This window comes from Microbispora hainanensis (genome assembly GCF_036186745.1).
Lineage (GTDB): Bacteria > Actinomycetota > Actinomycetes > Streptosporangiales > Streptosporangiaceae > Microbispora.
This window is the reverse complement of the sequence record NZ_CP108086.1, coordinates 1,026,552-1,141,894: the sequence shown is the minus strand read 5'-3', so window position 1 is coordinate 1,141,894 and position 115,343 is coordinate 1,026,552. Positions and strand designations below refer to the sequence as shown.

The window sequence follows — 115,343 nt, the reverse complement described above, 5'->3', positions numbered from 1 at the left end:
TTTCGACAACCATCGTACAACTGTGGTACGACTTTCGTAGTACGACGAACGTCGAAAAAGGAGTGGGTCATGCGGGCACTGGTGATGACGGGGCCGTCGCACGGGTCGGATCTGACCGAGATCGCGGACATGCCGGTGCCGGAGCCCGGCGCGGACGAGGTGTCCATCGACGTCTCCTTCGCGGGCGTCAACTTCATCGACGTGATGGCGCGCAGGGGAGACCCGGGCTACGTCACGGCCTGGCCGTACGTGCCGGGCAAGGAGGTGGCGGGCACCGTGCGCCGGGTGGGCCCAGGCGTCTCCGGTCTCGTGCCGGGGCAGCGGGTGGCCGCCTTCACCCCGTCCGGCGGTCTTGCCGAGGTGGCCGTGGCGTCCGCCGCTCTCACCATGCCGCTGCCGGACGGCGTGCCCTCCCCCCTCGCCGCGGCCGCCCCGCTGATGCTGACGAGCGCGTTGCTGCTGCTCACCGACGCGGCCAGGTTCGGCGCGGGAGAGAGTGTGCTCGTGCACTCCGCGAGCGGCGGCGTCGGGTCGGCCGTGGCCCGTCTGGTGCCCGCGCTCGGCGGAGGACGGCTCATCGGCACCGTGGGCCGGGCGGACAAGACCGAGGCGGCCCGGTCGGCCGGCTACGACACGGTGGTCGTCCGCGACGAGGGGGCGGGCGCCGCCATCCGGGCCGCCGCGCCCGAGGGTGTGGACGTCGTCCTCGACCCGCTCGGCGTCGAGCTGCTCGAACTCGACCTGGAGGTCACCGGGCCCGGCGGCAGGATCGTGCTGTTCGGCAACGCGGGAGGCGGTGAGGTGTCCCCGTTGCCGCCCCACCCTCGCCTGATGCGGGGCAACGTGGGGATCGTCGGCTTCAGCGCCAGCGCCCTCACCGTGAACGCGCCGCACCGGATCGCGCGGGGCCTGCGCCGCGTGCTGGACCTGGTCGCGGAGGGCCGGCTGGACGTGCCGGTGACCGTGATCGACTCTCTCGGCGAGGTGCCCGGCGTCCACCAACTGCTCGCCGACGGCCGGGGCAGCGGCAAGTACGTCGTCCGGATCGCGTGAGGGTCGCACAGAAGATCTTGCCACTATTGCGCATTGCGGAGTACCGTGCTTTGCGTGGACAGTAGCCAGCTCCTCAAAGGGGTTCTCGACCTGGCGGTCCTCGCGGTGCTCGCCGAGCGCGACAGTTACGGATACGACGTCGTACGCCGCCTGCGCGAGGCGGGGCTGGAGGACGTCGGCGACGCCTCGGTGTACGGGACGCTGCGGCGGCTCTTCAAGGCCGGAGCGCTCACCTCCTATGTGGTGGCCTCCGACGAGGGGCCGCACCGCAAGTACTACGGCCTGAACGACGTGGGCCGCTCACTCCTCCAGACCTCGGCGAAGACCTGGACGTCGTTCGCCGCCACCATGAACGACCTGCTCAAGGAGGTCGATCCGGGATGACTCCCCCAACGACGCCCCCGATGACGCCCCAGGACTACGCCGCCGCCGTACGCGCGGCGCTCGCCGATCTCCCCGCCGGGGACAGGGACGCGCTGCTGGAGGACCTGGACGAGCATCTCGCCGAGGTCGCCGCCGAGCCGGGCATGTCGCTGGAGGAGCGCCTCGGCAGCCCCGAGGCGTACGCGGCCGAGCTGCGGGCCGCCTATGGCGGGCGGCCGTCGGACGGCGGCTCCTCGTTGGGCGGGCGGCTGCGCGAGCGCGTGAGCGGTGCGGTCCGGCGCGTCCACACGCGGCTGCTCGTGCTCCCGCCCTACCGGCAGGCCGCCGCCTTCGCCCCGGAGCTGCGCCCCGCCTGGTGGGTGCTGCGGGGCTACGCGATCGCGCTCGCCGTGCTCGCGCCGATCAGCGCCCCCGGGCTGATCCCCGGCGACATCCCCGCCTGGGTGTTCACGCTCGCGGTCGTCTGGGGATCGGTGTGGCTGGGCCGGCGGGGCCGCGCGCGAGCGTCGCGCTGGGGCCGCGTGCTGCTGCTCGGAGCCAACCTGGTGGCCGCGGTGCTCGTGATCACGGCGATGGCCGACGTGCCGGGCACGCCGTCGCGCGACGTGGCCTTCGACTACGGCTCCCGGCCGGAGGGCCTGGGCGTGCGGGTGGAGAACGTGTCCTCCTTCGGCGGGGAGGTCACCAACATCTTCCCGTACGCGGCGGACGGGACGCCGCTGCACGACGTCCGGCTCTACGACCAGGACGGCGACCCGATCATGCTGGATCCGGGCTTCGACCAGGAGATCGTCATCCCCTGCGACGGGGAGCCGCCCATCCGCAACGCCTACCCGCTGCCGCTGCGGCCCTCGGACGACCGTCCCGGACGGGCCGCCCGTGGACCGGCCGCCCGTGGGCTGGAGCCCACGTGCACGCCCACCACCCCGGCGCCCACGGACACCGCGACGCCTTCCGCGTCGCCGTCGCCATCTTCCGAGCCGTCGGCCACGCCGTCCCGCCGATAGTCCCGGCTGCGCCCCGTCCAGTCTCAGCCGTCCCGGCTCCGGCCGTAAGGTCCGAGCCGTAAGGTCCGAGCCGTACGGCCGGAGCCGGGCGGGGCGTCAGCCGTGCAGGCGGACGGGCAGCGAGAACAGTCCGCGCATGATGGCGCTGGGCCACCAGCGCAGCTCGGCGGGGTCGGCGGCGAGGGCCAGATCGGGGAAGCGTTCGAGCACCCGGCCGATCGCGGCCTCCCCCTCCACCTTGGCCAGGGCCGCGCCGACGCAATAGTGGGGCCCCCGGCCGAAGGCGAGGTGCGGTTCGCCGACCCGGCCGGGGGAGAACGCGTCCGGGTCGGCGAACGCCGCCGGGTCCCGGTTGGCCGCGAGCAGCGAGACGAGGATGGGCTCGCCGGGCAGCATCTCCTGGCCGCCGATCACCACGGGCTCGGTGGGAAAGCGCCAGGTGGCGTTCCGTACGGGACCGTCGTAACGCAGCATCTCGTCGATGAAGTCCGGCAGCCGGGAGAGATCGGCGCGCAGGACCGCCGCCTGGGCGGGGTGCCGCAGCAGCGCGAGCAGGCCGTTGCCGATCAGCGCCACGGTCGTCTCGTGGCCCGCGATCAGCAGCAGGAACGCGGTGGAGGTCAGCTCGTCCTTGTCGATCTCGCCCTGGTTGGACCGGCGTACGAGATCGGTGAGCAGGTCGTCGCCCGGCCGGGAGCGCTTGAGCTCGACCAGGTCGGCCAGGAAGATCTCCAGGGCGTCGGTGGCGCGGGCGATCTCCTCCACCTCGGACGCCGCCGCCGAGTCGATGACAGAGGCGTGCCGGTGGAAGGTGGCCCGGTCCTCCTCGGGCACGCCGAGCAGGTCGCAGATGATCGTGATCGGCAGGGGATAGGCGAGACCGGAGATCAGGTCCGTCTCCGGGCCGTCGAGGCGGTCGAGCAGCGCGTCGGTCACCTCCAGCGCCCGCGTCCGCAGCCCCGCCATCCGCCGGGGGGTGAAGGCCCCGCTCACCAGCCGCCGCAGCCGCGCGTGGTCGGCGCCGTCGGCGTTGATCATGTGGCGGGCGAGCCCGGGCCGGTGGTCCAGAGGCAGGCCGAGAGAGGCGGCCCGCCATTCGGGCGAGCCGGCCGCCGGGTCCTTGGCGAGGGCGGGATGGGTCAGCGCGGTCACGGCGTCCTCGTACCGCGTGACCAGCCATGCCTCGCAGCCGGGCAGCGGCACGCGGGTCACCGGCGCGTTCCGGCGCAGCCAGTCGTAGGCGGGGTAGGGATCGGCGTCGAACGCCGGGCCGAACAGCGGGGGGCATGAGTCGATGGACACGGGCCCTACGTACCCATCTCCGGCACGACGGAAAAGATCGGAATCTTTCCCGGCATGACCGCTTCGTGACACGCGCCGGTGCCGCGAAGCCCGCTTCCCGGCGGACGCACATTTTCTGACCTGGCACGATCGGTGTCATGAGCTTCGTTCCTCCCGGTTCCGGCCGGCCGGGTGACCCCGCGTCCCCGGACACCCCCGTCGCCCACGACGCCCACGAGGTCGCCAAACTGGCCGCGGAGAGCCGTACGCTGGCCGAACTGACCGCCAGGCAGTCGGTGTGCCGCGCCTGCCCGCGCCTCGTCAAGTGGCGGGAGGAGGTCGCCGACGTCAAACGGCGGGCGTTCGCCGATGAGACCTACTGGGGACGCCCGATCGCGGGCTGGGGCGACGAGGCGCCGCACACGCTCATCGTCGGGCTCGCGCCCGCCGCGCACGGCGGCAACAGAACCGGCCGGATCTTCACCGGCGACCGCAGCGGCGACTGGCTGTTCGCGTCGCTGTACCGCACCGGGTTCGCCGTGCAGGAGACCAGCGTCCACGCGGGCGACGGGCAGCGGCTGATCGGCGCTCGGATGATGGCGGCGGTCCGGTGCGCCCCGCCCGCCAACAAGCCCACCCCGGAGGAGCGCGACACCTGCCTCCCCTGGCTCGCCAGGGAGCTCGCGCTCGTGGCGGGCACGACCCGGGTGATCGTGGCACTCGGCGGTTTCGCCTGGCAGGCGGTGTGGCCCGCGCTGCGCGAGGCCGGGTTCACGCTGCCGCGCCGCAGGCCGCCGTTCGGTCACGCGGTGGAGGTGCCGCTCTCCTACGGCGAGGCACCGGTCACGCTCATCGGCTGCTACCACCCGAGCCAGCAGAACACCTTCACCGGCCGGGTCACCGCGGACATGCTCGACGCGGTCTTCGCCCGCGCCGCCGCACTGGGCAAGGCGACCTTGTGAACCATTTCACGAGTGTGAAGTCGATCACTTCGGGAAGATTGCAGGAATTTTTCCAAGAAATGACGTCAAGAGATGACGGAGTGGGGAAAATCACTGGACCTTCGGCCCTGGCGGAATGGTGCGGTTGCCAATCCGTGACGTAAGCTTGTGAATGCTTTCACAAGGAGGGCATCGTGGCAGACCGCAACTGGAAGCACGTCGTCATCGTCGGCGGTGGATACGTGGGCCTCTACACGGCTCTGCGGCTCCAGCGCACGCTCCGCCGTGAGCTGCGCAACGGCAGCGTGCGGATCACGCTGATCGACCCGCAGTCGTACATGACCTACCAGCCGTTCCTCCCCGAGGCGGCGGCCGGCAACATCTCGCCGCGCCACGTCGTGGCCCCGCTGCGCCGGGTGCTGCCCAAGGTGCGCATCCTCAACGGCAAGGTCTCCAAGGTGCACCACGAGGCGCGCACGCTGACCTTCGAGCCCGCCGCGGGCCAGTCCCGTGAGATCGAGTACGACGTCGTCGTCATGGCGGCCGGCTCGATCTCGCGTACGCTGCCGATCCCCGGCCTGGAGGACGCGGCCATCGGCTTCAAGACCGTCGGCGAGGCCATCGCGCTGCGCAACCGGGTGCTGGCCCTCCTCGACCGCGCTGAGTCGAGCGACGATGAGGACGTGCGCCGCCGCGCGCTGACCTTCGTCGTGGTCGGCGGCGGCTTCGCGGGCATCGAGGCCCTCGCCGAGCTCGAAGACATGACCGACGACGCGGTCAACTACTACCCGAGCATCGACAAGAAGGACCTGCGCTGGGTCCTGATCGAGGCGTCCGACCGCATCCTGCCGGAGGTCGGCCCAGAGATGGGCGAGTGGACCGCCGAGCAGCTGCGCGAGCGCGGCATCGAGCTCAAGATGAAGACGTTCCTCCAGTCGTGCGAGGGCGGTCTGGTCAAGACCTCCGACGGCGACGAGTTCGAGTCGGCCACGATCGTGTGGACCGCCGGCGTGAAGCCGAGCCCGATCGTCAACTCCACCGACCTGCCGCTCGACGAGCGCGGCCGGATCAAGACCACCACGCGCCTGACCGTCGCGGGCGTCAAGGGCGCCTTTGCCGCCGGTGACATCGCGGGCGTGCCCGACGTGACCAACCCCGGACAGTACTGCGCGCCCAACGCCCAGCACGCCGTACGGCAGGCGAAGGTCCTCGGCGACAACATCACGGCCTACCTGCGCGGGCAGAAGCTGGCGGACTACCGGCACAAGTACGCCGGGTCGGTCGCCGGGCTCGGCCTCTACCGGGGCGTCGCGAACGTCTACGGCGTGAAGCTGCGCGGCTTCCCCGCCTGGTTCATGCACCGCACCTACCACCTGTCGCGGGTCCCCACGGTCAACCGGAAGGTCCGCGTGGTGATGGACTGGACGCTCTCGCTGTTCTTCAAGCGGGAGACGATCTCCCTCGGCGAGATCGAGCACCCGCGCGACGAGTTCCGGGCGGCCGCGAAGAGCGGCGTCAAGCACTGATCCGCCCGGCGCGGACGGCTCGGCGGACGACCTCGGAACACGCACACGGCCCGGCGGCCCACCCGCCGGGCCGTCGCGTCTTCCTGTGCTCTGACATGCTGGTGTGGTGGACGGGGGAGAAGGTGCGGACGGTCTCCAGGACCTTGACCGGCCGGCTCCCAGGCGTGCCGTTCACGCGCTGTGGAAAGGGGGACAAGCCGCGTAAGACGTAACTTGCTTACAGAGGAGTGATCCGTGACATATGATCGCGGCGCCCCCGTAGCCCAATGGCAGAGGCAAGCCCCTTAAAAGGGCTGTGGTGTGGGTTCGAGTCCCACCGGGGGCACAGAGCGCCGCCTCGACCAATCAGCCCCGTGACCTGGGGGAGCGCGGTCACGGGCCGATCGTAGCTGTTCCGGTTGACTACGGCCGAACGCGAACGTCCACGGGAAGCCGTGCCCCCGGCATGCCCGTGGTGTGCCCGCGACATCACTCCTCGCCCAGCCCGCCGGCGCTGCACCCCTGTGGATCCCGCCCGCGCCGGGTTCCGCCGTGTGGTCGGCGGAGGAGTGGGACGGCCTCTCGGGCTCTCTTGCCGGGCACGAGCCACTTGCGATTCGGATGCCGAGGTAAGCGGCTCGGGCCGCTCAGTCTTTTGACTAGTGGGGTGGGAGTCGCCCGTGGGGCGAGCGTGCGGGAAGTCCTGATCTGGCGGCCGGTAGATTTTTCTCGTCCTATTTGTCATAGAGAGTCCATGCTCGGATACATTCGGGCATGCGTTTTGTCCTTTTTGTCATGGTTCTGGTGGGTTTGGTGGTCGGTATCGCCTTGCCCGCGTCGGCCATCACCCATGGCTCGGCAGACAATGGCGATCACCCGGAAGTGGGCGCCCTCATCGGGAATGAGCCGGAGAGCGACGGCACGTGGGCGTACTGCACCGGCACCCTCATCTCGCCGAACGTCTTCCTCACGGCCGCCCACTGCGGGCACAAGGGCCAGAAGACCGCCCGGGTCTCCTTCGCCGACCACTACCAGCCCGGCGAGAAGCTCTACACCGGTCGCTTCGTGCCCGACTCGCGATACAAGGGCGACGCCTACGATCTGGCGGTCGTGATCTTCCCGGCGCCCGTCGAGGGCATCGCGCCGGCCAAGCTGCCCTCGCTGGGCCTGCTCGACCAGCTCAAGGCCGACGGCACCCTGCAGACCGCGCGCTTCACCCCGGTCGGGTACGGCTCGGTGGAGCCCACGAAGAAGCGGGACGGGAACGGATGGCGCTACCACTACACCGACACGCGCAGCCAGACCTCGATCTCCTTCAAGCGCCTGGGCGCCAGGTGGCTCGACCTGATGCCGTCCTCGCGTGACGAGGGTGGAACCTGCTACGGCGACTCCGGCGGCCCCAACTTCCTGGGCGGCCCCGACTCGAACCTGCTCGTGGCCACGACGATCAGCGGCGTGGACGACGCCTGCAAGACGACCAACGTCGACTACCGGCTGGACATCCCCGAGGTGCGGGCGTTCCTCGGCAAGTACGTCACGCTCCCCTGACGCCGCTTTCGCGGTTGGGGGTAGATATATAACCCCAATGGGGGTATGAATGATGCATGCCTAAGATCAACGTGTACCTGCCGGATGATCTGGCGGAGGCGGTCAAGGACGCGGCGCTTCCGGTGTCCGCGATCTGCCAGCGGGCGCTGGAGCAGGCGGTCCGCCGCGTGAGCGCCATCCGCGAGAGCATCCTCGGCGACTTCGAGATCGACGACCCCCGGTTGTCGCACTTCACGCCCAGGACCCGCGCCGTCTTCCGGCTGGCGCTGGAACAGGCCCGGGCCGAGAACGCCGCCGGCATCGGCACCGAGCACCTGCTCGCCGCGATGCTGGCCGAGGGGCGGAACCTCGCCCTGCATGTGCTGCGGGCCATGGAGGTCGAGCCCGCTCTGATCGAGCGCGACCTCACGGCCCGCCGCCCGTCCGCACCCACCGGCCCGAACGAGTCCGGGGACGAGGGGACGCCGAAGGGCCCGAGCCGGTTCGACGCGCATGCGGCCAACGCCCTCGAACTGGCGGTCACCGAGGCCCATGCCCTGGGGCACAACTACATCGGGTGCGAGCACCTGCTGCTCGGCCTGGTCGCCGAGCCCGACGGCATCGGCGGGCAGGTGCTGCGCGAGCGGGGCGCCGAGCCACGCCTCACGCGGCGCGCGGTCGTGGCGGCGCTCGCAGGCTACGTCCACCTCCGAGCCCAGGCACAGGACGCCTCCGCGTCCCAGAGCACGGCCCAGGCTTCTTCTCAGAGCGCCGTGCAGGCGGTGGCGGCGGTCGTCCGTCAGGAAATCGCTCCGCTCATGCGGCGCATCGAGCGGCTCGAACAGCACGCCGGAGTCGCCGCCGAGGACGGCGCGGCGTGAGCGGACGCGTGCTGCTGGTGGCGACGGGCGACGTCATGGCGTACGCCCGTCGCACGGGCCGCCCGGGGCTCGCGACGGCCGCCGACCTGCTGGCGGCCATCCCCGGGAATCCCGGCGTGGAGGTCGTGACCGAGGACGTGCAGGCCGAGCCGAGCTGGGACACCTCGGCCTCCACCATGCTGCGGCTGGCCCGGCGGGTGCGTACGGCCCTGCTGGACGAGGGGTTCGACGGCGTGGTCGTCACCCACGGCCTGGACACGATCGAGGAGACGGCCTTCCTCGCGGACCTGCTCGCGGGCCCCGCCGCTCCGCGCGGCGGCATCGTGCTGACCGGCGCCGTACGCGGGCTGGACGAGCTGTCGAGCGACGGCCCGCGCAACCTCGCGTCGTCCCTGGCCGCGGCGGCCGACCCGGCTCTTCGCGGAGTCGGCGCGGTGGTCTGCGCGAACGACGAACTGCACGCGGCCCGCTGGGCCACGATGGCCGACGCCACGAGCGTGGCTGCCCTCTCGTCCGCCCCCGAGCCGATCCTCGGCCGGGTGGTGGACGGCCGGGTCGAGATGACGGCGACGCCGCCGCCACGGCCCCCGGCCGCGCGGGGAGAGCCGGAGACGAACGTCGCGCTGATCAAGACATATCCGGAGATGGATCCGGTGATCGTCACGTCCGTCGTGGACGCCGGAGCCAGGGGTGTCGTGCTGGAGGGCACCGGCGCCGGGAACGTCCCGATCACCCTGTACGCGACCCTCAGCGAGCTGGCGGAGTGGGACATCCCCGTGGTGATCGCCTCGCGGTGCCGCACCCGGCCGGCCGCGCTGGAGGACCTCCCGCTCGGCCTGGGGCTGGCCGGCAAGGTCGGCGCCATCGGGGCGCGCGGCCTGGCTCCGGCGAAGGCCAGGTATGCCCTGATGGTGGCGCTCGGCGGGGGTGGGCGGCACGCCGTACGCGACTGGTTCGCCCGCCTCTGACCACCGTCAGACGCGCCGCTCATGCACCACCGTCAGACGCGCTGTTCGCGCACCGCTGTCAGGCGTGCTGCTCCGCGCACCGCTGTCAGGCGTGTCGCTCGTGCACCGCGGTCAGGAGCGCCGATCGTGCACCGGCGTAAGGGCGTCCGTCATCCGCGACGGCTCGGCGTACGTGCCGCCGCCGCCGGTGATCGCGGCCTGCGAAGGTGGGGCGTCGGTGTTCGAGGGGCAGCCGGAGACCGGCAGGCGCAGCACGAACATGGCGCCGCGGTACGCCGACTCGGTCGCCACCAGGGTGCCGCAGTGGGCACGGGCGATGTCGCGGGCGATGGCCAGGCCGAGCCCGGTGCCCCCGCGGCCCCGGCTACGCGCCGTGTCCGACCTGGCGAACCGCTCGAAGATCCGCTCCCGTTCGGACACCGGCACGCCGGGACCGTCGTCGCTGACCGACAGCTCGACGAAGCCGTCGTCGCGCCGGAGCTCGATCTCGACCAGGCTCCTGGCGTGCCGCTGCGCGTTGTCGAGCAGGTTGGTCAGCAGACGGGCGAGGTGGCGCGGCGCGGCGTGCATCCTCACCCCGTCCGCCAGCCGGAGACGCACCGGTATCCGATCGGTCCGGCGGGCGACCTCGTCCCTGACCAGCACGGACAGGTCCACAGGTTTGCGGCCCGGGGCCGTCGCCCCCACCTTCGCCAGCAGGAGCAGGTCGTCGATGATCGCTTCCAGCCGCCCCACGTCGAGCAGCGCGTCCCTGAGCAGTGACCGCAGATCGGTCTCGTCGGGGTGAAGCTGCGCCTCCTCCAGTTGCGCGCGCAGGCCGGCGAGCGGAGTGCGCAGCTCGTGGGAGGCGTCCGCGGCGAACTCGCGCTGCCGCCGCAGCGCCCGCTCGGTCGTGATCTTCGCCTGCTCGATGCGGGCGAGCGTGCTGTTCACCGTGCGGGCGAGCCGCGCGATCTCGTCGTCGCCGACCGGTTCGGGCACCCGGGTGTCCAGATCGTTCACGTTGACGGCGGCCAGGTCGCTGCGGATGGCCTCGACCGGGCGCAGGGTGCGTCCGGCCACCTTCCAGGCGGCCCAGGCGGTGAGCAGTACGAGCACGGTGACCTCCGCGGTGAAGAGCAGATCGAACATTCCGACGGGCGTGAAGCCGTCGATGGGGCGTCCCGCGTACACCACGGGGGAGTGGGGCCCCGGCATCATCCGCAGCGCCGACAGGCGCAGGCAGCCGAGCCCGTCGTGCGTGCAGGTCTGGAGGTCCTGCATCGGATCGGCCTCCGACGGCCAGAAGGACGTCAGCGGCGGCCTGCCCCGGGCCGCCGGTGACGCGGAGAGAACACGGTGATCGGGAGCCACCACCTGGACCAAATTGATCCCGGCCACCTGCGGGGTGATGTCGTCGTGGACCTGACCCGTACGCCACGCGGCGGCCGTGAGCGCCGCTTCCTGCCGGGCGTCGAGCGAGACGGAGGTGGCGAACGCCTGCCGGGCCAACAGGCTGCCCAGGATCCCGGTGGGGATCAGCAGCAGGATGGCAAGCGCCGTGACGAGGACGGTGATGCGTCCTCGGATGGATTCAGGTCGGAGTCTTCGTAAGAACGCTGGGCCCCTGACGTACATTGCCGTCCTCCTCGCGATGACATTCCCAGCGGCACAGGCGACGGTCGTGTGGCTCTCCGGTGGCGAAGTGACCGGACGGGATGCCGCGCCTGTGAGGTTCGGAATAGGCTCGCAACGGCAGGCGGAGTGATCGCTGTGGCGTTCTGCCTGGTCAGGCCGCTACTTCTCGGCTCCGCACCAGGTTAGCAACGAGACTTGAAGGGCTCAAGTAAAGGAAGCATTCAAGAAACTTATGCCGTCGGCGTCTGATGTCGCCGCCGCCGGGAACTCGCCGGAGATCCTGCTCGTTGCCACTGCGGTGGAGTGGCGCTCCCACTTGTAGGGGCACCGCTCCTCGGGCACCATCCCCACTAGGCCGCGCAGCGGCTGATCGGTGAGTCGCGTCCTGGAGGAAGCGAATGGAGAGCAAGAACCCCATATTCAGTCGGCGCGGGGCGGCTGGTCAGCAAGCGTGGGCCGGTCCGGCGCCCAGCGTGGACCAGCTGAACCAGATGTACGCCGCCCCCGCGTACGCTCCCCCGTCGGCGCGGGCCATGACGATCGACGACGTCGTGGTGCGCGGCTTCACGACCCTCGGCACGCTCGTCGTCTCGGCCGCCCTGGCCTGGTACTTCAACGTCGGCTGGGGGCTCGCGGCGCCGGCGATGATCGTGGGCCTGATCCTCGGGCTCATCGTCTCTTTCCGGCAGAGCACGAATCCCGCGCTGATCCTCGGCTACTCCGTCTGCTACGGCATCGCCATCGGCGTGCTGAGCCACATGTACGACTATGTCTACAACGGCATCGTCCTGCAGGCCGTGCTCGGCACCATGGTGGCCTTCGGCGGCACGCTGGCCGTGTACGCCCTGAAGATCTTCCGGCCGACGCCGAAGTTCGGCAAGTTCGTGATCGCCGCCGCGTTCGGCGCGATCGGCCTCATGCTGATCAACTGGATCGCGAGCATCTTCGTCACCGGCGGCCTGGGCCTGCGCACCGACAGCCCCATCGGCTGGATCTTCAGCATCGGCATGATCCTGCTCGGCTGCTTCTTCCTGCTGCTCGACTTCAGTGAGATCGAGCATGGGGTGCGGGCCGGCGTGCCGGAGCGCTACTCGTGGCTGATGGCGTTCGGCCTGACCCTGAGCCTTGTGTGGCTCTACCTGGAGATCCTCCGCTTCATCAGCTACTTCACGAACAACGACTAGCCGTACGAAGCGAAAGGGCGCCGTTCCTGCCGGAGCGGCGCCCTTTTAATGGGCTATATCAGGATCTGGTGATCAGTTCCGTAATTTTCGATCAACATCCTGTAACAAATCAATGCCAGCGAGGGCTTGTCAAGCGCGGACCGGTGATGCACTGTGACACAAAGCAGCCTTTTCCGTGGAGGTGCCCATGTCGTTGAACCACTCACCGGAGACCCAGACCAAGCTGATCGCCCGCGTCCCGTCCATAACCGGGCGCGACCTCCCAGAGTGGTTCGAAGCCATCGACAACGGCCCGTCGTTCCTACGCTGTGAAGAGCGGGCCAACTGGCTCGCCGACGAGCACGGGCTGAGCCACGGCTACGCCGCCGCCATCGTCCTCGAGCACGAGCGGCGCCGTCGCTTCTAGACCGCAGCGCGGGAGGCGGCAGTGACGTCCCGCGCACACAGGACTTACGAGCATCACGAGCACAGCATCACGAGCACAGCATCACGAGCACAGCATCACGAGCACGGCACCACGAGCCCAGCACGCAGGCAGGGAGGCTCAGCTCAGGAAGCGGACTACCGTCCCCGAAGGCAGCACGCGCCCGCACCGGTCCGGTGCGGGCGCATCATTGTTGTATGGATCTCGACAAGGCGCGTGAGTTCGTCAGGAGCAATCACCGAGCGGTCATGCTGACCCGCCATCCGGACGGCCGGCCGCAGACCTCCCCGGTGACCGTCGGCTGCGACAAGGACGGCTACATCGTCATCAGCAGCCGCGAGACGGCCGTCAAGACCCGCAATCTGCGGGAGAACCCCGAGGTCGTGCTCACCGTGATGACCGACGCCTTCTACGGCCAGTGGATGCAGATCGAGGGCGTCGCCCAGGTCGTCTCGCTGCCGGACGCGATGGAGCACCTGGTGCGGTACTACCGCGACATCAGCGGCGAGCACCCGGACTGGGACGACTACCGCGACGCCATGATCCGGGAGAAGCGAGTGATCATCCGGGTCGAGCCCACGCGGGCCGGCCCCGACTTCCACGGCTGAGGAGCCCACGCCGGTCCCGGCTCCGGCCCGGACCGGCGTGAATTCCGCCGATCAGGACAGCCGCTCCAGCACCATCGCCATGCCCTGCCCGCCGCCGACGCACATCGTCTCCAGCCCGATCGACTTGTCGTGGAACCGGAGGCTGTTGACCAGCGTGGAGGTGATGCGGGCGCCGGTCATGCCGAAGGGGTGCCCCACCGCGATGGCGCCGCCGTTCACGTTGAGCCGCTCGATGTCGATGCCCAGCTCCTGGTAGGAGGGGATCACCTGGGCCGCGAACGCCTCGTTGATCTCGACCAGGTCGACGTCGCCGATCGACATGCCCGCGCGGGCGAGGGCCTGCCGCGACGCCTCGATCGGGCCGAGCCCCATGATCTCCGGGGACAGGCCGGTGACGCCGGTCGACACGATCCGGGCGAGCGGCGTGATGCCCAGCTCGGCGGCCTTGGTGTCGCTCATGACGACCACCGCGGCGGCGCCGTCGTTCAGCGGGCAGCAGTTGCCCGCCGTCACCGTGCCGTCCGGCCGGAAGACCGGCTTGAGCTGCGAGACCGCCTCGTACGTCGTGCCGGCCCGCGGGCCGTCGTCCTTGCTCACCACGCTGCCGTCGGGGAGCGTCACCGGGGTGATGTCGCTCTCCCAGAAGCCGTTGGCGATGGCCTTCTCCGCGAGGTTCTGCGAGCGCACGCCGAACTCGTCCTGCTCGCGCCGCGAGACGCCCTTCAGCGCCGCGACGTTCTCGGCCGTCTGACCCATGGCGATGTAGACGTCCGGCAGCGCGCCGTCCTCGCGCGGGTCGTGCCACACCGGCGCGCCGCCCTTGGCGGTCTCCTCCGTACGCGCCTTCGCCTCGTCGAACAGCGGGTTCTGCGCCTGGGGCATGTCGGAGCTGCCGTTCACGAAGCGGGAGACGGTCTCGACACCGGCCGAGATGAACACGTCGCCCTCGCCCGCCTTGATGGCGTGGAACGCCATCCGCGTCGTCTGCAGGGAGGAGGAGCAGTAGCGCGTCACCGTGGTGCCCGGCACGTTGTCGAGCCCCAGCATCACCGCGACCACACGTCCCAGGTTGTGGCCCTGCTCGCCCCCGGGGAGCCCACAGCCCAGCATGAGGTCGTCGACGTCGTTCGGGTCGAGCTGCGGCACCTTCGCCAGCGCGGCGCGGACCATCTGCACGGTCAGGTCGTCCGGGCGGATGTCCTTGAGTGACCCCTTGAAGGCGCGGCCGATCGGCGACCGCGCGGTCGCCACGATGACTGCCTCGGGCATGTGACTCTCCTGCCTGATCTCGTGCCCCTCCACACGGGGTTCCGGGGGGCCTCCTCACCGGAGGTTACCCCTCGGTACGCCGCCCGCCACGCCCCAGGCCCCACTCAACAGAATTTTGTACTACTGCACAGTGCTGCCCGCTTCGCGCGCCGGAGCGCTCAACTCCGCCGTCTTCCCTCGTCGCGCTCTGGTCGCTTCGCTCCCGCGCGCTCCTCGGTCCAGATCGGCGGCGCGCTCCGACGGCTCGCTCGGTGTTGCCCGCTTCGCGCGCCGGAGCGCTCACTTCCGCCGTCTTCCCTCGTCGCGCTCTGGTCGCTTCGCTCCCGCGCGCTTCTCAGTCCAGATCGGCGGCGCGCTCCGACGGCTCGCTCGGTGGTGGGAGACTCAGCCGTACATGCCGGGGGTGGTGGCGGTGCCGTCCTTGAGGGCGTGGAGGGCGCCCTTCTCGTCGCGCCACAGGCGCCAGCCGTTCTGGCTGCCGGTGAACCAGGAGGGCGGCGGGGCGGAGGAGTCCTTGCGCTTGCCCGTGGCCAGGTCGAACTCGCACAGTGCCGCGATCGAGTAGAACCCGGGGATCATGCCGCGCAGCGGCAGCGGCTTGGGGTCGGTCACGCAGAACGACCAGCCGGTCGCGCCGCTCACCGGGGTCGGCTCGCCGGTGCTGAGGTCGAAGACCGAGCCGGGCGCGTCGCGCTTGAGGAAGCCGAGCTTGTTCATCTCGGGCGGGAAGGCGAGCCACCAGCCCGACCCGGGCACCTGGGCGGGCGTGATCTGCCCAAGGACCCGTCCGGTCTTGGCGTCGAGCCGGGCGAACCCGCCGTACTGGCCCTGCTCGTCGACCGGCCGGACGACCGGCGCGTACGCGGGGTTGCCGCTGGGATAGACGCGGACGACGGACGGCCGCATCCAGTCGACGGCGCCGTCGGTCAGACGGGCGGAGAACAGGCCGAACGTCGAGGTCTCCTTGGTCTGGGGGTTGGTATACGGGGCGACGTACCCGATGATCTTGTCGCCCGTCGCGCCGAAGGCCCAGCCCCCGCTCAGGTCGACGTCGGGGCCGAGGGCCTGCTCGATCGGCAGTTGCCAGACGGCCTTGCCGTCCTTGAGCGCGCGGGCCTCCAGCACGGGGTGGGAGGCGAGCCGGAGCAGGACGACCTTGGACGCGTCGGACCATTCGACCTCGGCGATGCCGGCCAGGCGCCACTTCACGGCTCCGTCGCGGGGATCGAGGACCACGACCCGCGCGCTGGAGAGCGCGGTGTCCTCGGAGACGCAGACGTACGTCCCGCAGCGCTGCGGCCCGAAGGTGGACCGCACGGGCCTGATCCACTTCTGCTGCCCGGTGCGGGCGTCCCTGGCGACCAGCGTGGCGCCCTTGCGGCCGGCGGCGGGGGGATCGAGCGCGATCACCACGGCCTGCCCGCCGCCGGTCTCCACGGTCGCCGGGGCCTGCACCCCCATGCCGGGGAGCCGGCCCACCATCGTCGCGGCGTGTGCCCAGAGCCGGCGGCCGGTGGCGAGGTCGAGGACGACCGTCTCCAGGGAGCCGTCGGGCCGCATGGAGGTGGTGGCCGCGACGCCGCCTCCCGTGGTGGCCCGGCTGACCGCGTTCACCTGCGTGTTCTGCCAGGCCGGGTAGTCCTTGGCGGCCTCGTCGCCGCCGGAGCAGCCGGTGAGGGCGCCCCCCGCCAGCAGGGCGGTCGCGGCGAGCGCCAGAGCGGGTTTCGCGTGGTTCAGCTGGGGCCGGATCATTTCGCTCCTACAGGGGGTGATGGCCCGGCCGCAGGAGGTAACCGGCTCTAGGCGTTCGGAAGCGGCCCGGGTCTCCGGCGGAGCAGCGCCGCCCATCGTCCATGGGGGCCGACCGCCCGGCCGGCGACACGGGTCGCGGTGACCTCGGTGCCGGGTTCCTCCACGGCCATTGCGGCCAAGAGGTATTGCGATCCTTCGACGCGCACGGGTTCCGGCTCGGGCCACAACCCCAACGCGGCGCATACAGACGGTAGCACTGCGTACGCGGCTTGTAGGTAGCCTCGGGCAGATGGGTGAAAACGATCAGGTCCGAACATCTCTGCCGGGTTCGCGTCGAATTCGGGTCCGAGCAGGTCGGCGAACGCCACCGTACGGCCGCCCGCCTCGACGACGGCGACCGTCTGGGCCGCGGCGAGCTGCCGCGACCAGCGCCGGGTGACCCAGCGGAGCGGCTGCGCGATCGGGCGTACGGTGCCCAGGTCGGGGCAGGTGCCCACGACCACCTCCGCGCCGGCCTCGCGCAGCCGGCGCACCGCCTTCTGCAGGTGCCGTACGGCATGGGCCGGCAGCGTGGCCGTGGTCACGTCGTTGGCTCCGATGAAGATGATCGCGACCTCCGGCCGGGCCTCCAGCGCGCGGTCCACCTGGACGCCGAGGTCCACCGACGCCGCGCCCGACTGGCCGACGACGGTGAGGCGCACCGGGCGCTCGGCCACCGCCGCCAGCCCGTACGCGATACGGACACCCGGGGTGTCCTCGGCGTTGCTCATGCCGAGGCCGACGGAGGTCGAGTCGCCGAGGACGGCCATCCGGATCGGCTCGCCGGGGAAGGCGCCGTACACGCCGTCGGAGTCGGGGCCGTCGAGACCGTGCGGCTGCCCCACGATGCGCCGGGCCACCATGGCCTCGGCCATGAGCAGGCCGTACGTGACCGCTCCGAGCGCCGTGAGCCCGCCCCCGCCCAGCGCGGCGGCGGTCGCGATGCGCCGCGCGGCGCGCACCGCGCCGGACGTCCAGACCACCCGCCCTCCTCCATGCTCACGGTACGGTTTGAAAGAAGAAACTAGCCGAGTTCCGGCCACCCCTATCGGAATCACGGCTGACGGCAGGCTGACAAGCTTCGGCAAACAAGGTGGTCATCGCGGTGCGCGTACACGACTCGCTGGTGGAGCTGATGGGCAACACCCCGCTCGTCCGGCTGCGCAGGGTAACGGCGGGCGCGCCCGCCCAGGTCCTGGCCAAGGTGGAGTATTTCAACCCCGGCGGCTCGGTGAAGGACCGCATCGCCGTACGGATGATCGAGGCGGCCGAGCGCAGCGGCGCGCTGAAGCCCGGCGGCACGATCGTCGAGCCTACCTCCGGCAACACCGGTGTGGGCCTGGCCATCGTGGCGCAGGAGAAGGGCTACCGCTGCCTGTTCGTCTGCCCGGACAAGGTCGCCCAGGACAAGATCAACGTGCTCCGCGCGTACGGCGCCGAGGTCGTCGTCTGCCCGACCGCCGTCTCGCCCGATCACCCCGACTCGTACTACTCGGTGTCCGACCGGCTGGCCCGCGAGATCCCGAACGCCTGGAAGCCCGACCAGTACTCCAACCCGGAGAACCCGGCGAGCCACTACCACTCCACCGGGCCGGAGATCTGGGAGCAGACCGAGGGCAGGATCACCCACTTCGTCGCCGGCATCGGCACCGGCGGGACGATCAGCGGCACCGGAAAATACCTCAAGGAGGTCTCCGGCGGCCGGGTGAAGGTCATCGGCGCCGACCCCGTCGGCTCCGTCTACTCCGGCGGCACCGGACGTCCCTACCTGGTGGAGGGCGTGGGCGAGGACATCTGGCCCGCGACGTACGACACCACGATCTGCGACGAGATCATCGCGGTCTCCGACAAGGACTCGTTCGGCATGACCCGCAGGCTCGCCCGCGAGGAGGCGCTGCTCGTCGGCGGATCGTGCGGCATGGCGGTGGTGGCCGCCGTACGGGTGGCCCAGGCGGCAGGGCCGGACGACGTCGTGGTCGTGCTGCTGCCGGACGGCGGCCGCGGCTACCTGTCGAAGATCTTCAATGACGAGTGGATGGCCGACTACGGCTTCCTCACCACGTCGAGCGAGGAGGGCCTGGTCGGCGACGTGCTGGGGCGCAAGACGCCGGGGCTGCCCGAGTTCGTCCACGTCCACCCGCACGAGTCGGTCGGCACCGCGATCTCGATCATGCGGGAGTACAACGTCTCCCAGCTTCCGGTCATGAAGGAGGAGCCGCCGGTCATGGCGGCCGAGGTCATCGGCTCGATCGTGGAGCGCGACCTGCTCGAGGGCCTCTATCGCGGCCGGGTGCGGTCGGAGGACGAGATCGGCGGCCACATGTCCGCGCCGCTGCCCATGATCGGTTCCGGTGAGCCGGTGGCCCGGGCGGTCGAGGCGCTGGAGAAGGCCGACGCCGCCGTGGTCCTCGACGACGGCAAGCCGGTCGGCATGGTCACCCGCCAGGACCTGCTGGCCTTCCTCGCCAACCACTGATCACGCCGTCGCGCGCGCACCGGCGCCGGAACGTCGGCCGCCGGTGCCGCGTGGCGTACCCGGCCTGGCGCGCCCGGCCTGGCGCGCCCGCCGCACACCCGCCGTGACCAGGCGGTGCGGACGGCTACGCTCGACCCCATGAACCAAGGTTTCGAGACGCTGGCCATCCACGCGGGCCAGGAGGCGGACCCGCACACGGGAGCCGTCGTCCCTCCCATATATGCCGTTTCGACCTACAAGCAGGACGGCGTGGGCGGCCTGCGGGCGGGTTACGAGTACAGCCGGTCGGCCAACCCGACCAGGACCGCCCTGGAGGAGGCGCTGGCCGCCGTCGAGGGCGGCGTGCGCGGGCTGGCCTTCGCGTCGGGCCTCGCCGCCGAGGACACGCTGCTGCGCACCGTCTGCAAACCCGGCGACCACGTGGTGATCCCCGATGACGCGTACGGCGGCACCTACCGGCTGTTCTCCCGGGTGCTCCAGGAGTGGGGGGTCGCCTTCGACCCGGTGCCGCTCGGCGACCTCGACGCGGTGCGCGCCGCCGTACGGCCGGAGACGCGGGCGATCTGGGTGGAGACGCCCACGAACCCGCTGCTGAACGTCGCGGACATCGCCGCCCTGGCGTCCATCGCCCACGACGGGGGCGCGGTGCTCGCGGTGGACAACACCTTCGCCTCGCCCTACCTGCAGCAGCCGCTCAGCCTGGGCGCCGACGTCGTGGTCCACTCGACGACCAAGTATGTCGGCGGCCACTCCGACGTGGTCGGCGGGGCGCTGGTGACGCGGTCGGCCGACCTCGGCGAGCGGCTGGCCTACCACCAGAACGCGATGGGCGCGGTGGCCGGGCCGTTCGACTCCTGGCTCACGCTGCGCGGCCTCAAGACGCTGGGCGTGCGCATGGACCGGCACTGCGACAACGCCGAGCGCGTGGTCGACCTGCTGCTGTCGCACCCGAAGGTCGTCCAGGTGCTCTATCCGGGCCTGCCCGAGCACCCCGGCCACGAGGTCGCGGCCAAGCAGATGCGGCGTTTCGGTGGGATGGTGTCGTTCCGCGTCGAGGGCGGCGAGGAGGCCGCGGTCGAGATCTGCAACCGGGCCAAGCTGTTCACGCTCGGCGAGTCGCTCGGCGGCGTCGAGTCGCTGATCGAGCACCCCGGCCGGATGACCCACGCGTCGGCCGCCGGGTCGCCGCTGGAGGTCCCCGCCGACCTGGTCCGCCTGTCGGTCGGCATCGAGACCGTCGACGACCTGCTGGCCGACCTCACCGAGGCCCTCGGCTGAGATCTCAGCGCCCACTCCGCGCTCTGCTTATCGGGCGCTCCGCTTATCGGGCGCTCCGCGCCCTGCTTACTGCGCGCTCCGCGCCGGGGTCGTACGCTCCGGCGCGGAGGGGCGGGCGGGGGCCATCCACCGTTCGCCCACCAGGGCGGCGAGCGCCGCGGCGGTCAGGACGGCGCCCGCCACGGTCACGCTGCGGACCCCGGCATGGTCGATGAGCGCGCCGCCGAGCAGCGACCCGCCCGCGATGCCGATGTTGAAGGCCGAGCCGGTGCCGGCCGAGGCGATGTCGGTGCTGCCCGGGGCCACCTGCAGCCCCCGGCTTGCGATGGCCGCCGCGAGCGCGCTGAACGACATGCCCGTCACGCAGAGGGCCACCACCGCCACCGGGTGCAGGGCTCCGAAGGCGTACAGGGCGAGCAGCGCGCACGTGATGAGGGCCAGCGGACCGGTGATGGCGGCCCGCGGCCGGGTGTCGAGCAGCCGGCCGACCACGATCGTCCCCGTGACCCCGGAGATCCCGGACGCGAGCAGCAGCGGGCTGAGCGCGGCCGGGGTGAAGCCGCCGAAGTCCAGCAGGAACGGCGTGATGTAGGTGTACGCGGTGAGATAGCCGCCCACTCCGATGACGGTGGCCACGATGAGCAGCGCGTAGCGGCGGGCGTCCGGGGTCGCGCCGCGGCCGGATTCGTGACCGCCGGAGCCCGCGCCCGGCTGCCGGCGGCCGGGCATGAGCGTCGCCACGGTGACGCAGGTGATCAGGCCGACGGCGGCGGCCAGGGCGAACGCGGCCCGCCAGCCGACCTGCTGGCCGAGCCAGGTGCCCGCGGGGACGCCGAGCACGGGCCCGAGGGAGCTGCCGATCGACATGCGGGCGATCGCGCGTCCCCGGATCTCCGGGGGGAACATCGCCGCCGCGGCCGGGGTCGCGACCGACCAGAACAGCGCCTGGGTGGCCGCGACCAGCAGCCGGGCGGCCAGCAGCGTCGGATAGTTCGGCGCCACGGCGGTCAGCAGCATCCCCGCGACGAACACGCCGAGCGTGATGGTGAGCAACCTGCGCCGCGGCACCCGCCGGGTCAGCCGGGTGAGCGGCAGCGACGCCAGCACCACGACGGCGGCGTACCCCGTCACGAGCAGGCCCGTCTCGGACGGCGACCGGTCCAGGTCGGCCGCGATCACCGTGAGCAGGCCGATGGGGAGCACCTCGGCGGTGACGTAGGTGAAGGCCCCGACGGCGAGGGCGACCAGCGCCCACGCCGCCCGGCGACGCGTCGTTAGGTGCACCCGCTCCTCTTTCCCCCGTTTCCGGCCAAAAACGTTCTACCGGACATTCAGGGGTAAGCGGGACTCTCAGGGGTTGAAGAAGACCATCAGGAACAGGATGACGAGCCAGATCAGGGCGCTGATGCCGCCCAGCGCGGCGATCCGGCCGGTCTGCACCTTGGCGTCGTCCTCCGTCGACTCGCTGGCCAGCGCCGCGATGGCCGTCCGCTGGTCACGCTCGACGATCACCAGCAGGACGGCGGCCACGACGAACAGCGTCATCGACACCGACAGGTAGGGCGCGCCGAGCGCGCTGCGGCCCAGCAGCAGGCCGAACAGGAAGACCCCGATTGTGAGCAGGCCGAACATCCGGGTCGCGCGGTGCAGATACCGCAGCACGCTCAGATCGCGCGCCCGGATGTAACGCGGCGTGACGCTCGTGACCGCCGTGAGCGGACCGAGCGCGAAGATCGCGAACCCTATGTGCAACCACAGCAGCAGATGGTCGAGAGGCGACATGGGCAGAGGCTATCGCCTGAGTGATCGGCTCCGCAGTGCCCGGACGCGCTCGTCACGGGCGCGTCGGACGCCGGGAGGGCGCGGGCTACTTCCGGCGGCGGGGGCGGTTGTGGACCGCCATCTCGTACAGCACGCCGGTGAGGATCATGAGGACGACGAGGCCGACCGCTGCGAACATGGGAGCGCTCCTTCCACGGGCATGTGGAACGACCAGCGCGAACAGGGGATGCCTGTCTATCGTCCGCCGATTGCAACCAGGTCGGCAATCGATTATCGATCTCCCGGCCCGCGGCCGTCCGCCTCCCCGCCCGCGCCCGCTGCACAGTGCTCAGTGTCCAGTGCTCGGTGTCCAGTGCTCGGTGTCCAGTGCTCGGTGTCCGGTGTCCGGTGCTGCCCGGCCCCCGTGAGCGCCCCCGCCCGCGCAGATCTGCTTAATGCCCGGCAGGCGGCCGGCGAACCGTCCAGCGGTCCGTCTCCTCCCCGGCGCCCCAGGAGTCCCGGGGCCCGGGAGCCCTGGGAGCCCCGGGAGCCTGGGGAGCCCCCGGGAGCTCGGGTGCTCAGCGGGTGCGGCGGGCGCGGAGGAAGTCGCTGACGACGTACTCGCCGAGGCGGTCGGCGCTGGCGGAGAAGACCCGGCCGCCGTTGCGCCGGGCGACCTCGTCCACGAACTCGCGCAGCCGGTCGTCGGCGGCCAGCATGAAGACGTTGATCGTCGCGCGCCGCCGGGTCATCTTGTCGACCTCGGCGAGCGTCAGCGTCAGCGTCTCCTGCGACGGCGGCCACTCGAAGCGCGGCACGCCGTTGCGCATGAGGTGCGCCGTCGGCTCGCCGTCGGTCACCACCAGGACCACCGGCTCGAAGTCCGGATGCCGGTCGAGGTGACGGCCCGCGATCAGCAGGGCGTGGTGCAGGTTGGTGCCCTGCACCATGTCCCATTCGAGCCCGGCCAGCTCGTCGGGCCGCAGCACCCGCGCGTAGTTCGAGAAGCCGATGATCTGCACGGCGTCCTGCGGGAACTTCGAGGCCACCAGCGCCTGGAGGGCGAGCGCGGTCTGCTTGGCCGCCGCCCAGGTGCCGCGCAGGGCCATCGAGTAGGACAGGTCGACCAGCAGGCACACGGCCGCCGCCGAGCGCCGCTCGGTCTCCACGACCTCGAAGTCGTCCACGGTCAGGGCCACCGGCGCGCCGCCGCCACGCCGTACGCCGTTGACGACCGTACGGACGACGTCGATGGGCTGCTCGTCGCCGAAACGCCACGGACGGGTCGATCCGGTGGGCTCCCCGGCCGTGCCCGCGTCGCGCTGGTCGTGGTCGCCGCGCCGGCCGGAGTCGAGCGAGGCGAAGACCCGGCGCAGTGCGGTCTCCCCGAGCCGGCGTACGGCCTTGGGGGTGAGCTCCAGCTTGCCGCGGTTGCGCCGCAGGTAGCCCTGGGCCTCCAGCTCGCGCTCGATCTGCCGCAGGGCCTCCAGGTCGTCCACTGCCGAGCGGCCGAGCGCCCGCCGGATGGCGGCCTCGTCGATGTCGTCGAGCCGGGCGCCGGGGTAGTCCTGACGCAGCGCGGTCTCCAGGTCGCCGAGGTCGGCCAGCTCCTGCAGGGCCGTCACCGCGTCGCCCATGCCCATCGGCTGCTCGCCGGACACCCGTTCGGGGGTGTTCCAGGCGAGGTCGGGACGGCGGGCGTAGAGGGCGTCGCCGAGCCGGCGCATCTGCTCGGCCAGGCCGGCCTGCTCCAGTGTGTTGTTGATCAGCCCGGCCAGCTCCTCGCGCTGCTCCGGGGTGAGCGAGGCGAGCATCCGCTGCGCGGCGGCGGCGCGGCGGGCGAGCTGGTCGACCAGCTCGTCGAGGTTGCGTGGGTTCTCGGGGAACATGTCCCCGTATTGCTGCATGAACCGGTCGAAGTCCTCCTGGGTGTGCTCACCCCGGGCGTCGCGGTCCAGCATGTCGTTGAGGTCCGACATCATCTGCCGGACCCGCTCCATCGCGGCCGGATCGGGGTTGGCCAGCGCGTCGCGCATGCCGCGGAACTGGCTGTCGAGGACCTCCCGGCGCAGCAGGTCGCGCAGCTCCTCGAACGTCTGCCGCGCGGCGGCCGACCGCCAGTCGTAGTCGGCCAGCTCCTGGACCGCCCGCGCCGTGTCCGAGGGCAGCGCGTCGAGCGCCGCCTCACGGAAGCGGGCGTCGTCGGAGGGATCCGGGAACAGCTCGGCCCGCTCCTGCCCGATCGCCTTGTCGAGCAGGGCGCGCACGCGCTCCAGCGTGCCGTCGAGCCGGGTGTTCTCCCGCAGCTCGCGGCGGCGCCGCCGCACCTGGCGGAGCAGGTCGTCCAGGCCGCGGCGGTCGGGAGCGCCGGGGAGCCCGCGCCGCAGCAGGTCGCGCAGCGCGTCCATCGGCGTCGAGCCGGACAGGATGGCGTCGCCCATGTCGTCCAGCGCCGAGCGCACGTCGTAGGGCGGAGCCAGCGGATCCGGCCCGTCGCGATACTCCCCGTAGACGTAGGACACGCGACCACGCAACCTTTCAGGGCCACCCGCCCTTGCCGAAGTCCGGCGGGACGGGCGGGAGTTTGTTCGGTGGGTAGTGGGACGGGGCCCGCCCCGGCTCAGGTCCGGTAGACGGAACCGCCGTCGGTCTCGTCCTTGGACAGCCTGCGCATCAGGTAGAGGCCCTCCAGCGTGAACTCCAGCGCGGCGGCGGCGTGGCCGGGCGACTCGTCGCCCTCGCCCATGCCGAGCCGCGTCATGATCTTCGACAGGCCCTCGACGCGCCCGATCCTGCGCAGCAGCTCGTGGGCCGGCACCAGCTCGCCCGACTCGACCTGCGCGCCCTCGCCGAACTTGTCGAGCAGCGGCGCGAGATCGGCGCCGCCGAGCGAGGCGCGGAAGGTCTCGGCCGTCGCGCGGCGCAGCAGGTGGGCGAGCACGTCGATCTCCCGCCCCTCCTCGCTGACCTCGAACTCGACCTTGCCGCGCAGCGTGTGGACCACGCCGGGCAGGTCGCAGACCCGGGTGACCGGCCGTTCCTCCCCGGTCAGCGCGGCCCGCCGTACGGCGGAGGCGGCGGCGGTCTCGGCGGCGGCGATCGAGAAGCGGGCCGACACGCCCGAGCGGGAGTCGACCGCGGTGGACTCGCGCACCAGGCGGGTGAACCGGGCGATCACCTCCACCAGGTGGTCGGGCAGGTCCGCGCCGAGGGCGCCGAGGTCGGCCTCCTGGCGGATCAGGACCAGCTCGTCCTCGATGGTGCGGGGGTAGTGCGTGCGGATCTCCGCGCCGAAGCGGTCCTTCAGCGGGGTGATGATCCGGCCGCGGTTGGTGTAGTCCTCGGGGTTCGCGCTGGCGATCAGCAGGATGTCGAGGGGCAGGCGCAGGTTGTAGCCGCGGACCTGGATGTCGCGCTCCTCCAGCACGTTGAGCAGCGCCACCTGGATGCGCTCGGCCAGGTCGGGCAGCTCGTTGACGGAGAAGACGCCCCGGTTGGTCCGGGGGACCAGGCCGTAGTGGACCGTCTCGGGGTCGCCGAGCGTGCGGCCCTCGGCGATCTTGATGGGGTCGACGTCGCCGATGAGGTCGCCGACCGAGGTGTCCGGGGTGGCCAGCTTCTCGCCGTACCGGTCCTCACGGTGCTTCCAGGCGACCGGCAGGTCGTCGCCGTGGGTGGCGGCGAGCCGGCGGCATCGGACGCAGACCGGCTCGTACGGATGGTCGTTGATCTCGCAGCCCTCGACCACGGGCGACCACTCGTCGAGCAGGCCGGTGATCGTGCGGATCAGGCGGGTCTTGCCCTGGCCGCGCTCGCCGAGCAGCACGAGGTCGTGCCCGGCGATCAGCGCCCTCTCCAGATGGGGCAGGACGGTGTCGTCGAAGCCGACGATGCCGGGGAACCGGGTCTCGCCGGCCCGCAGCCGGGCCAGGAGGTTCTCCCTGATCTCGGCCTTGACCGTACGGTATCGGTGTCCACTCTCGCGCAGTTCACGCAGAGTGCTAGGGGCAGGCGTGGGCGATTTGTGCACGGAGTCGAGCCTACGTCCCCATCAGGCGATCCGGCAGCCGGGTTTGAAGACACGGCTGTGGGCCGCGGGGCCAATTGGACGGGCGGCCTGTGCGTTGTCCTCCGTTCAGTGGGGAGAATCGGCCCAAGGAAACTCTGTCGCGGAGGAAGAGAGGGCGAGACATGGCGGTATTGACGAGCCGCTTCGCCGACGGTCTCGCCGTGGGCGCCAACCTGGTGGAAGCGGCCGAGACGGCCGTACGCCAGGCGTTGGCCGGCCTGTCGGGTCCGCCAGATCTGGTGTGTTTCTTCGTCTGTGGGGACGACCCGGACGACGTGGCCAGCGCGGGGCGGCGGGCGATGTCCGTCGCGTCCGGGGCCGACGTGATCGGCTGCAGTGCGACCGGCGTGATCGGGCACGGCCAGGGCGTGGAGCTGACCCCCGCCGTGAGCGCGTGGGCGGCCTCCCTCGGCGGCGCCAGGATCGACACCTTCGCCCTGGAGACGCTGAGGACGGAGGACAGGTTCGTGGTCGTGGGGCTGCCCGAGCGCGTCCCCGACGACCGGGCCGCGATCCTGCTCGCCGACCCCTACAGCTTCCCCACCGACGCGTTCATCGAGCACTCCCACGAGGTGATGGGCGATCTGCCGATCGTGGGCGGCCTGGCCAACGGGCTCCAGGGCCGTGGCTCCGTACGGCTGTTCGCCAACGGCGAGGTGCACGACTCCGGCGCGATCGGTGTGATCATCGGTGGCGAGGTGAACATCGGGACGGTCGTCAGCCAGGGCTGCCGGCCCATCGGCCCGTCCATGGTCGTCACCCGGGCGGAGGACAACGTGCTGCTCGAGCTGGCCGGTCAACCGGCGCTGGCGCGGCTGGAGGACATCGTCAGCGCCCTCGACGAGGAGGACCGCGACCTGGTGGCCGCCGGCTTACAGATCGGCATCGCCATGGACGAGTACGCCGAGCGCCACGAGCGCGGCGACTTCCTGATCCGCGGGGTCATCGGCATCGACCCCGAACGCGAGGCGGTGGCCGTCGGCGACGTCATCGAGATCGGCAGGACGGTGCGGTTCCAGGTCAGGGACGCCGAGACCGCCGACGAGGACCTCTACGAGCTGCTCGACGCCCATCTGCAGCAGCAGCCCGGCCGGGTCGAGGGGGCACTGCTGTTCTCCTGCAACGGCAGGGGCTCGGGCATGTTCGGCACGCCCGACCACGACGCGCTCGCCGTACGCGAGACGCTGGGGCCGATCGGGGTGGCGGGGTTCTTCGCCGCGGGCGAGGTCGGGCCGGTCAGCGGGCACAACCACGTGCACGGCTTCACCGCGTCGCTGCTCGTCTTCTCCAGCGGCTCCGGATTCTCCAGCGGCACGGGACTGTCCACCGGCAGGGGAGCGGGTGCGTGAGCGACCTCACCCTGGCCGTCGACATCGGCGGCACGAAGTTCGCGGTGGGACTGGTGGAGCCGGACGGGCGGGTCGTGGCCGCCGAGCGGGCCGCCACTCCGCAGGGCGCCGACGCCGAGACGCTGTGGCGGACGCTGACCGGCGTGCTCGACCGGCTGGACGTGCCCGACGCCATCGCCGGGGTGGGCGTCGGCTGCGGCGGCCCGATGACCTGGCCCGAGGGGGAGGTCTCGCCGCTCAACATGGGCGGCTGGCGGGGATTCCCGCTGCGCGGCAGGCTCGCCGGGCGCTTTCCCGGCGTCCCGGTCCGCATCCACAACGACGCGATCTGCCTGGCCGTCGCCGAGCACTGGCGCGGCGCCGGGCGGGGGAGCGCGGCCATGCTGGGGATGGTCGTGTCGACCGGGGTCGGCGGCGGGCTGGTCCTCGGCGGCAGGCTCATCGACGGCGGAACGGGCAACGCGGGTCACATCGGCCACGTCGTGGTCGATCCCGAGGGCCCGCCGTGCGGCTGCGGCGGCTACGGCTGCCTGGAGGCGATCGCCCGCGGCCCCGGCCTCGCCGCCTGGGCGCTCGCCCAGGGCTGGTCGCCGAAAGCCGAGGTCACGCGTGATGGGCTCTACCAGGAGGAGGGGACGGCGACCGCGCGCAGGCTGGCCGCCGACGCCGCGGCGGGCGACCCGATCGCGCTGGCCGCGATGACCCGCGCGGGGCGCGCCCTGGGCATCGCGATCGCCTCGGCCGTCAACCTGTGCGACCTCGATCTCGTGACCGTCGGCGGCGGGCTCAGCCAGGCGGGCGACCTGCTGTTCGGGCCCCTGGAGGAGGCCCTGCGGGAGCACACCCGGATGGGGTTCGCCGAGCGGGTGCGGGTCGTGCCCGCCTCGCTCGGTCAGGAGGCCGGTCTCGTCGGCGCCGCCGCCCTCGTCATCGCCGGAGACAGTTATTGGTCACCCGGGCTCTGAAGGCATGTCGCCTTCCGGAACCTGTGATGATTGGCGCATGGCTGTCCCACAGGTGACGTACGAGGACGTCGTCGCCGCACGCGAGTTGCTGTCGGAAGTGGCGGCGCAGACGCCCGTCCTGCACTCACGGGTGCTGTCGGAGATCGTCGGCGGCTCGGTGCACCTCAAATGCGAGAACCTCCAGCGGGCCGGGTCGTTCAAGGTCCGCGGGGCGTACGTGCGGATCGCGCGGCTGAGCGAGGAGGAGCGGGCCAGGGGCGTGGTGGCGGCCAGCGCGGGCAACCACGCGCAGGGCGTGGCGCTGGGCTCGTCGCTGGTCGGGGCAAAGTCGACCGTCTACATGCCCGAGGGCGCGCCGCTGCCGAAGGTGGAGGCCACACGGGCGTACGGCGCGGACGTGATCTTCGCGGGGCACACGGTCGACGAGGCCCTGCGGGCGGCCAGGGAGCACGCCGACAGGACCGGCGCGGTGTTCATCCACCCGTTCGATCACCCCGACGTGGTGGCCGGGCAGGGCACGGTCGGCCTGGAGATCCTGGAGCAGCTTCCCGGCACGGCCACGATCGTGCTGCCCATCGGCGGCGGCGGTCTCGCGGCGGGGGTCGCGCTCGCGGTGAAGTCCCAGCGCCCGGGGATCAAGGTGGTGGGCGTGCAGGCCGAGCGGGCCGCGGCCTATCCCGACTCGCTGGCCGCGGGCCGGCCGGTCATGGTCGAGCCCGCGTCGACGATGGCGGACGGCATCGCGGTCGGGCGGCCGGGCGACCTGCCGTTCGAGCTGATCCACTATCTGGTCGACAGCGTCGTGACGGTCTCGGAGGAGTCGCTGTCGCGGGCCCTGCTGCTGTGCCTCGAACGCTCGAAGCTGCTGGTGGAGCCGGCCGGGGTGGCGGGGGTCGCGGCGCTGCTCGACCAGCCGCACGCGTTCGAGCCGCCGGTGGTCGTCGTGCTGTCGGGCGGCAACATCGACCCGCTGCTGCTGGCCAGGGTGCTGCGGCACGGCCTGGCGGCGGCGGGCCGCTACCTGGCCTTCCGCATCCGGCTGACCGACCGCCCCGGGGCGCTGGCCGCGCTGCTGGCCCGGCTGGCCGACCTCGGCGCGAACGTGCTCGACGTGGTGCACGAGCGGTTCGGCTCCCGGCTGCACCTGGAGGAGGCCGAGGTCCTGCTGCAACTGGAGACCCGCGGCCCGGCGCACTGCGACGAGGTGCTCAGCGCCCTGCGGCGGGACGGCTACAAGCTGCTGTTCTCCTGAGCTCGTGTGATCAGGACGGTGCGGATCAGAGGATCGGCCTCCTGAGCTCGCCAGCTCGTCGATCGGGGCCGTGTGGATCAGGGGATCGGCGCGGGACGCTTCGGCTCGTACAGCCAGGCGTCGAACAGCGACTTCAGGTTCTTGCCCGAGATCAGCTCGGCCATCGAGATGAACTCCTGCGTCGTGACGTTGCCATACCTGTGGGCGTCCGTCCACGCCCTGATCAGCGGGAAGAACTTGTCGTCGCCGATCTCCCGGCGCAGGGCGTGCAGCGTCATCGCGCCGCGGTTGTAGACGGCCGCGCCGAACAGGTCGTCGGGCCGTGCCGTGCCCGGTGGATAGCTCCACATCGGGTCGGCCGCGTTCGCGTAGTAACGCCGGAAGGCCGAATCGGCCGTGTATTGACCGGTGTGTTCCGCCCACAGCCATTCGGCGTACGTCGCGAAGCCCTCGTTGAGCCACAGGTCCCGCCAGCGCTTGATGGTCAGGCTGTCGCCGAACCACTGGTGCGCCAGCTCGTGCGCGATGATCGTGGGCGCGGGGGAGAAACCGCCATAGATGGGCTTGGTCTGGTTCTCCAGCGCGTACCCCGCCGCGTAGTCGTCGATCACGCCGCCGGTGGAGGAGAAGGGGTAGGGCCCGAACACGGTCGACCAGTAGTCGGTGATCTTCGCCGTCTGCGTGTAGAGCTGGTCGAGCGAGCCGCGGTAGTTGTCGGCGACGGCGACGTAGACCGGCAGGCCCCTGGCGCTCGTGCCGGTGCGGATCTGGAATTTCCCGGTCGTCATCGTGGCGAGATAGCTCGCCATCGGGTGCTTCTCCCGCCACACGAAGGTCGTCTTGCCGGCGTTCGTCTGCGGCGTCCCTGCCATCTCGCCGTTGGCGATCGCGGTCAGCCCCGCGGGGACGGTGATCCGGAAGTCGTAGGTCGCCTTGTCGGAGGGGTGGTCGTTCGACGGGAACCAGGTCTTCGCGCCGTTCGGCTCACAGGTGACGAACGCCCCGTCCGGGGTGGAGATGAAGCCGTACTCGCCGAGGTTGGCGGAGTCGCGCATCGGCTCCGGCACGCCCGAGTAGTCGACCGTGACCTCGAATCGGGCGCCGTTCGAGATCTGACCGCCCGGCTCGATCACGAGCTCGTCCTTGCTGCGGCTGAACGAGGCGTCCCCGCCGTCCACCGTCACCCGGCTCACCGTGAGCCCGTGCAGGTCGAGGTCGAACGAGGTCAGGTCCTGTACGGCCTTCGCCTCGATCGTGGCGCTGCCCGCGAGCTTCCGCGACGCCGGGTCGTACGACAGGCGCAGGTCGTAGTGCTGGACGTCGTAGCCGCCGTTGCCGTCGGTGGGGAAGTCGGGGTCGCCGATCCCCGGGGCCCCGACGGTGCTCGCCGACGCGCCGGTGCCCGGCGACGCCGGCGCGGCCGCCGCCAGGGACGGCGTGACCGCGCCCTCGGACGGCGCGCAGGCCGTGGCGGCGCCCACGGCCACGGCGCAGATCAGGACGGAGATCGACCGGCCGGCCCGCACACGGGCGGGCGTGGTGGTCGGTGCGGCGGTCGGCGCCGGGCGCGAAGGAAGACGATGCGAGGACATATGTGTGGCAACTCTACGCGAGCAGGTGATGTGGTCCGGGAAGCGACTCCGGGTGTTTTGCCTGCTCGCAGGGGTTGCCGCGGTTCTCGTGAGGCGTGTGGGGCGGGCGGGTCTCAGGCGTCCACGACGAGCGTCCGCGCCGCCTTGTCGTGCAGGGCCTGCTTCCTGCGGTCGAACAGAATCCACGCGAGGTTCACCAGCCCGAGGCAGCACAGCCAGGACAGGACGATCTCCACCGCCTGCCGCACCGCGATCGGCCCGGGACCGGCCGGCTCCCCGTTCTCCCGCACGACGCGCATGCCGAACAGCCTCTTGCCCACCGTCTGGCCGTTCCAGAACGACTGGAGCAGCCAGTAGTAGAGGAACCCGATCGCCCCGACGACAAGGCCGTCGCCGACCGGGATCCGCGCCACCGCCTCCGTCGCGCCGTCGTACGCGACCCTCAGGTCGTCCACGGTGAGCGGCGAGGTGACGAGCCCCACGAGCACGGTGTCGGTGATCCCGGCGAACAGGCGGCGCCAGCGGCCGGCGAGCCGCGGCGCCGTCTGCCCGAAGGGCGGGGGCGTCCAGGGAATCCTCGGTTCCTCGTACGGGTTTCCCGGAGGCGGCGGTGTTCCCATGGCTGAATGGTCACCCTGCCGCCCTTCGGGCAAAGCCGGGCACGCGCAAAGGGTGCGTCAGCGGGTGGCCTGGGGGGCGTGAGCGGGTGTCCGGCGGGTGCCGGCGGGGCTCAGAGGGTGCCCTGACGGCCGTCAGTGGCTGCCGACGGCCGTCAGTGGGCGCGCTGCGGGCGTCAGAGGGTGCCGCGGCGCTCCTGCTCGCGCTCGATGGCCTCGAAGAGCGCCTTGAAGTTGCCCTTGCCGAAGCCGAGCGACCCGTGCCGCTCGATGAGCTCGAAGAAGACCGTCGGACGGTCCACCACCGGCTTGGTGAAGATCTGCAGAAGGTATCCGTCCTCGTCGCGGTCAACGAGGATGCGGCGCTTCTTGAGCTCCTCGACCGGCACACGGACCTCGCCGATGCGGGAGCGCAGCTCCGGGTCGTCGTAGTAGGAGTCGGGCGTGTCGAGGAACTCGATCCCCGCCTCCCGCATGGCGTCGACCGTCGTGACGATGTCGTTGGTGGCCAGCGCGATGTGCTGCACGCCCGGGCCGCCGTAGAACTCCAGGAACTCCTCGATCTGGGACTTCTTCTTGCCCTCGGCGGGCTCGTTCAGCGGGAACTTGACCTTGCGGGTGCCGTCCGCGACGACCTTGGACATCAGCGCCGAGTATTCGGTGGCGATGTCGTCGCCGATGAATTCCGCCATCTTGGTGAAGCCCATGACCTTCTCATAGAACTCCACCCACTCCTCCATGCGCTCGACGTTGCCGACGCAGTGGTCGATCGCCTGGAAGAGCCGGCCGTTCTTCACCGCGGGCGGCGCGACGATGGGCTCCGCCGCGACATATCCGGGCAGGTAGGGGCCGGTGTAGTTGGACCTGTCGACCAGGGTGTGCCGGGTCTCGCCGTACGCCGCGATCGCCGCGACCACGACCTTGCCGTGGTCGTCCTCGACCACGTGGGGCTCCTCAAGGCCACGGGCGCCCTGCGCCAGCGCGTGGCGGTAGGCCGTCTCCACGTCCGGCACGTCCAGCGCGAGATCGATCACACCGTCGCCGTGCTCGGCCACGTGACGCGCGAGCGGCGTGCCCGCGCGTACGGCTCCGCGCAGCTCGAACCGGGCCGAGCCCGACACGAGGACGTACGCCACCTCGTCGCGGCTGCCCGTCTCCGGCCCCCGGTAGGCCACCAGGCGCATCCCGAAGGCGGTCGAGTAGTAGTGGGCGGCCTGCTTCGCGTTGCCGACCGCGAAGACCACCGCGTCCATGCCGTGAACCGGAAAGACATCGTTCATAGGCCAACTGTCCGTGGGCATGGCCAATTTGCGCAACAGTGAGTTGTTTTGGTGGACAATGTGCTCAGTCTCCGCCTCGTACAAGGGGAAATCGTTATGACGATTGACCACCTCGACGCACAGCTCGTCGCGCTGCTGACCGCCGAGCCCAGGATCGGCGTGCTGGAGTGCTCCCGCAGGCTGAACGTCGCCCGGGGGACGGTGCAGGCCCGGCTCGACCGGATGGCCGCGAAGGGCGTCATCACCGGCTACGGCCCGGACATCGACCCTGCCGCGCTCGGCTTCGACGTGACGGCGTTCGTGACGCTGCACATCAGGCAGGTCGCGGGGCACGTGCCGGTGGCCGACCAGCTCGCGCTCATCCCGGAGGTCCTGGAGGTCCACACGATCACCGGCGGGGGAGACATGCTCTGCCGTGTGGTCGCCCGCAGCAACGCCGACCTCCAGCGCGTCATCGACCTCATCGTGGACGTCCAGGGCGTCGTACGGACCGAATCGGTGATCGCGCTCGACACGCCGGTGCCCTACCGGACCCTCCCGCTCGTCCGTGCGGCCGGGGGTTGACCCGCGTTTTCCACAGTCTTCGCCGCCTCGGGCAGGCTTTTCCACAGACGTGGCGGGAAGTGCCGGACCATAGAAGGCCATCGTTTACCGTGGTTCCATCCGCCCAGCTCAGCGGGCACAAAAGGGCGTAGCGGGGGTATCGGACTTATCGGGGGTCACAGCGTGGACAGCGCCGAAGAGGGCCCGATCGGGGAGGGCGCCGCGGAACCGCGGGCGTCGCTCGACGGCCCGAACGGGGGAGGAGGCGGCGGGGACGGCGGCGCGCCGAAGCCTCGCCGGCGAAGACGGCTGCTGCGCGTCTTCCTCCTGAGCCTGGCCACCGCGATCGTCGGGCTCGCCGTGTTCCTCGCCGTGGTGTGGGCGCTGACCCCCATCCCGGACAGCACGCAGGAGCTGGCGACGGCCCAGGGCTCGGTCATCTACTACCGGGACGGCAAGACGGTCCTCGCCAACGAGGGCGTCAACCGCAAGACCGTGCCGCTCTCGCAGGTCCCCCAGGTCGTCAGAAGCGCGGTCATCGCGGCGGAGAACCGGACGTTCTACCAGGACCAGGGCGTCTCGCTGTCAGGTACGGCCCGCGCCGTGTGGTCCACGATCACCGGCCGTCAGCTCCAGGGCGGCTCGACGATCACGCAGCAGATGGTGCGCAACTACTACAGCGGCCTCGGTCAGGAACGCTCCATCGGGCGCAAGCTCAAGGAGATCATGATCGCGCTGAAGGTGGATCGTTCCAAGCCGAAAGACTGGGTGCTGGAGCGCTACCTCAACACCATCTACTTCGGCCGTGGGGCCTACGGCATCCAGGCCGCCGCGCGGGCCTACTTCGACAAGGACGTGCAGAACCTGACGGCGGCCGAGGGCGCCTACCTCGCCGCCGTGATCCAGCAGCCGACCCGGTTCGCCAACCCGACCGGGGCCGCGCTCGACGCGGTGAAGGCCAGATGGACGTCGGTGATCCAGGGCATGCGCGAGATCGGCGCGATCAGCCGCGCAGAGGCCCGTGCCCAGGTGTTCCCCACCCTCGCCAAGCAGCGGGCGCCGTTGTCCCTCGGCGGCCAGAACGGCTACATGCTGGCGCAGGTGCGCGCGGAGCTGAACCGGCTCGGCTTCACCGACGAGGACATCAACCACGGCGGCCTGAAGGTCACCACGACGTTCGACAAGAAGCTCATGGCGCAGGCCCAGCACGCGGTCAAGTCGGTCCTGCCGGCCGACACCCCCAAGAAGGTCCGCACCGGCCTGGCGGCCGTCGATCCCGCGACCGGCGAGGTCGTCGCCTTCTACGGCGGTCGTTACGAGACCAACCAGTACGACAACGCCTTCTCCGCCAAGGTGCAGGCAGGCTCGACCTTCAAGCCCTACACGCTGGCCGCCGCGCTCGAAGCCGGATACGGGCTCGACACGCTGGTCTACGGCAACTCCCCCATCCGCATCGGCTCCGCCGACATCCCCAACTCCGGCGGCAAGTCGTACGGACCGGCGATTCCGCTGCTCCAGGCGACGCAGTTCTCGGTCAACACCGCCTTCGTCGACCTCGGGCAGCGCATCGGCCTCGACAAGGTCGTCGCCGCGGCCAAGGCCGCCGGCATCCCCGCGGCGCAGCTCGCCCCGCACCAGGGCGCCGCCACGCTGCCCCTCGGGGTGGCGTCGGTGAGCGCCGTGCAGCAGGCCGCCGGGTTCGCCACCTTCGCCGCCGGAGGCATTCACCACGAGCCGCACGTGATCCGGGCGGTCACCGACTCCACCGGGCTCACCCGGAAGTTCGCCCCGCCCGGCGTCCGGGCCTTCAGCGAGAACACCGCCGCCGACACGACGTACGCGCTGGAGCAGGTGGTGCGCGGCGGCACCGGCACGGCCGCGCGGCTGTGGGACCGCCCGGTCGCGGGCAAGACCGGCACCACCGACGAGTCGGCGGCCGTGTGGTTCTCCGGCTACGTCCCGCAGCTCGCCGTCGCGGTCGACATGTTCCGCGACGACAACAAGCCGGTGACCATCCCCGGCTACGGCGAGCTGTACGGCGGCACGCTGCCCGCCGAGATCTGGAAGACCTTCATGAGCACCGCCATGGAGGGCAAGCCGGTCCGGGAGTTCCCCGACCCGGTCACCTGGAACCCCTACTACTGGGACGCCTACGGCATGGCGCTGCCGCAGCAGAGCGGGTCTCCCACGGCCTATCCGTCGGGACCCTCCGGGCCGCCCGTGCCGGACGGGGTGACGATGCCCGGCCCCGACGGGCCCGGCATGCCCGGTCCGCCCGCAGGGGGCGACGAGGAGGGCGCGACCGGCCAGGACGGCGAGGCCCCACCAAGAGGCGGCGCGAACGGCATCGGCGGTCCGGCAGGCCCGGCAGGCACCCGCGACCTGGACGCCGCCGACCCCGCCACCCGCGCCGGCCCCGAGGCCGGGACCACCAGAGGGACCACCAGATCCGACCCCGGCGCCACCGGCACGGGCGCCAGGCGGCCCGGCCAGACCGACCCGGGCACCCGGCGCACCGGCCAGAACGATCAAGGTGATCAGAGCGGCCCGATCGGGCAGCTCCCCGGGCCGGAGCTCCCGGTCGGGCAGCTTCCCGGCCGCTGACGGCCGGGAGCACGCCTGAGAGCGGCGCGGCCTGAGGAGCGGCCGGGCCGGGAGAGGCCGCCGTGCCGCTTGTGCCGCTTCTCCTGTGCCCTTCTATCGGGCCAGTTCTCTATCGGGCCAGTTCGGCGCGCAGCTCGGCGGGCGTGGTGACCGGCGCCCGGCAGGTGAAGCGCCGGCACACGTAGGCCGCCGGTGAGCCGTCCACCATGCCCCGCCCTTCGAGCAGCGGCACGTCGGCGTGATCTCCCGTGCTCAGCGCGACGACCAGCCCCGGCGTGCCGGACATGAGGGCGGCCCGGTGCAGCGCGCGGGTGCGGGCGTCGTCGGCCGGGCCGATGATCGCAACCTCGGCGGGGCCGCGCAGCGCCGCCTCCGCCACCGCGAGACCCCACCCGGCGAACCGGGCGTACCGCTCCGCCAGCGCGGAGACCGTGCCCAGCGCCGCCTCGGCGGCCTCCCGGTGCCGGGCGGAGCCGGTGAGCGCGGCGTACGACAGCAGCGCCCCGGCCGCCGCGAACTGGCCCGAGGGCGTCGCGTTGTCGGTCGGGTCCTGGGGCCGCTGGAACAGCCGCTCGCCGTCGTCGGGGGCGTCGTAGAACCCCCCTGACCCGTCGGGGAACCGCGCCAGCACGGTCTCCAGCAGGTCTCCGGCGCGGTGGAACCATCGGGTCTCGCCGGTGACGCCATAGAGGGCGAGGAAGCCCTCGGCGGTGTTGGCGTAGTCCTCCAGCATGCCGGCGTTGGTGCCCGCCCGGCCGTCGCGGGAGGTCCGCAGCAGCCGGGCCGGGCCGCGGCTCACCGTGTGCAGCTCGTCGAGCAGCACGGCCGCCTCACGCGCGGCGTCGATCAGCACCGGCTGTTCGAACAGCGCGCCCGCCTCGGCCAGGGCGGCGATCACGAGCCCGTTCCAGGAGGCCACGATCTTGTCGTCCCGGCCGGGCCGGGGCCGCCGCTCCCGTGCCGCGCGCAGGGCCGTACGGACCCGGTCGAACCGGGCCGGGTCGTCGGGGTCGGCGAGAAGCTGGAGCACAGACGTGCCGTGCTCGAACGTGCCGGTCACCTCGAACACCGAGGCCGCCCAGGCGGCGTCGTCCTCCCCGAGGACCTCGCGGAGCTGTTCGGGCGTCCAGACGTAGAACAGGCCCTCGCCGTGGGTGCCGTCCGGTCCCTCGCTGTCGGCGTCGAGGGCCGAGGCGAACGCGCCCTCGGACGTGCGCATCTCCCGCAGCAGCCACTCGGCGGTCTCCAGGGCCACCCGCTTGGCCAGGACCGAGCCGGTCGCCCGCCACCAGTGGGCGTAGACCCGCAGCAGCAGCGCGTTGTCGTAGAGCATCTTCTCGAAGTGGGGCACCACCCAGCCGGCGTCGACCGAGTAGCGGGCGAAGCCCCCGCCGAGCTGGTCGTACATGCCGCCTCTGGCCATCGCCTCCATGGTCTTCTCTGCCATGGCCATGGCCTCCGGGGTGCCGTGCCGCAGCAGGAACTCCAGGACCATGGATGGCGGAAACTTGGGCGCGCCGCCGAATCCGCCCCGCCGCTCGTCGAAGGTCTCCACGAGGTTCCGTACGGCGAGGTCGAGGGTCTCGGCGGTGGGCAGCGGGCCCGAGGGCACCCCGGTGCGGTCGGCGAGCGCCTCCACGACCTTCTGGCCCTGGGTCAGGACGCCCTCACGGTCCTGCCGCCAGGCCTGCGACACGGCGTGCAGCAGCCGCTGGAACTGCGGCCGGGGGAAGTAGGTGCCGGCGTAGAACGGGTGTCCGTCGGGGGTGGCGAAGACCGTCATCGGCCAGCCGCCCTGCCCGGTCATCGCCTGGACCGCGCCCATGTAGACCGCGTCCACGTCGGGCCGCTCCTCGCGATCCACCTTGACGTTGACGAACAGCTCGTTCATCAGCCGCGCGGTGGCCTCGTCCTCGAACGACTCGTGAGCCATGACATGACACCAGTGACACGCCGAATAGCCCACGCTGACCAGCACAGGGACGTCGCGCCGGCGGGCCTCCGCGAACGCCTCCTCGCCCCAGGGGAACCAGTCGACGGGATTGTCCGCGTGTTGCAGGAGGTAGGGAGAGGTCTCGCCGCCCAGCCGGTTCATAAGGCCAGCCTCTCACACGCCGGAAAAGGACGATCAGGGTACGGCGCGGCGGACGGGCTTCGGGGGCGCGCGCGGGATCCGTCCGCGCCGGTGGCGCGCCGGACTGCCACGCGGAGCAGGACGCGGGTGATCCGCGTTATCGGCGCAGTTCGAAGGAGACGTGCGGGGCCAGGGCGTGGAGGAAGCCGAGGGCGTCGAAGATCTCACCGGCGGAGGCGACGCCGGCGGTCCTGGTCCGTCCGGTGAGGATGCGCTCGACCGCCTCCACCACGAGCGGCGCGGTGACGGCGTAGATGTCCTGGCCACGTGCCACGGCCCGCCGTTCGCTGCCGCCGGAGCGCACGACGACGTCGACGAGGAAGGTCTGCGCGGACCGCCCGTGCTCGTCGACCGGGGCCGGGGCCGGGGTGCCCGGATCCGACAGGTCCCTGGCGGCCTCGACCGTCATGTACGTCCGCACGTCGGGGATGGACAAATGGCTGGGAATGGTGACGACGTCGGCCATCGTGAACTCTCCGATGACGGCCCGCGGTCCCATCGGGGCGGGGAAGGGCCACTCCAGGGTCGGCTGCTTGTCGTCGCGATACTCCAGCCGGCCGTTCGCATAACGGACGCGCCGGCCGCCCCGCCGCTGCCCGGAGACCACGCCCGAGGCGCGGGTCCCGGCGGTCGGGTGCCAGCCGCTCAGCCCGTACGCGACGTGCGCCTCGTCTGCGGCCGTCCAGTCGCCCATCGCGGCGGTGGCCAGCAGGTCGCCGAAACCGCCGTAGAAGGCCATCGCGGGGACGATCACGGCTCCGGCGGCGCGGGCGCGGTCCGCGAAGTTCGCGAACGTGTCGACGTTGGCCTCGATCTCCGCCGCCACGTCCACGTAGGGGATCCGGGCGCGCAGCGCCGCCTCGATCACGGGCGCGGCCGTCGCGGCGAAGGGCCCGGCACAGTTGATCACGGCCGCCGCGCCGGCCAGGGCGCGGTCGAGCGAGGCCGGGTCGCCGACCGGGGCCGGGCGGGCCTCCAGCCCGGTCTCCGACGCCGCCTTCTCCAGCTTGGCGGCGTCCCGTCCGGACAGCACGGGCACGAACCCGCGCTCCCGCAGCCGTGCCACCAAGAATCGCCCGGTATGCCCGTACGCGCCGTAAACCGCCACCGTGAGACCCGATTCCACCGGTTCTCCTCCTCGCCCGAATGATTCGTCGAATGATCCGTCGCGGACATCCTGACGAGGACGGGCGTCCGGCACGAGTGTCCGGAACGCCATCACCCGTACAATTCCGGACATGAGCACTGTCGCGCTGGCCGTCACCGACGGGATGCTGCACTTCGAGCTGGCGCTGGCCTACGAGGTCTTCGGGGCCGACCTGAGCCACGTGGCCGACCCCTGGTACAGCCTCGTCGTCTGCGGTCCCGGCGCGGTGCGGGCCGGGCGGTTCCGGCTGGAGCCCGACCACGGGCTCGACCGGCTCTCGCACGCCGACACCGTGATCGTCCCGGGCTGGGCCGACGCCGAGGTCGATCCACCCGCCGAGCTGGTCGACGCGGTGCGCGCGGCCCACGAGGCGGGCGCGCGGGTGGCCTCCCTCTGCACGGGCGCGTTCGTCCTGGCGGCCGCCGGCCTGCTGGACGGCAGGCGCGCGACCACGCACTGGGCGCACACCGAGGAGCTGGCCGCCCGCTATCCGCGGGTGGAGGTGGACCCGGACGTCCTGTACGTGGACAACGGCAGCGTGCTCACCTCCGCGGGCAAGGCCGCGGCCATGGACCTGTGCCTTCACCTCGTGCGCCTCGACCACGGCTCCTCGGTCGCCAACACGGTCGCCCGCCGCCTGGTCGTGCCGCCGCACCGGGACGGCGGCCAGGCCCAGTTCGTCACCACCCCGGTGCCCGCCCCCGGCAACCACCCGCTCGCCGAACTGTTCCCCTGGGTCATGGAACGTCTTGACCATCCGCTGACCGTGGACGACCTGGCCCGCCGGGCGCGGATGAGCTCGCGCAACCTGAGCCGCCACTTCAGGTCGGTCACCGGCACCACCCCGCTGCAGTGGCTGCTGGTGCAGCGCATCCGCCGCGCCCAGGAGCTGCTGGAGACCACCGACGACGGCATCGACGTCATCGCGGCGGCCACCGGAATGGGCACCGCCACGACGCTGCGCCGGCACTTCAACCGCACTGTCGGCGTGCCTCCGGACACCTACCGCCGCACCTTCCGGGCCCGTACGCGCCCCGGCCTGGGCGGGCCGCCACGTCCGGGGGAACTCGTGGGGGACCGTGGGGATGTGTTCCGGCCCGTCCCGGCGTAGGCTCACAGGACGTGGGCTTGGATCTGGACTTCGCTATCAGGCACTCGGGACGCCCGGCGGCCGCCATGACGCGGCGCGACGTCGCACGGGTGTTGCTGGCCGTGCCGTCCGGACACGCCCTGGTCGCCCTGCCCGACCTGAGGCGGCAGCTTCTCGCGGCGGGCAACCCGCTGTCGGTCAGGTTCTGGGAGTCGGCCAAAGCCGTGCTGATGAGCATCGAGTCCGGCGTGGCGACGGTCGGGGACGTGCAGCGCTGGCTGGAGTCGAGCGGCACCGAGCCGATCATGCTCACCCGCAGCTATTTCCTGTGGCCGGAGGAGAGCGAGCGCGGCCCGGTCGCGACCGAGATGTACGAGCGGCTGGTCGAGTTCCTGGAGGAGCGGCTGGCGGCCGGGGAGATCGACCCGGACGCGCTCGCCGCCGGGGACCCCGGCGCCCGGCACGCCTACGAGGAGCTCCAGGAGCGCTGGCTCGGCACCCCGCTGCCGGACGGCCGGGTGCCCAACGTCGTGGTCAACGACGAGCAGGACCAGGAGCTGTACGCCGCCTGGGACGAGGAGGAGGCGTTCGCGCTCGGCGAGCTGCGGCGGGTGCTCGACGACCTGCCGGAGCCGCCCTTCCCCGAGGCCGATCTCCGCTCGGCCGCCCGGCGGCTGCGGGTGACGCTGACCCGCCCCGGTTATCCGGGCAACGTGCTGCGCGCCTGCGCCGGGCTGGAGGACGGCGATCTGCCCGAACGCGACGAGGACCTGTGGCTCACGGTCGCCGCCGGGATCGCCGCGCCGATCTCCGACCTTCCGGACGAGGAGGACGCCGCCCGGTTCTTCGACATGGAGGGCGAGCTCAGCCACGAGGACTCGATACTGGCGTCGCTGTGCGCCATCCACCACGCCGACTGGCTCGCGTCGGTGATCGCCCTGGTCCGGTACGGCCCGGGCGTGCTCGCCTCGCCCGAGCGGATCGCCCGGTTCATCGCCGACTCCGAGGACGTCGACATCGACCCGGACGAGCCGGAGGACCTGGAGGCGACGGAGATGCTGTTCACGGCGGTGACGCCGCTGTGGGCGCACCTCGGCATCGTGGACCGGGCCGAGGTGCTCACCCCGCTGGGCTGGTGGGGCCTGCCGAAGGCGCTGGAGCGTGCCTGGTCTTCGGGCCCCGCGCTACCCGAATGATCCGCCCGGTTCAGCCGGGTGTGTCGGCTCAGCCGGGTGTGTCGACCAGGTCGCGGTAGTCGTCGTCCACGAGATCGCGGTATTCCGGATGCCGCTGGATGTACCAGGCCACGAACGAGCAGAGCGGCACGACACGCAGGCCGGCCGCCCGGGCCGCGTCGAGGGCTCCGCCGACCAGCGCGCCGCCCAGCCCGCGGCCCTCGAACTCGCCGCGCACCTCGGTGTGCGGCAGGACCATCGCGCCGTCGCGCAGCCGGTATTGGGCGAACCCGGCGACCACGCCGTCCACGATGATCTCGTAGCGCGACGCGGCGGGGTTGTCGACGACCCTGACGTCCGTGCTCACGCCTTGGGCCCGTTTTCGCGCCGCTCGTCCTCATGCTGGTCGTGCGGCACCTGGATCTTGCGCATCTGCTTGTTCATGTTCTTCAGCAGGAAGAACAGGGCCAGGCCGATCGCGGCGACGACGACGAAGCCGAGAAGACCCGGCCCGTAGCTGGTTGCATCCACGCCTTCAGCTTACGAGCAGGCAGGGGTGACCCCCGCGGCGATCCCCGCGAACAGGTCGTCCTCCGGCAGCGTGGTGTCCACGAGCGACCGCGCGAGGTGGTAGTCCTCGGTCGGCCAGATCTCCTCCTGCAGCTCACGCGGGCAGACGAACCAGAACCCGTCGGGGTCGACCTGGGTGGCGTGCGCGAGCAGGGCGAGATCGCGGACCTCGAAATAGTCCGCGCACGGGACCCTGGTGGTGACCTCCCACTTCTGCGGGCGGTCCTCCCACCGCGAGATCCAGTCGGCGTACGGCGAGCCCATGCCGCGCTCGGTCATGGCGTTGTGCAGCGCCTCGAACCGCTCCCGCGTGAAGCCCATGTGGTAGTAGAGCTTCAGCGGCTGCCACGGCTCGCCAGTGCCGGGGTAGCGGTCGGGGTCGCCCGCCGCCTCGAACGCCTCCACGGACACCCGGTTGGTCATGATGTGGTCCGGGTGGGGGTAGCCGCCGTTGTCGTCGTACGTGAGGATCACGTGCGGCCGGAACTCCCGGACGGCGGCGACGAGCGGCGCCGACGCCACGTCGAGCGGCTGCAGGGCGAAGCACCCCTCGGGCAGCGGCTCGTTCTCGTCCTCGGGCAGCCCCGAGTCGACGAAGCCGAGGAACCGCTGCTGGACGCCGAGGATCTCGCGCGCCTTCTCCATCTCCTGGCGGCGGACCTCGCCGATGTTCTCCAGGATGTCCGGCCGGTCCATCTTGGGGTTGAGGATCGAGCCGCGTTCACCACCCGTACACGTGACGACGAGCACCTCCGCGCCCTCCGCGACGTAGCGGGCCATCGTGGCGGCGCCCTTGCTCGACTCGTCGTCCGGGTGCGCGTGCACGGCCATCAGCCTCAACGGTGCACTCACGTCTCTCCTCAGGTGTTCTATGGCTACGAAAAGAGGTTAGCTTCTTAGAGACCGTGCGTTTCGGACCCGGCTGGCCGGCGTCACCGGCACGGTCGACTTGTGCGGACGATCGTCTCGCACAACACCGACAATCCTCAGGGAGATTCCGCGATGCCCACCGATGAGGTCGGCGGCCAGGGGACACGCCCGGTGCTCGGCACGCCGGACGAGTTCGCGCCCCGCCCGGCGCGGCCCTCCAGGCTGGTGTCGTACGTCGTGATCGCGTTGATCGTGGCGGTGTTCGCGGGCGGCTGGGGCTACGTGATGCTCCGCGCGAACGGGAACCCTTCGGTGAGTGCGGACGTCATCACCTTCGACGCGAGCGCCGCGGACTCCGCCGCCATCACCTTCACCGTGCACAAGCCCGCGGACCGGGCGGCGATGTGCCGGATCCAGGCGCTCGACACCCAGCACCTGGAGGTCGGCAGCCGTGAGATAACCATTCCCAAGGGCCGGTCGGATCTCGAGTTCACCGAACGTCTGAGGACGAGTTCCCAGGCCACAGCAGTTCATGTCGACTACTGCGATCTCGTATAGTGGAATCTTTGGGGAAGCGTTCGAAGGCGTTAACTTGACAGCCTTTCGAGTCACTTACGGAAACAAGGAGAGCCCGTGGCCGTCTCCCAGAACGACAACGTCACCTGGCTGACGCAAGAGGCGTACGACCGCCTCAAGGAGGAGTACGAGTACCTTTCGGGCCCGGGACGCACGGACATCGCCAAGAAGATCGAAGCCGCCCGGGAAGAGGGTGACCTCAGGGAGAACGGTGGCTACCACGCCGCCAAGGACGAGCAGGGCAAGATGGAGGCCCGCATCTTCCACCTCCGGCAGATCCTGGACAACGCCAGGGTCGGCGAGGCGCCCCGCGCCGAGGGCGTGGTCGGCCCCGGCATGACCGTGACGGTCCGCTTCGACGGCGACGACGAGGAGGTCACCTTCCTGCTGGCCTCCCGCGAGGAGAGCGGCGCGCCCATCGACGTCTACTCGCCGAACTCTCCCCTCGGGTCCGCGATCAACGGCAAGAAGATCGGGGAAAAGGCGACGTACACGCTGCCCAACGGCAGGCAGAACACCGTCGAGATCCTCGAAGCCGTGCCGTACATCGGCAACTGACCCTTTTCGCCCCGGCCGGGAATTCCGGAATCGTTTGCGGGATTCCCGGCTGTGCGGCAGTCTCGTCCCTGACCGGACCATTCGCCGCGGGAGGGGTGAGATCGTGCTCGAACGCCGAGCGCGGCCGTCCACCCGTTTAGGCAGGAAGCTCGCGAGAGCCGTGTCCGAGGCTCGTCAGGATCTCGCCTATCGCCCGCGGCTGCCCCGCCCGGGGCGCCTGCGCAGGACGGTTCCCCTCATCGCCGCGGCGCTCGTCGCCGTGCTGACCATCGACGTGCTCGTGCTCGGGGATCTCCGGCCGCAATCCGGGGACCCGGACGTGGTCGCGGCCCTGTCCGGGCGGCGCGCGGGCCACGGCTACGTGGCCGCGACCCGGCAGGCCCGTGAGATGCCGGCCCCGGCGCAGGGCCACCAGGCCCCGGCCGCTCAGACGGTGTCGCAGCAGCCGGTGGCCCCGCTGCAGCGGCTGATCCGCCCGCACCTGTTCGTGGTGGCCACCCGGCCCCTTCCCCCAGAGGTGGTGGAGAAGGTGCGCAAGGTGAAGGGCGTGGCCGCCGCCGAGGCGACCGGCGCGGCCGAGGTGACCGTGGACGGCAAGCGGGTGCCCACGATGGGCGTCGACCCGTCCACCTTCCGCTCGTACACGCCGAAGGTCACGGCCTCCTCCGACGAGCTGTGGCGCAACATCGCCGCCGGCGACATGGCGGTCTCCTTCGAGCTCGGCAACGACGGCGGCGTGCAGCTGGGCTCGCAGGTCCAGAGCGGCGCCCGGCGCCTGCGCATCGGCGCGTACGCCACGGTGGGCATGGGCTCGATCGCGGCGATCGTCTCGAAGGGGACGGCGTCGGCGCTCGGCATCCCGGACGGCAACGCCCTGGTCGTGAGCGCGCCCAAGGTCGACTCCGGCAAGCTCCGCCTCAGACTGCTGAAGATCCTCCCCAAGGGCAGCCAGGTCGCCACGATCAACCCGGTGGTGGTGGCGCCGAAGGGCCGCAAGGTGTGGCCGCAGACGGCGTTCATGTCCGCGGAGCAGCTCAAGGTCGCGCTCACCGCCGCCGTCAGCAAGCTCGGCCGGCCGTACGTGTGGGGCGCCGAGGGGCCCGACAGCTTCGACTGCTCGGGGCTCGTGCAGTGGGCGTACGCGCAGGCGGGCGTGCGCATGCCGCGGGTGACCTATCAGCAGTGGGTCACCGGGCCGCAGGTGCCGCTGTCGCAGGCGCAGCCGGGTGACCTGCTGTTCTGGCGCAACGATCCGACCAACCCCGGCTACATCTCGCACGTCGCCATCTATTGGGGCAACGGGAAGATGCTGCACGCCCCGCACACGGGCGACGTCGTGAAGATCGCGAACGTCTACACCAAGAACCTCGCCGGGGTCGTCCGGGTCAGTCCGCAGATCTCGGCGCGCGTCCGCTGACCGCGCCGGCGGCCAGGCCGTCCAGCACGAGCGAGAACAGGTGGTCGCGCCGCCCGGCGACGACCGGGCCCTGCTCGGCGATCCACCCGACTGCGCTGACCAGCGCGAACACGTCCATCCCGTCGATGTCCGGCCGGATGTGGCCGTCGTCCTGGGCCCGCTTGACCAGGCGCCCGGCGGCCTCCCGCATGGCGGAGCACGACGCGTGGAGGGCGGAGTCCTCGTCGCCGATCGTCGTCATCATCGAAGAGGTCAGGCCGCGGTAGGCGCTCGCGCGGCTGAGGAACTCCCGCAGCCATTGCCGCAGCGCCTCGCGGGAGTCGTCCGCGCCCTCCAGCTCCTCCGCGCGGGCCGCCAGGGTGTCGAACCGCTGCCGGAGCAGGGCCTCCAGCAGGGCCTCTCTCGTGGGGAAGTGGCGGTAGAGCGTGCCCATGCCGACCTCGGCGCGCCGGGCGATGTCGCGCAGCGACGCCTGGGTGCCCTGCTCCTCCACCACGGTCCTGGCGACCTCCAGGATGCGCTCGTAGTTGCGCTGCGCGTCCGCGCGCTGCTGTCGGCCCGTCATGCGTCGATCCTCGCACTTGACATGTGGAGCGGTGCTCCGCTTATTATCCGGAGCATCGCTCCGAATCGTAGTCGTCCAGGAGGACCGATGCCCACCATGAAGGCCGTCCGCATGCACAGGACCGGAGACCCCGAGGTCCTGGCGCTGGAGGAGGTTCCCCGCCCCGAGCCGGGTCCCGGGGACGTGCTGGTCCGGGTGCACGCGGCCGGGATGAACCCGCCCGACTGGTACGCCCGCATAGGCTTTTCGAACATTCCCGAGGAGATGCGGCCCGCGTTTCCCCTGCCGTACACGCCGGGCTCGGACATCTCCGGCGTGGTCGTCGCCGTCGGCGAGGGCGTCGGCGAGTGGCGGGAGGGCGACGAGGTCTTCGGGCTCGTGCGCTTTCCCGGCGCTCTGGGCAACGGAGGCCGGGGCTACGCCGAATACACCACCTCGCCCGCGTCCCACCTGGCCCGCAAGCCGGCCTCGCTCAGCCACGTCGAGGCGGCCGCCGTGCCGATGGCGGGGCTCACCGCCTATCAGTTCGTCTTCGACCACATCAAGCTCGGCGAGGGCCGCAGGGTGCTGGTCAACGGCGCCGCCGGCGGGGTCGGCCACTTCGCGGCGCAGCTCGCCAAACTACAGGGCGCGTACGTCATCGGGGTCGCCTCGGGGCGGCACGAGACGTTCCTGCGCGAGCTGGGGGTGGACGAGTTCGTCGACTACACGACCACGCGCGTGGAGGACGCGGTGCGCGACGTGGACGTGCTCATCGACAGCGTGGGCGGGCCGGACGCCCACCGGTTCCTGCGGGTGGTGCGGCCCGGCGGCGTGATCAGCCCGGTCTTCCACGGCGAGTATCACCGCGACCACGCGGCCGAGCTGGGCATCACGTTCCGGGGCGGCCAGGTCCACTCGGACGGCAAGCAGATGGCCGAACTGGGACGCCTGCTGGAGGAGGGCCGGCTGCGCGTCGGCATCGACGCGGTCTTCCCGCTCGCCGAGGCCGCGAAGGCCCACGAGCGGGCCGAGCGCGGGCACATCCAGGGCAAGCTGGTCCTTCAGGTGGTTCCCGACAAAGCCGATTAGATCGGCAGCCCGGCCTCCAGGTAGCCGAGTGCCTCGTCGAGCAGCACGGGCAGCGGGATCCGGCCGTCGTGCTCCACCCAGGTGAACATCGCCGGGAGCATGACCCCCATCACCGCGCCGGCCAGCGTCCGTACGGCGGGGCTGCGGGGGTCGCGGCCCGCCCGCTCGGCCACCGCCCCGGCGAGCATCTCGATCGTGGAGTACAGCCCTTCCATCGTCCGGGCCCGCAGGGCGGGCACGGAGGTGGTCAGCTTGGTCCGGGAGAGCATCCGGTCGAGCTCCTCGGGCTCCATCGCCTCGAAGGCGGTGCGGAACGCGGCGCGCAGCGTGGTCAGCGGGGGCAGGTCCGGCGGCTGCGCCTTGATCGCCTCCATCAGGAGCGGGTCGTAGTCGTCCTGGGTGACCGCGTCCTCCTTCGTGGGGAAGTAGCGGAAGAACGTGCTGGGGGAGACCTCGGCCGCCTCCGCGATCTGCTCGACCGTCGTCGCGTCGTATCCCTGCTCGGCGAACAGCCGCAGCGCCTGCTCCTGGATGGTCCTGCGGGTCTTGGCCTTCTTGCGCTCGCGCAGGCTCGTGACAGCGCGGTCGGAGGCGGGCGAGGTCCGGTCAGCGCGCTGAGGTGAGCTCATGCCCTGATTCTGCCGTCTTCCCGCGCCCTGCCGTACTCCCCGGTAGGAAGACGGCCACGAGGACGGTGGTCAGCACCGACAGGGCCCCGCACACCAGCAGGACCAGGTCCATGCCGTCCACGAACGCCTCCCTGGCCGCGCCCAGCAGCGCGGCGTCTCCCGCACGCGCGGCCAGGGCCGTCACGGCCGTGATCGAGCCGGCCGCTCCCTCCGGGACCCGGTCCGGCAGACCCGAGGCGTACGCCGCCGAGAGCAGGCTGCCGAGACCGGCCACGCCCAGCGCGCCGCCGACCTGGCGCACGGTCTGCAGGGTCGCCGAGCCGGAGCCCGACCGCTCCTCGGGCAGCGTGGCGAGCACGCCGTCCATGGCGGGGACCATGGCGAGGCCCACGCCCGCGCCGAGGACGGCCAGCCAGGCCGCGACGAAGCCGTACGCGGAAGACACCGAGGTCGCGGCGCCCAGGAGGAAGCCGGCGGCGAGCAGGACCAGGCCCGCCGGCATGACCACGCGCAGCCCGAGGCGGGCCGTGAGCCGCTCTCCGGCCAGGCCCCCGGCCATCAGCCCGGCCACCATGGGGATCACCCGCACACCGGTGCCGAGGGCATCGTGCCCGAGCACGGCCTGCAGGTGCTGGGGGACGACGAACAGCACGCCCGACATGCCGAGGCTCACGAACGTCGCGCCGGCCGCGCCCCAGACGAAGACCCGGCTGCGGAACAGGCCGAGGTCCATCATCGGCTGCCGGGTGCGGGCCTCGACCCGGACGAACACCGCCAGCAGCGCCGCCCCCGCGCCGAGACCGGCCAGCACGCGGGGGTCGCCCCACCCGCGCGCCGGGGCCTCGATGACGCCGTACACCAGCGCGGCCAGGCCCGTCACCGACAGCAGCGCGCCGGGCAGGTCGGTCCGCGGCGCGGCGGGGTCGCGCGACTCGGGGATGAACGCGGCCACCGCCGCCATCGAGACGACGATCATGGGGATGTTCACGAGGAAGACCGAGCCCCACCAGAAGTGGTCGAGCAGGTAGCCGCCCACGACCGGGCCGAGGGGCAGGCCGAGCGCCATGGCGGCCGTCCACACGGCGATCGCGCGCCCGCGCTCGGCCGGTGGGAAGACCACCGGCAGGATCGAGGTCGACAGCGGCATGATCACCGCGCCGCCCGCCCCCATCAGCGCGCGGGCCGCGACCAGGGCGCCGGTGCCGCCCGCGTACGTCGCGATCACCGACGCGATGCCGAGGGCCGCGAGCCCGGCCAGCAGCAGGCGCCTGCGGCCGAACCGGTCGCCGAGCGCGCCCGCCGGGAGCATCAGCGCGGCGAACGGGATCAGGTAGGCGTCGACGATCCACTGCAGGTCGCCGGTCGAGGCGTGCAGGTCGGCCGCGAGGGTCGGCAGCGCCACGTTGAGCACGGTCGCGTCCATGCCGATGACAAGGGCGCTGAGCACGAGGGCGCCGAGCGCCCACCATCGAGAAGTGAGAGTAGCCATACTTTGAAAGTAGCTCTCAAAAAGTAGCAACTGTCAACCTAGGCTGCTGTGCAATAGCGATGTAATGTTGATTACATGCATTCAGAGGAACAGCTGAGCGCCTGGTTCGCCGGCCGGGTGCCGGACAACTGGTTCGCCGAGACCCCCAAGGTCGTGGTGGACCGCGAGGAGATCACCGTGCTGGGCACGCTTCCGCCGCTGTCGGTGGCCGAAGGGCTCCCCGACCCGGAGCGTGCGGCGGCCATGGATGGGTACGTCGAGCGGTTCCGCGAGGAGACGCGCGAGCGCAGGATCGACATCGCCAGGGAGGCCGAGCACCGCTTCCGCCGCAAGGTCTCCTGGGGTGTCGTCGTGGGCGGCGAGACCGTGATGTTCACCACTCTTTCCGTCCCCGTCATGACCCGGCTCCGCCAGCCGGAACGGCAGGTCCTCGACACCCTGGTCGCCGCGGGTGTCGCGCGCAGCCGCAGCGACGCGCTGGCCTGGTGCGTGCGGCTCGTCGGCAAGCACACCGACAGCTGGCTCGCTGACCTGCGCGATGCCCTCCAGCACGTCGACAGGATCAGGGCGGAGGGCCCCGGCGGATTGGACTGAACCAATTCGCCGAAAGGTCTGGACCAGTCGAATTGGCCTATACCAATGTGTAAGGACGGTGCTGCGGGTAAGGGGAAGAGCGACGTTTTTCCAACAGGGCCAGAGTGGGTAAGGTCCCACAACATCACGGCCACTGCCTGTGCGGATGGCGTCCGTGGCCATGAAGTAGAGAATGGCGCCGATTTAACGGAGTGGAAACTCGATGGTCTACTCCAATTGGATTCGGAGGCCATTCTTCGCCGATGATGCTCTGGCCCTGAGAGATTAAGGAGCCGCCCCCGTGTCCATTTCAGTAGAGGTACCCACGCCCACGAGTCACAGCGATCTGGCGGCCTGGGTGACCCGGATCGCGGAGCTGACCCAGCCCGACCGGATCGAATGGTGCGACGGCTCCGAGGCCGAATGGACGCGCCTGACCAACCTCCTGGTCGAGCAGGGCACCTTCACGCGGCTGGCCAAGCGTCCCAACAGCTTCTACGCGGCCTCGGACCCGAGCGACGTCGCCCGCGTGGAGGACCGCACGTTCATCTGCTCCGAGCATGAGGAGGACGCCGGGCCGACCAACAACTGGATCGCGCCCGACGAGATGCGCCGCACGTTCGCCACGCTGTTCAAGGGCTGCATGCGGGGCCGCACGATGTACGTCGTGCCGTTCTGCATGGGTCCCCTGGGCGGGAACATCTCGCAGCTCGGCGTCGAGATCACCGACTCGCCGTACGTCGTGGTGTCGATGCGGATCATGACCCGGATGGGCGAGGACGCGCTGCGGCTCATCGAGGAGCGCGGAGCGGCGCGAAAGGCCCGAGAGAGCGAGGCACGAGCCAGCGAGGGCCGCGGCAAGCGCGACCATGAGCACGGCGACTTCGTGAAGGCCGTCCACTCGGTGGGCGCGCCGCTGGCGCCCGGCCAGGCCGACGTGCCGTGGCCGTGCAGCCAGACCAAGTACATCAGCCACTTTCCGGAGACCCGCGAGATCTGGTCGTACGGCTCGGGCTACGGCGGCAACGCGCTGCTGGGCAAGAAGTGCTACGCGCTGCGGATCGCCAGCGTGATGGCCCGCGACGAGGGCTGGCTGGCCGAGCACATGCTGATCCTCAAACTCACGCCGCCGCAGGGCGAGGCGCGGTATGTCGCCGCGGCCTTCCCGTCGGCGTGCGGCAAGACGAACCTCGCCATGCTCCAGCCCACGATCCCGGGCTGGAAGGTCGAGACGATCGGCGACGACATCGCCTGGATGCGCTTCGGCCCCGACGGCCGGCTGTACGCGATCAACCCGGAGGCCGGGTTCTTCGGCGTCGCGCCCGGCACCGGGCGGTCCACGAACGCTAACGCGATCGAGACGCTGTGGGGCAACAGCATCTTCACGAACGTCGCGCTGACCGACGACGGGGACGTCTGGTGGGAGGGCCTCACCGACGAGCCGCCCGCGCACCTCATCGACTGGAAGGGCCGTGACTGGACGCCGGACTCCCCGGAGCCCGCCGCCCACCCGAACGCCCGGTTCACCACGCCGGCCGAGCAGTGCCCGACGATCGCCCCCGAGTGGCAGGACCCCGCCGGGGTGCCGATCTCGGCCATCCTGTTCGGCGGCCGCAGGGCGACCGCGGTGCCGCTGGTGACCGAGTCGTTCGGCTGGCAGCACGGCGTGTTCCTGGGCGCCAACGTGGCCTCGGAGAAGACCGCGGCGGCCGAGGGGAAGGTCGGCGAGCTGCGCCGCGACCCGTTCGCGATGCTGCCGTTCTGCGGCTACAACATGGGCGACTACTTCGCCCACTGGCTGGAGATCGGCAGGATGACCGATCCGGAGAAGCTGCCGAGGATCTACTACGTCAACTGGTTCCGCAAGGACGCGAACGGCCGCTTCCTGTGGCCGGGCTTCGGCGAGAACAGCCGGGTGCTCAAGTGGATCGTCGACCGGCTGAACGGCGTGGCCGACGCCGTGCCCACGCCGATCGGCAACCTGCCGGCCTCGCTCGACACCGAGGGCCTCGACATCGCGCCCGAGGACATGGAGCTCCTGCTCAGCGTCGACCCCGAGGTGTGGCGCGAGGAGGCGGCGCTGATCCCGCCCCACTTCGAGACCTTCGGCGACCACATGCCGAAGGAGCTGTGGGACGAGTACCGCGCCCTGGTCCAGCGCCTGGGCTGAGTGGTCCGGCGGCTCGTCCGGTGCCCGCCGGCGCCCGCCGGGGCGGGCCGCCCCGGCGGGCCGCCCCGGCCCGGGGAGGGCAGGGCACACCGGTTCGCCCGCGATAATTGGTGATCGAGCCCATCGTCGCGAGGAAGAAGGTCGCATGAGCGCGCGCGATCTCGTGTACAAGCTGTACGAGCGCAGGCTCGAACGGAAGCTGTCCTCCGACCAGATTCCCCGCCACGTCGGCGTCATCGTGGACGGCAACCGCAGGTGGGCGCGGGCCATGGGCCTGCGGGACGTCAGCCGGGGCCACCAGAAGGGCGCCGACAAGATCTCCGAGCTGCTCGTGTGGTGCCGCGAGGCCGGGGTCGAGTACGTGACGCTGTGGCTGCTCTCCACCGACAACCTGTCCAGGGACAAGGCCGAGCTCGATCCGCTGCTCCAGGTGATCGAGAACCTCGTCCAGGATCTCGTGGACCAGGGATGGCACCTCAATCCCATGGGCTCGCTCGACCTTCTGCCCGATCACACGGCTCGTGTCCTCAAACACGCAAAAGAAACCACATCGCATCGTCCGGGCCTGATTGTGAACGTTGCCGTTGGGTATGGAGGAAGGCGTGAGATCGCTGATGCGGTGCGCTCCCTCCTCCAGGAGCATGCCAGCAAGGGCGCAAGCATCGAGGACCTCGTCGAGGTCCTCGACGTCGAGCACATCGCTGAGCATCTCTACACGCGCGGCCTGCCCGACCCGGATCTCGTCATCCGGACCTCGGGAGAGCAGCGGCTCTCCGGATTCCTGCTCTGGCAGAGCGCCCACTCCGAGTTCTACTTCTGCGAGGCCTACTGGCCCGACTTCCGCAGAGTCGACTTCCTGCGGGCGCTCCGCTCGTACGCCGCACGGCACCGTCGGTACGGCTCCTGAGACGGTACGTGACCAGCGTCTTTTTACCAGCGAAAACCTATTGGGCTGGGGAGATTCGTTACGTAACGTGGTAGCTGAGCGGCCGTCGAGGGGATCGGCGGCCACCACCTCGGGAGAGGGCCCGTCCTTGCGCGACCACCATGCGAGGAGGGCCGGAGCCCCGGTCTGCTCTCGCAGGTCACGGGCCCGGTCCGTTCACCACCAGTCAAGGCAGGGCGCCCTCAGGCGCCCGGGGGAGAACGCGTGGCAGTGTCCTCGAGCAACCCGTCCACATCCCGCACCTACGTTCTGGACACGTCCGTCCTGCTCGCCGACCCGGCGGCGATGAGCCGCTTCGCCGAGCACGAGGTCGTCGTCCCGATCGTCGTCGTCACGGAACTGGAGGCCAAGCGCCACCACCCCGAGCTCGGCTACTTCGCCCGGGAGGCGCTGCGCTTCCTCGATGACCTCAGAGTGCGGTACGGACGGCTGGATGAGCCCATGCCGATCGGCGACGGGAACATCCGGGTCGAGCTGAACCATAGTGATCCGTCCTGCCTCCCGGCGGGCTTCCGCTTGGGCGACAACGACACCCGCATCCTCACCGTCGCGCAGAACCTCGCGGCGGAGGGCAAGGACGTGGTGCTGGTGTCGAAGGACCTGCCGATGCGGGTCAAGGCGGCGTCCATCGGCCTGGCCGCGGAGGAGTACCGCGCCGGCATGGTGGTGGAGTCCGGCTGGACCGGCATGGCGGAGCTCCAGGTCACCACGGAGGAGATGGACGCCCTCTTCGAGGCCGGCAGCGCCGACATCGAAGAGGCGCGCGACCTGCCGTGCCACACCGGCCTGCGGCTGCTGTCGAGCCGCGGCTCGGCGCTCGGCCGCGTCCTGCCGGACAAGTCGGTGCGTCTGGTGAGGGGCGACCGTGAGGTCTTCGGGCTGCACGGCCGGTCGGCGGAGCAGCGGATCGCGCTCGACCTGCTGATGGACCCCGACGTGGGCATCGTGTCGATGGGCGGCCGGGCCGGCACAGGAAAGTCCGCGCTGGCGCTGTGCGCGGGGCTGGAGGCGGTGCTTGAGCGCCGTCAGCACCGCAAGATCATCGTCTTCCGCCCCCTGTACGCCGTGGGCGGCCAGGAGCTCGGCTACCTGCCCGGCTCAGAGAACGACAAGATGGGCCCGTGGGCCCAGGCGGTCTACGACACGCTGGGCGCGGTCACGTCTCCCGAGGTCATCGAGGAGGTCATCGACCGGGGCATGCTGGAGGTCCTGCCGCTGACGCACATCCGCGGCCGTTCCCTCCACGACGCCTTCGTGATCGTGGACGAGGCGCAGTCGCTGGAGCGCGGCGTGCTGCTGACCGTGCTGTCCCGCATCGGCGCCAACTCGCGGGTCGTGCTCACCCACGACATCGCCCAGCGCGACAACCTGCGGGTGGGCCGGCACGACGGCGTCGTCGCCGTGGTGGAGAAGCTCAAGGGCCACCCGCTGTTCGCCCACATCACGCTGACCAGGTCCGAGCGGTCGCCGATCGCCGCCCTGGTCACCGAGATGCTGGAGAACATCACGCTGTAGTAGCCGCGATCGACGAGAGGGGCACAAGGCTCACGGGGGGAGCTGGCCGTCTTTGGGGGCCAGATCCCAGAACTCCCGGCAGGTGTGGACCTTCAGGGGCCCGTTCTTGTCGGGAGTCGCGTGAGCGATCTCCACGGCCCAGATCTCCGGGCGCAGCCGCGCCGTACAGGTGATCTGGGCCATGGCGGTCCTGGTGATCTTCCAGCCGCTCACGAACAGCCGTACGCGCAGGCTGAGGGTGGCGTCGGGGTCGTTGCGGCTGCCGGCGTCCGGGGCGTACCTGACGAGCTGCACCTGGGCCAGCGTGAGGCCGGTGAGCGCGGTGGACAGCTGGTTCGGCGTCCGCCCGCTGGCCGCGAACAGCGCGTAGAGCACGTCGTTGACGTGGGGTGAGCGCGCCGCGACGCGGGTGGGCCACAGCCGGCCGTCCCGCAGCATGTAGATCGTGACGAGGGTGGGCGTGCCGCTGATGACGGGGGCGGGACCGGCGTCGATCACCCCGGTCGGCGCGACCCCGCAGGCCGCCGACACCATGAGCAGTGCCGCGAGCAGGCCCGCGAGCAGGGCCCTGGACGCGCGCCTGGTCCGTCCGCGGCTCATGGTTTCGGGATCCAGACGCGGAAGAGGGTGCCGGGGTCGCAGCGTTCGGCCCTGATCGAGCCGCCGTGCAACTCGGCGTTGGCCTTGGCGATGGCCAGGCCGAGACCGCTGCCCACGCTCCTGGCCCGGTCGGTGCCGGCCTTGTAGAAGCGGTCGAAGACGTGGGGAAGCACCTGCTCGGGGATGCCGCTCCCGTGGTCGCGCACGCTCACTTCGAGCGCCCCGTGATGCTCGCCGCCGACCGCCACCCGCGCGCCGACAACCACGGGAGGCGCGCCGTGGTTGAGCGCGTTGCCGACGAGGTTGGCGACGATCACGTCGAACCTCCGGGCGTCCAGCGAGAACGTGAGCCCGACGGGCACGGTGAGCTTCACCCGGTCGGCCCAGCCCCGCACCTCCAGGCAGTCGGCCAGCGTGTCGCCCACGTCGACCGTCTCCCGGCGGAGCGTCGCGGCGCCCGCGTCGAACCGGCTGATCTCGATGAGGTGCTCGACCAGCACCCGCAGCCGGTCGATCTCGCGGACGACGATCCGCACCGCCTCCCCGGCGTCTTCCGGCAGGTCGTCGGCGTCCTCCGACAGCATGTCGGTCACCGCGGTCATCGCGGTCAGCGGCGTGCGCAGCTCGTGTGAGACGTCCGCGACGAACCGCCGCGACATCGACTCCAGCGTCCGCAGCTCCGAGACACTGCCCTCCAGCGCCGCCGCCGTCTCGTTGAACGTCGCGGTCAGCTCCGCCAGCTCGTCCCGGCCGCGTACGGGGAGGCGGACGTGCAGCTCACCTGCGCCGAGGGCGCGGGCGGCCGCGCCCAGCCGCCGTACGGGCAGCAGCACCCGCCGGGCCGACAGCAGGGCCAGGGTCAGCGCCAGGACGAGTGTGATGGCTCCGGCCTGCGCGAGAGCGTTCCTGAGGCGGAACAGCACGGCCTCCTCGTCCGACAGCGGCACGAAGACGTAGGCCGTCAGGCCGGTCGGGCGCAGCATGTCGTCGCGGGTGGCCCGCTGGATCTGCGTGGCGACGATCAGCCACGGATGGTCCCTGAGCAGCACCCTCTGGTAGACGAGCCGCCGGGCCGCCTGCCAGCGGAGCTGGTCGGGCACGTCGGCCATGGTGAACCTGGCGCCGGCGCTGGAGCTGCGGTGGTCGCCGTAGGTCACGATGACGGTGCGCTCCGGCGCCTCCAGCGCCTGCACGACCCCGCTGAGGTCCTCGTCGGTGACGGTGGTGTCGCTCGGCCAGACCACGTCGCTCGCGCCGATCGGCAGCGTGATCTTGGAGAGCGTCTCCCGTACGTCGGCGACCGCGGTCCGCTCCGCGCGGTCGAGCATGCCCCGGCGGATGATCTGGTAGCCCAGGCCCGCCACCATGGCGGACGCCGTGACCGCCACCAGCAGGAAGGTGATCACCAGCCGGGCCTGCAACCCGGTGGGCACCCAGCTCATGTCGGGGTCATGGCGGGCTGAAGCGGTATCCGAAGCCGCGCACCGTGTGGATGTAGACGGGGTCGGCGGGCACCGGCTCGATCTTGGCGCGGATGCGCTGCACGCACGCGTCGACCAGCCGCGAGTCCGCCACGTGCGTGTGGTCCCACACGGCGCGCAGGAGATAGCGGCGGTTGAGCACCTGGCCGGGGTGGCGGACCAGTTCGAGGAGCAGACGCAGCTCGGTCGGGGTGAGGTGGATCTCCTTGCCCGAAAGGCTCACCTTGAGGGCTCCGCGGTCGATCACGAGGTCGCCGAAGGTGAGGCGGTCGGGCGAGGCGGACTCCAGCCGGCGCAGTACGGCGCGGATACGAGCGTCCAGCACCCGCGGTTCGACGGGCTTGACGACGTAGTCGTCCGCGCCGGCCTCCAGCCCCACCACCACGTCGAGGTCGTCGCCTCTGGCCGTGAGCAGGATGATCGGCAGCGGGTCGAGTCTGCGGATGCGGCGGCACACCTCGACTCCGTCGATGCCGGGGAGCATGACGTCGAGGATCGCGATCTCGGGGCGGCGGGAGCGTACGTGTTCGAGGGCCTCCTCGCCCGTGGCGTACGCGGTCACCGAGTGGCCCTGCCGGGTGAGCGCGAGCTCGAGTCCGGCGCGGACCGAGGGGTCGTCTTCGACCAGGAGGATGCCTGCCACTCGGTCATTATGGTGCGAACCTCACCATTTCCCTATTTGTCACAGCCCTGTGACACCGTCAGCACCTCATCATCAAGAAGCGGGAGCAGGCTGGTGCGCGGGCACCCATGCCCCTCCCTGTGGCGCAAAGTGTGATTAAAATCACATTGTTGGGGAAAGTCCATGTGATCGGCCATCGAGTCAAGACGTCACCAAACAGGTACCACGATTCGGTTGCGGAGCACCCCCCACCACAGGGCAAGCTCATAAGCCGTGAGCTCTGGTCAGCAGTTGAAGGATCGTCCCCGCGCCGCCCGCCCGCGGCGGGGAACCGGCGGCCGCTCGGGGTCGGGCCGGCTGACCCCCAAGGGGATGGCGATCCTCGCCGTCAGCCTGGCCGTGCTCGCCGGCGGGACGGCCTTCGTCGTCCGCACCTCGATCGAGCACAGCAACGCGCCCAAGCAGGTGCTGGACCCGGACAGCTTCCTCGCGCTCGACCCGAACGCGCCCGATCCCGAGACCGACATCCTCAAGGAGCAGGCGGTCCAGGCGCTGCGCAAGGAGCGGCTGGAAAGCACCCGCGACGACCGGAAGAAGGGCCTCGACCCGGTCGAGATCGCCGAGAAGGCCCCCGGCGGCGGTGGTTTCAGCCCAGCCAACTTCCCGCCCGGCTCCACGCCCGACCCCGGCAGCAACAAGGCGCTCGGCAAGCAGATGGCCGAGGCGCGCGGCTGGGGCGGCGAGTGGGGCTGCCTGGAGAAGCTGTGGGACAGGGAGAGCCACTGGAACGAGCGGGCCATGAACCGCTACAGCGGTGCCTACGGCATCCCCCAGGCGCTCCCCGGCAGCAAGATGGCGAGCGCGGGCTCCGACTGGCAGACGAACCCCGCGACCCAGATCAAATGGGGTCTCGGCTACATCGCCGGCCGCTACAAGACGCCCTGCGGCGCCTGGGCGCACTCCCAGTCGACCGGCTGGTACTGACCGCGAAACTCTGGTCAGGGTTTCTCGACCTTTCGGCAAGCCCGCGCGTACGGCGGGGCTCGCACTGCACGCTTGGCCTCATGGGTGTGAAGGTCAGCGTGGTTATGCCCGTGTCCAACCCCGGGCTGTCGAACGACGCCTTCGGCGCGTCCGTGCGCTCGGTGCTGGAGCAGTCGCTGCCGCCGGATGAGTACGAGGTCGTCTTCGCCGACGACGGATCGACGGACGGGACCCGCAGGCGGCTCGACGCCATCGCCGAGCAACGCGACAACGTGCGGGTCCTGCACCTCGACCACAGTGGTTCGCCCGCGCGCGGGCGCAACGTCGGCCTGTCGGTGGCCCGCGGCGAGTACGTCTACCTGATCGGCCAGTACGACCGGCTGGAGCCGGACGCCCTGGAGCGGATGTACGACAGGGCCGTGGACACCGACGCCGACGTGCTGATCGGCAGGCTCGCCGACCAGGGGCCGCCGCCGGCCGCGTTCTCCCGCGACCGGGACCGGGCCGACGTGCTGCGCGACCACCTGCTCGCGCTGCCGACGGCGCACAAGCTGTTCAGCCGCGACTTCCTGGAGACCTGCCAGCTCCGCTTCGCCGACCGGCCGCTGTCCGAGCAGGCGTTCGTGACCAGGGCGTACCTCGCCGCGAAGGTGATCGCCGTGCTGTCCGACGAGATCTGCTGCCACCTGGGCCCGCCGTCGCCGGGCACGGCGGAGGAGGAGACGCCGGACGCCGAGGCGCTCTTCGACGGACTCAACGCGATCTTCGACGTGGTGGACGCCTACACCGAGCCGGGCCCGCAGCGGGAGCGCATCCAGGCCCACTGGTACAAGACGCTCGGGCTGCGCCGTCTCGCGGGGGCGCGGTTCCTCGCCGCCGAGCCCGACGAGCGCATGATCCTCTTCTCGTTCCTGCGCCGCTTCACCCTCGACCGTTTTCCCGCCGCGCTCGACACTCATCTGCCCGCGCACCTGCGCGCCCGTGCGGCGCTGCTGCGCCTCGACCGCCTCGACGCGCTGGTCGCGCTCGCGGAGGCGTCCCGGGGCGCCAAGCTCAGCGCGGAGCTGCGGGAGCTGCGCTGGGACCAGGGCGTGCTGATGCTCGACCTGAGCGTGGAGATCCTGCGGGCCGGGGGCGCCCCGCTCTGGCTGCGGCAGCGGGGCGACCGGCTGCTGTGGACCCCGCCGCCCGGGGTCGAGGGCCTGCTCGACGGCCTGCTCGACGACGAGGGCGCCGACGTGACCGACGCGGTGCGCAGGGCCCGCGTGGAGGTCTGCGTACGCCACGCGGAGACCGGGGTGGTCCACTCGCTGCCGGTCACCTGCTCGGTGGGCCGTGCGAGCCTCGGCGACCAGGAGCACGGCGGCCAGGTGCGCGTGTGGGTGAACGGCCAGGCCCGCCTCGACGCCGGCGTGGCGGCCCTCGGGCGGCCGCTGCCCGCCGGGCTGTGGGAGATCCACGTGCGCATGCGGGGCGTGCACACGGGCCGCACCCGGGTGGCCCGCCCCGCCCTGCCGATGAGCTGCGCGGGCGCGCTCGCCGGCGAGCCGAAACGGCTCGTCGTGCCGTGCTGGTCCGAGCGCGGCGAGCTGGGCGTCTGCGTGGAGCCGAAGTCGTTCCCCGAGTCGATCGCGCTGGTCTCGTCGCGCGCCTCCGTCGCCAGGCAGGAGGGGCACGTCTTCGTCGTCGTGCCCGTGCCGTACGTGCCGCCGAGCGGGGGGCCGCCGACCGAGCTGGTGCTGCGCGAGCAGGACGGGCGCGGGCGCAGCATGGTCGTGCCCGCGCTGGTCGAGCCGGGGATACCCGGCCGGGTGGCCGGTCAGCTCGTCGCGCGGGTGCCGGTCAGCCGGATCGGCGGGGACGACTGCCTCGGCCCGGGGTCGTGGCGGCCCGCGCTCCGCGTCGACCAGAAGGACGTGGACCTGCTGTTCGGGCTGACGGTGCGCCGCGGCGGGCAGGTGCACGTCCTGCCCGCCGGGGCGTCGCCGCAGGCTCCCTCACTGCTGCGGCGCATCGCCGTCCGCGTCCTGCGCGACCGCCGGTAGCTGTCCGCGCTGTCTATGCGCGCAGGTGGTCGAGGAGGGCCGCGCGGAACTCCTCGGGCCTGTCGAGGTGCGGGCCGTGGCCGGCGCCCTCGATGACGACCTCCCGGTAGTCGCCGTAGCGGTCCAGCACGGCCCGCGTCTGGGCCACCATGGGCTGCGCGGGCGTGCCGTCCCAGCCGGGCACGGCGCCGATCGCGCCCAGGTGGGCGAGGTCGAACAGCGACGTGTCGGAGACGATCACGTCCTGGTCGCCCCTGATCCACAGGATGGGCGGCTTCGGGTCGATCTCGTGCAGGTCGTCGATCCGGAAGTTGGTCGGCGCGATCGTGTTCAGCACGCCCCGCTTGCCCGGGGCGACGTTCGGCCAGGCGTCCGAGGCCGCCGAGTCGCCCGGGTAGTGGTCGTCGCCGATGCGGGTGGACAGCATCGACTCCACGAACGCGTCCTCCTCCTCGCCCAGGTCGGTCCCGGCGGCGACGTACGTGGCACGCAGCACGTTCCGGGGCGAGACGGGGGAGTCGGCGGACCGGTCGCCCGCCCGGAGCGCGGCCACGAACTCGGGGTTGGCCGCGCCGCCGCCGGAGCCCGCGCCGTCGGGGCTGGTGAGCACGCCGTCCGGGCCCGTGGTGCCGCCGAAGCCGTACGGCGAGACGGGGTTGACCAGGACGGCGCTGCGGACCACGTCGGGCCGGTCGCGCAGGGCCTGCATGACGACTCCGCCGCCGAGGCTCCAGCCCACGAGGTGCGCGGGACCGATCCGGTCGAGCAGCGCGAGCACGTCGTCGGAGTAGTCGCGCACGCCGCGGCTCGCGTCCACCGGCTCGGGGTCGGTGTCGCCGAAGCCGCGCAGGTCCACCGCGTACGGACGGAAGCCCTCGGCCGCGATCGCGGTCATCGTCGACCGCCAGAACGCGCTGGAGGAGACGTTGCCGTGGACGAACACCACAGGGTCACCCGCCGAGCCCGGAACGGACAGGACGTTGAGGGTCAGCCGGGACGTGCTGACGCGCTCGGCGGATATGGGTTGGGTCATGGTGTCGCTCCCAATGTGCAGGTGTTCTCAAGGTCGCCCGAGGCCGGGCGAGGCAGGGTGGCGTTCGGGGGCGGCGGGGTGCCCGTGCCGATCCACTTCTCCAGCGCGGTGAACGCGCTGCGGAAGCACGGCAGCAGCGGCCGCAGCCGGTCCGGGAACGACGGGTAGAGGCTGTCGACGTGGTTGCCGCCCTCGAAGCGGTAGTAGCGCATCAGCCGGTCGCGGTGCCGATCACCGATCATCTTGGCGTAGACGTCGGAATCCTTCCGGATCGGCAGCAGCGTGTCCAGGGTGCCGTGCACGATGACCAGCGGCCGCTTGATCTTCCCGGTGAGGCTCACCCGCGCCATCGCCTGCTTCACCGCGGCGGGCCGGGAGGCGTAGTCGTAGTCGGTGTCGCAGCCGGGCGTGCCGGACGCGCAGAACGGCGTGCCGGCCTCGGCGTCGCCGTCGTAGGAGGGATCGAACTCCTCGCGGTAGAGGCGCTGGGTGAGGTCCCAGTAGTACTGGTAGTGGAACGGCCACAGGAAGTCGGACTCCGGCGCGAAGCCCGCCGCCGCCACCCCTGCGCTGTCGCCCTTCGCGTACGCGCGCAGCGCGGGCGGCAGGAACGTCAGCAGGTTGGGCCCGTCGGTGGTGAAGAGCGTGCCCTCCCAGTCGACGCCGCCGTCGAACAGGTCGGGACGGTTCTCGATCTGCCAGCGGACCAGGTAGCCGCCGTTGGACTGCCCGGCCGCGATCGTCGTGCGGGCCGGCCTGCCGTACCGCTGCTTGACGACGGCCTTGGCGGCGACCGCCAGCTCGCTGACCCGGTGGTTCCACTCGGCGACCGCGTCGCCGGGCCGCGCGCCGTCGCGGTAGAACTCGACGCCGGTGTTGCCCTTGTCGGTCGCGGCGTACGCGTAGCCCTTGGCCAGCGCCCAGTCGGAGATCGTGAAGTCGTTGGCGTAGGTCTCCCGGTTGCCGGGCGACCCCGCGACGACCAGGCCGCCGTTCCACGTCTTCGGCAGCCGGATCACGAACTGCGCGTCGTGGTTCCAGCCGTGGTTGGTGTCGCCCGTGGAGGTGTCGGGGAAGTAGCCGTCGATCTGCATGCCGGGCACCCCGCTGGGGTTGACGGCGCCGGGCGAGTTGAGGCCCGACCAGTCCGACTGGTCGGTGTGCCCGGAGACCAGGGTGCCCTTCGTGGTCAGGTCGTCGAGGCAGGCGATCACCTGCTTCTGCGCGCCCGGCACGATCACCTTCGGGCACGCTGAGGCGTGCGATGGGGTGGCCTCCGCCGGGGCGGCGACGGCCAGGGGGAGGGCCAGCGCGAGGGCGGCCAGGGCCTTCATCAGGCCTCCTTCACGATCGCGGCGGCGTGGGCGGCGCCCGAGGTCGGCTGGATGGCCGACAGGTCGCGGTCGCGGGTCTCCCTGGAGGCGACCACCGCGATGATCGTGAGGACCGCCGCCGCCACCACGTAGACGGACACCGGCACGCTCGACCCGTACGCGTCGAGCAGGGCGACCGCGATCAGCGGGGCCACGCCGCCCGCCGCGATCGAGGCGAGCTGGTAGCCGATCGACACGCCCGAGTAGCGCATCCGGGTGGCGAACAGCTCGGAGAAGAACGCCGCCTGCGGGCCGTACATCGCGCCGTGCAGCACCAGGCCGATCGTCACCGCCACGGTGACCAGGAAGAAGCTCTTGGTGTCGATCAGCGGGAAGAACGCGAAGGCCCACAGCCCGACGCCGGCGGCGCCGAGAAGATAGACCGGCTTGCGGCCGATCCGGTCCGACAGCGCGCCCCACAGCGGGATCGTGACGAAGTGGATCGCCGAGCCGATCAGCACGGCGTTGAGCACGGTGCCCTTGGGCAGGCCCGCCGCCGTGGTGCCGTAGACGAGGACGAACGCGGTGATCACGTAGTAGGAGACGTTCTCGGCCATCCGGGCGCCCATCGCGACCAGCACGTCGCGCCAGTGGTGGCGCACCACGCCGACGATGGGGGCCTTCGGCGCGGCCTCCTGCCGCTCCAGCGCCTGCTGGAACACCGGAGACTCGGTGACCGTGAGCCTGATCCACAGGCCGATAAGCACAAGGACGCCGGACAGCAGGAACGCGATCCGCCAGCCCCAGGCGAGGAAGGCCTCCTCGGACTGCACCGCGGCGAGCAGCGCCAGCACACCGGTGGCGATCAGGTTGCCACCGGGAGCGCCGGCCTGCGGCCAGGACGCCCAGAAACCGCGGTTGCGGGCGTCGCCGTGCTCGGAGACCAGCAGCACCGCGCCGCCCCACTCGCCGCCGAGGGCGAAGCCCTGCACCAGACGGAGCACGGTCAGCAGCAACGGCGCGCCGGCGCCGAGCGCGGCGTACGTCGGCATGCAGCCGATGAGGAACGTCGAGCCGCCCATCATGAGCAGGCTGATGACCAGCAGCCGCTTGCGGCCGAGCCGGTCGCCGTAGTGGCCGAAGACCAGCCCGCCGAGTGGCCGGGCGACGAAGCCGACGGCATAGGTGAGGAACGCCAGGAGGGTGCCGGTCAGCTCGTCCTCGGTGGGGAAGAACAGCTTGTTGAACACCAGGGCGGCGGCCGAGCCGTAAAGGAAGAAGTCGTACCACTCGATGGTGGTGCCGATCAGGCTGGCCCCGACCACCTTTCCGATCCGTGCAGGGGGGGTGTTTGCCATGGGAACTCCTCCGATGGGGGGTTCCGCACACGGTATGCAGTGACCGAGGTCACTCCTATGGGGCGCCGCCACACACCTCAGGCGTCCGGCATGTGGGTGCGCAGCCGGTGGAGCCGCAGGGCGAGCTGGATCTCCAGGGCCCGCTCCGGTTCCTGCCAGTCGTCGCCGAGCAGCTGCCCCACCCGGTCGAGCCGCTGGGTCACCGTGTTCACGTGGATGTGCAGGGCCTCGGCCGTACGCGACAGCGAGCCGCCCGTGCCGAAGTAGGCGTTGAGGGTCTTGACCAGGGCGGTTCCCCGGCGCGCGTCATAGTCGAGCACCGGCCCGAGCGCGCCCGCGAGGAAGCCGGACACCTCGCGCCGCTCGCCCACGAGCAGGCCGACGAAGCCCAGCTCCCCGGCGCTCGCGCCGTCACCCGTACGGCCCAGCGCGACCAGGGCCCCGGCGCAGCGGCGGGCCTCGGCGTAGGCGGACGCCACCGCCGTCGCCGGACCCGTGGCCATCGCGGCTCCCGCCGTCGCCGGGCGGCCGAGAGAGGCGCTCAGCTCCGCCGCGACGCGCCGGGCCAGCGCGCCCGGCCGGTCGCCGGGCAGCAGCAGCACGACCTCGTCGCCCCTGGTTGTGGCGAGGCCGTGCGCCAGCGTCGCCTGCGACGACGCCCAGAACGCGCCGCGCTCCCGCTGCCCGTCGTGCCGCGCCACGACCAGCACGTGCGGCGCGTCGAGATGGATGCCGAGCCGCCGCGCCCGGTCGTCCAGCCCGCGCAGCTCCGGCCGGGACACCAGGTCGTCGAGCAGCTCGCCGCGCACCCGCCCCTCCGCCTCGGCGACGCTGCGGCGGAACAGCAGCAGCAGCGCGGTGACGATCGCGGCGCGCTCCAGGATCCGCTGGTCGGTGTCGGACACCAGGTGGTCGGTCCGCAGCACCAGCGTGCACAGCGGCGCCGCCCCCACGTCCACCGACGCGACGTACGCGTCCCCCCGCTTGACCGTGCGGCCCAGCGCCCGCGACGACTGCGCGGCGTCGAAGACGCCCGTGTCGAGGTCGCGGGACTCGCCCACGAGGGGGCGGCCCTCGTCGTCCAGCACGGTCAGCCGGCCGCCCAGCACCTCGGTGACGACCGCCGCGACGTCCTCGACCCCGCCGCCGCGCAGCACGAGGCCGGTCATCCGGTCGTGCGCGTCCGCGGCCCGCTCGATCGACTCGCTGTGCGCCCTGATCAGCGTGTTCGCCTCGCTCAGCTCGCCCAGCGCGGCCCGGGTCTCCTGCAGCAGCCGGGCGGTGTCGATGGCCACGGCGGCGTGCGCCGCCAGCGAGCACAGCAGCGCCACCTCCTCCTGCGCGAACGGCCTGGCGCTGCGGTTGGCCGCGAACAGCACGCCGATGACCTGCGTGCCGAGTCGCAGCGGCACCCCGAGGATCGCCACCAGGCCCTCCTCGTGGACGGCCACGTCGATCGTGTTCGTGTGCCGGAACCTGGGGTCGGCGAAGTAGTCCGCCGTGTTGTACGGCGTGCCGCTCTGCGCCACCAGCCCGCCCAGCCCGGCGCCCATCGGCAGCCGCAGCCGCCGGAAGCTGGCCGAGATCGACCCGTCGGTCACCCGCATGTAGGTGTCGCCGCGCTCGGGGTCGTTCAGCGTCATGTACGCGATGTCGGTCGCGAGCAGCTGCCTGGATCGGTGCACGATGGCCTGGAGCACCGCGTCGAGGTCGCGCAGCCCGGCCAGGTCGCTGGCGGTGTCGAACAGCGCCGACAGCTCCGCCTCCCGCTTGGCCCGCCGGCGCAGCACGGCCCGCACCTGGAGCGCCGCGACCTTGGCCCGCTCCAGCTCCTCCAGCGTGGCCGAGTCGGCCCCGGCCGCCCTGGCCTGCAGGATCGGGCCCTCGAACTCGACCGCCGACGCCTCCCGGGCGAGCAGGTCGAGATAGGCGTGCGCGCCGCTCGCCGGAGCCGTCGCGTTCTTGGGAGACGATGTGGTCAGCGCGCGCTCCATCCTCCGTCGATGGGAATCGAGACGCCGGTGACGAACGATCCCTGCGGCCCGCACAGGTAGGCGACCAGCTCGGCCACCTCGTCCGGCTCGACCAGCCGCTTGATCGCCGCGGGGGCGAGCATGATCTGCTCGACCACATCGTCCTCGCTGATCCCGTGGGTGCGCGCCTGGTCGGCGATCTGGTTCTCCACCAGCGGCGTCCGGACGTACGCGGGATTGACGCAGTTGGAGGTCACGCCGTGGGCCGCCCCTTCGAGGGCGATCACCTTCGACAGGCCCTCCAGCGCGTGCTTGGCCGTCACGTAGGCCGCCTTGAACGGCGAGGCGCGCAGGCCGTGCACCGAGGAGATGTTGACGATGCGGCCCCACCCGCGCTCGTACATGCCGGGCAGCACGTCGCGCACGAGCAGGAACGGCGCCTCGACCATCACCCGCATGATCTTGTTGAAGATCTCGGGCGGGAACTCCTCGATCGGGGCCACGTGCTGGAACCCCGCGTTGTTCACGACGATGTCGGCGCGCAGGTGCGTGTGCGGCGAGGGCGGGAGCTGGCCCCGCCAGGCCACCAGGAACTCCGGATCGGACAGGTCGACGGCCACCGGCGTGCCGCCGATCTCGGCGGCCACCTTGCTCGCGGCCTCGGCGTTGATGTCGGCGACGACGACGTGCGCGCCCTCGGCGGCCAGGCGCCGGGCACACGCCCGTCCGATGCCGCTCCCCGCGCCGGTGACGAGGGCCGTACGTCCTTCAAGGCTCATGCTGCCTCACGATAGAAACCGCGCTCTTCCCGGCACATGGCGGACGACGACATAGATGCGCTCCCTCCTATGTGGGGCGGGTCATGGACAGCACGTCCAGCGCCCGGTCGAGCTGCTCCTCGGTCAGCGTGCCGTTCGCCACGTGGCCGCGCTCGATGACGACCTCCCGGATCGTCTTGCGCTCCTTCAACGCCTGCTTGGCGATCTTGGCTGCCTCCTCGTACCCCACGTACCGGTTGAGCGGGGTGACGATCGACGGCGACGACTCGGCGTACTCGCGCAGGCGCTCCACGTTGGCGGTGATCCCGCTGACGCACCGGTCGGCGAGCAGCCGCGACACGTTGGCCAGCAGCCGGATCGACTCCAGCACGTTGCGCGCCATCACCGGCAGCATCACGTTGAGCTCGAACGCCCCCGAGGCCCCGGCCATCGTGATCGCCGCGTCGTTGCCCACGACCTGCGCGGCCACCATCGTGACGGCCTCCGGGATCACCGGGTTGACCTTCCCCGGCATGATCGACGACCCCGGCTGCAGGTCGGGCAGGTTGATCTCGCCCAGCCCGGTGCGCGGGCCCGACCCCATCCAGCGCAGGTCGTTCGCGATCTTGTTGAGCGAGACGGCGATCACCTTGAGCATGCCCGACAGCTCGACCACGCCGTCACGCGCGCCCTGCGCCTCGAAGTGGTCCCTGGCCTCGGTGAACGGCAGGCCGGTCGTCCGGCTCAGCTCGGCGATCACCGCCTGCGCCCAGCCCGGTCCCGGCACGTTGACGCCGGTGCCCACGGCCGTGCCGCCCAGCGGCAGCTCGGCCAGGCGCGGCAGCGTCGCCTGGAGCCGTTCGAGCGCCAGCTCGATCTGGGTGGAGTAGCCGCCGAACTCCTGGCCGAGCGTGACCGGCGTCGCGTCCATCAGGTGGGTGCGGCCCGCCTTCACCACGTCGGCGAACTCCGTCGCCTTCTCCTCCAGCGCGGTCGCCAGGTGCTCCAGCGCGGGCGTCAGCTCGTGCACCACGGCGTACGTCGCGGCGACGTGGATGGACGACGGGAAGACGTCGTTGGACGACTGGGCGGCGTTGACGTGGTCGTTGGGGTGGACGGGCCGGCCGAGCCGCTCCTGCGCCAGCGTGGCGATGACCTCGTTCATGTTCATGTTGGACGAGGTGCCCGAGCCGGTCTGGAAGACGTCCACGGGGAACTGGTCGTCCCATTTGCCCTCGGCGACCTCCTCGGCCGCCTCCTGGATGGCCTGTGCCATGTCCTTGTCGATGACGCCGTACTCGGCGTTGACCTTCGCGCAGGCCGCCTTGATGCGGGCGAGCGCCGCGATGTGCGCCGGCTCAAGCCCCCGGCCGGACACCGGGAAGTTCTCCACCGCCCGCTGGGTCTGGGCCCGCCACTTCGCACGGGCGGGCACCCGGACCTCGCCCATGGAGTCGTGCTCGATGCGATATTCGTCCATGTCTCAGTCCTACAGCCTCTCGTCAATCGCATCGTTCCTGCCCGGATCCCCGCCCTCCGAACGGGCACTCTCATCCGCGGCCCCGCCTGTGACCTCCTCGGGCAGCTCTTCTCCCGTCACCTCCCGGAAGACCGTCGCGACCCCCTCCGGATCCGACCGGTAGGCCCTCCGCAGACCCCGAATGATCTCCTCGACTGTCCTCCGCACTTCTTCCGTGTGCCGCCACGCCTCGGCTAACGAGCTTGCTGCCGGCGAGAGATGACCTTGCTCGATGTGCCACTTCCATTCCCAGAGGTAGTCCGCCGTCAGCATTGGCCCTTCCGCCGCCCGGGCCAAGCTGTCGATCAGTGGGTGATAGAGGAAGTGTGCGGCGTCGAGTAACTGTTGGCCTAATCCCGTGTCCGGCCTCATCGTGAAACCGCCCACTCGCTGGTAGTTCTGGTAATTTTCGATGCCGACGTACCGGATGAGCGGGTCCGGGTCGCCGCCGTCGAACAGATCCCGTTCAACCTGAAAGCTCCTGTGCAGGCTGTCGAAGGTGAGCCCGCTCAACCGGGAGTGCCATAGGGAGGCCAGGCGATACCAGGCGCCAGCGGGGTAATCGTCGTGGGGGAATAGTCGGCTGGCCGCTATTCCGTCGGTGGTGAGAGAGGCGAGGATCACCAGATTGGCCGTGTAGTAGGCGTACCGGGTGACGAACGTCGACTTCTCCGGACGGTAGTCGGCGTAGCTGTGATCCGTTCGGGTCTCCGCGGTGTGTAGCAGGCGGACGAGCAGGTCGATGGTGGGCTCGCGATCGAGGGCAGGGAGTAGGTCGCGGAGGAATTTCACGATCGGCTGCCGCTCGGTCAGCACGGCGAACGACAGCAGCGCGTACAGCAGCCCGTCGTCGGGCTGTGGGCGGCCGAAGAACGGGTCGGTGGCGGCCCTCTCGCGGGCGACCATGCTCCGCAGCACGTCGCGCACCATCCGGGCGATCAGATACTCGCCGAAGGTGGCGTGCAGGAACTCGTACGTCTGGAGTTTGCCGCCGTCCCTCTCGGCGGACGCCTGGTGGACGAAGAAGAACTTCCCGATCACCCGGTCGGCTCGGGACAGGGGCGCCTGGAAGCTTGCGGTCTGGGCCGTCGGAGTCGGGAGCAGCGCGGCCAGGTCACTGTTGAGGTCGTCGGTGGAGACCCACTGTCTGCCACGGTTGAACATCGCGAACGCCGCGACGGCCAGCGTGCGCAGCTCCGTCTCCACGGCCTGGTCGATCTGCGCGTCCGGCAGGCCCGGCTGGTGTTTGCGCACCTCGCGGCGGGCGAAGCGGGTCAGCAGCCGCTCGTACAGTTCCGCCTGGCTGAGCCCGGTCTCGCCGCGTTGCAGGGCGTTGGCGTCGGCGTCGTACAGCGCGAGCATCAGCAGAAGCAGCGGCTGCGACGCCAGGTCACCATGTGCCAGGGCCGTCTCGGCCGGCAACGGTTTCAGTCCTTGAGTGGTGAAATAGTCCTGGTTCGCGGTGTTCCATACCGACAGCCAGCGGCGGACCTGCTCCTCCTTGAAGGGCTCCAGCCGGATCATCAGGCATCCCGGAGGGAAGCGCATCCGGTCGGCGACGGCCGTGCGCGTGGTCACGAGCACGACCAACGGGCGACCAAGCTCGGCTTCTCGACGTTGGAACTCGGCCACCTGGCTCAGGTAGTCGGAACGATGGACCCCGGTGGCCTGGAGCAGCTCGTCCAGCCCGTCGAGCATGACGACCGGCAGCGCGCCGCCCGCCGACCGCGCCAGCTCCGGCCAGCTCAGGTGCTCGCCGGTGGCATTCCGCACCGCCGATTCGATTTGCTCCTGGATCGTCCCGTCGGCCGGCACCTCCCGCAGCGGCACCCGCACCGGCAGGAAGTCACCGTCCGGCAGGCGACCGGCCAGGATCTTGGTGAGCACGGACTTCCCGGCGCCGGGCTGGCCCAGCACGACCAGCGGCATCGTGGTGGCCTCGGGCGAGGTGAAGTAGCGGGCGAGGAACCCGACGATGTCGTCGCTCTGCTCCGCCTTCGCCCACCACCACTCCGCGCTCGGATCGGTCCGCTCGCCGTACTCGGCCAGCCGGAAGTCCGGGTTCACGTACGCCTCGACGAGCGTGGGCATGCGCATGCCCGAGGGGACCTCACCCGACTGGGCGATGGGCCGGTGTAGGGCTGCTCGGTGCGCCAGGGACAGCGTATGCCGGTGCTCGGGTGTCCTGGTGTTGGCGGCGACCTCGGTGAGCAGCGCCTCCAGCTCGGCCAGGCCGGTCTCGACCCGCTGCCGAGAGATCATGTCCTGCCACAACGCGAACTCGGGAACATCCTGAGCCAGCCGCCGGTGAAGTTCCTCGTACTTTCGGCGCGCGGCCTCGGGCAGCTCCACCTCGATCGCCGTCTTCGCGCGTGCCCACTCGGTCGCGTCGAGACGGTCGCGTACGGCCAGTCCGGAGACGAACCCGGTCAGCGCCGCCGCGAGCGTGCGGTAATACTCGGTGATCGAGTCGAGCATGACGGCGTACGACTGATTGGCGCGCAGACCGGCCGGCTCGATCGTCATCAGGGTGTGGATGAACGAGCCTGGTTGCGGGCCGGCTCCGGACAGCGCCGCCTGCTCGTCCCGGTCGAGGCGGAGTTCCTTCGGATCGAACGGCAGCGGCAACTCGTCCAGGGCCTCGAAGAACGCCGCCACGACGAGGACGGCCTGGGCCGCCTCCAGCCGGGCCGTACGGTCGTACCGGTTCAGGCCCGTCACACGGTCGCGGAGCTTGCCGGTCGCCTCTCCCGCCAGCCGTACCGCCTCGTCTTTGACGTCGAGCAAGGACAACCCCGGCACAGCCCCGGCGAGGGTGCCGGTGAGGATCTTCGCGACCGTGCTCTCCTGCCCGAGCAGTTTGACCGCGTCGGCGTAGCTGATCCCTTTGCGCACCGGTCACTCCAGGGGGACACCGAAGGTATTCGTGACCTTGCTAGCAGTGTCCGGACATCCGGCGCAACACTCGCCAGTCCCCCTCCACGGTTCGACGGGGGCGAGGGAGCGGAGCGGAAGGGAGTGAGGACCGCAGCGAAGGCCCAGCGGAGCGGGCTTCGCGAGGACCGGAGGTTCCTTCCGGCGCAGTGACCGACCAGGCCAGAGCTCGCCTCACCCGGTCGGCGGTTTCCGGGCGCTGAACGCGGTGATCGGCCGGGCCAGGGCTCGGGTCACCTGGTCGGTGGCGTCCGGGCGCTCAGCGCAGGACCCGGCCGGGTCGGGGCTCGGGTCACGTGGTCGGCGGTATCCGGGCGCTCAACAGCACTGACAGACCGGGCCAGGGCTCGGGTCGCCTAGTTGGTGGCGTCTGGATGCTCAAGAGCACTGACAGGCCGGGCCACAGCTCGTGGACATCTGGCCGACGGTGCCCGGAGGTCCGGGGCGACGATCACTTCGCGAAGATGAAGACGCCCAGGAGGATCAGCGCGAGGACGCCGAAGAGCGCGACTCCCATCGTCACGAGCACCCGGACCTGCGTCTTGGCGTCCGGGCCGGAGGGACTCTGCATCGCGAACAGGTCCGTGCCCAGGCTGGGCGGCTTCCCCGGAACCCCATCCCCCGGCGGTAAGGCCCCATGTGGCACGCCTCCGGGCGGCATGGCACCGGGCGGCATGGCCCCGGGCGGGAAAGCGCCAGGCTGCGGGCCAGGGTGAGGCCCTGGCATTGGCGCCGGGCCATTGCCGAAGCTGCTCCCGAAGCTGTTCCCTGAGCCGGGGCCGGGCGGCGGGGGCGTCATGGGTCCAGAGCCGGGCAGCCTGCCGGGCACCGTGGTGCTGTGCCTGTCCCCGCCCCCGGAAGCGCTCCCCGAAGCGCTCCCGGAAGTGCCCCCGGAATAGGCCCCCGAAGCGGCCTCCGAAACGCGCTCGGGGGCGTGCTCGGGCCTGCCGACGGGCTTGGCTGCGGTGTTGCCTGTGGTGCCGTTCCTGGCGCCGCCCGGAGGCGGGGCGGGGAGGCGGGGGGCCGCCGTGGGGCGGGGGACGACCATTGTGCGGTTAGCGTCGTCATCGTCGTCCTCGGGCACGTTGCCCCCGGCCGGCCGGGCGGCCGAGGCGTTGCCGTCCGGACGCGCCGTCGCGTCGCGTGCGGGTGCCGGGGGGACGGCGGGAATGGAGCCCGTAGGGGTGTCGGCGATCAGGCGGAGCATCGCGGCGGCGCGCTCAGGGGTGAGGCGCGCGGTGTGGTCCTTCACGAGCAGCCCGTCGAGGACCGGCCGCAGGGCGCCGGCCTGCGCGGGCGGGTCGGCCTCCTCCGTCATCAGGGCGGCCAGCGTCTCGCCGACGGTCGCGCGTTCATAGGCCGGGCGTCCCTCGACGGCGAAGTAGAGCGTCGCGCCGAGTGACCACAGGTCGGACTCGGGGCCGGTGTATTCGCCCCGGGCTCGCTCCGGGGCGGTGTATCCGGGCGAGCCGATCACCATGCCGGTCTGGGTGAGCGCGTGGTCGCCGAGCGCCTTGGCGATGCCGAAGTCGGTCAGCACGACTCGGCCCGTCTCGGTCAGCAGCACGTTCGCGGGCTTGACGTCGCGGTGCAGGATGTCCTGGGCGTGGGCGGCGCGGAGCGCGCCGAGCAGGTCGTAGCCGATCTCCGCGACCAGACGCGGCGGCAGCGGGCCCTCTTCGTCGATCACCTGTTCCAGCGAGCGCCCCTCGACGAGCTCCATGATGATCCACGGGATGCCGTCGGACACGATGACGTCGTGGATGGTGGCGACGGAGGGATGGCTGACGCGCGCGGCCATGCGGCCCTCGCGCATCATGCGTTCGCGCAGCTCCTGCCGTTGCCGGGGGCTGAGCGAGGGGTCCTGGCGGATCTCCTTGACCGCGATCTCCCGGCCCAGCGACCGGTCGTACGCTCGCCAGACGGTGCCCATGGTCCCCCGTCCGATGCGGGTGCGCAGCTCATAGCGGTCGGCGAGTGGCCCAGGGTGCTGTTCCGGCATATCTAGAAAGATAGCGATTCTGCCTTGGAAATCGCTTTCTGGTTACTTGATGAAGATTCGCGGCCAATACCGGCGGGGGAGCAGCAGCTTGATCATTTTTGCCACGTGCCGCATCATCGGACTGCGCACGACCTGGTGGAAGGCGGGCTCGGACGGCTTGCGGTGCAGGCCCTCGCTCGGCCGCCGCCGCTGGGACGGCACGGACGGCGCCTCCCGCGAGTAGCCGTAGTCACGCGGATAACCGCGCTGGTGCGGCTGCCCGGACTGCTGGTGAGGGCCGCTGTACGCGCCCCCGTGTGAGCCCCCATAGAAACCGCCGTGCGGACCGCTGTGCGAGCCCCCGTGTGAGCCCCCATGTGAGCCGCCGTACGGGCCGCCGTACGGGCCGCTGTGGGACCCGGTGGATCCGCTGTGCCGGAGCTGACCGCTCTGACCGAACTGGCCGTACTGTCCGGACTGCCCGTGCGGGCCGTGCAGGTCGTACCGCCCCGAGGCGTACGGATCGTACGCCTGCGGCTGCACGTGCTCCCCGGGCCGGTGCGGCTGGCCGTACGGCCACTGCTGGCGGTGGGGCCCGGAGTCGCGGTCGCGCGGGGTGACCTTGGGCGCGGGGCGCGACTCGGCCCGGTGCTGTCCCCGCTGGCTGCGCTGCGGCGGCTTGCGGGTCTCGGGGGCGGTGGGCTGCGGGGCGGTGGGCGGCGGCGTGGGCCGGCCGGTGCGGAACGGGGAGGCGAAGGGGTCGTCGGCCGTGCCTCCGGCCGCGATCCTGGACAGGGCGTGGGCCGCGCGGACTCCGTCGAGCCGGGCCGCGGGGTCGATCTGGAGCAGGCCGCGCAGGACAGGGGCGAGCGGGCCCGCCTTGTCCATGGGGATCGGAGCGCCGCTGGTCAGCGCCGCGAGCGCGGCCGCCGCCGTACGGCGGCCGTGCAGGCCGCGGCCTTCGACGGCGGTGTAGAGGGTGGCGCCCAGCGACCACAGGTCGGCCGCCGGGCTCGCCTTGTCGCCGAGGACGCGTTCCGGGGCGATGTATCCGGCGGAGCCGAGGACGATCCCGGCCTGGGTGATGGAGGCGTCGCCCTCCAGGGCGGCCAGCCCGAAGTCGGTCAGCACCGCCCGGTCGTCGTCGGTCACCAGCACGTTGCTGGGCTTCACGTCGCGGTGCAGGATGCCCTTGGCGTGGACGGCGCGCAGCGCGCCGAGCACCTGCCGGCCGATGTCGGCCACCCGGCGCGGCGGCAGCGGGCCCTCCTGGCGGATGAGCTCCTCCAGCGACCGCGCCCTGAGCAGCTCCATCACGATCCAGGGGCGGTCGTCCTCGGTGATGACGTCGAAGACCGTGATGACCGAGGGATGGGCGACCATGGCGGTCGCCCGGCCCTCGCGTTCGGTGCGCGCGCACAGCTCCGCCCGCAGCTCCTCGTCGAGGACCAGCGGGAGCCGCACCTCCTTGACAGCCACTTCGCGGTCGAGCAGCTCGTCACGCGCGCGCCACACAGTGCCCATCCCGCCGCGCCCGACCGGCTCGATCAGCCGATAGCGCGCGGCTAGCAAGTATCCGGACGGCGCACGCATGGGTGGCAGCTTACCGATTTGTGTAGTGCGACCTGTAGAGACCATGCCGGGAAATTGTTGAGATCTTCTGTCAAAGATCCTGACAACCTCCCCGCAGATCAGCGCCTTCCGATGGTAAGGACGGGACCGGTGGTGTCGGCGAAGAAATCGTCACCCTTGTCGTCGACGACGATGAAGGCGGGGAAGTCCACGACTTCGATCTTCCAGACCGCCTCCATTCCCAGCTCCGGATATTCCAGGACCTCGACCTTCTTGATGCAGTCCTGGGCGAGCCGGGCGGCCGGGCCGCCGATCGAGCCGAGATAGAAGCCGCCGTACTTCTGGCACGCCTCGGTCACCTGCTTCGACCGGTTGCCCTTGGCCAGCATCACCATCGAGCCGCCCGCGGCCTGGAAGCGTTCGACGTACGAGTCCATCCGCCCGGCGGTGGTGGGGCCGAAGGAGCCGGACGCGTAGCCCTCGGGGGTCTTGGCCGGGCCGGCGTAGTAGACGGCGTGGTCCTTCATGTACTGCGGCATGTCCTCGCCGGCGTCGAGCCGCTCGGCGATCTTCGCGTGGGCGATGTCGCGGGCCACGACGAGGGGGCCGGTGAGCGACAGCCGGGTCTTCACCGGATACTTGCTCAGCTCGGCGAGGATCTCCGGCATCGGGCGGTTGAGGTCGATGCTGACGACGTCGCCGCCGAGGTGCTCGTCGGTCGTGTCCGGCAGGAAGCGGGCGGGGTCGGTCTCCAGCTGTTCGAGGAAGACGCCCTCCGGCGTGATCTTCGCGAGCGCCTGCCGGTCGGCGCTGCAGCTCACCGCGATGGCGACCGGGCACGACGCGCCGTGCCTGGGCAGCCGGATGACGCGTACGTCGTGGCAGAAGTACTTGCCGCCGAACTGCGCGCCGATGCCCAGCTTCTGGGTCAGCTCGAAGACCTTCTTCTCCATCTCCAGGTCGCGGAAGCCGTGCCCGCTCGGGGAGCCCTCGGTGGGGATGGAGTCGAGATAGCGGGCCGAGGCGTACTTCGCGGTCTTCAGGGCGTACTCCGCGCTGGTGCCGCCCACGACGATCGCCAGGTGGTACGGCGGGCAGGCGGCGGTGCCGAGCGAGCGGATCTTCTCCTCCAGGAAGGCGAGCATGCGCTTCTCGTTGAGCACCGCCTTGGTCTCCTGGTAGAGGAACGACTTGTTGGCCGAGCCGCCGCCCTTGGCCATGAACAGGAACTTGTACTCGTCCGGGTGGCCGTTGGGGTCCTCGGCGTACAGCTCGATCTGGGCCGGCAGGTTGGAGCCGGTGTTCTTCTCGTCCCACATGGTCAGCGGGGCCATCTGCGAGTAGCGCAGGTTGAGCTTGGTGTAGGCGTCGTAGACGCCGCGGCTGAGGTGCTCGGCGTCGCGCCCGTCGGTCAGCACGTGCCTGCCGCGCTTGCCCATGACGATCGCGGTGCCGGTGTCCTGGCACATCGGCAGCACGCCGCCGGCCGAGATGCTCGCGTTCTTGAGCAGGTCGAGGGCGACGAAGCGGTCGTTGCCGCTCGACTCGGGGTCATCGACGATCTTGCGGAGCTGGGCCAGGTGGGAGGCCCGCAGGTAGTGCGAGATGTCGTGGATCGCGGTCTCGGTGAGCAGCCGCAGGGCCTCCGGCTCGACCTCCAGGAACCTGCGCCCGGCGGCCTCGGTGACCCGCACCCCCTCGCTGGTGATCAGGCGGTACTCCGTCTCGTCCGGTCCAAGCGGGAGCAGGTCGGTGTAGTCGAACTCCGGCATCGTCCTCGGTTCCTCGTGGTCTGCCTGGTCGGGCGTGCCCGCCCCGCGAGCCGCCCATGGTCTTTGCACAGCGTACGGCTCGCGGGCGATGGTCATCATGCCCGGGCCATGCGTCCGTTTTGAACAACTTCAAACCGGATATTCGATCATAAATGGGGATAAATAACACAGAGGACAGAGAGAGGAGGGGCCATGCATGGCGAAGTATGGGTCATGGTCGTCTTCGCGATCGGCATTCTCGTGGGCCTGGCGGTGTCGCTGCTGACGCTCGTGTTGCGGCAGGTGAAGGAGGGCGAGATCACCTGGTGGACCCCTCCCGGGAGGCGGCGGACGCCGAGCGAGGAGCCGCCGCCGGCCGAGCGGGGCCCCGAGCAGACCGAGGAGACCGAGCACGCCGAGCGCGCCGAGCGCGCCGAGCACCCCGAGCGGGTGACCGGAGCCCGAGGGCGATCCCGCTGATCACGAGGGCCGCTCCGGCCAGGTCGGCCGCAGAAGGGACGGCGATCCCCAGCAGGGCGGCCGTCGTGAGCGCCCCGACGGGAACCACCCCGGCGAACAGCCCGGCCCGGTCCGGGCCCAGGTGAGGCAGTGAGCGATACCACAGGAAGAACGCCACGGTCGTCACCACCAGCGCGAGGTAGGCGAGACCACCCGCCTCCGCGGCGGTCGGGACGCGCAGCATGTCACGGCCGTCCAGGACGAGGCCGGTGACCAGCAGGAACGGCACCGACAGCGCGGCCGTCCACGCCGACAGCCTGAGAGGGCCGATCAGCGGCAGCAGCGGCAGCGCCAGCAGCGAGAAGCACAGCTCGCAGACCAGGGCGCCCAGCGACCACAGCAGCCCGGGCAGGTTCCCGCTGCCGGCGCCGGTCGCCAGGGTGGCCCCGGCGGCCACCACCAGACCCGCGGCCACGACGCGCGGGGAGGGCCGGGCGCCGGTGAAGATCGGGCCCACCAGTGCGAGCGCCAGCGGCACCGTGCCGAGGACGATGCCGGGCAGCGCGGGCCCGGCCGCGCGGTTCGCCTCGACCACGCAGAGGTTGAACAGCAGGAGCCCCGTCAGGGCTATCGCGACGAGCAACCCCCACTGACGCGGGCGGAGCCGTACGTGGCCGAGCCCGCGCGCCCGGGCGACGGCGAGCATGACCACGGCGGCGAGGGCGTAGCGGACCGCCTGCCCTCCATAGACCGGATAGTCCTCGATGACGCCGGAGACCGCCGCCAACGTCCCCACGAGGAACATCGCACCCGCGGCTCCGGCCACATGAGTGTTCATGCGAGGGATGCTAGGGACGGCTTGGTCCTTACTGCTGGTCCAATCGGCCGCCGTTAGAGTGGACCAATGGCCGATCTTCATCTCGTGGTCGACAGGGCCGCGGGCGGGCTCGCCGGGCAGATCGCCCGCGAGCTGCGCGAGGCGGTCCGGTCCGGGCGGCTCGTCCCCGGCGCCCGTCTTCCCGCGACCCGCGACCTCGCCCGCGATCTCGGCCTGTCGCGCGGCGTCGTGGTCGAGGCGTACGAGCAGCTCGTGGCCGAGGGGCTGCTCGAATCGAGAACGGGCGCGGGCACGAGGGTCGCGGCCAGGGTCGGGGCAGGCGTGGCGGCAGGGCTGGCGGCGGGGGCCGGGCGGCAGGCCGCCCCCGAGCGGCAGGGAGACCGGCGGGAGGCCGGTCGGCCCCACTATGACCATCGGCCCACGTCGCCGGACCTCGGCCTGTTTCCCCGGCAGGCATGGCTGGCCGCCGTCCGGCACGTGCTGGCCACGCTGCCCAACGACGGGCTCGACTACGGCGACCCCGGCGGCGTGCCGGCCCTGCGCCGCGAGCTCGCCGCGTACCTCGGCCGGGTGCGCGCGGCCGACGCCTCACCGGACGATCTGGTGATCATGACAGGGGTGGCCCAGGGGATCAGCCTCGTCGTCGAGGCCCTGGTGCGCGACCGGGGCAGGCGCGTCGTGCTGGCCGTGGAAGACCCGACGAGCACGCGCATGCTTCCGCTGCTCCGGCGGGCCGGGGCGGAGATCGTCCCCGTGCCCGTCGACCATGAGGGGATCGTCGTCGCGGCCCTGCCGGACGACGCCGACGCCGTGATGGTCACCCCCGCGCACCAGTACCCGACCGGCGTCGTGCTGTCCCCGGCCCGCCGCGCCGCGCTGGTCGAGTGGGCGGCCGACACGGGCGCCCTCGTGCTCGAAGACGACTACGACGCCGAGTTCCGCTTCGACCGCGACCCTGTCGGATGCCTGCAGGGCCTCGCGCCCGACCGGGTCGTGCTCGCCGGCAGCGTGAGCAAGGCCCTCGCCCCGGGGCTGCGGCTCGGCTGGATCGCGGCGCCCCCGCACGTCGCCCGTGCCGTACGGCTCGCGCGCGGCGAGTCCGACCTCGGCTCGCCGGTCGTCGACCAGTACGTGTTCGCCCACCTGATCGAGGGCGGGACGTACGACCGGCACCTGCGCCGGGTGCGCAGGGAATATCGGCGGCGCAGGGACGCCCTCGTCGGAGCGCTGGCCGAGCACCTGCCCGGGATGACCGTGCGCGGCATCTCGGCCGGGCTGCACCTCTATGCCGAGGTCAATGCCGAGGGCGGGGGTGATCCGGGCGGCCTCGCCGAGGCCGCCCGGGCCGCGGGCCTGACCACGGAGGTCGTCACCTCGGCGCACGGATCGCCGGGGCTGGTGATCGGCTTCGCCCGCCTGCCCGCCCACCGTGTCGCCGAGGCCGTACGCGTCCTGGCGAAGAACGCCGGAGGGGGCGTCAGGGAGTGACGACGGTGGTCGTGGCGGCCGGTTCGGCCTTGCGCGGCTGGAAGCCGCGTGCGAGCAGGATGATCGCGGCGGCGAGGACGAGCGGCGCGCCGAAGGCGACCCGATAGCCGGAGGCGTCGGCGAGGCCGCCGACGAGCGCGGCTCCGACGATGAACCCGACGTAGTTGAACATGTTGACGCGGGCGATCGCCACGCCCGTGCCCGCGGGGTCGAGGCGGCCGGCCGCGGAGAACGACTGCGGGGCGACGACGGACAGGCCGATCCCGGTGAGGGCGAAGCCCGCGATCGCCAGCGGCACGGTCGGCGCGGCCACGATCGCGACGAAGCCCAGCGTCGCGACGGTGCCTCCGGCGCGCACGATGGCGGCCGGGCCCCAACGGCGCACCGCGAAGTCGCCGCCGACCCGCACCAGGAACGTGGTGAGCTGGTAGGCACCCAGGGCCAGCGGGATCACGGTCGCCGAGGCGTGCACGACCTTGTCCATGAAGACGGTGCCGAAGTTGGAGACCGACGAGTCGCCGACGTAGAGGAACGCCATCGCGAGGCACAGGGGGATGATCGGCCGCCACGCGACGCCGGCCGGCTTGGCCGCGTTCGCGGTCTGGTCTGTGGTCTTGGCGGGGGCCGGGGCCGCGCGGTGCTCCTCCTCCGGCCGGTAGAGCCAGAGCGACGCGAGGACGGAGACGGCGGCGGCCGGCACGAGGGCGATGGCGAACGTGACGGGCAGGCCGAGATCGAGGGTGGCCGCCGCGGAGGCCCACACCGAGCCGATGACCGCCGCCACGCTCCACAGCGCGTGGAATCCGGTGAGCACCGCCCGGCCATACTCACGTTCGACCGCGACACCCTGCATGTTCATGCCCGCGTCCACCCCGCCGAGGCCGAGGCCGAACAGGATGTTGGCCGCCACCAGCATGGGGACGTTGGGGGCGAGGCCCGCGAGCACGACGGCGGCGCAGGCGACCGGCTGCACCACGCGCAGGATCAGGCGGCTGCCCCATCGCGACGCGGCGGCGCCGGCGAGCGCGCTCCCGGCCCCCGCGATGACCGGGACGACGAGGAGCAGGATGGTCAGCTCGCCGTCGGTCAGGCCGTGCTTCTTCTGCAGCGCCGCCACCTGGGTGAGCAGCGTGGCGAAGGTGAGGCCCTGGACGAAGAACACCGCGAAGGTGGCGAGCCGCGCCTGCCGGTCGCGGGGAGCGGGGGCCGTGCCCCGCGCCGACGCCGTGTCCTCTACTGGCATCGTGGGCCTCCACGAACATGAGGGGGGTTCAAGTTTCGGCCAGCGTAGGAGCCGCCACCCGCCCGGTCAATGGGGTGCGCCGGTCAGGACCTGCCGCCCGCCCTGCGTGCGGCCATCCAGGCGGCGATCTGGGCCCGGGAGGCGAAGCCGAGTTTGTCGAGGATGTGCTCGACGTGGCCCTCCACGGTGCGCTGCGAGATGACGAGGGAGCAGGCGATCTCCTTGTTGCTCTGCCCCTGGGCGATCAGCTCGGCGATCTCCTGCTCACGCCGGGTGAGCGGGGACGGCTCGGCCGCCGGCGCCGCGGCCGCGGGGTGTTCGGGCGGGGTGGGCTCGGCCTCCGCGACCGTCTCGTCCACGCGCGCGGGCTCACGCTCGGCCCGGTCGCCGATCGCCTCCTCGATCGCCTCGTGCATCGTCAGCCGCTGCCCCCTGCGGGTCTCGCGGCTCAGGGCCCGGTCGCCCAGACGCGTACGGAGATCGTCCAGGCACCGCCCGTGGAACTCGGTGAACCGCTTGTCGCGGCACGGCGTCATGCCCACGGAACGGCCGATCTCCTCCGCGGCCGCGAGCAGCCGGGCCGCGAGAGCGTGCCGGCCCTCGCCGGCCTGCACCCAGGCGATGACCTCCATGCTCATCGCGATGTTCAGCCGGTCGCCCAGGTTGCGGGTGAGAAGGAGGGCTTCGCGTGCCATCGCCAGCGCTCGGGCGTTCTCCCCTGCCTGCCACAGGTCGATGGCGAAGATCGTGTACACCCAGGCCCGGCCGGTGCGCTCGCCGTGGGCCTCGGTCAGCGCGAGAGCGCGCTCGAACAGCTCCGTGGCACGGGCATGGTCGCCGAGGTAGCCGACATCGGCCGCGAACGTGATGAGGGCGGTCAGCAGGCCGCTCAGGGTTCCGACGGCCTCCTCCTCCGCGACCGCCCGTTCGAGCAGCCGGTTCGCCTTCGCGTAGTCGCCTGAGTAGTGCTCCGTCATTCCGGCCATCAGGGACGTGTGGGCGAGCACTTCCGGGTCGCCCAGGCCCTCGGCGAGCGCCCGGCTCTCGGCCAGCAGCCGCCGGCCCCTGTCGATGTCCCCCTGGATGAGCACCAGTTCCGTGTCGGCGCACAGCGCCAGCGCCCGCAGGACGGTGGGCTCGGGCGCCGCCCACAGCATGCGGTCCAGCCAGTGACGGCCCTCGTTGTAAAAGGCGTTGGCCAGCCAGCAGGGGTCGTTCAGGCAGAGGGCCATCCGCAGCCCGGTCTCCGCCTCGCCGGGCTCCTGCAGGCAGAAGTCCATCGCCGTGCGCAGGTTCGCGTGCTCCAGGTTCAGCCGCCTGAGCCAGGAGGACTGGTCGGGGCCGAACCACTCGGCGGCCGCCTGCCGCGCCAGCAGGAAATAGTGGTCCCGGTGCCGCCGCTGGAGCGCCCGGCGCTCCGCGGGCCCGCCGAGCCGCATGCGGCCGAACTCGCGCAGGGTGTCGAGCATGCGATAGCGGACCGTGCCTTCGTGCTCCTCACGCAGGAGCAGCGACTTGTCCAGCAGCGCGTCGAGCAGGTCGAGGACGTCGTCCCGTTCGATGCCGTCGCCGGCGCACACCGCCTCGACGGCGTCCAGGTCGAAGTGAGAGGGGAAGATCGACAGCCGGGTCCACAGCGTCCGCTCCGCCGCGGGCAGCAGCTGGAAGCTCCAGTCGACCAGCGCGTGCAGGGTCTGCTGACGTGGCACGGCCGCACTGCTGCCTCCGGTGAGCAGGCGATAGCGGTCGCGCAGGCGCTCGACGAGCGCGTTCACCGACAGGGCCCGCAGCCGCACCGCGGCGAGCTCGATGGCCAGGGGGATGCCGTCGAGCTGGCGGCACAGCTCGGCGACGGCCGCCTGGTTGTCCTCGGTGACGGCGAATCCGGGCAGGACGGCCGCCGCCCGTTCCGTCAGCAGGCTGATCCCGTCGTACAACTCCAGTGATCTGCGGTTGAGCGGCCGGTCCGGCTCGGGGACGGGCAGCGGCGAGACCTTCATCCGATGCTCGCCTGTGATGCCGAGCGACTGCCTGCTCGTCGCGAGGATGCGCAACTCGGGGGCCGCCCGCAGGAGCCGGTCGGCGAGCACGGCGCAGGCGTCACGCAGGTGTTCGCAGTTGTCCAGCACGAGCAGGGTCCGCTGCGAGGAGAGCACCCGCTCCAGCGCGTCCAGCGGGCAGTCCGCGGTCTCGTCCCGCACGCCCATGGTCGCCGCCACGGTCTCCGCCACGAGCGCGGGATCGGTGACGGTGCTGAGGTCCACCAGCCAGACGCTGTCGAACGCGCGGCGCTGCTCGGCGGCGGCCCGCAGGGCCAGCCGGGTCTTGCCCACGCCGCCCACGCCCGTGAGGGTCACCAGGCGCGACACCGAAAGCAGCCGCCTGATCTCGGCCAGCTCATGCCTTCGGCCGACGAAACTCGTCAGGTCGGCTGGAAGGTTGCCGACCTGCCGTGTCACCGCCCCCGCGACCACGCTCCTCACGCTAAGTGGCCATGAAGTCCCCGGTCAATTCCGGGAGGGCGATGCCGGGCGTAGCGCCGCATGGTGACCGTCGTACGCGGACCGCTTACTCTCGAAGATGTGAGCAGCAGCGAGTCCTCAGCCGTGAAGTGGATCTCCGCGTTCCTCGCGCAGCGCACTCCGGACACGCCCGACCCCTCCCTGCTGCGGGCCTCGGACGCCGACCGGGAGCGGATCGTAGAGGTGCTCACGGACGCCGTCACCGACGGGCGGCTCACGCCGCTGGAGCACGAGGAACGCATCGAGCGTGTCTGGGCCGCCAGGACCCTCGGCGAGCTGGCCGAGCTGACCGTCGACCTGCTGCCGCCCGAGAGCCAGCCGTTCCGGATGGACAGCCGCCCGGTCACCGCCTTCTTCCGTACGGAGACCCGCGGCGGCCGGTGGGTCGTGCCCTCCCAGGTGCCGGTGACGTCCCTCGGCGGCACGGTCACGATGGACCTGTGCGAGGCGCTGCTCCAGTCGCGGCACGTGGTGGTGCAGCTCGCCGTCATGGCCGGCACCGTCAACCTGACGGTGCCCGAGGGCGTGCGGATCGTGACCGCCCCGGACGCCCGCGTCCGGTCGTTCAGGAACGAGGTGCGGCTCCCGCCGGGCGCGACCGACTTCGCGCCGGACGCGCCCGTGATCGAGCTCGCGGGGTTCGTCTTCGGCGGCAGGGTCGTCGCCCGCTCGCCGAAGCGCCCCCGCCGCCGCCTGTTCGGCAGTTGAGGTCCTATACGGCGGTGTCGAAGTTGATGGCGCTGTAGGCGCCGAGCTTCCAGAGCTGGTGCTCGCTTTCGATCTTGCGGATCGTGCCCGACCGTCCCCGCATGACGAGGGAGTGCGTCACCGCCGCGCCGCCCTGGAACCGCACGCCGTGCATCAGCTCGCCGTCCGTGATGCCGGTCGCGGCGAAGAACACGTCGTCGGAGCGTACGAGGTCGTCGGTGGTGAGCACCTGATCGAGGTCGAGCCCGGCGTCGAGGGCCTTGAGGCGCTCCTCCTCGTCGCGGGGCCACAGCTTGCCCTGGATGACGCCGCCCATGCACTTGAGCGCGCAGGCCGCGACGATGCCCTCGGGCGTGCCGCCGATGCCGAGCATCAGGTCGACGCCGGTGCCGTTGCGTGCCGCCATGATCGCGCCGGCGACGTCGCCGTCGGTGATGAAGCGGATCCGGGCACCGGTCTCCCTGATCTCCTTGACGATCCGCTCGTGCCGGGGCCGGTCGAGGACCACCACGGTGACGTCGGACGGCTTGGCGCCCTTGGCCCGGGCCACGGCCCGGATGTTGTCGGCCACCGGGGCGTTGATGTCCACGTGCTCGGCCGCCTGCGGGCCCGTGACGAGCTTCTCCATGTAGAAGACCGCCGACGGGTCGTACATCGAGCCGCGCTCGCTGACCGCGATCACGGAGATCGCGTTGTTCATGCCGAGCGCGCACAGCCGGGTGCCGTCGATCGGGTCCACGGCGACGTCGCACTCGGGGCCGGTCCCGTCGCCGACCTCCTCGCCGTTGAACAGCATCGGGGCGTTGTCCTTCTCGCCCTCCCCGATCACGACGACGCCCTTCATCGAGACCGTGTTGATCAGCTGGCGCATGGCGTTCACCGCGGCGCCGTCCGCTCCGTTCTTGTCGCCGCGTCCCACCCAGCGCGCGGCGGCCATGGCAGCGGCCTCGGTCACCCTGACCAGTTCCAGGGCCAGGTTGCGGTCGGGCGCGCGTTCCCCCGTCGCGAGAGCGGCCGGTACGTGATCAGCCATTTGTCCCCTTTTAGGTAGGTGCCGTTCCAGCGATCGTAGTTCGCGAACCGGTTCTTGTCCGATTGGTCTGAACCTGTTGGGCCAGGTAGGAGGCCATTTGCGGGCGCGGCCCCCCGGAACGCACGGGCCGGGGATATCGTCGCCGCATGAGCGGCGACACCGAACGACCAGTGACGATGCGCACGTCGGAGCGCGGCGCGGCGACCCGGGTAGCTCTCCTGGACGCCGCGAAGGAGACGTTCATCACGAGCGGCTTCGCCGAGGCGGGCGTCACCGACGTCGTGGCCAGGGCAGGCGCCAGCGTCGGCAGCCTCTATCACCACTTCTCCGGCAAGGCCGACCTCTACCTGACGCTGTTCGAGGAGTTCCAGAAGCGGCAGACCCAGCGCACCCGGCAGGCCGTGCAGGAGGCGCGGGCGGCCGGGGAGACCGACCCCATGCCCCAGTTCCTCGCCGCCGCCCGGGCCTACCTGGAGGGCTGCCTCGAAGAGCGCGATCTCGCCGCGCTCTTCCTCCGCGGCGACGCCCCGCCCGGGTTCGAGGTGATCATGCGCGACCGCCTCCGGCAGTGGGCCAGGCGCACCGCCGCGCTGTTCGAGCACGAGGACGCCCTGGTCGTCGTCGTCACCGGCGCCCTGGCGGCCGTCGTGCAGGAGGTCACCCTGTCCGAAGACCCGCAACACGCCCGGAGGATCGCCGAGGACGCTCTTCGCATCATCGGCGAAATTCGGCACCCCTGACGGCCGATACGGCCACCGCCCACCCCACCGACTAGTCTCGCCTTACGTGGGACGATTCACCCAGGGCATCTACGGCTACGCGTTCGCGCTCCTCGTCTGCCTCGCCGCGGTCGGAGCGTTCCTGCTCGTCACGCCGCAGAGCCGCACCGAGCACATCCCCCGGGTGGACTTCTCGATCGACCGGGTCAACGCGGCGCGCGCGGCGTCGTACGAGGTCGTCGCCCCGAGCCAGGTGCTGCCCGACTGGGTGCCCAACAGCACGTCGCTGACCGAGAAGAACGGCGTCGTGACGTGGCGGCTGGGGTTCGCGACCGCCAAGCGGCAGCACGCCATGCTCGCCCAGAGCGACGAGAGGCCGTCCGCGGACTTCGTGAACCGCATGGCCAACACCGACAAGTCCGGCGGGAGCCGGCAGATCGACGGCGCGACCTGGGAGGAGCGGTTCCGCCAGGACAAGAACCAGCGGTCGCTGGTGCGGGTCTTCCCCGATCACGCCGTGGTCGTCACCGGGACGGCCGATTGGGACGAGCTGACCGCCCTCGCCCGGACCCTCGCCCCGCAGCCCAAGCCCTCTCCCGTGCCGTCGTCGGGCTGAGCCCGGGTCTCTTCTGCCGTCACGCCGGGGGAGTGCAGCCGTGCACGATGACCTCGGCGTGCCCGACGGCCGTCTCCGCCGGCCACTCGGCGGCTCGCCGCCCTCTGGGAGGTCTGGGACGGTCAGAAGGGGGCCTCCTCGGGGCCGTTCGGCTGGGGCTCCTGGCGCTGGGCCATCGCGGCGGCCAGTTTGGCGCGGGCGCCCTGCAGCCACTCCTCGCAGATCGCCGCCAGCCGCTCTCCCCGCTCCCACAGCTCGATCGACTGCTCCAGCGTGAGCCCCCCGGTCTCCAGGCGGCGCACCACCTCGGTCAGCTCCTCGCGGGCCTGCTCGTACGACGGGGTCGCATTGTCAGACGCGGTCGCCTTGCCCGACGCGGTCCGCTTGTCCGGCGGGGTCTGCTTGTCCTCAGCCACGTCCCCACCTTAGAGGCCGGCACCGACACTCCGCGGCCTCTTAGGTCTGTCCGTTTTGGGCATAAAACATAGACATTGTCTGTTAGTTAGAAGGACTAACCACTTTCGAGGGCGATGATCGGGGGGTCATCCTCATGTGTGGAATCAGCGGCTGGGTGGACTTCGGACGCGACCTTCGTCGCGAGCGGGAGACCGTGCAGGCCATGACGGACACGATGGCGTGCCGGGGGCCCGACGCCGAAGGGATGTGGCTCGCTCCGCATGCCGCGTTCGGCCACCGGCGGCTGGCCATCATCGACATCGAGGGCGGGCGCCAGCCCATGATCGCCGACGCCGGCGGCGAGGTCGTGGCCGCGCTCACCTACAGCGGCGAGGCCTACAACTTCAGGGAGCTGCGGGCCGAGCTCATCCAGCGTGGGCACCGCTTCCGCACCCAGAGCGACACCGAGGTTGTCCTGGAGGCGTACCTCGAATGGGGCGAGGACTTCGCCTCCCGGCTCAACGGCATGTACGCCTTCGCCATCTGGGACGTCCGCAGCGAGGAACTGCTGCTCGTGCGCGACCGCATGGGGATCAAGCCCCTGTACTACTACCCGACGCCTCACGGGGTGCTGTTCGGCTCCGAGCCCAAGGCCATCCTGGCCAACCCGCTCGCCGAACGAGTGGTCGACGCCGACGGCCTGCGCGAGATCCTGTCCTTCGTCAAGACGCCCGAGTGCGCCGTCTTCCGGGGGATGTACGAGGTGCGGCCCGGCCAGGTGGTGAAGGTGCGCCGCGAGGGCCTGAGCAAGCGCCGCTACTGGCGGCTGGAGGGGCGTGAGCACACCGACGACCTGCAGACGACCATCAGGACCGTGCGGGAGCTGCTCGAAGACATCATCGAGCGGCAGCTCATCTCCGACGTGCCGCTGTGCACGCTGCTGTCCGGCGGGCTCGACTCGAGCGCGGTCACCGCGCTCGCGGCCCGCGCGCTGGCCGGGAAGGGCGCGGTGCGGTCGTTCTCCGTCGACTTCGCCGGCTACAGCGAGAACTTCCAGGCCGACGACATGCGCGACACCCCGGACACTCCGTACGTCCACGACGTCGTGCGGCACGTCGGCTCCGATCACACCGACATCGTGCTCGACTCGGCCGACCTCATGGACCCCGCCGTACGCGCGGCCGTCCTGCGGGCACGGGACCTCCCGCTGGGCATCGGCGACATGGACACCTCGCTCTACCTGCTCTTCAAGGCGATCAGGAAGCACTCGACGGTGGCGCTGTCGGGGGAGTCCGCCGACGAGGTGTTCGGCGGCTACCGGTGGTTCCACGATCCCGAGGCGGTCGACTCCGGCACCTTCCCGTGGCTCGCCATGCAGGGCCCGACGGGGCTGGCCACCCTGGGCGAGTTCCTGAACGAGGACCTGCTCGGCAAGCTCGACCTCCCGGCCTACCGCGCCGACAGCTACCAGCGGGCGCTGGCCGAGGTGCCCCGGGTGCCGGGGGAGACCGGGCTGCAGAAGCGGATGCGCGAGGTCAGCTATCTGCACCTGACCCGGTTCGTGCAGATCCTGCTCGACCGCAAGGACCGCATGAGCATGGCCGTCGGCCTGGAGGTCCGGGTGCCGTTCTGCGACCACCGCCTGGTCGAGTACGTCTTCAACGCCCCCTGGTCCATGAAGACCTTCGACGGGCATGAGAAGAGCCTCCTGCGCGCCGCGACGGCCGACCTGCTGCCCCGCTCGGTGGTCGAGCGCCGCAAGGTGCCCTACCCTTCCACGCAGGACCCGGCGTACGAGCGCGCGCTGCGTGCCGAGGTGGCCCGCGTGCTCGACGGCGACCCGCCGATCAAGGGCCTGGTGGACGCGGCGAAGGTGCGCAGGATCCTCGACCAGCCCGTGGGCGCGGTCAGCCTGCAGGGCGCCCGGACCTCGCTGGAGGGCATCCTGCAGATCAACGCCTGGCTCGAGGCATACAACGTGCGTCTCATGATCTGACGAGACCTGGCCTGATGGCCCGACCTGACGCGATCCGGCCCGATCCGGCCCGATCCGGCCCGACCTGGCGCGATCCGGCCCGAGCGCCCGGGGCTCCGGCTGCGCGTCCCCGGATCACGCGTCCTGGGCGGTCACCGTCACCCGGTCGTCCGAGAAGCGGATCGTGAGCTCGTCGCCGGGCTTCACGTCCGAGGCCAGGCGGACGACCTCTCCGGAAGGACGCTGCGCGATGGCATAACCCCGTTCCAGAGTGGCGGCGGGGGACAGAGCCACCAGCCTGGCCCTGAGATGTTCCAGCGAGTCGGCCGAGCGGTCCAGGGACGAGGAAAGGCAGCGCCGTGACCGCTCGCGCAGCGCGTCGACCTGCTCGGCACGCCGGTCGAGCTCGCGGACGGGATCGGCGAGCGACGGCCGCGACCGCACGGACTCGAGCCAGGAGATCTCGCGCTCGACCCAGCCCCGCAGCACCCGGCGGCCCCGGTCTCTGAGCTGGTGGACGAGCGTGAGCTGCTCGCCCACGTCGGGCACGACCTTCTTGGCCGCGTCCGTCGGGGTCGAGGCGCGCACGTCGGCGACCAGATCGAGCAGCGGGCTGTCCTGCTCGTGTCCGATCGCGCTCACCACCGGCGTACGGCAGGCCGCGACGGCCCGCACCAGCGACTCGTCGGAGAACGGCAGCAGGTCTTCCAGGGAGCCGCCGCCTCTGGCGATGATGATCACATCGACCTCGTGGTCGGCGTCGAGCCTGCGCAGCGCCTCGGTCACCTCGCCCACGGCGTACGACCCCTGGACGGCGACCTGCTCGACCTTGAACCGGACGGCGGGCCAGCGGCGGCGGGCGTTCTCCAGCACGTCACGCTCGGCGGCCGAGTCGCGCCCGCAGATGAGCCCGACGGTGCCCGGCAGGAACGGCAGCCGCCTCTTCCTGTCGACGTTGAACAGGCCCTCGCCCGCCAGCACCTGGCGGAGCCGTTCGAGCCGGGCCAGCAGCTCGCCGATGCCGACCGGGCGGATCTCCAGGGCCGTGAACGCGAACGAGCCCTTGTTGACCCAGAAGTCCGGCTTGACGTGCATCACGACGCGTGCGCCGTCGACGGGACGCGGCACGCTGGCCTCGTACACGCCCCGGGCGCAGGTGATCCGCGCCGAGACGTTGGCCACGGGATCGCGCAGCGTCATGAAGACGGTGCCGCCCCGGGCGGTCAGCTCGGTGATCTGCCCTTCGACCCAGACGGTGCCCAGCTTGCCGATCCACTGGGCGACCATCTGCAGCACCGACCTGATCGGCAGCGGCGCCTCAGGAGACGTCTTCGCGCTCAAGTGCCCTCCTCGCCTGGACCGGCTCGCACCTGCAGGCTAGCCGCACCCGCCGACATTTCCCGGGCGACCGGCGGATGGCGCCGTACGGCGTGGACCGTCCGGGCATGGGCCGGGGGCGTGGGCCGGTCGGGCGGGTACTGGAGGGCGCTCGCCATAAGGCCATGCGCATAGAGCCGCGCATGAGCCCGCCCGGGTGTGGGGCCGGGCGGGCGCGGTCCGGGATCAGGACTCGGACTGGAGCTTGGCCAGCCGGTTCTGGAACATCCGGACCACCTCGGGGCGGTTCAGGTGCGCCTGCTCGTAGTCCAGCAGCGCCTGCACCTGCTCGGCCGACCTGCCGCGCATCCGGGCCCGCAGCGACGCCACGGAGAGGTTCGCGTAGCCCGGCAGCGGCTCCGCCGCCTCGGCGGTCGTCTCGACGGTCGTCTTCACTGCCGCCGGCTGCTCCACGGGCTGCGCGGGCTGCTCGGTGGACTGCGCGGGCTGCGCAGCCGGCTCGGCCGCTGCGGCGGCGGGCTTCTTGCGCGTCCTGGTGGCCTTCGGCGCGGCGGCCGCGCTCTTGGCGCTCTTGGTGCCGCTCTCGGCGCTGCTCTCGGCGGCCTCTGCGGCTCCGGTGGCTTCGGGGGTTTCGGCGGCGGTGGCCTTGCGGCGGGTGCGCGGCTTCTTCGGGGCGGCAGCGGCGGCGGGCGCGGCCTCCTCCTGGGTTCCCGCCGTCGCCGAGGTCGCGGTGGCCTCAGTGGTTTCGGCGGTTGCGGGGGTTTCCGCCGTTTCGGCGGCGGCCTTGCGACGAGTGCGCGGCTTCTTCGGCGCGGCGGGCGCGGCCGGGGCGGCCTCGGCCTCCGGCTCGGTCGCGACGGGCTCTGCAGGCTTGACGGCCTCCCCGGCCTCCCCGGCCTCCCCGGCCTCAACAGCCTGGGTGGTCTCGGCGGCAGGTGCCCCGGTAGCGGCGGGTGCCTCGACGGGGGCGCTCTCCGCGACCGGCGCCTGGGCAGGGGTGGTCGTGGCGGCCTGCGTCTCGGCGGGCGCCGCCTCGGTCGCAGCGGACGCCGCAGCGGGAGACTCGGCAGGGGCGGCGTCCGTGGCAGGGGTCCCGGCAGGTGCCTCGACGGGGGCGGTCTCCGCGACCGGCGTCTCGGCAGGAGCCCCGGCAGGTGCCTCGGCAGGGGCGGTCTCCGCGGCAGGAGCCCCGGCAGGAGCCTCAGTGGGGGCGCTCCCTGCGGCAGATGCCTGGGCGGGGGCCGTCTCCCTGGCCGGTGTGGCCGGTGCCTCGGCCGTCACCGCGTCGGTCTTGCCGGCCTCGGCCTTCTCGGCCTCCGCAACCTTTTCGGTCTTCTCGGCCTTCTCGGTCTTGCTCGGGCGGGGCGCGAAGATGACGGGCTCCCGGCGCGCGGGCCGTTCCCCGGCGGCCTGCTCGGTGCTCTCCTCGGTCCTTACTGCTCCGTTTCGCGCTGCCTCGGCGCGTGCCCCCTCGGGCGTCTCTGCGGTCTCGCGGCGCTCGCCGTCCTGCGCCTCGCCACCGGCGAAGCGCTCCTTGAGAGTGGACTTGATCTTGTCGCCGGCCAGCAACGCCTGTCCGACCCCATTCAGAGCGGTCTGAAGAACGGTCGTTATTGCTCTAAGGACGGACATTTCGGCTCCCGGGGAGATGCGTATCTGGTACACCCAGTCTTGCAAGACCAGGGTCAAGAGGTGGCTCGCGTTCCACATAGCATAGGAACATGGACGTGCAGACCTCAGCGACCCGCCGTGTCCTGGTCGCCAAGCCCCGCGGTTACTGCGCGGGCGTCGACCGAGCGGTGCAAGCGGTCGAGCGGGCGCTGGAGCAGTATGGCGCGCCCATCTACGTACGCAAGCAGATCGTGCACAACACCCACGTCGTGAAGACGCTGGAGAAGCGCGGCGCCGTCTTCGTGGAGGAGACCGAGGAGGTCCCCGAGGGGGCCATCGTCGTCTTCTCCGCCCACGGCGTCGCGCCCGCCGTGCACGAGGAGGCCGCGAGCCGCCGGCTGCGGACCATCGACGCGACGTGCCCTCTGGTGACCAAGGTGCACAACGAGGCCAAGAGGTTCGCGGCCAAGGACTACGACATCCTGCTCATCGGGCACGAGGGGCACGAGGAGGTCGAGGGCACCGCCGGCGAGGCGCCCGAGCACGTCCAGCTCGTCGACGGGCTCGACGGCGTCGAGAGCGTGTCCGTACGCGACCCGGAGAAGGTGGTCTGGCTCTCCCAGACGACCCTCTCGGTGGACGAGACCACCGAGACTGTCGCGCGGCTGCGGACACGGTTCCCCAACCTCATCGACCCGCCGAGCGACGACATCTGCTACGCCACCTCCAACAGGCAGACCGCGGTCAAGCAGATCGCCGCCGAGTCGGACCTGGTCATCGTCGTCGGCTCGGCCAACTCCTCCAACTCCAAGCGGCTGGTCGAGGTCGCCAAGGACTACGGCGCCGCCGCGTCCTACCTGGTCGACGACGCCTCGTTCGTACGGGACGAGTGGCTGGAGGGCGTGCGTACGGTCGGCCTGACCAGCGGCGCCTCCGTCCCGGAGGACCTTGTGCAGGGCGTGCTCGCCAAGCTGGCCGACCACGGCTTCACCGACGTAGAGGAGGTCGAGTCGGTGCAGGAGAGCATGCGGTTCGCCCTGCCCCACGAGCTGCGCAGGGATCTTCGCGCGGTCTAGCAGCGGTTCAGCAACGATCCGCGTTCACTCGTCGGCGGCCCTGCCGTACACCCGGGGCTCGAAGTAACCCTCAGGCTCCGGGTCGAACGTGTGGGCCCGGCCACGGCGTGAACGGAAGCGGGACGCCGACGTCGGTTCGGGCGCCGGTGCGCCGCGCAACTCCCGCACATTGTCGGGCAGGCCGCGCACCCACGCGATGCCCAGCGCCAGCGCGGACCCGAGGAACAGCCACGGCGCGCCGGACGACAGCGCGGTGAACATCCCGAGCCCGAACGTCGGAAGCGTCGACGCGGAGCCGAGCGCCCGCATGAGCTCCACCAGCAGCGCCGCGGCGAAGAAGACCAGCGGAGGCGTCACCACCAGCGGCAGCAGATCGCGGGGACGCACCAACAGGACCGCCGCCAGGCACCCGGCCACGAACGCGGGTCCGGGCAGGAACGGCATGCCCACCAAAGTGATCACGAAGAGCATGACGATCGCCCCCCGAGCGGTCAGCCGCAGCCCCGCTCGACCGGTGCCTGTCATCGGGCCCCCCTTACGACAAGTCTCGCGTCAATTTACCGTTCTGAACGATGCGGGGGAGGGGGGCTTACCCGCTCTTCACCTTCGAGTTCGGGGATGGCGACCGGCCGGGGGACCTCCTCGACCGCCGACGGGGCGTCGAGCGCGTAGTCCACGAGACCGAGGTCGTTCATCCTCCGCGCGCTGACCAGCACGCGGCTCTCCAGCGAGCCGACCGTCTGGTTGTACGCGGTGACCGCTCGCGTGAGCGCCTTGCCGAGGTTGTCCACGTGCCGTCCGAGGCCGCCGAGCCGCTCGTACAGTTCCTTGCCCAAATCGAAGACGGCCTTGGCGTTCTCGCTGACCGCCGTCTGCTGCCAGGCGTACTGCGCGGTGCGGAGCATCGTGACGAGCGTCGTGGGCGTGGCGATGTGGACGCGCCGGCGCATCGCATACTCAAGCAACCCCGGGTCGCGCTCCAGAGCCGGCGCGAGGAACGCCTCGCCGGGGATGAACAGGACCACGAACTCCGGCGACGGGTTGAACGCCTGCCAGTAGGACTTGGCCGCTAACCGGTCGACGTGCTCGCGTACGTGCCGCGCGTGGGCGTCCAGCCGGGCCGAGGCGAACGCGGGATCGGCGGCCTCGGCCGCCTCCAGGTAGGCGGCGAGCGAGACCTTCGCGTCCACGACGATGTTCTTGCCGCCGCTGAGCCGTACGACCATGTCGGGCCGGACCACGCCGTCACGGGTGACGGCGCTCACCTGCTCGTCGAAGTCGCAGAAGCGGGCCATCCCGGCGATCTCCGCGACCCGGCGCAGTTGGAGCTCTCCCCACCGCCCCCGGGCCTCCGGCCGCTGGAGCGCCCGCACCAGCGCGTCCGTCTGGGCCTTGAGCCGATCGGAGCTCTCCCGTACGAACTCCATCTGCTTGCTCAGCTCGGCGCGGGCGGCGCGGGCGCCCGACTCGCTCTCCCTGAGCTGGCTCTCCACCTTGGCGAGCGTCTCCCGCAGCGGCGCGACCAGGTTCTCGACCGCCTGCCTGCGCTGGTCGAGATCCCCGGCCGCCTCGGCCCTGGTGGTGTTGAGCCGGTTCTCGGCGAGTTCGAGGAAACGCAGGTTGGCCACGTCGAGGGCGTGCGCGGAGAGGGCCTGGAACCGCTCGGTGAGCTGGTTCTCCATGTAGGACACCTTGTCCTCGGCCGCCCGCGTCCGGGCCTCGGCCTCGGCCACCCTTGCGGCCGCCTGGGCGGTCCGGCCCGCGGCCCGCATCCCGGCCAGGGCCGCGCCGACCACCACCCCGATCACCAGTCCCAGTGCGAGCGCCACGACATCCACGGTCTGGATGATTTCAGGCATTGGCGTCCCAAACAGGGAGGCGCGCCTGCGGGCGGGCCGAGCCGGACCACGAGGCCGTCGATGTCAGGCGCACCCCCCGAGACCCCTAAACTCGTGGTACGTGAGCCTGAGCATCGGCATCGTCGGCCTGCCCAACGTCGGCAAGTCCACGCTTTTCAACGCCCTGACCAAGAGCGGGAACGCCCTCGCGGCCAACTACCCGTTCGCCACGATCGAGCCGAACGTGGGCATCGTCGGCGTGCCGGACTCCCGTCTGGACAAGCTGGCGGAGATCTACGGCTCCGCGCGCATCCTCCCGGCCAAGGTCGAGTTCGTCGACATCGCGGGCCTGGTGAAGGGCGCGTCGGAGGGCCAGGGCAGGGGCAACCAGTTCCTCGCCAACATCCGCGAGACCGACGCGATCTGCCAGGTCATCCGCGTCTTCTCCGACCCCGACGTCACCCACGTGGACGGCGAGGTGGCGCCGGAGCGCGACATCGAGACGATCAACACCGAGCTGATCCTCGCCGACCTGCAGACGATCGAGAAGGCGCTGCCCCGCCTGCAGAAGGAGGCGCGCAACAACAAGGACCGCAAGGTCCTGCTGGAGGCCGCCGAGGCCGCGGCGAAGCTGCTCGACACCGGCACGACCCTGTACGCCGGGGGCAAGGCGGCCGGGATCGACCTCGCCGACCTGCGCGAGCTCCACCTCCTCACGGCCAAGCCGTTCCTGTACGTGTTCAACCTCGACGCCGACGAGCTGACCGACACCGACCTGCGGGCCAAGCTCTCGGCGCTCGTGGCCCCGGCGGAGGCCGTGTTCCTCGACGCCAAGATCGAGTCCGAGCTGGTGGAACTGCCCGACGACGAGGCGCTGGAGCTGTTGCAGTCCGTCGGCCAGGAGGAGTCGGGCCTCGCCCAGCTCGCCCGGGTGGGCTTCGAGACGCTCGGCCTGCAGACGTACCTGACGGCCGGGCCCAAGGAGGCCAGGGCCTGGACGATCCGCAAGGGCGCGACCGCCCCCGAGGCCGCCGGGGTCATCCACACCGACTTCCAGCGCGGTTTCATCAAGGCCGAGGTCATCTCGTTCGAGGACCTGGTGGAGGCCGGCTCGATGACCGCCGCCAGGGCCGCGGGCAAGGCCCGCATCGAGGGCAAGGACTACGTGATGCGCGACGGCGACGTGGTGGAGTTCCGCTTCAACGTCTGAACCGGCGCTGTCCGCCGTGCTCGCCGCGAGTGGCCGGCCGGGTCCGCGTCGCAGGGTTGCGATGCGGGGGTTCGCGATGCGGGGGTTTGCGATGCGAACCCGGCCGGCCGGTGTCACCGTCGGCTCAGCTGCGGGACCACTTCTGGTTCCCGCCGCCGTTGCACGTCCAGATCACCAGCTGCGTGCCGTTGGCGGTGCCGCCGCCGTAGGCGTCCAGGCACTTGTTCGAGCCGACTCCGACGATCGTGCCGTCGGGGTTGAGCGTCCACTGCTGGTTGGTGCCGCCGTTGCAGTCGTAGATGTCGACCCGGGTCCCGTCCGCCGTGCCCTGTCCGTAGGCGTCCAGGCACTTGGTGCCGTAGACCATCAGCTGCTTGGACGGCGTGAGGGTCCAGGTCTGGTTGGCGCCGCTGTTGCAGTCCCAGAGCGCGACCTGGGTGCCGTTGGCCTGCGACTGGTTGGGGACGTCGACGCAGCGGCCGGAGGCCTGGCCCCTGATGGGACCGACGCCGCTGTTGCCGTTTCCGCCGCTGGTCTCGGTGACGGAGAGGTTGTCGAACATGTCGGTCTGGTATCCGACCACTCCGAGCCCGACCTGTCCGGTGAAGTAGGAGTTGTCCGTCACCGAGCCGAGCGCGGTGCCGTCGAGGGTGGCGCTGATCTGGTTGCCCGTGAAGCTGAGCGAGATCGTGTGCCAGGTGTTGGTCCCGAGCGAGCCCAGGGAGCCCGAGGTGAGGGTGCTCACCGTGCCGGACGTGGTGCTCTTGGCGATCGACCAGGCGCCGGAGTTGTTCAGCCGCAACTGGTAGGCCGCCTGGTGGCTCTGCGGGCGTGACTGCGTGTTCGCCCGCCCGAGCAGCGTGATGGTGCCGGCCTGCTGGAAGTTGACGTCCACGCTGACCTTGTAGTTGCTCCAGGACGGGTCTCCGACCAGGCCGAAGGCGTCACTGTCGTCCTGCCATTCGATCGGACGCATGGGGGTCACCTGCTGCAGGCACTGACCGGCCCGGCCGCCTGCGCAGGGCCGGACCTCGAAGGATCCCTGCATGTCGGAGAAGTACTTGGCCTCGGTGCGGGAGGCGTAGGCGTCGAAGTCGTCGGAATACGGCAGAGCCAGCGGCGCGCTCGCCGGTCCGGTCGCCGTGCCCTTGCCCTGGCCGGTGGTCGTGGTCACCGAGTAGATCCGGTTCGGCTGCATGGTGAGCGAGTAGGAGCCGTTGCTGGGGGTGATGTCCGGCTGCCTGACGAACCAGTCGGCCGGGTTGTTCGACCCCAGGTCGGTGGACCACACGTGCACGGTCCCGGTGCTCAGCCCGCCTGTCACGTTGACGTTCACGGTCTGCGTGGTCGTCGACGTGCTGGTCTCGTAGATGGTCGAGTAGTCGGTGTTGTTCGTGGACTTCAGGGAGATGTAGCTGCCGTTGCTCCGGTTCCCGCCGAGGTATCCGCTCGCGGAGCCGGTGAGGAAGCGCCAGCCCGGCTGGGTGAACTGGGCGACCTGGGCGTTCGCCCACAGACTGCGGCCCACCCGATAGGCGCCCGACCACGGCGAGTTGGCGACCGCCAGGGCGGTGGTGTTGAAGGGCAGGTTCGGGTAGAGCGCGGCCACCAGCGGCCAGTTGACGAAGCCCGTCATCTGGCCGTCGAGATATCCGCGGGTGATGCTGCGGATATAGGGGGCCGAGCCGCTGATGTAGTCCTGCGACCCGAACTCGCTGTTCCAGATCGGCTTGCCGGTGGCCACGGCGTTCGCGCTGGACGGACACGAGGTGGCGTCGCTCAGGTAGCCGCACAGGTAGTGCGCCCCGACCACGCCGACCGCGTTCTTGAACGCGGAGTCGCTCAGCATGTCGTCCGCGGTGGACAGGCCGAAGCTGTCGTCGCCGACGATCTGCACGTTGCCGTAGCCGTTGGAGTCGAGGGCCGACCGGAGGTTCTTGTACCAGGTCTTGTTGTGCCCGCGCTCGTTCCATCCGCCGATGTAGCTGATCGTCAGGCCGTGCTGCTTGGCGCAGTTGAGCCAGGAGATGTCGTAGTCGATCATGTCTTGGGACCAGAAGTTCCCGCCGCCGATCCAGCCGGGCGCGGTCCACGGCAGCGCGATCAGCTTGATGTTCGGGTTGCGCGCCACCGCCTGCTCGCCCAGCCAGAACTCGTAGCCGACGTTGCAGTTGATGTCACCGCGGGTGTGCTCGATGCTGGGTTCGGAGCCGTCGGTGGAGTTGGCGTCACCGCCGATCTCCAGTTTCAGCAACTGCACCGCCGCGCCGTACCCGGGCTTGAACAGGTAGTCCAGGATCTGGGAGCGCTGCGTCTCCGGGTAGTCGATGAGCAGCCGGGAGTTGCCGCCGCCGCCGCTGATCGCCCCCACCCCGTCGAACGTGCGACCCGTCGAGCCGCCGTTCAGCGTGATGGTCGTCGTGGCCGCCTGGGCCGCCGGCGCGGTCACCACCACCGCGCCGGCGCCGGTCACGGCCGCTGTGACCGCCGCCATGATGATGCGGATCCATTTCCTGTCGCCGACTGGTCGACGTTTGCGCATGCCGGACCTCCGGGGTGTCCGTGTGGGGGATGGGTGACGGGCGGTCCACCGACCCTGCCGGATCGCTTTCTGTTGGAAGCCGTTTGAAATTGTCAGAGCGGTTGGGGCATGTCAAGGCGTGGTCAGGCGGGAAAGATGGCGTGTGAACCTGGCTGAACAGGCATGCAGCGGAAACGCGGCTGACGGCCGTCGCCCGTGATGAACGTTTCAGGCGTCCGCGTACGTTCGGTCGCGCTCGGTTATGGCAGAGAATGTTGGAACGCGAGCCCTCGACGTTCGTGCTGCTCAGACGTGCTCAGACGCGCTCAGACGGGCTCAGACGGGCCCAGACGGGCTCAGACGGGCCCAGGCCGTGCTCAGGCGAGAGCGCGGTAGTAGTGGAACATCGGCTCGGGCGCTCCGGGCTCGACGTTGGCGAAGCCGTGCGCCTCGTAGAAGCGGCGCGTGTCGGTGTCCTCGCCGTCGACGTTGATCGCGAGGATCGCCGCGCCGCGCTCCCGTGACAGGCGGCACGCCTCCTCGAGCAGGGCGTGCCCGAACCGCTGCCCGCGCAGGCCGGGCCGTACGTACAGCTCGTCGAGGACGACGGACGGGCCGTCATGCCAGACGTCGGGCCGGAAGGTCAGAACGGCGACGCCGACGGCCGGTTCGCCGGTGAGAAGGGCGACGAGGTCATCCCCGGCGAGCAGCCGGCGGAGGCGCGCCGTGAGCACGTCGGTGCCCGGTGTCGGCGTGTCGAACTCGCGGTTGAAGGCGTCCAGCAACTCGGCGACGACAGCGGCGTCGGACGGCCTCGCCTGCCGCGCCGGGTGCTCCTGCTGCGATATGGCCACCTTCGCACCCTCCCTGCCCGGCTCGGCGGACCGCAAGACATTTTGCGGGTGACCATTTCCGGCCCGTTCGCGTCTGGTCTGTTGTGACAGACACGAAGACGCGGGGGGCATCATCATCGAGGAGCTGTACCGCGAGCACTGGGCGCTCGTGTGCGGGTTCCTGTTGCGCCGCACCCGCGATCCCCACCTCGCCGAGGACCTCGCCCAGGAGACGTTCGTCAAGGCGACCAGGGCCCTGCTCGGCTGGCGCGGCGGAAACCCGGCGGCATGGCTGCTCGTCATCGCCCGCAACGTTCTCGTCGACCAGGTGCGGCGGCACCGCCGCGAGCTGGACCTGCCCCACCCTGACGAGCTCGGCGTGCCTCCGTTGCACGTCGAGTCGCTGGCCGTACGCGACGCCCTGGACCGCCTGCCCGAGGAGCACCGCAGGCTGCTCACCCTGGTCTACTTCGAAGGCTTCTCGCTGGTCGAGGTGGCCGCGATGACCGGCAGGAAGCACACCGCCGTCAAGACGGCCGTGTGGCGTGCCAGGGCGGCCTTCGCCGATCTCTACGGAGGCCCTCATGACTGACGACGCTCTGCTGCCGCCCATGCCCGACTTCGATCCCCGGGCGACCCGCCGGGCCGTACGGCGGGGTGTCGCCCGCACCGCGATCACAGTGCTGGCGGGGCTGCTGGTTTCGGTCCTGGCGGCGACGGTGGGCTCCGGCATGATCCAGCGGCGCGGCGACAGGGAGCAGCGCATGACCGACGTGCTGGGCACCGCCTTCAAAATCTACAACCCGAGCTACGACATCGAGGTCAGAAACTGGGGTGCCACCACGCCGCTGTCGATGTCGTTCACCGTGGCCGCGAGGCCGGTGCGGGCCGTCGGAGGTTTCGTCGAGGGGTACGGCGGCGCCGAGCACGTGGTCACCCAGGACTTCTTCGGCCATGTGGGCAGGCTGCCGCTCGGCGCGAGCGCCGGCACCACGCTCAACCTCGCCCTGATGAACGTGGGGACGGGCAACCAGCCCAAGGAGGACAGCCGCAAGGTTCTGGCCCGGCTCCCCGAGGGGCTCAACGCGCTGGCGGTGGTCGAGTTCGCCACGCCGCTCACCATCGATGAGCTGACCTCATTCACCGGCAGGTACAAGTCGTACGCCGACAAGGTGGTTTTCGAACGGCGTCCCAGGTCGATCCCCATCACCTGGGGAGGGACGACGACATGGGACCGGGCCCCGATGCCGGGGGAGGACGATGAACCACTCAAATCCGACCTGGCGAACTTCCGCCGCTGGGTCGGCATCCTCAAGGACTACGACGACGACAACCTGCGCGACTTCGATCTCAGCCTGGCGCGGCTGCGCAAGGCCGTGAACGACGGCCTGGCCTACGCCTACGTGGACTCGTTGGTGACCATCGGAGAGCTGCGGAAGATCATCGAGGATCCGCTGGTACGGACGGTTCGCGTGGCGGACGTCGCCTACGATCTCGAACGGCCTTGAGATGGCCCGGTCGGGCAAAAGCGGTGGTCATGGTGGTGAGCGGCATCACCCGCCACACCTCTCCCTCTGGTCAGATCCTCCATGGCCAGCGGAAACGCTTGGGCCAACTGCCCTAGACGCATTCGTGAGCTTCGTTGAAGCATCGAGATGAGGCCGTTTGGCGCGTAGTCGCCGTTTGAATCCCTTTTCGCCACAAATCTCTTCGCCGCCGCAATCCGGCACAGCGGAAGGGGATGCCGGCCGATTTCGGGCACCGGGAAAAGCCCAGGTGGCCTGACCTGGCGAGGCCCGATCGGACCCAAGGAGGGGACCATGCATCGGAAATCCAGACAGCCGGCTCTCGCGGTGATTTTCGCCTCGACGCTCACGGCCGCCGGAGTCGCGCTGCTCGGCGGCACCGCCTCCGCCGCGACGGGTGCCCCGGAGTCGGCGTGGGCGCCGCAGGCGAGCGAGCCCGGCGGATCGGTGCGGGCGACGTCGTACACCACCACCCTCGGCGAGCCGATGATGATGGCCGAGGCCATGCCCGAGACGATGCAGCTCGGCATGCCGATGATGACGGTCGCGGAGCTCCCGGCGCAGTGGTCCACCGGCTGGTACGGCGGTGCGAGCCTGCGGAGCCAGGCGCTCCCGGGCATGACCGCGGCGTCGATAGAGGAGATGGCGGAGCAGGCCCGCCAGAGCATCAGGGACGAGGCGAGCAGCGCCAAGCAGCAGATCATGCAGGAGGCGGCGAGCGCACAGCAGCGCATCGAGGAGATGTCCCAGCGCGCGCAGCAGCAGCTGTCGGACCAGGCCCAGTCGCTGGCCGAATCCCAGGCCCAATCTCCGGAGCAGTCGTCCGCGAGCGAGTCGCAGACCTCCTCGCTGCCGGAGAGCGCCCCGGAGAGCGCCCCGGAGAGCGTGACGGGCAGCGCCATGGGCAGTGCGCCGGAGAACGTCCCGCCGGCGGCCATCCCACCGGCGTCGACCGAGTCGCAGTCGTCCTCCGCGTCCTCCTCCGAGGCGTGCCAGTGACGGTGCGGGCGTAGCTCAGAGGCACGACGGCCCTGCTCCGGCGGGGCCGTCGTGGCGCGTACGGACGGTTTCGTTATGCCTGCGAGCTGCGAAGACAGCAATAGGTGGCGGTTAGGTAATCGATGCCCCCGCTGGCCAGGCGTAACGTGCTTTTTCGCGGAGTGGATAGGTGTGGGGCGTCTCTCTGGGGATGTGGACCCGGTTTGCTCGGTCGCGGCGATGCTTGCACCATGGGCGTGGCTTACCTGGAAGAATTGGCGAGGCCGCTAGGGTGAATACTTCAATGCGGTTAACCGGATCGAGAGCAAGAGGAAACCGCGCCAGCCGGAGGGATCGGCGCGAGCGGAGGCGTGATGGCTCGCAGGTCAGACGTCCAGCAGGATCCGCGGATCGCTGGCGACCCTGACCCGTACCCACTGGAAGGTTTCGAGGCGGCGAGCGCGGCGCACGGCACGGTCCCCCGCCGCAGAGGCTGGAGCGGTGGTGGAGGCCGCTGGCTCGTCTGGACCGGGCGGGTCATCCTCTGGGCGCTGATCATCGTCATCGTGGTCAACGGCATCCGCGCCCCGCTTGATCGGCTGACGCAGGACGACCCGGCCGGCGTGGCCCCCACCGGCTCGGCCACCTCCGGATTCCCGGTGACGCAGGCGGCGGCCTTCGCCAACCAGTTCGCGGCGGTCTACCTCAACTACGACGCGGCCAATCCCCAGCAGCGCGCGGAGCGGCTGAGGACCTTCCTGCCGGAGGGCGCCGACGAGCAGTTCGGCTGGAACGGCTACGGACGCATGTCCGCGGGGGCCTTCCAGTTCACCGGCATCGACGTGATCGACGACCACAACGCCCGAGTGACCGTGACCTACCAGTCGGGGGGCACCCGCGGGCTGCTGTCCGTGCCGGTCTACTACGACAACGGCAGGTTCGTGGTTTCGGCCCAGCCGGCCCTGCTTCCCGCGCCCGGCCCGGCAGGGCTGCCGCAGCTCCCGGACCCCGACCGCGACTCCGCCACCGAGGCCGAACTGCGTCCCCAGCTCGAAGGCTTCTTCAAGGCGTACGCCGCGGGCAACCAGGTCGACCTCCAGCGCTACGTCGCGAGCGGGGTGACCGTGAACGGGTTCAACGGCGAGTTCAGCCTCGCCGAGCTGAAGGACGTGGTGGTCCCGCCGGGCAGTTCCGACAGCAGGAAGGTCACGGCCGTGGTCGTGTGGGCGGTCGCGTCAGGACAGTCGGCGGGGGTGGCGAGCCCGTCGCAGGACCCGGCGGCACAGCCGGCCGGTCTCGAACAGGCCTATCAGCTGACCATGGAAAAGCAGGGCGGCAAGTGGTTCGTCAGGGACATCCAGGGTGCGAACCGGTCCGTGGGGTAGCGCATGCCCGGCAAAGACATCGCTGATCCATCCCCCCGGGAGGGCGAGAGTTGATACTGAAGACCATCGCGGACCACTTCCTTGATCTCGCCGCGCCCTCACCGGCGCCGACGGCGGGCATCAACACCGAAGGGCTCGCCGACTTCCTCCGGAGGTTCTTCGCTCCGCTCTTCCTCGCGGTCGTCTCCGTCGTGGCGATCTTCTTCCTCTTCACCCGCGAGATCACCAGGTTCGTCCAGTTCATCATCCTGGCGATCGCGATCGGCGTGATCTTTTACGTTCCCAACATCATCGAGGTGACGGCGAAGGCGATCGCGGGCGCACTTGGCATCAAGTGATCGGGCGGAGAGGAGGTTCGGGGTGGATCTGCCCACGTATACCAATATCTGGCGTATTGAGAAGCGGCTGTACAAGCTGTACGACCTACGGCTGCCGATGCCGCTTCCGGTCGTCTGGATCGGTGTGTTCGTGGGTGTCTCCGTGCCGTGGTGGGTCTTCCTCTACCTGATCGGACTGCCGTTCGAGGCTCCCTGGCACGTCATCTACCTCGTTCCGCCGGGTGTGCTCACCTGGTTGTCCACCCGCCCTGTCATCGAGAGCAAGCGCCTCACCGAGCTGCTCCAGTCGCAGCTCCGCTACATGAGCGAGCCCCGCACGTGGTGCCGTATGGCCCCGTTCGACGAGCCGGATGAGGTCACGCTGACGGCGCGTGTCTGGCGGACCACGCCGCCGGTCGCGGCGCCGCAGGCCAGGGCGGAACGCAAGGCGCGCCGCGCGGTCTCGGTCAAGGTGCCCGTTCCGAAGGTCTCCAGGAGCGGCGCGCGGCCGGCCTCGCGGGCCGCCGCGCGAGCAGGCGCGCATCAGGTGGATCCGTCACGTGTCGTACGCCCGGCCGTGGCGGCCGCCGCTGCCGCCGCCGCCCCGGTCGCCGACGCGCCTCCCGCACCTCTGTCCCGAAGCGGTGCCGCCTCCCGGGCGGGCGCCACCGGCGAGCGCGTCGTCTACCTCACGCAGCCGCCCGCGCCGCCCGCGCCGTCCGCGTCGCCTGTGTCCTCCGCGCCGCCCCTGCCGTCTGCGTCACCTGCGCCGCCCCTGCCGGCCGCGTCGTCTGTGTCGTCAGTGCCCCCGCCGCCGCCGCCGTCGCCGACGGAGTTGGAGCGGGAACGCGAGCCCCAGGAGCTTCACGAGAGCCGCGAAGAGAGCCACGAGCCGGGCCCTGTGCATGCCGCCGTGCAGGACCCCATGCAGGACTCTACGCAGGGCACTGTGCAGGGCACTGTGCAGGGCACTGTGCTGGACGCTGTGCAGGGCACTGTGCTGGACGCTGTGCAGGGCACTGTGCTGGACGCTGTGCAGGACTCTGCGCATGGCGCCGTGCAGGACTCTGGGCAGGGCGCTGCGCCGGCACCTGTGGAGCACGCGCCCCTGGCCGCCGCTGAGTCCGCCGCGCCCGCCGAGGCGTCGGAGGCACCCGCTGCTCCGCACGCCGTCCCTCCCATCGGCACCGAGACGCTGCGCCGCCTCCGCAGGCTCGCCGCCTCGGCCGAGCCCCGTCCCCAGCCCGGTCCCGAGCCCGGTCCCCAGCCCCGCCTCGAACAGGCTCCCGAACCCCGGCCCGAGCAGACTCCCGAGCCTCACGCCGTACGGTCGTCCGGTGCGGCGTCCTTCACTGAGCCGGAGCTGGAGCTGGAGCCCGGGCCGTTGCCGGAACCCGAGCCGGAGTCGGCTGCGGTGGAGCGCGCGCACGCCGCTGACGCCGCGGACGCGCCCCGGAGGCCCGCCGAGGACGCGGGTCGGGCACCCATGGCCCGGGAAACCACGGCCCGGGAAACGACGGCGCGGGAAACGACGGCGCGGGAAACGACGGCACAGCACGCCGCCGAGGCACTCGCGCAGCATCGGAAGGGCCGTCCGCCGCGGCTCGTGCGGCCCCGGGTGCCGGTCGGCACGGAGAGCGACGCAGCGGGCGAGCCGGCGGGCGAGGTGCCCGTGGTTCACGCGGCCACAGAAGCGGCATCCCCCGCGTCCATGGCGCCCATTGAGACCCTGGAGCCGGCGGGCGAGGCGCCCGTGGTTCACGCGGCCACGGAGGCGGCGCCCCCAGCCCCCCCGCAGCCGCTAGCGCCTCAGGCACCCCCAGCGCTCCCGGAGCCCCTGGAGCCGGCGGCCGACGTCTCCACTGCTTCCCGACCTGCTTCCCAACCTGAGACGCGGGACACGCCCGCCCGGGAGGCGGCGCACCACACGGGGGCCAGGCCGTACGAGAGCGCTGCGGGCACTGTGGGCACCCCTCGTTCAGCGGGCGCTGCGGGTTCGGCGGGCACGGCGGGAGTGTCGATCCGCGCCGTGCCTGTGGGGCCGCGCGCCGCGGGCCCGGCCGGTCCCGCCCGGCCGTCGCTGCCCACCCCGGGGACGCCCACCCCCGGCAGGCCGGCGCACGAGGAGCCGCCGCGCCTGCGCCGCGTCGAGGCCGTCGTCGGACGTGACACCTCCGGAGGCTGGCGCCGCCTGGCGCAGGTCGTCGTGGGCGGCAGCCGTACGGACGGCATGGAGGTCGACGAGGCCAGGACCCGCATCCCGCTCACCACGAGCAGGCGGATCATGGTGCTCGGCTGCACCGGCGGCGCCGGGCAGACGACCACGGCGTTAATGCTGGGCCACACATTGGCCCGCTATCGCGATGACCGTGTGCTCGCGCTCGACGCGAACACCGGAGAAGACACGCTCACGACGAGGATCGCCGCCGAGTCCCCCGAAACGCTGAGCTCGCTCATCGAGAGCTCGGAAGAGGTGAACGGCTACCTCGGCATGCGGGCGTACACGACGCGCTGTGAATCGGGGCTTGAGGTCGTCGGGGCGGACACCGACGACCGGGTGACGCAGCGCCTGGCCGAACGCGCGTTCCTGGCCGACTGGCGCAGGACGCTCGCCGCGCTCGACCGGCACTACCGGCTTACCGTGATCGACCCCGCGGCCGCGCTGGCGGCCCGGCTCCTGCCGTACGCCGACCAGCTCGTGCTGGTCGCCCCCGCGAGCGAGGACGCCTCCGAGGCGGTGGCGATGACCTACGAGTGGCTCGACGGGCACGGCTGCTCCGACCTGCGGCGACGCGCCGTAATGGTGATCAACGGCGTGAGCCGCCGCAGCCTCCCCGACGTGGAGCAGGCCGAGGCGGTGGCCAGCGGCCGCTGCCGGGCGATCGTCCGGGTGCCCTGGGAGGACGAGCTGGCTCCTGGGCGGCCGGGACCGGTCGACGTCAATCACCTCCGAATGGGCGGCCGCAGGGCGTACGTTGCGCTTGCGGGTGTGATCGTGAGCGGCCTGGCGGCTGTCCAGGCCAAGCAGGAGGTGGCCAGATGAGGGGCGAGCGAGGAAGCTGGTGAGAGGTCGATGAGCAGGGCGCGCAGTCGCCTCGCGGTGCGTTACTTCGACGACCGGGTTCTTCTCACCGACTCGGCGGCCTGGGCCTACTTCCGGCTGCCGACGGTGAGCTACGAGTTCCTCACCCCCGAGGAGCGCGAGGCGCTGGCCACCAACATCACGATCGCGCTGGCCGCGATCAGGATGTCCGACGCCGAGGTGCACCTGCGCATCGCGCACCGGGCCTACCCGGCGGCGGAGTGGGCGATGGCGCTCAACTCGACCTCCGACGAGGGCCCGGGCTGGCGGGAGTACCTGGAGGAGATGTACCGCCACGTCTGGGCCAAGGACTTCTGGAGCAAGGAGGTCTATCTCGGCGTACGGCTCGGGCCGCGTGGCGCGCAGCTCGGCACCGGCGTGCTGGCCCAGCTCTTCGGCTTCTACCAGCGCAGCGAGAAGGCGCTCGGCATCGAGGACGATCACGTGCCGGACAAGGAGATCACCCGGTGGACCGAGGCCGCCGAGCGGCTCGGCCGGGCCCTGGCCTCCAGCGCGCTCTACGCCCGCCACGCCACCTCGACGGAGATCGCCTGGCTGTTCCAGCACGCGGCGGCGGGCGGCCTCGGCGAGCCGTCCCCTTCGGCCACGCCGCGCCGCAGGTGGGGCAAGGGCGAGATCGAGGCGCTGGTCGAGGGGCAGATCCACAACGGCAGGTCGCTGCTGCGGATCGAGCAGCCGGCCGGAGACTCCTACACCGCGCACCTGTCGTTCGCCCGGTTCCCCGACCTCATGCCGTTCCCCGACGGCGAGCCGTGGCTGCACTTCGCCGACCAGTTGCCGTTCCCCGTGGAGATCTCCAGCCGGATGCGGCTGATCCCCCCGGTCAGGGCGAGCAAGGACGTGGCGCGCAAGCTGGCCCACGCCCGCGACATGGACATCCACATCCGCGAGGCGGGCGCGGAGGCGCCGCTCGCGCTGGCCGAGCAGATCGACGCCGCCCGCATGCTGGAGCACGGCATCACCAAGGAACGCCTGCCGTTCGTGTACGGCTGGCACCGCCTGAGCGTGAGCGCGCCGACCGAGGAGATGTGCGTCCAGCGGGTCGAGGCCGTCGTGGAGCACTACCGCGACATCGGCATCGACGTCGTCAACTCCACCGGCGACCAGTTCTCGCTGTTCTGCGAGGCCCTTCCCGGCGAGCGGCTGCGGGTCAACGCGTACGCCCAGCGGCAGCCGCTGCGCACGATCGCGGGCGGCATGGCCACGGCGACCGTCGAGCTCGGCGACCGGGTGGACGAGTCGAACGCCGGCTGGATCGGGCCGTACGTGGGGGAGACGCTGGGGCGGGCGCGCAGCATCGTGCACTTCGATCCGCTCGTCGCGGCGGCGCGCAACCGCCCGACCGCCATCGCGATCACCGGTGAGCCGGGCGGTGGCAAGACCACGCTCGCGCTGCTGCTGATCTACCAGATGGCGCTGCGCGGCGTCACGATCGCGGTCATCGACCCCAAGGGCGACGCCGAGTCGCTCGTACGGCTGCTGCGCGACCGGGGCCGCAGAGCCAGGGTCATCCCGCTGGGATCGGCCTCGCCGGGCCTGCTCGACCCGTTCTCGTTCGGCGACGACATCGCGACGAAGAAGACGATGGCGACCGAGACCCTGCGGCTGCTGCTGCCGAGGATGTCGGAGGAGCGCGAGTCCGCCATGATCCAGGCGGTCGCCGCGGTCTCCAACGAGCCCGACCCCTCGCTGGGCAAGGTCGTGGATCACCTGGAGCAGTCGACCGACCCGGCGTCGAAGAACCTCGGCGCCGTGCTGCGGTCGATGTCGGAGATGCACCTCGCCCGGCTGTGCTTCGACGCCTCGGGCGGCGAGCAGATCGACACCGAGGGCTGGACGACCGTGTTCACGCTCGGCGGCCTCACGCTGCCCGACGTGATGACGGCCAGGGACGACTACTCCTACGAGCAGCGGCTGTCGGTCGCGCTGCTCTATCTGGTGTCGCAGTTCGCGCGCCGCCTGATGAACGGGCTCGACCGGCGCACGCCGAAGGCGATCTTCCTCGACGAGGCGTGGGCGATCACGTCCACCCCCGAGGGCGCCAAGCTCGTGCCGGAGGTCTCCCGGATGGGCCGCTCGCGCAACACGGCGCTCGTCCTGGTCTCACAGAACGCCGGTGACCTGCTCAACGAGCAGGTGACCAACTGTCTGTCGTCGGTCTTCGCGTTCCGTTCGACGGAACGCGTGGAGGTCGAGCACGTGATGGAGCTCCTGGGCGTCGACCCGTCGGAGGAGCACAAGGCGGTGCTGCGTTCCCTGGGCAACGGGGAGTGCGTCTTCCGGGATCTGGACGGCCGGGCCGGCCGTATCGGGGTGGACCTTATCTCGGAAGAGCTGCTGCGCTGGCTTGACACCAATCCGACACACGACAAACCCAACGAGAACGTGCATGATCTTCTTGACGGGGGCTCCGGTCGGTCGGGGGTCGCGCAGGAGGTGCGATCGTGAGCGTGCGCAGGAACGGTCCCAGGGGTCGCACCCGGGAGGGCGGCAGACGTGGCAGGCGGGTCCGCCGGACCCTGGCCCTGCTTCTCGTCGCCTTCGCGGCGTTCGTGACGCTTCCCCTGGTTTTTCCCACCAGTACGGCGAGCGCGGTCGGGCCCTGTGACCTGTCGCCCAACCTCGCCCCCGAGATCGTCGGCGGCGGCGTCGACGGGCTGGTCCAGCCACCGGCGACCGACGACGCGGTGGCCGGCCAGAACACAGGTCAGAACACCGGCCAGAACACGGCGCAGGCGCCGAAGGAGCCGCAGACCAACTATGAGCGGTACGGCATGGCCGGCCAGTTCTGGCACACCTATGACCTCGGGTGCTCCGACGTCACGGCCGTGCTCGGCAACGCGTGGGCCAACACGGTCTTCTCGTGGGCCAAGGCCGTCGACCGGCTGACGATCAGCACCTACCAGGCGGCGGCGACCGAGGGCCCGCTGCAGCCCATCAAGGACGTCGCCGACGAGATCGTCACCAACCTGGCCAACGCGATGTACTGGCCCTACCTGCGGCCGATCGTCATCCTCGGCGCGATCTGGCTGGCGTGGTACGGCCTGATCCGCAAGCGCGCGACGACGACCACCGAGGGCGTCATCTGGATGGTCCTCGCGGTCACGGTCGCCATCTGGTTCTTCAGCCGTCCGGGTGACTTCACCAGCCTCGGCAAGACCGTCACCGACAAGACCGGCGAGATCGTGAACTCGGCGTTCTCCGGGCTGCCCGGGGCGGGCGGCGCGTCGTGCCTGCCGATGAAGGAGACCGCGCCGGGCGAGGTGCCGAGCGCCCCGACGGCGGGCGGGTACGGCCGCCAGGGCACGCCCGGTGTGGCGCAGAACGCCGACGCGCTGTGGTCGGTCCTGGTCTGCAAGCCGTGGCTGATGGGCGAGTTCGGCACGGCCGACCCCAACTCCGGTCTCGTGAAGGGTCTGGGCGCCAAGCTGCTCAACCTCCAGGCGATCGACGCCGCCGAGCAGGCCGCCGACCAGACGCCGGCCTCCGACTCGCACCAGCAGCGGTTCGAGGAGGAGATCGCCAAGCCGATGCAGAGCACCCCGGCGTACTTCCTGTTCCAGGGCAAGGACTGGACCAGCCGCCTGGGCATCGCGATCGGCGCGTTCATCGCCGCGATGGTCGCCGGTCTGCTGATCTTCCTCGTCGCGGTGTCGCTGCTCGTGCTGAAGGTCGGCTTCCTGCTGCTGCTGATGCTCGGACCGGTCTTCCTGTTGATCGGCGTGCATCCGGGCTCCGGCCGCATCATCGCCATGCGCTGGGTGGAGATGCTGGTCGGCACCCTGCTGCGTCAGGCGGTGCTGGCCCTGGTGCTGGGCGTCCTCGTGTACGGCTACGCGCTGATCATCTCGACCAGCCTGCCCTGGGGCATGCAGATCCTGTTCATGGCGCTGCTGACGATCGCGGTCTTCTTCTACAGACGGCCGTTCCAGCACCTGTTCGCCTCGATGGACGGGCACACGATCACCACCCGGATGCTCGGCGAGGCCGCGACCGCGCCGACCCTCTCGCGGGCGGCCAACGCGCTGCCGCCGGTGGCGGCGGCCCGGGCGGCCCGGTGGGGGCTGCGCAAGGCCGAGCCGGTCATGGGCGCGGTCGCGATGGCGACCGGTGCGGGCACGGCGGCGGCCGCCGCGACGGGCGTGGCGCAGGGCCGCGTGCGCGGCGAGGAGGGCGCAAGCAACGTCCCCGCCCAGGCGGGAGCGCGTGCGGGGGCGCAACCCGCGCCGCTCGACGCCGACGCGCAGGGGGCCGGCCGCCGCAAGGCCGGGGTCACCGCCTCGCGTCCGGGTACGGCCCCGCCGCTCAACCTCTCGGGCGTGCGCCCCGCCGGGGCCGTACGAGCGTCCATGCCGTCGGGCCCGGGCAAGCGCCCCGCGGCACAGGCGGCACAGGCCGTGTCGGCGGCGTCCGCGGCGTCCGCGGCGTCCGCGGCGTCTGCGGCGTCGGCGGGTAGCCCGCCGCAGCGGGTCACCGGCGTGTCCCCCGTGCCCGCGCCGTCTGCCGCGTCAGCCACAGCACAGCCCGCGCCGTCCCGCGGCCGTCTGAGCGGCGGGTCGAGCGGCGGGTCGTCCGGTGGATCGAGCGGCGGATCCGGTGGTGGCGGCTGGTTCGGCGGCAGGTCCGGTGGCGGCTGGGCCTCCCGGCCGTCGTCCACCCGGTCGTCCGGCGGCGGCTCGGGCGGGTTCTTCGGCGGCGGCTCGCGCGGCTCGTCGGGCAGGTCCTCGAACCGGTCGTCCGGTGGTTCGTCGGGTGGTTCGTCCGGTGGGATCTTCGGCGGATCGTCCCGCCGCAGCGACGGCGGCCGGTCCCGGCCCGCCCCGCGCGAGTCGGGTTCGTCCGGCGGCATCTTCGGCGGGTCGTCCAGCCGTCCCCGTTCGGCCGAGCCGCCGCCGCTCTGGCTGCCGAGCAGGGGAGAGAGCACGCGCCGCGACGGCGACGCGCCCACTCCGTTCTGGGCCAAGCCCGCCGACCGCGACTCCGGCGACTGACGGGAACCTCCGCGCCGTCATGAGAAGCCGAAACAGTGATCGGGGGAAGGGGCTCGCCTTCGCGGCGGCCGTTGTGGTGCTCGCCGCCGTCGGCGTCTACCTCACGATGAGCGGGCCGTCGGACTCCTCCTCGGGAGACGAGCAGACGAGGGAGCAGTCGGTCGTCGCCACCTCGCGGGCGACGGCCGCGGCCCGCGAGCCCAGCCCGGTGGCGACGACTCCGGGCGCCTTCGACGTGTACGCGTACCTGCCGCTGTCGAGGCAGGAGATCGGTGCCGCGGCCGACCTCGCGCGCCGCTTCACCGAGGCGTACGGCACCTTCTCGCCCGGAGATGAGCCGGCGGCGCGCGCCGACCGGCTGAAGCGGTTCGCGACCGACGAGTTCGGCGGGCAGATCACCAGGACCGTCACCGATCCCGCCGTGGTGGAGCAGAACGAGGCCGACCAGGTGACCTCCAAGGGGTCGGCGAAGGTGACGACGATCCGCGACATGACGGCCGACCAGGTGGTGTTCGTCGTCGACTCGGTCCGTCACGTCACGGACAAGAACGGCCAGAAGGACGTGCCCGAGCGCTTCGCCGTGACCGTGATCAAGGCAGGGACCGACTGGCGGGTGTACGACCTGCAACTGGCCGACGCCGGTCAGGACGGGGACAGCACGCCGTGACCGCTCCGCCGCGCATGACTCCCGCCTCGACGCGCGTCGTACGCAGGCTCGCGTCGGCGGGGCGGGACTGGCGGATGATCGCCGTGGCCCTCATCGTGATCGTCCCGGCCACGTTGTTCGGCTCGATCATCCTGATGACGCCCAGCCCGTCGATCCTCTTCGGCGGCGGCGCGGCGGAGAACTGCGCGCAGGCGGCCACGGGGGAGGGCGCCGCCGACGTCTCGCAGACCGCCCAGGGCGACATCCCGGCCGACTACCTGGAGCTCTACAAGAAGTTCGGCAAGCAGATCGGTGTGCAGTGGAACGTCCTGGCCGCCATCGGCAAGCGGGAGACGAACCACGGCCGCTCGACGCTGCCGGGGGTGCGCAGCGGCACCAACTACGCGGGGGCCGCGGGGCCGATGCAGTTCCTCATCAGCACCTGGGGCGGCCAGCCGAGGATCAAGATCGAGCCGGGGATCAACGGCTACGCCTCCGACGGCGACGGGGACGGTTACGGCGACGTCTACGACCCGGCGGACGCGATCCTCGGCGCGGCCAAGATGCTCAAGCGCAACGGCGCGCCCGACGACCTCAGAAGGGCGATCTTCGTCTACAACCGGGCCACCTGGTACGTCGACCAGGTGCTGGAGATCGCCAAGCGCTACGCGGCGACCGGGGAGATCGGCCTGCCGCCCGACGCCGACCCGGCCTGCGACTCCGGCTTCGTCGACAGCGCCCCCGACGACGTCGTCCGCAAGATCCTCGAGTACGCTCTGGCGCAGCGGGGCAAGCCGTACCGGTGGGGCGGCACGGGCCCGGACGCCTTCGACTGCTCGGGAATCATCTACATGGCCTACCGCAACGCGGGTCTGACCATTCCCCGCACGACCTTCGGCCAGTGGCCCTTCGGCGTGAAGATCGAGGCGGGCGAGGAGCAGCCCGGCGACCTCGTCTTCTTCAACGCCGGCCCCGGCACCTCTAAGGACAATCCCGGGCATGTCGGGATGGTCGTGTCGCCCGGCAAGATGATCGAGGCGCGGTGCACGCTGTGCGGGCCCATCAAGGTCACGACGTACCGTGACCGGCCCAACATCGTGGGGTTCACCCGGCCGCTGGAGAACGAGACCGTCATCGAGCAGCTCAAGAGGGCCCAGACGTGACGGGCCCGCGTCTCGTCGTCGGCGCCGCGATCGTCGAGGGCGGCCGTCTCCTCGCCGCCCAGCGGGCCGAGCCCCCGGCGCTGCGCGGGGGCTGGGAGTTCCCCGGAGGCAAGGTCGACCCGGGGGAGGACGAGCACGCGGCGTTGGTGCGCGAGTGCGTCGAGGAGCTCGGGGTCGAGGTCGCCCTCGGACGCCGGGTCGGCGGCGACTGGCCCCTGCACGGCGACTGGGTGATGCGTGTGTGGCTCGCGACCGTCGTCACGGGTGTGCCCCGCCCGCTGGAGCACCTCGCGCTGCGCTGGCTGGAGCCGCACGAGCTCTACGACGTCCCCTGGCTTCCCGCGGATCTGCCGGTCGTCGCCGCGATCGAGAAAATGCTGCCGAATCACGGCGGATAGTCGCCGAATCGTTCGCAAGATCGGGCTTTGCTCGTGCTTTTACCAATCTACAATCGGTTCTGACCTCGTAGCAGGGCCGACAGGAGGCGAGCGGTGATCGGACGCGTGTACCTGAGAGCCGCGTCCTCGGCTGCCGCGTCCGTGGCCATCGCCACGCTGGCGGTCCTGGCCGTGGGCCCGATGATCGGCGCGAACGCCGAGCCGGTGGAGCCGTGCGACCCCACCACGGACCCCCAGTGCGCCGTCGTCACGGTGACCGTCACCCAGACGCCGCCGGTCGGGTCGTCGCCGAGCGCGAGCCCCACGGCCGAGCCCGTGGTGACCAAGACCATCACCATCACGCCGACGCCGTCGCCGAGCAAGTCGCCCAAGCCGGTCACGACCACGACCGCTCCCCCCGCGTCCACGACGGAACAGAACACCGGGCAGAACACTGGGCAGTCGATCCCGACGCTGACCGACACCCCCGTCACGGATCCCCCCAGCCCGACCCCGGAGGACGACGGGGAGGTGAGCCTGGCCCCGGCGTCGACCGGGCCGACGCCGGACGCGGCGCAGCAGAGCCCCACCCCGAGCGGTGTGACGTTCGAGCAGCCCGATCCCCAGACGGTGCCGATCGAGATCCGCAACGCGACGCCCGAGTATGACAAGCCCACGCTGGCCCACCGGCTCGCCATCCCCGCCGGGGTGCTCGTGGGCATCGCGCTGATCGCCTGGCTGATCTTCGAGGGCCGGCTGCGCCGGATGGCGCACGCCGCCGCCGTACGGCGGGGCGGCCCGGCCGCGGCGCGGACGCCGGCACCCGAGGCGGCGGCAGCGGCCTACCCCGCGGCGGCCGCCCCCGGCTACGCGCCGATGGTGGGCTTCGTGCCCGTCCAGCCCTACACCGTGGGCTATGCGCAGCAGCCCTACGGCTACCCGGTGCAGTACGGCTACCCCCAGCCGTACGGATATCCGGTGGCCGACCCCGCCCAGATGCAGGCCCAGATGCAGGCGCAGCAGCAGGCCCAGATGCATGCCCAGCCGGACCCCTGGGCCGAGGCCACCCGGTCGGGTAACCTTCCGCAGCAGCCTCACGGCCCTGAGGACGAGGACCCCACGACCCGCCGCTGAGTCACCCGCTGTCTTGAGCGCTTTCCGAGCCGTCGGTGTACTCGTGCGCTGTGGCCTGTTCGTCCACGGTCAGTGACAGGCCGGCGCTGTTGAGCCGGGAGAAGACGGTGGTCGCCTGGGAGGGGGATCCTCCGATCACCCGGACGACGGGAATGCGATAATCCTTGATCCGGTGACTCACGTCGTACGCCTCGTGGAGAAGCTCCTCAAGTTCCTCCCCCCGCGCAATGCCGGTAAGGACGCGCTGGTAGGAGAGGAAATCCTTCGTCCTGAGCACCGATCTGAGTGGCAGCCAATGCGGAGGAGCCTCGACCGGGCCCGAGTGCCTATAGCGGCTTTCACGGGATAGTCGAAGGCCAAGAACACGGTATATCCGCCACATCCAGGCATCGGCGGAAGCCTGTGCGGACGCGGGAGCACGCAGACAGCCGAAAAGGGTCGCCAGGCGCTGGTGTCCGTCGAGCACGTAGCAGATCGGCAGGCCGGGTGGTGGCGGCGGTATCGGAATCCCGCCAATCTCATTCATGCTCTCCACCTCATCGGCAGGCTCCCACAGGACCAGGCTGCCGATGGGATAGCCGTCCTCAATGCTCTCGAAGAGAGCGGTCATCTGCCGTGGACGCCAGACGAAGGGGCGGCTGAACAACGGCACAC

General features: G+C 71.3%; 94 protein-coding genes and 1 tRNA gene (1 of these 95 only partly in view). 50 read left to right on the top strand and 45 right to left on the bottom strand.

Annotation, left to right across the window (positions count from 1 at the left end; translation table 11 throughout):
* Positions 1–69: 69 nt before the first annotated feature.
* Genes OHB01_RS05145 through OHB01_RS05135 form a run of 3 tightly spaced genes read left to right on the top strand, consistent with a single transcriptional unit; the run spans position 70 to position 2,444 of the window.
* A complete protein-coding gene (locus tag OHB01_RS05145; RefSeq protein WP_328855002.1) occupies positions 70–1,053 on the top strand; it encodes a quinone oxidoreductase family protein in 984 nt (327 codons plus the stop codon).
* 54 nt (positions 1,054–1,107) lie between these two features.
* Positions 1,108–1,437 (top strand): PadR family transcriptional regulator, encoded by a 330-nt coding sequence (locus OHB01_RS05140; protein ID WP_142571211.1) that lies wholly within the window; start codon positions 1,108–1,110, stop codon positions 1,435–1,437.
* A complete protein-coding gene (locus tag OHB01_RS05135; protein ID WP_328855001.1) occupies positions 1,434–2,444 on the top strand; it encodes an HAAS signaling domain-containing protein in 1,011 nt (336 codons plus the stop codon). Before OHB01_RS05140 ends, OHB01_RS05135 begins: the two co-directional genes overlap by 4 nt.
* Before the next feature lie 96 nt (positions 2,445–2,540).
* Here the strand turns inward: OHB01_RS05135 and OHB01_RS05130 are convergent, their stop codons facing one another.
* A complete protein-coding gene (locus OHB01_RS05130) occupies positions 2,541–3,746 on the bottom strand; it encodes a cytochrome P450 (protein WP_328855000.1) in 1,206 nt (401 codons plus the stop codon).
* Positions 3,747–3,883: 137 nt separating this feature from the next.
* Here OHB01_RS05130 and OHB01_RS05125 point away from each other — a divergent pair, with 137 nt between their 5' ends.
* The 6 genes from OHB01_RS05125 (at position 3,884) to OHB01_RS05100 (ending at position 9,547) form a co-directional block, all read left to right on the top strand.
* Complete coding sequence (locus OHB01_RS05125; protein WP_142650743.1) at positions 3,884–4,687, top strand: uracil-DNA glycosylase; 804 nt, start codon at positions 3,884–3,886, stop codon at positions 4,685–4,687.
* A 170-nt stretch (positions 4,688–4,857) separates the two neighbouring features.
* Positions 4,858–6,192, top strand: coding sequence for an NAD(P)/FAD-dependent oxidoreductase (locus OHB01_RS05120; protein ID WP_147942597.1), 1,335 nt, complete (start codon positions 4,858–4,860; stop codon positions 6,190–6,192).
* A 252-nt stretch (positions 6,193–6,444) separates the two neighbouring features.
* Positions 6,445–6,517, top strand: a tRNA-Leu gene (locus tag OHB01_RS05115).
* 536 nt (positions 6,518–7,053) lie between these two features.
* Positions 7,054–7,719, top strand: coding sequence for a trypsin-like serine protease (locus tag OHB01_RS05110; protein WP_187280557.1), 666 nt, complete (start codon positions 7,054–7,056; stop codon positions 7,717–7,719).
* Between the two features lie 56 nt (positions 7,720–7,775).
* Entirely contained in the window at positions 7,776–8,579 is an 804-nt protein-coding gene (locus OHB01_RS05105; protein WP_328854999.1) for a Clp protease N-terminal domain-containing protein, read from the top strand.
* Positions 8,576–9,547, top strand: coding sequence for an asparaginase domain-containing protein (locus OHB01_RS05100; RefSeq protein WP_328854998.1), 972 nt, complete (start codon positions 8,576–8,578; stop codon positions 9,545–9,547). The genes OHB01_RS05105 and OHB01_RS05100 overlap by 4 nt, the downstream gene beginning before the upstream one ends.
* A 111-nt stretch (positions 9,548–9,658) precedes the next feature.
* Here OHB01_RS05100 and OHB01_RS05095 read toward each other — a convergent pair whose 3' ends face one another.
* On the bottom strand, positions 9,659–11,164 hold the full coding sequence (locus OHB01_RS05095) for a HAMP domain-containing sensor histidine kinase (RefSeq protein WP_142650738.1): 1,506 nt from the start codon (positions 11,162–11,164) through the stop codon (positions 9,659–9,661).
* Positions 11,165–11,562: 398 nt separating this feature from the next.
* Between OHB01_RS05095 and OHB01_RS05090 the strand changes: the two genes are divergently transcribed.
* The 3 genes from OHB01_RS05090 (at position 11,563) to OHB01_RS05080 (ending at position 13,380) form a co-directional block, all read left to right on the top strand.
* A complete protein-coding gene (locus OHB01_RS05090) occupies positions 11,563–12,348 on the top strand; it encodes a Bax inhibitor-1/YccA family membrane protein (protein ID WP_142650737.1) in 786 nt (261 codons plus the stop codon).
* A gap of 187 nt (positions 12,349–12,535) precedes the next feature.
* Positions 12,536–12,754: a DUF4287 domain-containing protein gene (locus OHB01_RS05085; protein ID WP_142619963.1), complete on the top strand. Its 219-nt coding sequence runs from the start codon at positions 12,536–12,538 to the stop codon at positions 12,752–12,754.
* A 215-nt stretch (positions 12,755–12,969) separates the two neighbouring features.
* On the top strand, positions 12,970–13,380 hold the full coding sequence (locus OHB01_RS05080) for a PPOX class F420-dependent oxidoreductase (RefSeq protein ID WP_142650736.1): 411 nt from the start codon (positions 12,970–12,972) through the stop codon (positions 13,378–13,380).
* 51 nt (positions 13,381–13,431) lie between these two features.
* Here the strand turns inward: OHB01_RS05080 and OHB01_RS05075 are convergent, their stop codons facing one another.
* The 3 genes from OHB01_RS05075 to OHB01_RS05065 all read right to left on the bottom strand — a co-directional run bounded on the left by OHB01_RS05075 (position 13,432) and on the right by OHB01_RS05065 (position 17,423).
* Positions 13,432–14,649 carry an acetyl-CoA C-acetyltransferase gene (locus OHB01_RS05075; RefSeq protein ID WP_142650735.1) on the bottom strand — a complete coding sequence of 406 codons (1,218 nt, stop codon included), beginning with the start codon at positions 14,647–14,649 and terminating at the stop codon, positions 13,432–13,434.
* A 384-nt stretch (positions 14,650–15,033) separates the two neighbouring features.
* Entirely contained in the window at positions 15,034–16,401 is a 1,368-nt protein-coding gene (locus OHB01_RS05070; protein WP_328854997.1) for a PQQ-binding-like beta-propeller repeat protein, read from the bottom strand.
* 47 nt (positions 16,402–16,448) lie between these two features.
* Entirely contained in the window at positions 16,449–17,423 is a 975-nt protein-coding gene (locus OHB01_RS05065) for an SGNH/GDSL hydrolase family protein (RefSeq protein WP_142650292.1), read from the bottom strand.
* A gap of 122 nt (positions 17,424–17,545) precedes the next feature.
* Between OHB01_RS05065 and OHB01_RS05060 the strand changes: the two genes are divergently transcribed.
* Complete coding sequence (locus OHB01_RS05060) at positions 17,546–18,916, top strand: cystathionine beta-synthase (RefSeq protein WP_142650293.1); 1,371 nt, start codon at positions 17,546–17,548, stop codon at positions 18,914–18,916.
* A gap of 138 nt (positions 18,917–19,054) precedes the next feature.
* Positions 19,055–20,194 carry a cystathionine gamma-synthase gene (locus OHB01_RS05055; protein ID WP_142650294.1) on the top strand — a complete coding sequence of 380 codons (1,140 nt, stop codon included), beginning with the start codon at positions 19,055–19,057 and terminating at the stop codon, positions 20,192–20,194.
* A 66-nt stretch (positions 20,195–20,260) separates the two neighbouring features.
* Here the strand turns inward: OHB01_RS05055 and OHB01_RS05050 are convergent, their stop codons facing one another.
* The 4 genes from OHB01_RS05050 to OHB01_RS05035 form a co-directional block, all read right to left on the bottom strand.
* A complete protein-coding gene (locus OHB01_RS05050; protein ID WP_328854996.1) occupies positions 20,261–21,478 on the bottom strand; it encodes an MFS transporter in 1,218 nt (405 codons plus the stop codon).
* Between the two features lie 66 nt (positions 21,479–21,544).
* Positions 21,545–21,976: a hypothetical protein gene (locus tag OHB01_RS05045; protein ID WP_142650296.1), complete on the bottom strand. Its 432-nt coding sequence runs from the start codon at positions 21,974–21,976 to the stop codon at positions 21,545–21,547.
* A gap of 557 nt (positions 21,977–22,533) precedes the next feature.
* Complete coding sequence (locus tag OHB01_RS05040) at positions 22,534–24,477, bottom strand: vWA domain-containing protein (protein WP_147942594.1); 1,944 nt, start codon at positions 24,475–24,477, stop codon at positions 22,534–22,536.
* Between the two features lie 98 nt (positions 24,478–24,575).
* The gene (locus OHB01_RS05035) at positions 24,576–25,985 is read right to left on the bottom strand and encodes a sigma 54-interacting transcriptional regulator (RefSeq protein WP_142650298.1); all 1,410 of its coding nucleotides are present in this window, start codon (positions 25,983–25,985) and stop codon (positions 24,576–24,578) included.
* A gap of 161 nt (positions 25,986–26,146) precedes the next feature.
* Here OHB01_RS05035 and OHB01_RS05030 point away from each other — a divergent pair, with 161 nt between their 5' ends.
* The 3 genes from OHB01_RS05030 to ilvA are packed head-to-tail and all read left to right on the top strand — an operon-like array spanning position 26,147 to position 29,590.
* Positions 26,147–27,373: an FIST signal transduction protein gene (locus tag OHB01_RS05030; RefSeq protein ID WP_142650299.1), complete on the top strand. Its 1,227-nt coding sequence runs from the start codon at positions 26,147–26,149 to the stop codon at positions 27,371–27,373.
* The gene (locus tag OHB01_RS05025) at positions 27,370–28,338 is read left to right on the top strand and encodes an ROK family protein (protein ID WP_328854995.1); all 969 of its coding nucleotides are present in this window, start codon (positions 27,370–27,372) and stop codon (positions 28,336–28,338) included. Before OHB01_RS05030 ends, OHB01_RS05025 begins: the two co-directional genes overlap by 4 nt.
* A gap of 37 nt (positions 28,339–28,375) precedes the next feature.
* Positions 28,376–29,590 (top strand): threonine ammonia-lyase, encoded by a 1,215-nt coding sequence (gene ilvA, locus OHB01_RS05020; RefSeq protein WP_185949044.1) that lies wholly within the window; start codon positions 28,376–28,378, stop codon positions 29,588–29,590.
* 77 nt (positions 29,591–29,667) lie between these two features.
* On the opposite strand, the gene OHB01_RS05015 is transcribed toward ilvA, so the two are convergent.
* The 3 genes from OHB01_RS05015 to hppD form a co-directional block, all read right to left on the bottom strand.
* Complete coding sequence (locus OHB01_RS05015; protein ID WP_328854994.1) at positions 29,668–31,182, bottom strand: M1 family metallopeptidase; 1,515 nt, start codon at positions 31,180–31,182, stop codon at positions 29,668–29,670.
* Between the two features lie 113 nt (positions 31,183–31,295).
* A complete protein-coding gene (locus tag OHB01_RS05010) occupies positions 31,296–31,802 on the bottom strand; it encodes an RDD family protein (RefSeq protein ID WP_328854993.1) in 507 nt (168 codons plus the stop codon).
* Between the two features lie 173 nt (positions 31,803–31,975).
* Complete coding sequence (gene hppD / locus OHB01_RS05005) at positions 31,976–33,079, bottom strand: 4-hydroxyphenylpyruvate dioxygenase (protein ID WP_185949045.1); 1,104 nt, start codon at positions 33,077–33,079, stop codon at positions 31,976–31,978.
* A gap of 96 nt (positions 33,080–33,175) precedes the next feature.
* Between hppD and OHB01_RS05000 the strand changes: the two genes are divergently transcribed.
* Positions 33,176–33,643: an Lrp/AsnC family transcriptional regulator gene (locus OHB01_RS05000; RefSeq protein WP_142650305.1), complete on the top strand. Its 468-nt coding sequence runs from the start codon at positions 33,176–33,178 to the stop codon at positions 33,641–33,643.
* 162 nt (positions 33,644–33,805) lie between these two features.
* A complete protein-coding gene (locus tag OHB01_RS04995) occupies positions 33,806–36,226 on the top strand; it encodes a transglycosylase domain-containing protein (protein WP_260617421.1) in 2,421 nt (806 codons plus the stop codon).
* 109 nt (positions 36,227–36,335) lie between these two features.
* Here the strand turns inward: OHB01_RS04995 and OHB01_RS04990 are convergent, their stop codons facing one another.
* Together OHB01_RS04990 and OHB01_RS04985 are read right to left on the bottom strand one after the other, a co-directional pair.
* On the bottom strand, positions 36,336–38,321 hold the full coding sequence (locus OHB01_RS04990) for a thioredoxin domain-containing protein (protein WP_328854992.1): 1,986 nt from the start codon (positions 38,319–38,321) through the stop codon (positions 36,336–36,338).
* A 136-nt stretch (positions 38,322–38,457) separates the two neighbouring features.
* On the bottom strand, positions 38,458–39,486 hold the full coding sequence (locus OHB01_RS04985) for a saccharopine dehydrogenase family protein (RefSeq protein ID WP_147942589.1): 1,029 nt from the start codon (positions 39,484–39,486) through the stop codon (positions 38,458–38,460).
* A 112-nt stretch (positions 39,487–39,598) separates the two neighbouring features.
* On the opposite strand from OHB01_RS04985, the gene OHB01_RS04980 reads away from it, so the two are divergent.
* Both OHB01_RS04980 and OHB01_RS04975 read left to right on the top strand, forming a co-directional pair.
* Positions 39,599–40,618, top strand: a complete 1,020-nt coding sequence (locus tag OHB01_RS04980) for a helix-turn-helix domain-containing protein (protein ID WP_142650308.1) — start codon at positions 39,599–39,601, stop codon at positions 40,616–40,618.
* 11 nt (positions 40,619–40,629) lie between these two features.
* Positions 40,630–41,793 carry a hypothetical protein gene (locus tag OHB01_RS04975; protein ID WP_142650309.1) on the top strand — a complete coding sequence of 388 codons (1,164 nt, stop codon included), beginning with the start codon at positions 40,630–40,632 and terminating at the stop codon, positions 41,791–41,793.
* A gap of 28 nt (positions 41,794–41,821) precedes the next feature.
* Here the strand turns inward: OHB01_RS04975 and OHB01_RS04970 are convergent, their stop codons facing one another.
* The 3 genes from OHB01_RS04970 to mca are packed head-to-tail and all read right to left on the bottom strand — an operon-like array spanning position 41,822 to position 43,194.
* The gene (locus tag OHB01_RS04970; protein ID WP_142650310.1) at positions 41,822–42,139 is read right to left on the bottom strand and encodes a GNAT family N-acetyltransferase; all 318 of its coding nucleotides are present in this window, start codon (positions 42,137–42,139) and stop codon (positions 41,822–41,824) included.
* The gene (locus OHB01_RS04965; RefSeq protein WP_167530465.1) at positions 42,136–42,303 is read right to left on the bottom strand and encodes a hypothetical protein; all 168 of its coding nucleotides are present in this window, start codon (positions 42,301–42,303) and stop codon (positions 42,136–42,138) included. The genes OHB01_RS04970 and OHB01_RS04965 overlap by 4 nt, the downstream gene beginning before the upstream one ends.
* 9 nt (positions 42,304–42,312) lie before the next feature.
* Positions 42,313–43,194, bottom strand: a complete 882-nt coding sequence (gene mca / locus OHB01_RS04960) for a mycothiol conjugate amidase Mca (RefSeq protein ID WP_142650311.1) — start codon at positions 43,192–43,194, stop codon at positions 42,313–42,315.
* Positions 43,195–43,344: 150 nt separating this feature from the next.
* On the opposite strand from mca, the gene OHB01_RS04955 reads away from it, so the two are divergent.
* From OHB01_RS04955 to OHB01_RS04945, 3 genes are all read left to right on the top strand, one after another.
* Positions 43,345–43,770: a DUF4307 domain-containing protein gene (locus OHB01_RS04955; RefSeq protein WP_142650312.1), complete on the top strand. Its 426-nt coding sequence runs from the start codon at positions 43,345–43,347 to the stop codon at positions 43,768–43,770.
* Positions 43,771–43,845: 75 nt separating this feature from the next.
* Positions 43,846–44,346, top strand: coding sequence for a transcription elongation factor GreA (gene greA, locus OHB01_RS04950; protein ID WP_079315666.1), 501 nt, complete (start codon positions 43,846–43,848; stop codon positions 44,344–44,346).
* A 160-nt stretch (positions 44,347–44,506) separates the two neighbouring features.
* Positions 44,507–45,763, top strand: a complete 1,257-nt coding sequence (locus OHB01_RS04945; protein ID WP_260617422.1) for a C40 family peptidase — start codon at positions 44,507–44,509, stop codon at positions 45,761–45,763.
* Here the strand turns inward: OHB01_RS04945 and OHB01_RS04940 are convergent.
* Positions 45,732–46,328 carry a helix-turn-helix domain-containing protein gene (locus OHB01_RS04940; protein WP_328709161.1) on the bottom strand — a complete coding sequence of 199 codons (597 nt, stop codon included), beginning with the start codon at positions 46,326–46,328 and terminating at the stop codon, positions 45,732–45,734. The genes OHB01_RS04945 and OHB01_RS04940 overlap by 32 nt on opposite strands.
* Before the next feature lie 87 nt (positions 46,329–46,415).
* Between OHB01_RS04940 and OHB01_RS04935 the strand changes: the two genes are divergently transcribed.
* Positions 46,416–47,399 carry an NADP-dependent oxidoreductase gene (locus OHB01_RS04935; RefSeq protein ID WP_240971870.1) on the top strand — a complete coding sequence of 328 codons (984 nt, stop codon included), beginning with the start codon at positions 46,416–46,418 and terminating at the stop codon, positions 47,397–47,399.
* On the opposite strand, the gene OHB01_RS04930 is transcribed toward OHB01_RS04935, so the two are convergent.
* Positions 47,396–48,028, bottom strand: a complete 633-nt coding sequence (locus tag OHB01_RS04930; RefSeq protein ID WP_142650314.1) for a TetR family transcriptional regulator — start codon at positions 48,026–48,028, stop codon at positions 47,396–47,398. The two genes, OHB01_RS04935 and OHB01_RS04930, sit on opposite strands and share 4 nt — an antisense overlap.
* Positions 48,006–49,517: an MFS transporter gene (locus tag OHB01_RS04925; RefSeq protein ID WP_328709162.1), complete on the bottom strand. Its 1,512-nt coding sequence runs from the start codon at positions 49,515–49,517 to the stop codon at positions 48,006–48,008. Before OHB01_RS04925 ends, OHB01_RS04930 begins: the two co-directional genes overlap by 23 nt.
* 75 nt (positions 49,518–49,592) lie before the next feature.
* Here OHB01_RS04925 and OHB01_RS04920 point away from each other — a divergent pair, with 75 nt between their 5' ends.
* From OHB01_RS04920 to OHB01_RS04905, 4 genes are all read left to right on the top strand, one after another.
* Positions 49,593–50,111, top strand: coding sequence for a hypothetical protein (locus tag OHB01_RS04920; protein ID WP_328709163.1), 519 nt, complete (start codon positions 49,593–49,595; stop codon positions 50,109–50,111).
* Positions 50,112–50,391: 280 nt separating this feature from the next.
* Entirely contained in the window at positions 50,392–52,260 is a 1,869-nt protein-coding gene (locus OHB01_RS04915) for a phosphoenolpyruvate carboxykinase (GTP) (protein ID WP_328854991.1), read from the top strand.
* A gap of 145 nt (positions 52,261–52,405) precedes the next feature.
* The gene (locus OHB01_RS04910) at positions 52,406–53,167 is read left to right on the top strand and encodes an isoprenyl transferase (protein ID WP_142650317.1); all 762 of its coding nucleotides are present in this window, start codon (positions 52,406–52,408) and stop codon (positions 53,165–53,167) included.
* A 243-nt stretch (positions 53,168–53,410) separates the two neighbouring features.
* On the top strand, positions 53,411–54,721 hold the full coding sequence (locus tag OHB01_RS04905; protein WP_142650318.1) for a PhoH family protein: 1,311 nt from the start codon (positions 53,411–53,413) through the stop codon (positions 54,719–54,721).
* Between the two features lie 30 nt (positions 54,722–54,751).
* Here OHB01_RS04905 and OHB01_RS04900 read toward each other — a convergent pair whose 3' ends face one another.
* The 3 genes from OHB01_RS04900 to OHB01_RS04890 are packed head-to-tail and all read right to left on the bottom strand — an operon-like array spanning position 54,752 to position 57,445.
* Positions 54,752–55,321 (bottom strand): hypothetical protein, encoded by a 570-nt coding sequence (locus OHB01_RS04900; protein ID WP_142650319.1) that lies wholly within the window; start codon positions 55,319–55,321, stop codon positions 54,752–54,754.
* The gene (locus OHB01_RS04895; protein ID WP_142650320.1) at positions 55,318–56,763 is read right to left on the bottom strand and encodes a sensor histidine kinase; all 1,446 of its coding nucleotides are present in this window, start codon (positions 56,761–56,763) and stop codon (positions 55,318–55,320) included. Before OHB01_RS04895 ends, OHB01_RS04900 begins: the two co-directional genes overlap by 4 nt.
* A gap of 7 nt (positions 56,764–56,770) precedes the next feature.
* Entirely contained in the window at positions 56,771–57,445 is a 675-nt protein-coding gene (locus OHB01_RS04890; RefSeq protein ID WP_142650321.1) for a response regulator transcription factor, read from the bottom strand.
* 270 nt (positions 57,446–57,715) lie between these two features.
* On the opposite strand from OHB01_RS04890, the gene OHB01_RS04885 reads away from it, so the two are divergent.
* Positions 57,716–58,408: a lytic transglycosylase domain-containing protein gene (locus OHB01_RS04885; protein WP_261985674.1), complete on the top strand. Its 693-nt coding sequence runs from the start codon at positions 57,716–57,718 to the stop codon at positions 58,406–58,408.
* An 80-nt stretch (positions 58,409–58,488) separates the two neighbouring features.
* Entirely contained in the window at positions 58,489–60,453 is a 1,965-nt protein-coding gene (locus tag OHB01_RS04880; protein WP_168066310.1) for a glycosyltransferase family 2 protein, read from the top strand.
* A gap of 13 nt (positions 60,454–60,466) precedes the next feature.
* On the opposite strand, the gene OHB01_RS04875 is transcribed toward OHB01_RS04880, so the two are convergent.
* The 11 genes from OHB01_RS04875 to OHB01_RS04825 all read right to left on the bottom strand — a co-directional run bounded on the left by OHB01_RS04875 (position 60,467) and on the right by OHB01_RS04825 (position 77,942).
* On the bottom strand, positions 60,467–61,486 hold the full coding sequence (locus OHB01_RS04875) for an alpha/beta fold hydrolase (RefSeq protein WP_142650324.1): 1,020 nt from the start codon (positions 61,484–61,486) through the stop codon (positions 60,467–60,469).
* Positions 61,483–62,820, bottom strand: a complete 1,338-nt coding sequence (locus tag OHB01_RS04870) for a tannase/feruloyl esterase family alpha/beta hydrolase (protein ID WP_328854990.1) — start codon at positions 62,818–62,820, stop codon at positions 61,483–61,485. The genes OHB01_RS04875 and OHB01_RS04870 overlap by 4 nt, the downstream gene beginning before the upstream one ends.
* Complete coding sequence (locus tag OHB01_RS04865) at positions 62,820–64,157, bottom strand: MFS transporter (RefSeq protein ID WP_142650326.1); 1,338 nt, start codon at positions 64,155–64,157, stop codon at positions 62,820–62,822. Before OHB01_RS04865 ends, OHB01_RS04870 begins: the two co-directional genes overlap by 1 nt.
* Positions 64,158–64,234: 77 nt before the next feature.
* Positions 64,235–66,151, bottom strand: coding sequence for a helix-turn-helix domain-containing protein (locus OHB01_RS04860; protein ID WP_142650327.1), 1,917 nt, complete (start codon positions 66,149–66,151; stop codon positions 64,235–64,237).
* Positions 66,136–66,909, bottom strand: coding sequence for a 3-hydroxybutyrate dehydrogenase (locus OHB01_RS04855; RefSeq protein WP_142650328.1), 774 nt, complete (start codon positions 66,907–66,909; stop codon positions 66,136–66,138). The genes OHB01_RS04860 and OHB01_RS04855 overlap by 16 nt, the downstream gene beginning before the upstream one ends.
* A gap of 67 nt (positions 66,910–66,976) precedes the next feature.
* Positions 66,977–68,368, bottom strand: a complete 1,392-nt coding sequence (locus OHB01_RS04850) for a class II fumarate hydratase (protein WP_328854989.1) — start codon at positions 68,366–68,368, stop codon at positions 66,977–66,979.
* A gap of 9 nt (positions 68,369–68,377) precedes the next feature.
* Positions 68,378–71,302 carry a hypothetical protein gene (locus OHB01_RS04845; protein ID WP_328854988.1) on the bottom strand — a complete coding sequence of 975 codons (2,925 nt, stop codon included), beginning with the start codon at positions 71,300–71,302 and terminating at the stop codon, positions 68,378–68,380.
* A gap of 490 nt (positions 71,303–71,792) precedes the next feature.
* Positions 71,793–73,343 (bottom strand): serine/threonine-protein kinase, encoded by a 1,551-nt coding sequence (locus OHB01_RS04840; protein WP_328854987.1) that lies wholly within the window; start codon positions 73,341–73,343, stop codon positions 71,793–71,795.
* A 42-nt stretch (positions 73,344–73,385) separates the two neighbouring features.
* Positions 73,386–74,915, bottom strand: coding sequence for a serine/threonine-protein kinase (locus OHB01_RS04835; RefSeq protein ID WP_328854986.1), 1,530 nt, complete (start codon positions 74,913–74,915; stop codon positions 73,386–73,388).
* A 98-nt stretch (positions 74,916–75,013) separates the two neighbouring features.
* Complete coding sequence (locus OHB01_RS04830) at positions 75,014–76,666, bottom strand: fumarate hydratase (RefSeq protein WP_142650333.1); 1,653 nt, start codon at positions 76,664–76,666, stop codon at positions 75,014–75,016.
* A gap of 298 nt (positions 76,667–76,964) precedes the next feature.
* Positions 76,965–77,942 carry a DMT family transporter gene (locus tag OHB01_RS04825; RefSeq protein WP_328854985.1) on the bottom strand — a complete coding sequence of 326 codons (978 nt, stop codon included), beginning with the start codon at positions 77,940–77,942 and terminating at the stop codon, positions 76,965–76,967.
* A 66-nt stretch (positions 77,943–78,008) separates the two neighbouring features.
* Between OHB01_RS04825 and OHB01_RS04820 the strand changes: the two genes are divergently transcribed.
* Positions 78,009–79,430, top strand: coding sequence for a PLP-dependent aminotransferase family protein (locus tag OHB01_RS04820; RefSeq protein WP_328854984.1), 1,422 nt, complete (start codon positions 78,009–78,011; stop codon positions 79,428–79,430).
* On the opposite strand, the gene OHB01_RS04815 is transcribed toward OHB01_RS04820, so the two are convergent.
* Positions 79,420–80,673 (bottom strand): MFS transporter, encoded by a 1,254-nt coding sequence (locus OHB01_RS04815; RefSeq protein ID WP_147942575.1) that lies wholly within the window; start codon positions 80,671–80,673, stop codon positions 79,420–79,422. The two genes, OHB01_RS04820 and OHB01_RS04815, sit on opposite strands and share 11 nt — an antisense overlap.
* Before the next feature lie 83 nt (positions 80,674–80,756).
* Positions 80,757–83,147, bottom strand: coding sequence for an ATP-binding protein (locus OHB01_RS04810; RefSeq protein WP_261985673.1), 2,391 nt, complete (start codon positions 83,145–83,147; stop codon positions 80,757–80,759).
* A 108-nt stretch (positions 83,148–83,255) separates the two neighbouring features.
* Here OHB01_RS04810 and OHB01_RS04805 point away from each other — a divergent pair, with 108 nt between their 5' ends.
* Entirely contained in the window at positions 83,256–83,903 is a 648-nt protein-coding gene (locus OHB01_RS04805) for a DUF1707 SHOCT-like domain-containing protein (RefSeq protein WP_260617424.1), read from the top strand.
* A gap of 4 nt (positions 83,904–83,907) precedes the next feature.
* Here OHB01_RS04805 and glpX read toward each other — a convergent pair whose 3' ends face one another.
* Positions 83,908–84,936, bottom strand: coding sequence for a class II fructose-bisphosphatase (gene glpX / locus OHB01_RS04800; RefSeq protein WP_142650338.1), 1,029 nt, complete (start codon positions 84,934–84,936; stop codon positions 83,908–83,910).
* Positions 84,937–85,082: 146 nt separating this feature from the next.
* On the opposite strand from glpX, the gene OHB01_RS04795 reads away from it, so the two are divergent.
* The gene (locus tag OHB01_RS04795; protein WP_142650339.1) at positions 85,083–85,676 is read left to right on the top strand and encodes a TetR/AcrR family transcriptional regulator; all 594 of its coding nucleotides are present in this window, start codon (positions 85,083–85,085) and stop codon (positions 85,674–85,676) included.
* 46 nt (positions 85,677–85,722) lie between these two features.
* The gene (locus OHB01_RS04790; RefSeq protein WP_328854983.1) at positions 85,723–86,271 is read left to right on the top strand and encodes a DUF4245 domain-containing protein; all 549 of its coding nucleotides are present in this window, start codon (positions 85,723–85,725) and stop codon (positions 86,269–86,271) included.
* A 122-nt stretch (positions 86,272–86,393) separates the two neighbouring features.
* Here the strand turns inward: OHB01_RS04790 and OHB01_RS04785 are convergent, their stop codons facing one another.
* On the bottom strand, positions 86,394–86,687 hold the full coding sequence (locus tag OHB01_RS04785; protein WP_142650341.1) for an exodeoxyribonuclease VII small subunit: 294 nt from the start codon (positions 86,685–86,687) through the stop codon (positions 86,394–86,396).
* 134 nt (positions 86,688–86,821) lie between these two features.
* Between OHB01_RS04785 and asnB the strand changes: the two genes are divergently transcribed.
* The gene (asnB, locus tag OHB01_RS04780) at positions 86,822–88,663 is read left to right on the top strand and encodes an asparagine synthase (glutamine-hydrolyzing) (RefSeq protein ID WP_328854982.1); all 1,842 of its coding nucleotides are present in this window, start codon (positions 86,822–86,824) and stop codon (positions 88,661–88,663) included.
* Between the two features lie 114 nt (positions 88,664–88,777).
* Here the strand turns inward: asnB and xseA are convergent, their stop codons facing one another.
* Both xseA and OHB01_RS04770 read right to left on the bottom strand, forming a co-directional pair.
* A complete protein-coding gene (xseA, locus tag OHB01_RS04775) occupies positions 88,778–89,983 on the bottom strand; it encodes an exodeoxyribonuclease VII large subunit (protein ID WP_147942573.1) in 1,206 nt (401 codons plus the stop codon).
* A 222-nt stretch (positions 89,984–90,205) separates the two neighbouring features.
* Positions 90,206–91,549: a hypothetical protein gene (locus tag OHB01_RS04770; protein WP_328854981.1), complete on the bottom strand. Its 1,344-nt coding sequence runs from the start codon at positions 91,547–91,549 to the stop codon at positions 90,206–90,208.
* Between the two features lie 152 nt (positions 91,550–91,701).
* Here OHB01_RS04770 and OHB01_RS04765 point away from each other — a divergent pair, with 152 nt between their 5' ends.
* Positions 91,702–92,667 (top strand): 4-hydroxy-3-methylbut-2-enyl diphosphate reductase, encoded by a 966-nt coding sequence (locus OHB01_RS04765; protein WP_142650345.1) that lies wholly within the window; start codon positions 91,702–91,704, stop codon positions 92,665–92,667.
* Positions 92,668–92,691: 24 nt separating this feature from the next.
* Here OHB01_RS04765 and OHB01_RS04760 read toward each other — a convergent pair whose 3' ends face one another.
* Both OHB01_RS04760 and OHB01_RS04755 read right to left on the bottom strand, forming a co-directional pair.
* On the bottom strand, positions 92,692–93,192 hold the full coding sequence (locus OHB01_RS04760; RefSeq protein WP_328854980.1) for a DUF6542 domain-containing protein: 501 nt from the start codon (positions 93,190–93,192) through the stop codon (positions 92,692–92,694).
* 32 nt (positions 93,193–93,224) lie between these two features.
* Positions 93,225–94,526, bottom strand: coding sequence for a DNA recombination protein RmuC (locus OHB01_RS04755; protein WP_419197566.1), 1,302 nt, complete (start codon positions 94,524–94,526; stop codon positions 93,225–93,227).
* A gap of 100 nt (positions 94,527–94,626) precedes the next feature.
* Between OHB01_RS04755 and ychF the strand changes: the two genes are divergently transcribed.
* Positions 94,627–95,715 carry a redox-regulated ATPase YchF gene (gene ychF, locus OHB01_RS04750; protein ID WP_142650347.1) on the top strand — a complete coding sequence of 363 codons (1,089 nt, stop codon included), beginning with the start codon at positions 94,627–94,629 and terminating at the stop codon, positions 95,713–95,715.
* 124 nt (positions 95,716–95,839) lie between these two features.
* Here ychF and OHB01_RS04745 read toward each other — a convergent pair whose 3' ends face one another.
* Both OHB01_RS04745 and OHB01_RS04740 read right to left on the bottom strand, forming a co-directional pair.
* Complete coding sequence (locus tag OHB01_RS04745; RefSeq protein WP_328854979.1) at positions 95,840–98,209, bottom strand: RICIN domain-containing protein; 2,370 nt, start codon at positions 98,207–98,209, stop codon at positions 95,840–95,842.
* Positions 98,210–98,613: 404 nt separating this feature from the next.
* The gene (locus OHB01_RS04740; protein WP_328854978.1) at positions 98,614–99,090 is read right to left on the bottom strand and encodes a GNAT family N-acetyltransferase; all 477 of its coding nucleotides are present in this window, start codon (positions 99,088–99,090) and stop codon (positions 98,614–98,616) included.
* Positions 99,091–99,163: 73 nt separating this feature from the next.
* Between OHB01_RS04740 and OHB01_RS04735 the strand changes: the two genes are divergently transcribed.
* From OHB01_RS04735 to OHB01_RS04680, 12 genes are all read left to right on the top strand, one after another.
* Positions 99,164–99,661 carry an RNA polymerase sigma factor gene (locus tag OHB01_RS04735; RefSeq protein ID WP_142650349.1) on the top strand — a complete coding sequence of 166 codons (498 nt, stop codon included), beginning with the start codon at positions 99,164–99,166 and terminating at the stop codon, positions 99,659–99,661.
* Complete coding sequence (locus OHB01_RS04730; RefSeq protein WP_142650350.1) at positions 99,654–100,577, top strand: hypothetical protein; 924 nt, start codon at positions 99,654–99,656, stop codon at positions 100,575–100,577. Before OHB01_RS04735 ends, OHB01_RS04730 begins: the two co-directional genes overlap by 8 nt.
* A 312-nt stretch (positions 100,578–100,889) precedes the next feature.
* Complete coding sequence (locus OHB01_RS04725; protein ID WP_328709177.1) at positions 100,890–101,594, top strand: hypothetical protein; 705 nt, start codon at positions 100,890–100,892, stop codon at positions 101,592–101,594.
* Between the two features lie 353 nt (positions 101,595–101,947).
* A complete protein-coding gene (locus tag OHB01_RS04720; RefSeq protein ID WP_142650352.1) occupies positions 101,948–102,958 on the top strand; it encodes a conjugal transfer protein in 1,011 nt (336 codons plus the stop codon).
* Positions 102,959–103,023: 65 nt separating this feature from the next.
* The gene (locus OHB01_RS04715) at positions 103,024–103,296 is read left to right on the top strand and encodes a hypothetical protein (RefSeq protein WP_244312715.1); all 273 of its coding nucleotides are present in this window, start codon (positions 103,024–103,026) and stop codon (positions 103,294–103,296) included.
* 22 nt (positions 103,297–103,318) lie between these two features.
* Positions 103,319–106,318: a TcpE family conjugal transfer membrane protein gene (locus OHB01_RS04710; RefSeq protein WP_328854977.1), complete on the top strand. Its 3,000-nt coding sequence runs from the start codon at positions 103,319–103,321 to the stop codon at positions 106,316–106,318.
* Between the two features lie 30 nt (positions 106,319–106,348).
* A complete protein-coding gene (locus OHB01_RS04705; protein ID WP_328854976.1) occupies positions 106,349–108,826 on the top strand; it encodes an ATP-binding protein in 2,478 nt (825 codons plus the stop codon).
* Positions 108,823–111,369 (top strand): type IV secretion system protein, encoded by a 2,547-nt coding sequence (locus OHB01_RS04700; protein ID WP_328854975.1) that lies wholly within the window; start codon positions 108,823–108,825, stop codon positions 111,367–111,369. Before OHB01_RS04705 ends, OHB01_RS04700 begins: the two co-directional genes overlap by 4 nt.
* Positions 111,370–111,388: 19 nt before the next feature.
* Complete coding sequence (locus tag OHB01_RS04695; protein WP_147942569.1) at positions 111,389–112,036, top strand: hypothetical protein; 648 nt, start codon at positions 111,389–111,391, stop codon at positions 112,034–112,036.
* On the top strand, positions 112,033–113,178 hold the full coding sequence (locus tag OHB01_RS04690) for an NlpC/P60 family protein (protein WP_260617426.1): 1,146 nt from the start codon (positions 112,033–112,035) through the stop codon (positions 113,176–113,178). The genes OHB01_RS04695 and OHB01_RS04690 overlap by 4 nt, the downstream gene beginning before the upstream one ends.
* Entirely contained in the window at positions 113,175–113,576 is a 402-nt protein-coding gene (locus tag OHB01_RS04685) for a (deoxy)nucleoside triphosphate pyrophosphohydrolase (protein WP_328854974.1), read from the top strand. The genes OHB01_RS04690 and OHB01_RS04685 overlap by 4 nt, the downstream gene beginning before the upstream one ends.
* 93 nt (positions 113,577–113,669) lie before the next feature.
* Positions 113,670–114,689 (top strand): hypothetical protein, encoded by a 1,020-nt coding sequence (locus OHB01_RS04680; protein WP_328854973.1) that lies wholly within the window; start codon positions 113,670–113,672, stop codon positions 114,687–114,689.
* 1 nt (position 114,690) lies between these two features.
* Here OHB01_RS04680 and OHB01_RS04675 read toward each other — a convergent pair whose 3' ends face one another.
* A protein-coding gene (locus OHB01_RS04675) for a DUF262 domain-containing protein (protein ID WP_328709183.1) crosses the window boundary here: on the bottom strand, positions 114,691–115,343 show its 3' portion. 31 nt of this gene lie beyond the right edge of the window; the window shows 653 of its 684 coding nt (coding positions 32–684); its start codon lies beyond the right edge, outside the window; the stop codon is at positions 114,691–114,693.

Bases quoted from the DNA above. Each gene is read 5' to 3' on its own strand.
- OHB01_RS04730 (WP_142650350.1), top strand. From the start codon at position 99,654: ATGACTGACGACGCTCTGCTGCCGCCCATGCCCGACTTCGATCCCCGG.
- OHB01_RS04870 (WP_328854990.1), bottom strand. From the start codon at position 62,820: ATGAAGGCCCTGGCCGCCCTCGCGCTGGCCCTCCCCCTGGCCGTCGCC.
- OHB01_RS04980 (WP_142650308.1), top strand. From the start codon at position 39,599: ATGAGCACTGTCGCGCTGGCCGTCACCGACGGGATGCTGCACTTCGAG.
- OHB01_RS04865 (WP_142650326.1), bottom strand. From the start codon at position 64,157: ATGGCAAACACCCCCCCTGCACGGATCGGAAAGGTGGTCGGGGCCAGC.
- OHB01_RS04760 (WP_328854980.1), bottom strand. From the start codon at position 93,192: ATGACAGGCACCGGTCGAGCGGGGCTGCGGCTGACCGCTCGGGGGGCG.
- OHB01_RS04925 (WP_328709162.1), bottom strand. From the start codon at position 49,517: ATGGCTACTCTCACTTCTCGATGGTGGGCGCTCGGCGCCCTCGTGCTC.
- OHB01_RS05085 (WP_142619963.1), top strand. From the start codon at position 12,536: ATGTCGTTGAACCACTCACCGGAGACCCAGACCAAGCTGATCGCCCGC.
- OHB01_RS04815 (WP_147942575.1), bottom strand. From the start codon at position 80,673: ATGCCAGTAGAGGACACGGCGTCGGCGCGGGGCACGGCCCCCGCTCCC.
- OHB01_RS05090 (WP_142650737.1), top strand. From the start codon at position 11,563: ATGGAGAGCAAGAACCCCATATTCAGTCGGCGCGGGGCGGCTGGTCAG.
- OHB01_RS04935 (WP_240971870.1), top strand. From the start codon at position 46,416: ATGCCCACCATGAAGGCCGTCCGCATGCACAGGACCGGAGACCCCGAG.
- OHB01_RS04795 (WP_142650339.1), top strand. From the start codon at position 85,083: ATGAGCGGCGACACCGAACGACCAGTGACGATGCGCACGTCGGAGCGC.
- OHB01_RS04840 (WP_328854987.1), bottom strand. From the start codon at position 73,343: ATGCCGGAACAGCACCCTGGGCCACTCGCCGACCGCTATGAGCTGCGC.
- OHB01_RS05145 (WP_328855002.1), top strand. From the start codon at position 70: ATGCGGGCACTGGTGATGACGGGGCCGTCGCACGGGTCGGATCTGACC.
- OHB01_RS05000 (WP_142650305.1), top strand. From the start codon at position 33,176: ATGACGATTGACCACCTCGACGCACAGCTCGTCGCGCTGCTGACCGCC.
- OHB01_RS04875 (WP_142650324.1), bottom strand. From the start codon at position 61,486: ATGACCCAACCCATATCCGCCGAGCGCGTCAGCACGTCCCGGCTGACC.
- glpX (WP_142650338.1), bottom strand. From the start codon at position 84,936: ATGGCTGATCACGTACCGGCCGCTCTCGCGACGGGGGAACGCGCGCCC.
- ilvA (WP_185949044.1), top strand. From the start codon at position 28,376: ATGGCTGTCCCACAGGTGACGTACGAGGACGTCGTCGCCGCACGCGAG.
- OHB01_RS04895 (WP_142650320.1), bottom strand. From the start codon at position 56,763: ATGAGCTGGGTGCCCACCGGGTTGCAGGCCCGGCTGGTGATCACCTTC.
- OHB01_RS04765 (WP_142650345.1), top strand. From the start codon at position 91,702: ATGGACGTGCAGACCTCAGCGACCCGCCGTGTCCTGGTCGCCAAGCCC.
- OHB01_RS05080 (WP_142650736.1), top strand. From the start codon at position 12,970: ATGGATCTCGACAAGGCGCGTGAGTTCGTCAGGAGCAATCACCGAGCG.
- OHB01_RS05030 (WP_142650299.1), top strand. From the start codon at position 26,147: ATGGCGGTATTGACGAGCCGCTTCGCCGACGGTCTCGCCGTGGGCGCC.
- OHB01_RS05055 (WP_142650294.1), top strand. From the start codon at position 19,055: ATGAACCAAGGTTTCGAGACGCTGGCCATCCACGCGGGCCAGGAGGCG.
- OHB01_RS05045 (WP_142650296.1), bottom strand. From the start codon at position 21,976: ATGTCGCCTCTCGACCATCTGCTGCTGTGGTTGCACATAGGGTTCGCG.
- OHB01_RS05010 (WP_328854993.1), bottom strand. From the start codon at position 31,802: ATGGGAACACCGCCGCCTCCGGGAAACCCGTACGAGGAACCGAGGATT.
- OHB01_RS04900 (WP_142650319.1), bottom strand. From the start codon at position 55,321: ATGAGCCGCGGACGGACCAGGCGCGCGTCCAGGGCCCTGCTCGCGGGC.
- OHB01_RS04910 (WP_142650317.1), top strand. From the start codon at position 52,406: ATGAGCGCGCGCGATCTCGTGTACAAGCTGTACGAGCGCAGGCTCGAA.
- OHB01_RS04755 (WP_419197566.1), bottom strand. From the start codon at position 94,526: ATGCCTGAAATCATCCAGACCGTGGATGTCGTGGCGCTCGCACTGGGA.
- OHB01_RS04820 (WP_328854984.1), top strand. From the start codon at position 78,009: ATGGCCGATCTTCATCTCGTGGTCGACAGGGCCGCGGGCGGGCTCGCC.
- OHB01_RS04990 (WP_328854992.1), bottom strand. From the start codon at position 38,321: ATGAACCGGCTGGGCGGCGAGACCTCTCCCTACCTCCTGCAACACGCG.
- OHB01_RS04830 (WP_142650333.1), bottom strand. From the start codon at position 76,666: ATGCCGGAGTTCGACTACACCGACCTGCTCCCGCTTGGACCGGACGAG.
- hppD (WP_185949045.1), bottom strand. From the start codon at position 33,079: ATGAACGATGTCTTTCCGGTTCACGGCATGGACGCGGTGGTCTTCGCG.
- OHB01_RS04860 (WP_142650327.1), bottom strand. From the start codon at position 66,151: ATGGAGCGCGCGCTGACCACATCGTCTCCCAAGAACGCGACGGCTCCG.
- OHB01_RS04955 (WP_142650312.1), top strand. From the start codon at position 43,345: ATGCCCACCGATGAGGTCGGCGGCCAGGGGACACGCCCGGTGCTCGGC.
- OHB01_RS04835 (WP_328854986.1), bottom strand. From the start codon at position 74,915: ATGCGTGCGCCGTCCGGATACTTGCTAGCCGCGCGCTATCGGCTGATC.
- OHB01_RS05075 (WP_142650735.1), bottom strand. From the start codon at position 14,649: ATGCCCGAGGCAGTCATCGTGGCGACCGCGCGGTCGCCGATCGGCCGC.
- OHB01_RS04705 (WP_328854976.1), top strand. From the start codon at position 106,349: ATGAGCAGGGCGCGCAGTCGCCTCGCGGTGCGTTACTTCGACGACCGG.
- OHB01_RS04850 (WP_328854989.1), bottom strand. From the start codon at position 68,368: ATGGACGAATATCGCATCGAGCACGACTCCATGGGCGAGGTCCGGGTG.
- OHB01_RS05015 (WP_328854994.1), bottom strand. From the start codon at position 31,182: ATGTCCTCGCATCGTCTTCCTTCGCGCCCGGCGCCGACCGCCGCACCG.
- OHB01_RS05125 (WP_142650743.1), top strand. From the start codon at position 3,884: ATGAGCTTCGTTCCTCCCGGTTCCGGCCGGCCGGGTGACCCCGCGTCC.
- OHB01_RS05070 (WP_328854997.1), bottom strand. From the start codon at position 16,401: ATGATCCGGCCCCAGCTGAACCACGCGAAACCCGCTCTGGCGCTCGCC.
- OHB01_RS05105 (WP_328854999.1), top strand. From the start codon at position 7,776: ATGCCTAAGATCAACGTGTACCTGCCGGATGATCTGGCGGAGGCGGTC.
- OHB01_RS04880 (WP_168066310.1), top strand. From the start codon at position 58,489: ATGGGTGTGAAGGTCAGCGTGGTTATGCCCGTGTCCAACCCCGGGCTG.
- asnB (WP_328854982.1), top strand. From the start codon at position 86,822: ATGTGTGGAATCAGCGGCTGGGTGGACTTCGGACGCGACCTTCGTCGC.
- OHB01_RS04940 (WP_328709161.1), bottom strand. From the start codon at position 46,328: ATGACGGGCCGACAGCAGCGCGCGGACGCGCAGCGCAACTACGAGCGC.
- OHB01_RS04695 (WP_147942569.1), top strand. From the start codon at position 111,389: ATGAGAAGCCGAAACAGTGATCGGGGGAAGGGGCTCGCCTTCGCGGCG.
- OHB01_RS05135 (WP_328855001.1), top strand. From the start codon at position 1,434: ATGACTCCCCCAACGACGCCCCCGATGACGCCCCAGGACTACGCCGCC.
- OHB01_RS04825 (WP_328854985.1), bottom strand. From the start codon at position 77,942: ATGAACACTCATGTGGCCGGAGCCGCGGGTGCGATGTTCCTCGTGGGG.
- OHB01_RS04930 (WP_142650314.1), bottom strand. From the start codon at position 48,028: ATGAGCTCACCTCAGCGCGCTGACCGGACCTCGCCCGCCTCCGACCGC.
- OHB01_RS04720 (WP_142650352.1), top strand. From the start codon at position 101,948: ATGGCTCGCAGGTCAGACGTCCAGCAGGATCCGCGGATCGCTGGCGAC.
- OHB01_RS04855 (WP_142650328.1), bottom strand. From the start codon at position 66,909: ATGAGCCTTGAAGGACGTACGGCCCTCGTCACCGGCGCGGGGAGCGGC.
- OHB01_RS04920 (WP_328709163.1), top strand. From the start codon at position 49,593: ATGCATTCAGAGGAACAGCTGAGCGCCTGGTTCGCCGGCCGGGTGCCG.
- OHB01_RS04745 (WP_328854979.1), bottom strand. From the start codon at position 98,209: ATGGCGGCGGTCACAGCGGCCGTGACCGGCGCCGGCGCGGTGGTGGTG.
- OHB01_RS04725 (WP_328709177.1), top strand. From the start codon at position 100,890: ATGCATCGGAAATCCAGACAGCCGGCTCTCGCGGTGATTTTCGCCTCG.
- OHB01_RS05095 (WP_142650738.1), bottom strand. From the start codon at position 11,164: ATGTACGTCAGGGGCCCAGCGTTCTTACGAAGACTCCGACCTGAATCC.